The 115,343-nt window shown below is 70.8% G+C and carries 99 protein-coding genes, 4 tRNA genes and 1 pseudogene (2 of these 104 running past the window's edge); 78 read left to right on the top strand and 26 right to left on the bottom strand.

Annotated features, from left to right (window positions below; genetic code table 11):
• Positions 1-172, bottom strand: the 5' portion of a protein-coding gene (locus tag ABIE38_RS06100; RefSeq protein ID WP_354054488.1) for a D-arabinono-1,4-lactone oxidase. 1,163 nt of this gene lie to the left of the window's left edge; only the first 172 of its 1,335 coding nucleotides appear in the window; it begins with the start codon at positions 170-172; the stop codon falls past the left edge of the window.
• 134 nt (positions 173-306) lie between these two features.
• On the opposite strand from ABIE38_RS06100, the gene ABIE38_RS06095 reads away from it, so the two are divergent.
• From ABIE38_RS06095 to ABIE38_RS06075, 5 genes are all read left to right on the top strand, one after another.
• Complete coding sequence (locus ABIE38_RS06095) at positions 307-945, top strand: TetR/AcrR family transcriptional regulator (RefSeq protein ID WP_354054486.1); 639 nt, start codon at positions 307-309, stop codon at positions 943-945.
• A 37-nt stretch (positions 946-982) separates the two neighbouring features.
• Positions 983-2,134, top strand: a complete 1,152-nt coding sequence (locus tag ABIE38_RS06090) for a type III PLP-dependent enzyme domain-containing protein (protein WP_502914723.1) — start codon at positions 983-985, stop codon at positions 2,132-2,134.
• Positions 2,131-3,465 carry a M20/M25/M40 family metallo-hydrolase gene (locus ABIE38_RS06085; RefSeq protein ID WP_354054484.1) on the top strand — a complete coding sequence of 445 codons (1,335 nt, stop codon included), beginning with the start codon at positions 2,131-2,133 and terminating at the stop codon, positions 3,463-3,465. Before ABIE38_RS06090 ends, ABIE38_RS06085 begins: the two co-directional genes overlap by 4 nt.
• Before the next feature lie 65 nt (positions 3,466-3,530).
• Positions 3,531-4,697 (top strand): MFS transporter, encoded by a 1,167-nt coding sequence (locus ABIE38_RS06080; RefSeq protein WP_502914722.1) that lies wholly within the window; start codon positions 3,531-3,533, stop codon positions 4,695-4,697.
• A 54-nt stretch (positions 4,698-4,751) separates the two neighbouring features.
• Positions 4,752-6,959 (top strand): DEAD/DEAH box helicase, encoded by a 2,208-nt coding sequence (locus ABIE38_RS06075; protein WP_502914721.1) that lies wholly within the window; start codon positions 4,752-4,754, stop codon positions 6,957-6,959.
• Positions 6,960-7,009: 50 nt separating this feature from the next.
• Here ABIE38_RS06075 and ABIE38_RS06070 read toward each other — a convergent pair whose 3' ends face one another.
• The gene (locus ABIE38_RS06070) at positions 7,010-7,771 is read right to left on the bottom strand and encodes an HNH endonuclease family protein (protein ID WP_354054480.1); all 762 of its coding nucleotides are present in this window, start codon (positions 7,769-7,771) and stop codon (positions 7,010-7,012) included.
• Positions 7,772-7,941: 170 nt separating this feature from the next.
• On the opposite strand from ABIE38_RS06070, the gene ABIE38_RS06065 reads away from it, so the two are divergent.
• The 5 genes from ABIE38_RS06065 to ABIE38_RS06045 all read left to right on the top strand — a co-directional run bounded on the left by ABIE38_RS06065 (position 7,942) and on the right by ABIE38_RS06045 (position 16,061).
• On the top strand, positions 7,942-10,860 hold the full coding sequence (locus ABIE38_RS06065) for a DEAD/DEAH box helicase (RefSeq protein ID WP_354054478.1): 2,919 nt from the start codon (positions 7,942-7,944) through the stop codon (positions 10,858-10,860).
• A complete protein-coding gene (locus ABIE38_RS06060; protein ID WP_354054477.1) occupies positions 10,857-11,630 on the top strand; it encodes a hypothetical protein in 774 nt (257 codons plus the stop codon). The genes ABIE38_RS06065 and ABIE38_RS06060 overlap by 4 nt, the downstream gene beginning before the upstream one ends.
• 59 nt (positions 11,631-11,689) lie before the next feature.
• Positions 11,690-12,877: a metallophosphoesterase family protein gene (locus tag ABIE38_RS06055; protein ID WP_354054475.1), complete on the top strand. Its 1,188-nt coding sequence runs from the start codon at positions 11,690-11,692 to the stop codon at positions 12,875-12,877.
• A complete protein-coding gene (locus tag ABIE38_RS06050) occupies positions 12,874-15,507 on the top strand; it encodes an AAA family ATPase (RefSeq protein WP_354054474.1) in 2,634 nt (877 codons plus the stop codon). Before ABIE38_RS06055 ends, ABIE38_RS06050 begins: the two co-directional genes overlap by 4 nt.
• Positions 15,508-15,581: 74 nt before the next feature.
• Positions 15,582-16,061 (top strand): MarR family winged helix-turn-helix transcriptional regulator, encoded by a 480-nt coding sequence (locus ABIE38_RS06045; RefSeq protein ID WP_354054473.1) that lies wholly within the window; start codon positions 15,582-15,584, stop codon positions 16,059-16,061.
• 77 nt (positions 16,062-16,138) lie between these two features.
• On the opposite strand, the gene ABIE38_RS06040 is transcribed toward ABIE38_RS06045, so the two are convergent.
• Positions 16,139-16,214: transfer RNA gene (locus ABIE38_RS06040), tRNA-Arg, on the bottom strand.
• A 190-nt stretch (positions 16,215-16,404) separates the two neighbouring features.
• Here ABIE38_RS06040 and argS point away from each other — a divergent pair.
• From argS to thrB, 5 genes are read left to right on the top strand one after another with little or no spacing between them, the layout of a single operon-like run.
• Positions 16,405-18,057, top strand: coding sequence for an arginine--tRNA ligase (gene argS, locus ABIE38_RS06035; protein ID WP_354054472.1), 1,653 nt, complete (start codon positions 16,405-16,407; stop codon positions 18,055-18,057).
• On the top strand, positions 18,054-19,472 hold the full coding sequence (gene lysA / locus ABIE38_RS06030; protein ID WP_354054471.1) for a diaminopimelate decarboxylase: 1,419 nt from the start codon (positions 18,054-18,056) through the stop codon (positions 19,470-19,472). The genes argS and lysA overlap by 4 nt, the downstream gene beginning before the upstream one ends.
• Positions 19,469-20,821, top strand: coding sequence for a homoserine dehydrogenase (locus ABIE38_RS06025; protein WP_354054470.1), 1,353 nt, complete (start codon positions 19,469-19,471; stop codon positions 20,819-20,821). Before lysA ends, ABIE38_RS06025 begins: the two co-directional genes overlap by 4 nt.
• Positions 20,818-21,900: a threonine synthase gene (gene thrC, locus ABIE38_RS06020; protein WP_182636489.1), complete on the top strand. Its 1,083-nt coding sequence runs from the start codon at positions 20,818-20,820 to the stop codon at positions 21,898-21,900. Before ABIE38_RS06025 ends, thrC begins: the two co-directional genes overlap by 4 nt.
• On the top strand, positions 21,897-22,859 hold the full coding sequence (thrB, locus tag ABIE38_RS06015; RefSeq protein ID WP_354054469.1) for a homoserine kinase: 963 nt from the start codon (positions 21,897-21,899) through the stop codon (positions 22,857-22,859). Before thrC ends, thrB begins: the two co-directional genes overlap by 4 nt.
• Before the next feature lie 41 nt (positions 22,860-22,900).
• Here the strand turns inward: thrB and ABIE38_RS06010 are convergent, their stop codons facing one another.
• On the bottom strand, positions 22,901-24,571 hold the full coding sequence (locus ABIE38_RS06010) for a long-chain-fatty-acid--CoA ligase (RefSeq protein ID WP_354054468.1): 1,671 nt from the start codon (positions 24,569-24,571) through the stop codon (positions 22,901-22,903).
• A gap of 470 nt (positions 24,572-25,041) precedes the next feature.
• Between ABIE38_RS06010 and rho the strand changes: the two genes are divergently transcribed.
• The 17 genes from rho to ABIE38_RS05925 all read left to right on the top strand — a co-directional run bounded on the left by rho (position 25,042) and on the right by ABIE38_RS05925 (position 40,362).
• Complete coding sequence (gene rho / locus ABIE38_RS06005) at positions 25,042-27,081, top strand: transcription termination factor Rho (protein ID WP_502914720.1); 2,040 nt, start codon at positions 25,042-25,044, stop codon at positions 27,079-27,081.
• Entirely contained in the window at positions 27,078-28,163 is a 1,086-nt protein-coding gene (gene prfA, locus ABIE38_RS06000) for a peptide chain release factor 1 (protein WP_354054467.1), read from the top strand. Before rho ends, prfA begins: the two co-directional genes overlap by 4 nt.
• Positions 28,164-28,166: 3 nt before the next feature.
• A complete protein-coding gene (gene prmC / locus ABIE38_RS05995) occupies positions 28,167-29,117 on the top strand; it encodes a peptide chain release factor N(5)-glutamine methyltransferase (RefSeq protein WP_354054466.1) in 951 nt (316 codons plus the stop codon).
• Positions 29,114-29,767, top strand: coding sequence for an L-threonylcarbamoyladenylate synthase (locus ABIE38_RS05990; protein ID WP_182644611.1), 654 nt, complete (start codon positions 29,114-29,116; stop codon positions 29,765-29,767). Before prmC ends, ABIE38_RS05990 begins: the two co-directional genes overlap by 4 nt.
• Before the next feature lie 15 nt (positions 29,768-29,782).
• Complete coding sequence (locus tag ABIE38_RS05985; protein ID WP_354054465.1) at positions 29,783-30,943, top strand: glycosyltransferase family 4 protein; 1,161 nt, start codon at positions 29,783-29,785, stop codon at positions 30,941-30,943.
• A 10-nt stretch (positions 30,944-30,953) separates the two neighbouring features.
• Positions 30,954-31,400, top strand: a complete 447-nt coding sequence (locus ABIE38_RS05980) for a Cg1360 family ATP-synthase-associated protein (protein ID WP_354054464.1) — start codon at positions 30,954-30,956, stop codon at positions 31,398-31,400.
• 202 nt (positions 31,401-31,602) lie between these two features.
• Positions 31,603-32,394 (top strand): F0F1 ATP synthase subunit A, encoded by a 792-nt coding sequence (atpB, locus tag ABIE38_RS05975; protein ID WP_502914733.1) that lies wholly within the window; start codon positions 31,603-31,605, stop codon positions 32,392-32,394.
• Between the two features lie 100 nt (positions 32,395-32,494).
• Complete coding sequence (locus tag ABIE38_RS05970) at positions 32,495-32,734, top strand: ATP synthase F0 subunit C (protein WP_107747337.1); 240 nt, start codon at positions 32,495-32,497, stop codon at positions 32,732-32,734.
• Between the two features lie 31 nt (positions 32,735-32,765).
• Positions 32,766-33,341 carry a F0F1 ATP synthase subunit B gene (locus ABIE38_RS05965; RefSeq protein ID WP_179525554.1) on the top strand — a complete coding sequence of 192 codons (576 nt, stop codon included), beginning with the start codon at positions 32,766-32,768 and terminating at the stop codon, positions 33,339-33,341.
• 14 nt (positions 33,342-33,355) lie between these two features.
• Positions 33,356-34,174, top strand: a complete 819-nt coding sequence (locus tag ABIE38_RS05960; RefSeq protein ID WP_354054462.1) for a F0F1 ATP synthase subunit delta — start codon at positions 33,356-33,358, stop codon at positions 34,172-34,174.
• A gap of 105 nt (positions 34,175-34,279) precedes the next feature.
• The gene (gene atpA / locus ABIE38_RS05955; RefSeq protein WP_354054461.1) at positions 34,280-35,920 is read left to right on the top strand and encodes a F0F1 ATP synthase subunit alpha; all 1,641 of its coding nucleotides are present in this window, start codon (positions 34,280-34,282) and stop codon (positions 35,918-35,920) included.
• A 54-nt stretch (positions 35,921-35,974) separates the two neighbouring features.
• Positions 35,975-36,961 (top strand): F0F1 ATP synthase subunit gamma, encoded by a 987-nt coding sequence (locus tag ABIE38_RS05950; RefSeq protein ID WP_354054460.1) that lies wholly within the window; start codon positions 35,975-35,977, stop codon positions 36,959-36,961.
• A 3-nt stretch (positions 36,962-36,964) separates the two neighbouring features.
• Positions 36,965-38,413, top strand: a complete 1,449-nt coding sequence (gene atpD, locus ABIE38_RS05945; protein WP_107747342.1) for a F0F1 ATP synthase subunit beta — start codon at positions 36,965-36,967, stop codon at positions 38,411-38,413.
• Between the two features lie 9 nt (positions 38,414-38,422).
• Positions 38,423-38,794, top strand: coding sequence for a F0F1 ATP synthase subunit epsilon (locus tag ABIE38_RS05940; RefSeq protein WP_179525551.1), 372 nt, complete (start codon positions 38,423-38,425; stop codon positions 38,792-38,794).
• A gap of 59 nt (positions 38,795-38,853) precedes the next feature.
• Complete coding sequence (locus ABIE38_RS05935) at positions 38,854-39,303, top strand: DUF2550 family protein (RefSeq protein ID WP_354054459.1); 450 nt, start codon at positions 38,854-38,856, stop codon at positions 39,301-39,303.
• A 62-nt stretch (positions 39,304-39,365) separates the two neighbouring features.
• Complete coding sequence (gene nucS, locus ABIE38_RS05930; RefSeq protein ID WP_354054458.1) at positions 39,366-40,046, top strand: endonuclease NucS; 681 nt, start codon at positions 39,366-39,368, stop codon at positions 40,044-40,046.
• 13 nt (positions 40,047-40,059) lie between these two features.
• A complete protein-coding gene (locus ABIE38_RS05925) occupies positions 40,060-40,362 on the top strand; it encodes an Rv1322 family protein (RefSeq protein WP_259843874.1) in 303 nt (100 codons plus the stop codon).
• Here the strand turns inward: ABIE38_RS05925 and ABIE38_RS05920 are convergent.
• Together ABIE38_RS05920 and mce are read right to left on the bottom strand one after the other, a co-directional pair.
• The gene (locus ABIE38_RS05920) at positions 40,343-41,266 is read right to left on the bottom strand and encodes a coiled-coil domain-containing protein (RefSeq protein ID WP_354054457.1); all 924 of its coding nucleotides are present in this window, start codon (positions 41,264-41,266) and stop codon (positions 40,343-40,345) included. The two genes, ABIE38_RS05925 and ABIE38_RS05920, sit on opposite strands and share 20 nt — an antisense overlap.
• 34 nt (positions 41,267-41,300) lie before the next feature.
• Positions 41,301-41,771, bottom strand: a complete 471-nt coding sequence (gene mce / locus ABIE38_RS05915) for a methylmalonyl-CoA epimerase (protein WP_354054456.1) — start codon at positions 41,769-41,771, stop codon at positions 41,301-41,303.
• Positions 41,772-41,847: 76 nt separating this feature from the next.
• Between mce and ABIE38_RS05910 the strand changes: the two genes are divergently transcribed.
• The gene (locus ABIE38_RS05910; RefSeq protein WP_354054455.1) at positions 41,848-43,047 is read left to right on the top strand and encodes an acetyl-CoA C-acetyltransferase; all 1,200 of its coding nucleotides are present in this window, start codon (positions 41,848-41,850) and stop codon (positions 43,045-43,047) included.
• A 35-nt stretch (positions 43,048-43,082) separates the two neighbouring features.
• The gene (locus ABIE38_RS05905; RefSeq protein WP_354054454.1) at positions 43,083-44,012 is read left to right on the top strand and encodes a tetratricopeptide repeat protein; all 930 of its coding nucleotides are present in this window, start codon (positions 43,083-43,085) and stop codon (positions 44,010-44,012) included.
• 38 nt (positions 44,013-44,050) lie between these two features.
• Here the strand turns inward: ABIE38_RS05905 and glgB are convergent, their stop codons facing one another.
• Positions 44,051-46,390 carry a 1,4-alpha-glucan branching protein GlgB gene (glgB, locus tag ABIE38_RS05900; protein WP_354054453.1) on the bottom strand — a complete coding sequence of 780 codons (2,340 nt, stop codon included), beginning with the start codon at positions 46,388-46,390 and terminating at the stop codon, positions 44,051-44,053.
• Between the two features lie 11 nt (positions 46,391-46,401).
• Complete coding sequence (locus tag ABIE38_RS05895; RefSeq protein ID WP_354054452.1) at positions 46,402-48,420, bottom strand: maltotransferase domain-containing protein; 2,019 nt, start codon at positions 48,418-48,420, stop codon at positions 46,402-46,404.
• 153 nt (positions 48,421-48,573) lie between these two features.
• Here ABIE38_RS05895 and ABIE38_RS05890 point away from each other — a divergent pair, with 153 nt between their 5' ends.
• Genes ABIE38_RS05890 through ABIE38_RS05880 form a run of 3 tightly spaced genes read left to right on the top strand, consistent with a single transcriptional unit; the run spans position 48,574 to position 51,451 of the window.
• Positions 48,574-49,416, top strand: coding sequence for an ABC transporter ATP-binding protein (locus tag ABIE38_RS05890; protein ID WP_354054451.1), 843 nt, complete (start codon positions 48,574-48,576; stop codon positions 49,414-49,416).
• Positions 49,413-50,213, top strand: coding sequence for an NUDIX hydrolase (locus ABIE38_RS05885; RefSeq protein ID WP_354054450.1), 801 nt, complete (start codon positions 49,413-49,415; stop codon positions 50,211-50,213). The genes ABIE38_RS05890 and ABIE38_RS05885 overlap by 4 nt, the downstream gene beginning before the upstream one ends.
• Positions 50,214-50,224: 11 nt before the next feature.
• Positions 50,225-51,451, top strand: coding sequence for a THUMP-like domain-containing protein (locus ABIE38_RS05880; protein ID WP_354054449.1), 1,227 nt, complete (start codon positions 50,225-50,227; stop codon positions 51,449-51,451).
• On the opposite strand, the gene ABIE38_RS05875 is transcribed toward ABIE38_RS05880, so the two are convergent.
• Positions 51,442-52,812: an outer membrane protein assembly factor BamB family protein gene (locus ABIE38_RS05875; protein ID WP_354054448.1), complete on the bottom strand. Its 1,371-nt coding sequence runs from the start codon at positions 52,810-52,812 to the stop codon at positions 51,442-51,444. The two genes, ABIE38_RS05880 and ABIE38_RS05875, sit on opposite strands and share 10 nt — an antisense overlap.
• A 219-nt stretch (positions 52,813-53,031) precedes the next feature.
• Here ABIE38_RS05875 and ABIE38_RS05870 point away from each other — a divergent pair, with 219 nt between their 5' ends.
• The 6 genes from ABIE38_RS05870 (at position 53,032) to ABIE38_RS05845 (ending at position 60,069) form a co-directional block, all read left to right on the top strand.
• A complete protein-coding gene (locus tag ABIE38_RS05870; protein WP_354054447.1) occupies positions 53,032-54,663 on the top strand; it encodes an AMP-binding protein in 1,632 nt (543 codons plus the stop codon).
• Between the two features lie 122 nt (positions 54,664-54,785).
• Entirely contained in the window at positions 54,786-55,571 is a 786-nt protein-coding gene (locus ABIE38_RS05865; protein WP_179525538.1) for an electron transfer flavoprotein subunit beta/FixA family protein, read from the top strand.
• Positions 55,572-55,622: 51 nt separating this feature from the next.
• Positions 55,623-56,573, top strand: coding sequence for an electron transfer flavoprotein subunit alpha/FixB family protein (locus ABIE38_RS05860; protein WP_354054446.1), 951 nt, complete (start codon positions 55,623-55,625; stop codon positions 56,571-56,573).
• A 93-nt stretch (positions 56,574-56,666) separates the two neighbouring features.
• The gene (locus ABIE38_RS05855; RefSeq protein WP_354054445.1) at positions 56,667-57,863 is read left to right on the top strand and encodes a cysteine desulfurase family protein; all 1,197 of its coding nucleotides are present in this window, start codon (positions 56,667-56,669) and stop codon (positions 57,861-57,863) included.
• Positions 57,860-58,990, top strand: a complete 1,131-nt coding sequence (gene mnmA, locus ABIE38_RS05850; protein WP_354054444.1) for a tRNA 2-thiouridine(34) synthase MnmA — start codon at positions 57,860-57,862, stop codon at positions 58,988-58,990. The genes ABIE38_RS05855 and mnmA overlap by 4 nt, the downstream gene beginning before the upstream one ends.
• Positions 58,987-60,069, top strand: a complete 1,083-nt coding sequence (locus ABIE38_RS05845; protein ID WP_354054443.1) for a uroporphyrinogen decarboxylase/cobalamine-independent methonine synthase family protein — start codon at positions 58,987-58,989, stop codon at positions 60,067-60,069. The genes mnmA and ABIE38_RS05845 overlap by 4 nt, the downstream gene beginning before the upstream one ends.
• A 10-nt stretch (positions 60,070-60,079) precedes the next feature.
• On the opposite strand, the gene ABIE38_RS05840 is transcribed toward ABIE38_RS05845, so the two are convergent.
• Entirely contained in the window at positions 60,080-60,775 is a 696-nt protein-coding gene (locus ABIE38_RS05840) for an exonuclease domain-containing protein (protein ID WP_354054442.1), read from the bottom strand.
• A gap of 38 nt (positions 60,776-60,813) precedes the next feature.
• Here ABIE38_RS05840 and ligA point away from each other — a divergent pair, with 38 nt between their 5' ends.
• Complete coding sequence (gene ligA / locus ABIE38_RS05835) at positions 60,814-62,991, top strand: NAD-dependent DNA ligase LigA (RefSeq protein WP_502914719.1); 2,178 nt, start codon at positions 60,814-60,816, stop codon at positions 62,989-62,991.
• Between the two features lie 7 nt (positions 62,992-62,998).
• Positions 62,999-63,406 carry a hypothetical protein gene (locus tag ABIE38_RS05830; protein ID WP_354054440.1) on the top strand — a complete coding sequence of 136 codons (408 nt, stop codon included), beginning with the start codon at positions 62,999-63,001 and terminating at the stop codon, positions 63,404-63,406.
• On the opposite strand, the gene ABIE38_RS05825 is transcribed toward ABIE38_RS05830, so the two are convergent.
• Positions 63,372-64,022 carry an ACT domain-containing protein gene (locus ABIE38_RS05825; RefSeq protein WP_354054439.1) on the bottom strand — a complete coding sequence of 217 codons (651 nt, stop codon included), beginning with the start codon at positions 64,020-64,022 and terminating at the stop codon, positions 63,372-63,374. The two genes, ABIE38_RS05830 and ABIE38_RS05825, sit on opposite strands and share 35 nt — an antisense overlap.
• A gap of 78 nt (positions 64,023-64,100) precedes the next feature.
• On the opposite strand from ABIE38_RS05825, the gene gatC reads away from it, so the two are divergent.
• Genes gatC through ABIE38_RS05795 form a run of 6 tightly spaced genes read left to right on the top strand, consistent with a single transcriptional unit; the run spans position 64,101 to position 70,720 of the window.
• A complete protein-coding gene (gene gatC, locus ABIE38_RS05820) occupies positions 64,101-64,400 on the top strand; it encodes an Asp-tRNA(Asn)/Glu-tRNA(Gln) amidotransferase subunit GatC (protein WP_354054438.1) in 300 nt (99 codons plus the stop codon).
• Entirely contained in the window at positions 64,397-65,851 is a 1,455-nt protein-coding gene (gene gatA, locus ABIE38_RS05815; RefSeq protein WP_354054437.1) for an Asp-tRNA(Asn)/Glu-tRNA(Gln) amidotransferase subunit GatA, read from the top strand. The genes gatC and gatA overlap by 4 nt, the downstream gene beginning before the upstream one ends.
• Positions 65,848-67,251 carry a DHA2 family efflux MFS transporter permease subunit gene (locus tag ABIE38_RS05810; RefSeq protein WP_354054436.1) on the top strand — a complete coding sequence of 468 codons (1,404 nt, stop codon included), beginning with the start codon at positions 65,848-65,850 and terminating at the stop codon, positions 67,249-67,251. The genes gatA and ABIE38_RS05810 overlap by 4 nt, the downstream gene beginning before the upstream one ends.
• Before the next feature lie 28 nt (positions 67,252-67,279).
• Positions 67,280-68,314 carry an ATP-dependent 6-phosphofructokinase gene (locus tag ABIE38_RS05805; RefSeq protein WP_354054435.1) on the top strand — a complete coding sequence of 345 codons (1,035 nt, stop codon included), beginning with the start codon at positions 67,280-67,282 and terminating at the stop codon, positions 68,312-68,314.
• A 10-nt stretch (positions 68,315-68,324) separates the two neighbouring features.
• The gene (gatB, locus tag ABIE38_RS05800; protein WP_354054434.1) at positions 68,325-69,806 is read left to right on the top strand and encodes an Asp-tRNA(Asn)/Glu-tRNA(Gln) amidotransferase subunit GatB; all 1,482 of its coding nucleotides are present in this window, start codon (positions 68,325-68,327) and stop codon (positions 69,804-69,806) included.
• Positions 69,803-70,720: an SDR family oxidoreductase gene (locus ABIE38_RS05795; RefSeq protein WP_354054433.1), complete on the top strand. Its 918-nt coding sequence runs from the start codon at positions 69,803-69,805 to the stop codon at positions 70,718-70,720. Before gatB ends, ABIE38_RS05795 begins: the two co-directional genes overlap by 4 nt.
• A 21-nt stretch (positions 70,721-70,741) precedes the next feature.
• Here the strand turns inward: ABIE38_RS05795 and ABIE38_RS05790 are convergent, their stop codons facing one another.
• Positions 70,742-71,770, bottom strand: coding sequence for a PQQ-dependent sugar dehydrogenase family protein (locus tag ABIE38_RS05790; RefSeq protein ID WP_354054432.1), 1,029 nt, complete (start codon positions 71,768-71,770; stop codon positions 70,742-70,744).
• A 66-nt stretch (positions 71,771-71,836) separates the two neighbouring features.
• Between ABIE38_RS05790 and ABIE38_RS05785 the strand changes: the two genes are divergently transcribed.
• Entirely contained in the window at positions 71,837-72,646 is an 810-nt protein-coding gene (locus ABIE38_RS05785) for a DoxX family protein (RefSeq protein WP_354054431.1), read from the top strand.
• A gap of 20 nt (positions 72,647-72,666) precedes the next feature.
• On the opposite strand, the gene ilvD is transcribed toward ABIE38_RS05785, so the two are convergent.
• The gene (gene ilvD, locus ABIE38_RS05780; protein ID WP_354054430.1) at positions 72,667-74,505 is read right to left on the bottom strand and encodes a dihydroxy-acid dehydratase; all 1,839 of its coding nucleotides are present in this window, start codon (positions 74,503-74,505) and stop codon (positions 72,667-72,669) included.
• Positions 74,506-74,615: 110 nt separating this feature from the next.
• On the opposite strand from ilvD, the gene ABIE38_RS05775 reads away from it, so the two are divergent.
• The gene (locus ABIE38_RS05775) at positions 74,616-76,106 is read left to right on the top strand and encodes a YhgE/Pip domain-containing protein (RefSeq protein ID WP_354054429.1); all 1,491 of its coding nucleotides are present in this window, start codon (positions 74,616-74,618) and stop codon (positions 76,104-76,106) included.
• Here the strand turns inward: ABIE38_RS05775 and ABIE38_RS05770 are convergent.
• Positions 76,092-76,361, bottom strand: a pseudogene (locus tag ABIE38_RS05770) (PH domain-containing protein); the annotation flags it as partial. The gene ABIE38_RS05775 and the pseudogene ABIE38_RS05770 overlap by 15 nt on opposite strands.
• Positions 76,362-76,712: 351 nt before the next feature.
• On the opposite strand from ABIE38_RS05770, the gene ABIE38_RS05765 reads away from it, so the two are divergent.
• Genes ABIE38_RS05765 through ABIE38_RS05750 form a run of 4 tightly spaced genes read left to right on the top strand, consistent with a single transcriptional unit; the run spans position 76,713 to position 81,847 of the window.
• Complete coding sequence (locus tag ABIE38_RS05765) at positions 76,713-78,608, top strand: acetolactate synthase large subunit (RefSeq protein WP_179525520.1); 1,896 nt, start codon at positions 76,713-76,715, stop codon at positions 78,606-78,608.
• Complete coding sequence (gene ilvN, locus ABIE38_RS05760) at positions 78,605-79,111, top strand: acetolactate synthase small subunit (RefSeq protein WP_179525519.1); 507 nt, start codon at positions 78,605-78,607, stop codon at positions 79,109-79,111. Before ABIE38_RS05765 ends, ilvN begins: the two co-directional genes overlap by 4 nt.
• A 54-nt stretch (positions 79,112-79,165) precedes the next feature.
• Positions 79,166-80,179 (top strand): ketol-acid reductoisomerase, encoded by a 1,014-nt coding sequence (ilvC, locus tag ABIE38_RS05755; protein WP_354054428.1) that lies wholly within the window; start codon positions 79,166-79,168, stop codon positions 80,177-80,179.
• Between the two features lie 51 nt (positions 80,180-80,230).
• Positions 80,231-81,847 (top strand): hypothetical protein, encoded by a 1,617-nt coding sequence (locus ABIE38_RS05750; protein WP_354054427.1) that lies wholly within the window; start codon positions 80,231-80,233, stop codon positions 81,845-81,847.
• A gap of 27 nt (positions 81,848-81,874) precedes the next feature.
• Here the strand turns inward: ABIE38_RS05750 and ABIE38_RS05745 are convergent, their stop codons facing one another.
• Positions 81,875-83,347: a phytoene desaturase family protein gene (locus ABIE38_RS05745; RefSeq protein WP_354054426.1), complete on the bottom strand. Its 1,473-nt coding sequence runs from the start codon at positions 83,345-83,347 to the stop codon at positions 81,875-81,877.
• Entirely contained in the window at positions 83,344-83,925 is a 582-nt protein-coding gene (locus ABIE38_RS05740) for a hypothetical protein (protein ID WP_354054425.1), read from the bottom strand. The genes ABIE38_RS05745 and ABIE38_RS05740 overlap by 4 nt, the downstream gene beginning before the upstream one ends.
• Positions 83,926-84,070: 145 nt before the next feature.
• Here ABIE38_RS05740 and serA point away from each other — a divergent pair, with 145 nt between their 5' ends.
• The 5 genes from serA to ABIE38_RS05715 all read left to right on the top strand — a co-directional run bounded on the left by serA (position 84,071) and on the right by ABIE38_RS05715 (position 90,164).
• Complete coding sequence (serA, locus tag ABIE38_RS05735; RefSeq protein WP_354054424.1) at positions 84,071-85,663, top strand: phosphoglycerate dehydrogenase; 1,593 nt, start codon at positions 84,071-84,073, stop codon at positions 85,661-85,663.
• 16 nt (positions 85,664-85,679) lie between these two features.
• Positions 85,680-86,699, top strand: coding sequence for a 3-isopropylmalate dehydrogenase (locus ABIE38_RS05730; RefSeq protein ID WP_354054423.1), 1,020 nt, complete (start codon positions 85,680-85,682; stop codon positions 86,697-86,699).
• A gap of 84 nt (positions 86,700-86,783) precedes the next feature.
• Positions 86,784-88,646 carry a DUF294 nucleotidyltransferase-like domain-containing protein gene (locus ABIE38_RS05725; protein WP_354054422.1) on the top strand — a complete coding sequence of 621 codons (1,863 nt, stop codon included), beginning with the start codon at positions 86,784-86,786 and terminating at the stop codon, positions 88,644-88,646.
• Positions 88,646-89,359, top strand: coding sequence for an exonuclease domain-containing protein (locus ABIE38_RS05720; protein WP_354054421.1), 714 nt, complete (start codon positions 88,646-88,648; stop codon positions 89,357-89,359). The genes ABIE38_RS05725 and ABIE38_RS05720 overlap by 1 nt, the downstream gene beginning before the upstream one ends.
• Before the next feature lie 10 nt (positions 89,360-89,369).
• The gene (locus tag ABIE38_RS05715) at positions 89,370-90,164 is read left to right on the top strand and encodes a fumarylacetoacetate hydrolase family protein (protein WP_354054420.1); all 795 of its coding nucleotides are present in this window, start codon (positions 89,370-89,372) and stop codon (positions 90,162-90,164) included.
• 49 nt (positions 90,165-90,213) lie between these two features.
• On the opposite strand, the gene ABIE38_RS05710 is transcribed toward ABIE38_RS05715, so the two are convergent.
• Positions 90,214-91,344 carry an isochorismate synthase gene (locus tag ABIE38_RS05710; RefSeq protein ID WP_354054419.1) on the bottom strand — a complete coding sequence of 377 codons (1,131 nt, stop codon included), beginning with the start codon at positions 91,342-91,344 and terminating at the stop codon, positions 90,214-90,216.
• Between the two features lie 123 nt (positions 91,345-91,467).
• Here ABIE38_RS05710 and gltX point away from each other — a divergent pair, with 123 nt between their 5' ends.
• The 3 genes from gltX (at position 91,468) to ABIE38_RS05695 (ending at position 93,230) form a co-directional block, all read left to right on the top strand.
• Positions 91,468-92,952, top strand: a complete 1,485-nt coding sequence (gene gltX, locus ABIE38_RS05705; RefSeq protein ID WP_354054418.1) for a glutamate--tRNA ligase — start codon at positions 91,468-91,470, stop codon at positions 92,950-92,952.
• Positions 92,953-93,032: 80 nt separating this feature from the next.
• Positions 93,033-93,104: transfer RNA gene (locus ABIE38_RS05700), tRNA-Gln, on the top strand.
• Positions 93,105-93,157: 53 nt separating this feature from the next.
• Positions 93,158-93,230 (top strand) — tRNA-Glu (locus ABIE38_RS05695).
• Positions 93,231-93,417: 187 nt separating this feature from the next.
• On the opposite strand, the gene ABIE38_RS05690 is transcribed toward ABIE38_RS05695, so the two are convergent.
• The 3 genes from ABIE38_RS05690 to ABIE38_RS05680 all read right to left on the bottom strand — a co-directional run bounded on the left by ABIE38_RS05690 (position 93,418) and on the right by ABIE38_RS05680 (position 96,910).
• Positions 93,418-94,464, bottom strand: coding sequence for an acyl-CoA thioesterase (locus tag ABIE38_RS05690; RefSeq protein ID WP_354054417.1), 1,047 nt, complete (start codon positions 94,462-94,464; stop codon positions 93,418-93,420).
• 131 nt (positions 94,465-94,595) lie between these two features.
• Entirely contained in the window at positions 94,596-96,176 is a 1,581-nt protein-coding gene (locus ABIE38_RS05685) for an MDR family MFS transporter (RefSeq protein ID WP_502914732.1), read from the bottom strand.
• A gap of 11 nt (positions 96,177-96,187) precedes the next feature.
• Positions 96,188-96,910 carry a TetR/AcrR family transcriptional regulator gene (locus ABIE38_RS05680; RefSeq protein WP_354054415.1) on the bottom strand — a complete coding sequence of 241 codons (723 nt, stop codon included), beginning with the start codon at positions 96,908-96,910 and terminating at the stop codon, positions 96,188-96,190.
• Between the two features lie 112 nt (positions 96,911-97,022).
• Here ABIE38_RS05680 and ABIE38_RS05675 point away from each other — a divergent pair.
• Both ABIE38_RS05675 and ABIE38_RS05670 read left to right on the top strand, forming a co-directional pair.
• A tRNA-Glu gene (locus ABIE38_RS05675) sits at positions 97,023-97,095 on the top strand.
• 78 nt (positions 97,096-97,173) lie between these two features.
• The gene (locus tag ABIE38_RS05670) at positions 97,174-98,025 is read left to right on the top strand and encodes a TroA family protein (protein WP_354054414.1); all 852 of its coding nucleotides are present in this window, start codon (positions 97,174-97,176) and stop codon (positions 98,023-98,025) included.
• Between the two features lie 10 nt (positions 98,026-98,035).
• Here the strand turns inward: ABIE38_RS05670 and ABIE38_RS05665 are convergent, their stop codons facing one another.
• The gene (locus ABIE38_RS05665; RefSeq protein ID WP_354054413.1) at positions 98,036-98,737 is read right to left on the bottom strand and encodes an IclR family transcriptional regulator; all 702 of its coding nucleotides are present in this window, start codon (positions 98,735-98,737) and stop codon (positions 98,036-98,038) included.
• Between the two features lie 69 nt (positions 98,738-98,806).
• Between ABIE38_RS05665 and leuC the strand changes: the two genes are divergently transcribed.
• The 3 genes from leuC (at position 98,807) to ABIE38_RS05650 (ending at position 101,386) form a co-directional block, all read left to right on the top strand.
• Positions 98,807-100,273, top strand: coding sequence for a 3-isopropylmalate dehydratase large subunit (leuC, locus tag ABIE38_RS05660; protein ID WP_354054412.1), 1,467 nt, complete (start codon positions 98,807-98,809; stop codon positions 100,271-100,273).
• 5 nt (positions 100,274-100,278) lie between these two features.
• On the top strand, positions 100,279-100,884 hold the full coding sequence (leuD, locus tag ABIE38_RS05655) for a 3-isopropylmalate dehydratase small subunit (RefSeq protein WP_354054411.1): 606 nt from the start codon (positions 100,279-100,281) through the stop codon (positions 100,882-100,884).
• Positions 100,885-101,005: 121 nt separating this feature from the next.
• Positions 101,006-101,386: an HU family DNA-binding protein gene (locus ABIE38_RS05650; protein WP_182634965.1), complete on the top strand. Its 381-nt coding sequence runs from the start codon at positions 101,006-101,008 to the stop codon at positions 101,384-101,386.
• A gap of 9 nt (positions 101,387-101,395) precedes the next feature.
• On the opposite strand, the gene ABIE38_RS05645 is transcribed toward ABIE38_RS05650, so the two are convergent.
• Genes ABIE38_RS05645 through cofC form a run of 3 tightly spaced genes read right to left on the bottom strand, consistent with a single transcriptional unit; the run spans position 101,396 to position 105,128 of the window.
• Complete coding sequence (locus ABIE38_RS05645) at positions 101,396-102,316, bottom strand: NUDIX hydrolase (RefSeq protein WP_354054410.1); 921 nt, start codon at positions 102,314-102,316, stop codon at positions 101,396-101,398.
• Complete coding sequence (locus tag ABIE38_RS05640; RefSeq protein ID WP_354054409.1) at positions 102,313-104,409, bottom strand: RNA degradosome polyphosphate kinase; 2,097 nt, start codon at positions 104,407-104,409, stop codon at positions 102,313-102,315. The genes ABIE38_RS05645 and ABIE38_RS05640 overlap by 4 nt, the downstream gene beginning before the upstream one ends.
• Entirely contained in the window at positions 104,406-105,128 is a 723-nt protein-coding gene (gene cofC / locus ABIE38_RS05635; RefSeq protein ID WP_354054408.1) for a 2-phospho-L-lactate guanylyltransferase, read from the bottom strand. Before cofC ends, ABIE38_RS05640 begins: the two co-directional genes overlap by 4 nt.
• Positions 105,129-105,236: 108 nt before the next feature.
• On the opposite strand from cofC, the gene ABIE38_RS05630 reads away from it, so the two are divergent.
• Both ABIE38_RS05630 and ABIE38_RS05625 read left to right on the top strand, forming a co-directional pair.
• Positions 105,237-106,235 (top strand): NAD(P)H-dependent glycerol-3-phosphate dehydrogenase, encoded by a 999-nt coding sequence (locus ABIE38_RS05630; RefSeq protein WP_354054407.1) that lies wholly within the window; start codon positions 105,237-105,239, stop codon positions 106,233-106,235.
• 10 nt (positions 106,236-106,245) lie between these two features.
• Complete coding sequence (locus tag ABIE38_RS05625) at positions 106,246-107,352, top strand: D-alanine--D-alanine ligase family protein (protein WP_354054406.1); 1,107 nt, start codon at positions 106,246-106,248, stop codon at positions 107,350-107,352.
• A gap of 9 nt (positions 107,353-107,361) precedes the next feature.
• Here ABIE38_RS05625 and ABIE38_RS05620 read toward each other — a convergent pair whose 3' ends face one another.
• A complete protein-coding gene (locus ABIE38_RS05620; protein WP_354054405.1) occupies positions 107,362-108,003 on the bottom strand; it encodes a DUF3515 domain-containing protein in 642 nt (213 codons plus the stop codon).
• 112 nt (positions 108,004-108,115) lie between these two features.
• Here ABIE38_RS05620 and thiL point away from each other — a divergent pair, with 112 nt between their 5' ends.
• Genes thiL through ABIE38_RS05605 form a run of 3 tightly spaced genes read left to right on the top strand, consistent with a single transcriptional unit; the run spans position 108,116 to position 110,347 of the window.
• Positions 108,116-109,102, top strand: a complete 987-nt coding sequence (thiL, locus tag ABIE38_RS05615; RefSeq protein ID WP_354054404.1) for a thiamine-phosphate kinase — start codon at positions 108,116-108,118, stop codon at positions 109,100-109,102.
• Between the two features lie 9 nt (positions 109,103-109,111).
• On the top strand, positions 109,112-109,633 hold the full coding sequence (locus ABIE38_RS05610) for a gamma carbonic anhydrase family protein (protein ID WP_354054403.1): 522 nt from the start codon (positions 109,112-109,114) through the stop codon (positions 109,631-109,633).
• Between the two features lie 3 nt (positions 109,634-109,636).
• Entirely contained in the window at positions 109,637-110,347 is a 711-nt protein-coding gene (locus ABIE38_RS05605; RefSeq protein ID WP_354054402.1) for a uracil-DNA glycosylase, read from the top strand.
• Positions 110,348-110,383: 36 nt separating this feature from the next.
• Here ABIE38_RS05605 and ABIE38_RS05600 read toward each other — a convergent pair whose 3' ends face one another.
• Positions 110,384-111,178, bottom strand: coding sequence for an enoyl-CoA hydratase-related protein (locus ABIE38_RS05600; RefSeq protein ID WP_354054401.1), 795 nt, complete (start codon positions 111,176-111,178; stop codon positions 110,384-110,386).
• Positions 111,179-111,307: 129 nt separating this feature from the next.
• Between ABIE38_RS05600 and ABIE38_RS05595 the strand changes: the two genes are divergently transcribed.
• The 3 genes in view from ABIE38_RS05595 to rsmD are tightly spaced (at most 29 nt apart) and all read left to right on the top strand, a layout consistent with a single transcriptional unit that may run on beyond the window.
• A complete protein-coding gene (locus ABIE38_RS05595) occupies positions 111,308-113,023 on the top strand; it encodes a DAK2 domain-containing protein (RefSeq protein WP_354054400.1) in 1,716 nt (571 codons plus the stop codon).
• Positions 113,020-115,296, top strand: a complete 2,277-nt coding sequence (gene recG, locus ABIE38_RS05590; RefSeq protein ID WP_354054399.1) for an ATP-dependent DNA helicase RecG — start codon at positions 113,020-113,022, stop codon at positions 115,294-115,296. The genes ABIE38_RS05595 and recG overlap by 4 nt, the downstream gene beginning before the upstream one ends.
• Positions 115,297-115,325: 29 nt before the next feature.
• A protein-coding gene (gene rsmD / locus ABIE38_RS05585) for a 16S rRNA (guanine(966)-N(2))-methyltransferase RsmD (RefSeq protein WP_354054398.1) crosses the window boundary here: on the top strand, positions 115,326-115,343 show its start. Its footprint extends 570 nt past the window's final position; only the first 18 of its 588 coding nucleotides appear in the window; the start codon lies at positions 115,326-115,328; the stop codon falls past the right edge of the window.

The raw sequence follows: 115,343 nt of genomic DNA, 5'->3' as shown, positions 1-115,343 counted from the left end.
CGGCCGGGGTGAAGGAATGTCCGGCGCCCACGCACTTGACCCTGGTGCCCCGGTCCGCGGCGGTGGTCACGATGTCCGTGACCTCCGCGACGGTCGTGGGGTCGGACCGGCCGGACGGCGAGGCGATGACGTTTCCGGCCCAGTTCTGCCACGGTGTGGTCGAGGTCGTCATGGCTGCCGAGATTACCCCCCGCATGAACATCGAAGGGGGCCAACCTGGACGACAGACCTGACCGCAGGGCGGCACCCGGTGCGATCCGGGGATGAAGTGCGCCGGCCGCAGGGTCGTCGTCGTACCATGGGCGGGTGACCAGACGCCTCCCATCCGATCAGCGCAGAGCGCAGCTCCTCCGGGCCGCCCTGGAGATCGCCGAACATGACGGTTTGGGCGCGGTGACCGTCCGCGGCGTCGCGGAGCGGGCCGGCGTCTCCCTCGGTGTCGTCCATTACTGCTACACGGATAAAGAAGAGCTCCTCCGCGAGGTGATCGGCGCGGTCAACTCCGAGGTGCACCAGGCGGCCAGGGCGTTCATCAACGTCGACTTCGACTCGGGCGCCCTGGGCAGAGAGGGGCTGCGACGGAGGTTGTACGAGGCCATCGACCTCATCTGGGCCGTCATCTCCGCCTCTCCCGACCGGCAGCTCCTCACCTACGAGATCGTCTCCTACTCGCTTCGCACGTACGGGACACCCGAGATCGGCCTAGCCCGTCACCAGCAGGAGTCCAACGAGGAGATCATCCGCTCGGTGCTCGGGCGGACCGCCCAGTCCGCGGGTATGCGCTGGGGAATGGGCCTCGACGACATGGTCCGTGTCGTGGAGGCCACGGTTGCCGGCATCGGTCTGCGCTGGCAGATCTGCCGGGACGACGACGAGGCGATCGCCCTGCTCCACCGGGCGGTCGACCTCGTGGTGGCGGACGCGCATCCGATCGACGGTGAGTAGGCCGGTGTCCGGGCGCGGCACCGACGCCGTGGACTCCGTGGACACTGCAACCGCCGCACTGGACGCGCCGCTCGCCGCGCTCCACCTGCCGACCCTGCGGGCGAATCTGGCAGACCTCCGGCGACGAGCAGGCGGGACGCGGATCCGGATCGCCAGCAAGTCCGTCAGGTCGCGCGGGGTGCTCGAGGAGGCCCTCGGTCCGGGGCTCCGGGGTGACGACTCGGTCCGCGGCATCATGGCCTACTCGCTCACCGAGGCCCTGTGGCTCGTGGACGCGGGGTGCGACGACGTCCTGCTCGGGTACCCCACGGTCGACCGTGCGGCGCTCGCGCGGCTGGGGACGGATCCGGCCGCGCTCGACGCGGTGACCCTGATGGTCGACGACGAACGCCAGCTGGAGATCGCCCGCGAGTCGGGTGCCGCGGGTGCGAGGGTGTGCGTCGACGTGGACGCCTCGCTCCGGTTCGGTCCCCTGCACCTGGGCGTCAGGCGGTCACCGCTGCGGGGCCCCGCCGACGTCGAGCCGCTGGTCCGTCGAGCCGTGGCCACGGGGTTCCGGGTGGTCGGGGTGATGTTCTACGAGGCACAGGTCGCCGGCGTCCCCGACGACGTCAGGGGTATCGGCGTGGTCAAGACACTGTCCATGCGCCGTCTGCTCGGGATCCGGGGGGCCGTCGCCGGAGTGGTCGCCGACGTCACCGGTGAGCGACCGGAGATCGTCAACTCGGGTGGGTCCGGTTCGATCGCCGAGAGCGCCGCGGACCCCGCCGTCACCGAGGTGACCGCCGGATCGGGTCTCTTCGTCCCCGGGTTGTTCGACCGCTACCGGTCCTTCACGCCGCGGCCCTCGCTGTTCTTCGCCCTCCCGGCGGTCCGGACCCCGGCTCGTGGCCTGACGACCTTCCTCTACGGGGGGTACGTGGCCTCCGGGGTGCCGGGGCCGGATCGGCTGCCCGTCCCCGTCCGCCCCGCGGGGTTGCGTTACCTGGGTAGGGAGGGCGCCGGGGAGGTGCAGACCCCCGTGCGTGGGGAGGTGGCGATAGGCGACCGCGCCTGGTGGCGCCACGCCAAGGCGGGGGAGGTCTGCGAGCGGTTCGACACGATCCACGTGGTGGACGAGACTGCACAGGGACCAGCGGTGGTGGATCGCTGGCCCACCTACCGTGGGGAAGGGATGTGCTTCGGATGACGGACACCGTGCCGATGACCGACGAGATGCGGGAGCTCCTGTACTCCGAGGCCGTCTCGATCACAGCTGACCTGGTGTCCATCGACTCGACCAACACGGGCGACGCCGCCACGATCGGCGACGGAGAGACCCGCGTGTGCCGACGCATCGCGGAGTACCTGGACGAGGTGGGGATCCCGAGCGAGCTGGTGGAGTCCGTGCCCGGTCGCGGAAGTCTGTTCGCCCGCGTCGAGGGGTCGGACCCGGCCGCCGGCGGACTGGTCGTGCACGGACACGTCGATGTGGTGCCCGCGGTCGCCGAGGACTGGACGGTCCCGCCGTTCGCGGGCGAGATCCGCGACGGCTGGCTCTACGGCCGTGGAACGGTGGACATGAAGAACATGATCGGCATGATGCTGGCCGTCGTGCGTCACTACCGCCGTGAGGGCATCGTCCCGCGCAGACCCCTGTTGCTCGCCTTCTTCGCCGACGAGGAAGCCGCCGGGACGATGGGGGCGCAGTGGGTGGTGCGGGAACGTCCCGACATCTTCGACGGTATGACCCACGCACTCAGCGAGGTCGGGGGGTGGTCCGTACCCGTGGCGGGTCGGCGGCTCTACCCGATCGCGGTCGCGGAGAAGGGCGTCGCCTGGGCGCGGGTGAGCGCGAAGGGTGCTGCGGCCCACGCGTCCCGCCCGACCTCGGACAACGCGGTCGCGGCGATCGCGGGTGCCGTCCACAGGGTCGCGAGTCGGCATTTCCCCGTCGCACCCACAGAGGCCAACACAGCCCTCGCCGCGGCGGTCGGAGAGATCGCCGGGTCGAGCGGAGACGTCGCGGACCTGCCCGCGCACCTCGACGTGCTCGGGCACTTCGGCCCGCTGGTCGAGGCGTCGCTCTCGCACACCGCCTCACCGACCGTCCTGTCCGCCGGGTACAAGACCAACGTCATCCCCTCCGAAGCGTTCGCCGAGATCGACTGCCGAGTCCTGCCCGGTGGTGAGGAGACCTTCCGCGCGGAGATCGAGGACGAGCTCGGACCCGACGTGGCGGTCGACTGGATCTGGCAGCCGCCGATCGCCGCGCCCGCCGACGACCCGCTGGTCTCGGTCATCCGGGAGGCGGTCCGCGAGTCGGACCCCGGCTCCCTCGTCGTGCCGTACCTCCTGCCGGCGAGCACGGACAACAAACACCTCGCACCGCTGGGGATCCACGGCTACGGCTTCGTCCCGCTGCGGGTGCCGGACGAGTTCGACGTCTTCGGCCACTTCCACGCCGTCGACGAGAGAGTCCCCGTCGACGCGCTCCACTTCGGCGCCGACGTTCTGACCCGTGTGCTCCGGTCGGCGTGAGGGGTCCGTTCTCGGGTAGCCGGACCGCGCAGCCGCGAACACCGCTACCCGCAGATGTGTGGGTATTGGTCGCGGCGGCCTTCGCCGTCGCGATCGGCTACGGTCTCGTCGCGCCCGTCCTCCCGCAGTACGCGCGGAGCTTCGACGTCTCCGTGACCGCCGCATCGGTGGTCGTGAGCGCCTTCGCGTTCTTCCGCCTGGTGTTCGCTCCCGCCGGCGGGTTCCTCGTGGACCGCCTGGGCGAACGTTGGGTCTACATGTCGGGCCTGCTTATCGTGGTGGTGTCGACCCTGGCCACGGGCGTCGCCCAGAGCTACTGGCAGCTGCTGGTGTTCCGAGGACTCGGTGGACTCGGGTCGACCATGTTCACCATCTCCGCGATGGCCCTGCTCACCCGCCTCTCGCCACCCGGTGCCAGAGGACGGATCGCCGGGCTCTACGCCACCGCCTTCCTGATCGGCAACATCGGCGGGCCGGTCCTCGGCGGGTTGCTCGCCGGCTTCGGGATGCGGGTGCCGTTCTTCGTCTACTCCTTCACCCTGCTCGTCGCGACCGGAGTGGTGGCGGTGTTCCTCCGGGGAGGTCGCCGACCCTCGGCGGACGACGGGACGGAAGAGCAGGAGGCGCTGCCGGTGCGCGAGGCGCTCCGCCACAGCGGGTACCGCGCCGCGCTCGTGTCGAGTTTCGTCAACGGATGGAGTTCCTTCGGCGTGCGGGTGGCGATCGTCCCGCTCTTCGCCGCCGCGAACTTCGACGCCGGCGCGGGGATCGCCGGCACCGCGCTCGCCTCCTTCGCGGTGGGTACCGCGGCCGTCATCTCGGTGGCCGGGTGGTTGTCCGACAGGTACGGACGACGGCCACTGGTGATCGGTGGCCTGCTGGTGTCCGGAGTGTCCACACTCGTGTTGGGCTGGTGCGATACCGTTCCGCTCCTCGTGGCCGCCTCGGTCGTGGCGGGCATGGGGGCGGGGGTGCTCAACCCGGCACAACAGGCCTCGGTCGCCGATGTGATCGGTGCGGACCGCGCGGGCGGGAAGGTGCTCGCGACCTTCCAGATGGCCAGCGACTCCGGTGCGATCCTCGGTCCGGTGCTGGTGGGTCTCGTCGTGGACCTGTTCGGCTACACCGCCGGATTCGCGCTTTCGGGAGGTCTGCTGCTGGCCGCGGTGGTCCCGTGGCTCGTCGCCAAGGAGACCCACGAGCACCTGATCCGGAGAACCACGGGGGAGTGACCTGCGCTGCCGTGTCGCGGACGGGGCCACCGACGCCGTAGCATGAGTCACCTCATGAGCAACGACAACGAGGACCGTACCGCCACTGCCGGCGACGAGGTCGAGACCGCCGCCAGCGCCCCAGAGACCACCGACCACACCGCCGGGACGGCGGACGACCGCGTCCCCCCCGAGGCCGAGGCCGCCGCAGAGGCGCCCGCCGGGGACACGCCGGCCCCGGAGGTGCCCGCGGAGGAGGCGTCGGACCGGGAGTCGCCCGCCGACGAGGCGCCGGCCCCGGAGGCACCCACCGAGGAGACCTCGGCCCCGGAGTCGCCCGTCGTGGAGGAGGCGGTCGAGCGCGCGCCCCGCAGGGGCGAGTCGGTGGATCGCGCGCCCGCCGCCGACACCGGCGACGATGACGCGGTCACGTTCGCCGACATGGGGCTGGCCCCGGCCGTCTCCCAGGCGGTCAAGGACGTGGGGTACGAGGTCCCCTCCGCCATCCAGGCGGCCATCATCCCTCTGGTGATGGCGGGCCGTGACGTCGTGGGGTTGGCGCAGACCGGTACCGGCAAGACCGCGGCCTTCGCCCTGCCGATTCTCTCGCTGATCGACCCGTCGGTGAAGAGCCCGCAGGCGCTCGTGCTCGCCCCCACCCGTGAACTCGCGCTGCAGGTCGCCGAGGCGTGCATCACCTACTCCGCCAACATGCCGCAGGTCAACGTGCTACCGATCTACGGTGGCCAGGCCTACGGCATCCAGCTGTCCGGGCTGCGGCGGGGTGCACAGATCATCGTCGGCACACCCGGCCGGGTGATCGACCACCTGAAGAAGGGCACGCTCGATCTGTCGGGTCTGCGCCACCTCGTCCTCGACGAGGCCGACGAGATGCTCGCGATGGGGTTCCAGGAGGACGTCGAGCGAATCCTCTCGGACACCCCGCAGACCACCCAGGTCGCACTGTTCTCGGCCACCATGCCCTCTGCCATCCGACGCATCTCGCAGAAGTACCTCACCGATCCGGCGGAGGTGAAGGTCGCGTCCAAGACTTCCACCGCCCCGAACATCCATCAGCGCTACGTCCTGGTCAATCACCGGGACAAACTCGACGCCCTGACGAGGATCTTCGAGGTCGAGGATTTCGACGCGATGATCCTGTTCGTCCGGACCAAGTCGGCCACGGAGGAACTCGCGGAGAAGCTTCGGGCGCGCGGGTTCTCCGCCGCACCGATCAACGGCGACATCCCGCAGAACCTGCGTGAGCGGACCATCGAGGCGCTCAAGGACGGCCGGACCGACATCCTCGTGGCTACGGACGTGGCCGCCCGTGGACTCGACGTGTCGCGGATCAGTCACGTGGTCAACTACGACATCCCGCACGACACCGAGTCGTACGTGCACCGGATCGGCCGTACGGGCCGCGCCGGCCGCAGTGGTCAGGCGCTGCTGTTCGTCACACCGCGGGAGCGTCGCATGCTCTCCCAGATCGAGCGGGCCACGCGTCAGCCGCTGACAGAGATCCAGCTCCCGAGCGTGGACGACGTCAACGAGATGCGGATGGCCAAGTTCGGGCAGTCGATCACCGAGAGCCTCGATGATCCGAACCTGGCGATGTTCCGCCGGTTGGTGGAGGAGTACGCCAACGAGCACTCCGTCTCGATGGCCGATATCGCTGCCGCTCTCGCCACGCAGTCCCGTAATTCCGCCGACTTCCTCATGCGCGAGCCGGAGCGTCCCGCGCGACGTGAACGGCAGGACAACCCGCGCGACACTCGCCGGGACGACCGGCGCGAGCGTCCGGGCCGCGACTTCTCGGACGGCCCCCGCCCCTCGCGGACGGGCAAGGACATGGCCCAGTACCGGATCGCTGTCGGCAAGCGGAACAACGTCAAGCCGGGATCCATCATGGGCGCCCTGGCCAATGAAGCCGGACTCAGTGGCGGCGACATCGGACGCATCTCGATCCGGTTCGACCACTCGATCGTCGAGCTCCCGGCGGGTCTGTCCCGGGATCAGATCGAATCGATGCGCGGCATCCGGGTAGCCGGTTCGGAGATCGATATCCGACCGGACTCCGGCCCGCCCGCCGGTCGCCCGTCCGCGGGCAGGGACGACCGTGGTGGCCGTCCCCGCGGGGGCGACCGTGGTGGCCGGGACGATGACCGTCGCGGCGAGCGTCGTGACGACCGCGGTGGGGGATTCCGGCGGGGCGGCGACGGCGACGACCGTCGCGGTGGGGGATTCCGCGGCCGCTCGGGCGGTGGGTCGGACCGGTACTGACCCGACCGGGTCCCGGCCCGTTCGACCACACCGACGCTGCCCTCCCTCCGTCACCGGCCGGGAGGGCAGCGGTGTACCGCCACCTCCAGCACCTCCCGGTCGCCCTCGGTCACCGGGAGACCGTACGCGACCGCTGCCGTCAGGTATCGGGCCGCGTAGAAGCAGTGCCTTCCGGGGTCCGGTGGCATCCACTCCTCCGGTGTCCAATCGCTCTTGCTGCTGTTCACCGACCCGGTCACGGCGAGGAGGTTGCGGTCGACGTCGTTGGCGAACGCGGCGCGCCGCTCGGCTGACCAACTCCAGGCGCCGAGGTCCCATGCCGCGGAGAGCGGATACACGTGATCCACGTGGATCCCCCGGAGACCGGAGCCACCGACGTCCATCACGCGGCCTGTGTAGGGATCCACCAGGATCCCGCCGTCGACCGAGCACCCCGACCCGGGCACCGGTGTCGTGCCCCCGAGGTCACGGGCCAGTACGTCATGACGCGTCGAGCAGCCGTTTCCCGAACCCGGTGCTCCCGTCGTGTCGCTCCAGGCCGGGCCGAACACGCATGCCGACGCTCCGGAACAGGCCCGCTCGTACCCGGGGACCTTGACCCGCTCGGGGACCACGTCCACCCGCACGAGCAGGGGTTCGACGAGGTCCCGTCCGGGGCTGCCCGGGGCCGAGGTCCGCGGATCGGCCCACCACATCACGCCGCAGATCGCTGCCACGATCGCCATCGTGAGGCCGAGTGCCCTGGCGCCGACCGGTGGGATGACACGCCGGGATGTCCCGGGTCGGGGGCCGGCGGGCACGTGGTCGGTCACGGGGTGAGTGTGGCTGACCCCACGCCCCGGGAGACTGTTCGACGGTGCACGCAGCCCGGGGCCTGTGGAGGCGCCAGGGGTGTGGGTAACCGGGGTGTGGGAGGGCCGTCGGGGCCCCTGCCCGGCCCCGACCGGCGTGCAGTGTCAGACGGGCGTGCTTACATGTCGTCGTGACCCCCTCCGCCGATCCCCGTCTCCACGCCGTGTGGCAGTCCGGGGTCGTGGGGTTGTGGTGCGACACGGGCTTGCGTCGCCCGCACTCGGTGGCGCCGGCTGCCGCTGTGACCGCCGTGGGCCGTGCCGGGGCCCCGGATGCGGTGGTGGAGCTCCTTTCCGGCTACAAGCTCTCCCACCGGATCGGCGTCCGTGCCGTCGTGGACGGTAGGGCCAGATCGGCGACGGTGCCCGGGATCCGGATCTCCGTCGGCGCCGCGATCGACCTGTGTCGCCTTCTCGGGGCCGAGGACCCGTGGGTCGGGTCGGGTCTGCGGGCGTTCTCCGCCCTGTCCGCGGGTGTCGCGGCCCTCGTGGCCTCGGGCCACGTGGTCCCGTGTCTCACCCGCCGGGACGGGGGGTGGGAGGCGTCCTGGGATCTGGTCGCCTCGCCGGTGATCGGGGCGTGGATCACCGAGTGCCTCCAGCGCAGCCACGGTCTGGTCGCCACGCGCGAGGAACTGGTCCGGCTGCTGTCCGCGCTGGCGGACCACCACGCCCGCACGGCGTTGGCACCGCTGGCGGCGGACCGCCACAGTGAACTCGGCGACGCATTGGTCACCGGTGGTCAGGTGACCTCGGGCGGTCAGGGCCTGGCCGATGCCGTCCGCGAGTTCGGCCGGGCGGCCGCCGCGAAGGACGTCGAGGTGGTGTTCCGGGTGGTCGAACCCTCCGACGACGCCGAGGTGGACAGCGGCGTGATGCTCGGCGACACCGTAGACGACGACCCGGCTGACGGCTCGCCGAGGAAGCGCTCCCAGGACCCCGGTGTCCTCTGGCGACTGCAGGTGCTGGTCCGGACGGGCGCCGATTCGCTCCGCCCGTTCTCCGACCTCGACGACACCTCCTCCGTGGACGGACCGGTTCGCGACGTGATCGACCGGGCCGTCCGTTCGTGGCCGCCGCTGACGCGGGCCACACAGGCGGCCGGTGCTCCCGATCTGCTCCTGCCGACCGACCTCGTGGTCGACCTGGTCGACGAGGGGGTCGAGGCCCTGCGGGGCCGCGGGGTCGAGGTCCTGCTGCCGAGGGCCTGGACCAGGATCAGGACCGCGGTCAGGCTGGCCGTCAAGGAGCCCGGGACCGAGTCGGTGGACTCGGGGCACCGGCTGGGTCTCGAACAGTTGGCGGACGTCGACTGGGAGTTGGTGGTCGACGACAGCCCGTTGGACGCCACCGAGGCCCGGATGTTGCTCTACGCGGCGTCGGACCTGGTCAAGCTCCGTGGCCAGTGGGTCCGGGCGGACCCGGGTGCGCTCCGGCGGGCGGCACGCTTCCTCGCCGCCAGGCGTGGCCGGCGGACGACCGCACCCGCCCTGGTCGGGGCGTTGATGTCCGAGGAGGCGGAGGGTGTCGAGGTCCGGTCGCCGGGCACCCTCGACTGGATCCCCTCGTCGTCGTCCCCGGTCGTGCTCCCGGAGTGGTTCCGGGCCACCCTGCGTCCGTACCAACTGGACGGTGTCAGGTGGCTCTCGGCGCTCTCCCGGGCCGAGACCGGTGCGGTCCTGGCCGACGACATGGGCCTCGGCAAGACGATGCAGGTGCTCGCGCTCACCGCGGTCGAACACGCGGCCGGGAGGTCCGGACCGACACTGGTGGTGGCGCCGCTCACCCTGGTGGCCACGTGGGCCCGTGAGGCGTCGACGTTCGCGCCGGACCTCCGGGTCCACGTCCATCACGGACAGGGGCGAGACCGGGGCGAGGGCGCGGCCGAGCGGATGGCGGACTCCGACCTCGTCCTGACCTCGTACGGTACAGCCGCTCGTGACGTCGATCTGCTCACCGGGGTGGAGTGGCGGCGTCTGGTCGCCGACGAGGCGCAGACGGTCAAGAACCCGGCGACCGCGGTGTCCCGGGCGATCAGATCCATCCCAGCCCGGCACCGGATCGCGCTCACCGGGACCCCGGTGGAGAACAGGCTGGACGAACTACGGGCGGTGTTCGACTTCGCCAACCCGGGACTGCTCGGGTCGGCCAGTACCTTCCGCGCCCGGTTCGCGGTCCCCATCGAATCGCACAGAGACGAGGCCGCGGCCACCCGGCTGCGTGCCCTGGCGGCCCCGTTCGTCCTGCGCCGACTCAAGTCGGACCCGCTCGTGGCCGCGGATCTGCCGGCCAAGCAACACATCAGGGTCGACTCGCCCCTGACCCGCGAACAGGCGACCCTGTACCAGGCGGTCGTAGAGGACATGATGGAGCAGGTGAAAGACTCCGAGGGTGCGGCCCGCAAGGGAGCGATCCTGTCCGGTCTCACCGCGCTCAAACAGGTGTGCAACCATCCGGCGCACTATCTCGGCGACGGGTCCTCGCTGCTACGTGGTGGGCGGCACCGGTCCGGGAAGCTCGCGGCACTGGACGAGGTCCTCGGCGAGATCCTCGACGCGGGGGAGAAGGTCCTGTTGTTCACGCAGTACCGTGCCTTCGGAGATCTGATCCTCCCGCTGTTGGAGCGCCGGGCGGCGACCGGGGTTCCGTTCCTCCACGGCGGTGTCACCGCGGGCGGTCGGGCCTCTATGGTCGAGGAGTTCCAGAGCGCGGACGGTCCGCCCCTGATGCTCGCGTCCCTCCGTGCGGGCGGGACCGGGCTCACGCTGACCGAGGCCAATCACGTCGTGCATCTGGACCGGTGGTGGAATCCCGCGGTGGAGAACCAGGCGACGGATCGCGTCCACAGGATCGGGCAGACCCGGGTGGTCCAGGTGCGGACCCTGGTGGCGCCCGGGACGGTGGAGGACCGGATAGACGAGTTGCTCGAGTCCAAGCGAGAGCTGGCGGATCTGACGCTCGGCCCCCTCGCCGGTGTGCTCACCGAACTGACCGACGCCGATCTGGCCTCACTCGTCGCGCTGACCGACGAGGGGACGGACGAGACATGAGCGGGAGAGACGGGATCCCCACCAGGTCCAAGGCAGGTCCGTTCGGGGCGCACATGTGGAGTCGGCGGTGGTCCTCGGACCTCGAGTCGGGTGTGAGCCGCGGAGAGGCGTTCCTCGGCCGCAAGGACGCGCGCAACGGCAGGGTGCTCTCCCTGGAGCACTCCGGCCGGATCGTGCGGTGCGACGTCGACGGCAGTCAACCGGACCCGTTCACCGTGGAATTCGAGTTCGCCCCGCTCGACGCCACGGACACCGAGGCGCTGCGAACGGCACTCCGCCGCGAGGAAGGAGGAGTGCTGGGTGCGCTCTCCGGGGAGTTCTCCGACACGGTCGGATTCCTCCTGCTCCCGGCGGTCAACGGTGCCACCCGGTACTCGTGCCGGTGTCCGGTCCAGCCGGGCCCGTGTCGACACGTCCTGTCCGCCGCCCACGTGCTCGTGGAGTGGTGGGACGCCACCCCGGAGGTGATGTTCGCACTCCGGGGACTGCGGGCCGAGACGCTGGGCGCCGTGCTGGGAGGGAATGCGGACGGGGCCGACGGCGCGGTCGCCTTCGACGTGGAGGAGAGTTTGTGGGGCCGGGATCCACTTCTCCCCGCCGTCCCCACCGCCACCCCGGCAGGTCTGGAGGATCTCCTGGACGCACCGGTCACCAGGAGGCTCGCCGCGGCCGCGACCGGGGATCCACTCGAGCAGCTGCGGGTGGTGGCCGACCTCGAGGACTTCCTCGACGCGTTCACCCGGTATCGGCCACGGGATCAGCGCTCGTGACCCACCCGCTCGGCGAATCCCGCCGCAGCACTGTCGGAGCCCCCACCTACGATGCGGCCATGGACAGGCGACGGGACGGCGGCACGATCCGATTCCTCCACTCGGCCGACTGGCAGCTGGGGATGACACGGCGATTCCTCGGGACAGAGTCACAGGCGGTGTACACGGCGGACCGACTCGCCGCGGTGGCGTCGCTGGGTGACCTCGCCCGCGAGCACGGCGCCGAATTCGTCGTGGTCGCGGGCGACGCGTTCGAGGACAACGCTGTTCCCCGGTCGGTCGTGCTCCGTGCCGCGGAGGTTCTCGCGGCCTTCCCCGTACCGGTACTCATCCTCCCCGGGAACCACGATCCGCTGGACGTGTCATCGGTACTGAGGTGCCGGGACTTCTCCTCGGCCGTGGACGGCGGTGCCGTCACCGTCATCTGCGACGCCGAACCCGTCGAGATAATCCCCGGAGTCGAGGTGGTGGGCGTCCCGTGGACCTCCAAGCGCCCGGATCCCGCCCGTCTCCCCGCGTTGCTCGCCGACCTCGGCCCGACCGACTCCCTGCGCATCCTCGTCGCCCACGGCGGCACCGACGAGGTCTACGGCGGTGACTCACCGTCCGTCGAGGCGATCCGCGTCGCGGATCTCGAGAGCGCCGTCGGGTCGGGACACCTGGACTACGTGGCACTCGGCGACAGGCACTCGGTCACCCGTGTCGGTGCCGGCGACAGGATCTGGTTCTCGGGAAGCCCCGAGACCACAGCGTTCGACGACGTCGAGAGGGCGTCCGGTCAGGCTCTCCTCGTCGAGCTCGGGACGCGGGGCCCCACCGGCGGACGGGGTGACTGTGTGGTGACACCCGTCCGGACCGGACGGTGGTCCTTCCTCGCGATCAACGCGGAGATCGAGACCGAGTCGGATCTCGACGCGCTCGCCGAGCGGATCGAGGCGATCGAGGACAAACCCAGGACGGTCCTCAAGCTGGGCCTCACCGGGACAGTCGGGGTGGCACTGCGGGCCAGGATCGACGATCTCCTGGAGACGTGGGCGGAGCTGTTCGCGGCCGCATACCTGCGAGAGCGGCTCACCCACCTGGTGGTCCGCGCGGAGGACTCGGACTTCACCGACCTCGTGGACGGCTATGCCGGGCGCGCGGTTGAGGATCTCGTGGAGAAGGCGGCCTCGAACGGATCGGATGCCGAGGACGCCGGCAACGCGCTCAGCCTGCTGTACCGGCTCGTGGACGGAGGCGTGAGGTGATCCTGCACCGGCTGCGTATCGAGGACTTCCGAGGCGTCGATCAGGAGGAGGTGCAGGTGCCCCCCCGCGGCGTCTTCGTGATCGAGGGCCCGAACGAATCGGGAAAGACGAGCCTCATGGATGCACTGGAGATGCTCCTCGAGCACAAGGCCTCCTCCGGCCGAGCGGAGATCAAGGCCGCGAGCCCCGTGGGTCGTGACGTCCCGGTGGTGGTGGAGGCGGAGTTCACGATCGACCGCGAGAGGATGCGGTACCGCAAGGAGTTCGTGCGCGGTAAACGCACGTCGCTCGAGTTCCCGGAGTCCGCGAAGGTGGCGCTGGCGGGTGACGACGCCCACGACTACGTGCGGGACCTCCTGGACCGCCGGGTGGACAGGTCCCTGTGGAGAGCGCTGCGTATCGCCCAGGACGAGCCGATCGGCCAGGTGGAGGCGGGCAAGGGGATGGAGTCGCTGCGGCGAGCCCTGGACACCGCGGCCGGCGGGGCCGCCCCCACAGGTGACGACACGCTCGTCACCCGGGTCGCGGAGGAACGTCACCGCTACCTGACGGCACGACGCGGGGAGCCCACCGGCGAGCTCGCGCGGTCGGAGACCCGGCTCGCGGCCGCACGCACGGCGCTGGACGACGCCAGGGCGGGGTTGTCCGAACTCGATGCCGCGGTGACCGAGCACGCGCACCACTCCGCCGCCCACGCCGCCAGGCGATCCTCGCTGGCCGCCGTCGAGGTGGAGGTGGAGCGCCTCGAGGAGGCCGGACGGACCGTGGCGCGGTTCCGTGAGGCCCTTCGTGCCGCCGAAGCGGAGGTCGACCGCGCCACGGTGGCGCACGACGCGGCGAACAGGCTTCACCGGGAGCGCACGGACCTCATCGCACGGCACCAGGAGGAGCTGGCCAGGGACACCGACCTACGGTCCGCCACGGAGGCGGCGACGCGGAGGTTGGAGCCTGCCGAGATCAGGGCCGGCGAGGCGCGGGCCGCCCTGGAGGCGGCCGAGAAGCGGGTCACCAGGGCCCGCGCGCTCGTCGACGCCGAGCGGGACGCGCGCGAACAGGAGCGGCGTCGCGCCGACCTGACCGCCCTCGATTCCCTTCTCGAGACCCTCGCGACGGTCGGACGGGAACTCGAAGAGAAGGAAGCCAAGCTCGCGACCGTCGACCTTCCCGGGGGAACCGTCGACCGGATCCGCACCGCGGACACCGCCCTGCGCGAAGCCGTGGTCCGCAGTGCGGCCAGCGCCCCGAGGGTGGCGGTGGCGGGCGAGGGAACGGCCCGCGTCGGGGAGGAGACGATCGACGCGTCCGTGGGCTGGGAGCGCGAGATCGTCAAGGACACCGTGTTCGAGGTGGGAACGGTGTCGCTGACCGTCGTCCCCGCCGGCGACACCGAGGCCGTCCGCCGCGCGGAGTCGACGGCCAGGTCCCGACTCGAGACGCTGCTCCGTGAGTGCGGTTGCGGATCGCTCGCCGAGGCCGAGCGGCGGGAGCGGCGAGCGGAGGCGCTCCGAGCCGACATCGCAGCTCACCGGCGACGCAGGACGGATCTGCTCCGGGGTGACACCCCCGAGGATCTGACGAGACGACGGGCGATCCTCGCCGCGGAGGTGGAGTCGGACACCGAGGAGTCGGCAGGGCCCCCCACCGGCCCTGGTGAGCCCGGGGACGGTGGCTCATCTGACCCGGCAGCGGAGTCGGCCTCGGCAGAGGAGGACCTGATCAGGTGCCGCTCGGAGGATCGGGCCGCCTCGGCCGAGGCCGAGACGCTGAGAACCGACCTCGCCACGCGGGGCGCGTTGGCCGCGGAGTCCGCGGATCGGCTGCAGGGGTGCGAGGACGCGCTCGCCGCCGCACGGGCCGTGACGCCGGATGGGGAACTCGAGGCCGCGGTGGAGAGGACGACGCTCGAGGTGGACTCCAGAAGGGAGACCGCGCGTCAGGCGCGGGCCCGACTGGACGACACACTCGCCGACGCCCCGCCGGAACTCCTCGAGAACGCGCGGGCCTCGCTGGCCGCGCTCGTCGCGGAGGAGAGGGAGTGCGCGTCGGCGGTGGCCACCGCGCTCGGTCGGGTGAACGCGATCGGAGACCAGGGACGACTCGGGGACGTCTCGGTGGCGGAACGCGAGGTCGAGGCCGCGCAGAGGGAGAACTCCGCCCTGTGGCGGCGGGCACGCGCCGCGGACCTGCTCTACCGGACCCTCGAGCACCGACGGTCCGAGGCCCTCCAGGCCTACCAGGAACCGTTCCACAGGGCGGTGGTCGAACTCGGGCGACTGGTCTACGGGCGCGAGTTCGACGTGCGCCTGGGGGAGGACCTCACCATTCTCAGCCGGAGGATCGGGGGCGTCTCCGTCGACTACGACTCTCTGTCCGGTGGTGCCAGGGAACAGCTGGCCGTGATCGTCAGAATCGCCTGCGCCAGACTCGTGGGGGACAACGGTGTCCCCGTGTTCCTCGACGACACCATGGGGTACACCGATCCCTCCCGTCGCCTCACGATGGGTGCGGTCATCGCCGCCGCGGCTTCCACGTCACAGGTCATCGTCCTCACCTGCGACCGCTCACGATTCGCGGGTGTCGGCAGCGCGCGCACCCACGTCATGCGCAGGTCGGGTTCGACCCGGGACTGAGGGCGGTCCGACCTGTCGACGGCGGGCCGGTGGCTGGAGGACGCATCGGCGGGCCGCCGTGCTGTAATAGCCCCATGAGCGAGACACGCTGGTTGAGCGATGAAGAACAGTGCATGTGGCGCCGATACCGGGAAGTCAATCAGTTGCTCGATCTCGCGATCGAACGCCAGCTCCAGCGCGACGCGTCGATGTCACAGTCCGACTACTCGGTGCTGGTCAGCCTCAGCGAGGCGGATGGTCGGGGCCTGCGCGCCCGTGATCTGGGGGCGGCTCTGGGCTGGGACCGCAGCCGTGTGTCGCATCAGGTCAGGCGGATGGAGGCTCGGGGACTCGTCGCCAAGGGGGAGTGTGCGGAAGACGGCCGTGGCACGATCGTCACGCTCACCGCGGAGGGGGCCGAGGCGATCGCCAGGGTCGCCCCCATGCACGTGGAGAAGGTCCGAGAGCTTCTGGTCGACGTGCTCACCGAGGAGGAGGTCGGCACATTGACCGACATCTTCGAGCGGGTGGTCACGCGCATCGGCGAGGTCGACGGGATCACCCTGCCGAGCTGATCGGGTCCGGAGTCGCGCCGGAGAAGGAACGGAAATAGCAGCGGGGCCCGGGCTGAGAAGCCCGGGCCCCGCTGTCGTGGTGCCCCCGAAGGGAATCGAACCCCTGACCTTTGGTACCGGAAACCAACGCTCTATCCCCTGAGCTACGAGGGCGGGATACCGGCCTTGTCGGGCCGGAGGCCGATCGCCGGGCGACTACTTCGAACCGCCCTGCTGAACAGCGAGACCGATCGTAGCACCGGGGCGGGATCGCGACCGCATCGGGCCCGCCCGCGTCGCGAGGGGGGCCGGACGCCGGTGTCCGATTCCGCTGCCGACGTGCCGACACCTAGGATAGGAAGACGTGACTCCCGCCGACCTCGCCGCCGTCATCCGCGCCGCTCTCATCACCGTTCTCGCCGAGCGTGGAGCCGACATCTCGGTGGTCCCGGACACGGTGACGGTCGAACGCCCGCGCAACCCGGAACACGGCGACTACGCCACCAACATCGCGTTGCAGTTGGCCAAGAAGGTCGGAGCCTCCCCGCGGGACCTGGCGCAGGAGATCGCCACCGCGCTCGCCGCCGATCCGGGCGTGGCGTCGGCGGACATCGCCGGCCCCGGATTCCTCAACATCCGCCTCGACTCCGGGGCGCAGGGCTCGCTCGTGGCCTCCGTCATCGAGCAGGGCGAGGCGTACGGCACCGGGGACGCGATGGCCGGTCGTCGGGTGAACCTCGAGTTCGTCTCCGCCAATCCGACCGGCCCCATCCACCTGGGTGGCACCCGCTGGGCGGCGGTCGGCGACGCCCTCGGGCGCGTCCTCGAGGCGTCCGGCGCGCAGGTGACCCGGGAGTACTACTTCAACGACCACGGTGCCCAGATCGACCGGTTCAGCAGGTCGCTGGCCGCCGCGGCCCGCGGCGAGGCGACACCGGAGGACGGGTACGCGGGTGCGTACATCGACGACATCGCCGCCCGGGTCGTCGCCGAGCACCCCGACGTCCTCGAGCAGCCGGAGGCCGAGGGGCTCGAGACGTTCCGCGCCACGGGCGTCGATCTGATGTTCACCCACATCAAGGCGTCGCTCGCGGAGTTCGGCACGGTCTTCGACGTCTACACCCACGAGAACTCGATGTTCACCTCCGGCGCCGTCGACCGGGCGATCGAGGTGCTCAAGGGCAACGGCAACCTGTACGAGTCCGAGGGTGCCTGGTGGCTGCGCTCCACGGACTTCGGGGACGACAAGGACCGTGTGGTCCTCAAGTCCGACGGCAACGCGGCCTACATCGCCGGTGACATCGCGTACTTCCTGGACAAGCGGGACCGCGGCTTCGACCTGTGCATCTACATGCTCGGTGCCGACCATCACGGGTACATCGCTCGACTCAAGGCCGCGGCGGCGGCACTTGGGGACGATCCCGCGGCGATCGAGGTCCTCATCGGGCAGATGGTCAGCCTCGTGCGGGACGGTGTCCCGGTCAAGATGAGCAAGCGCGCCGGCACCGTCATCACGCTCGACGACCTGGTGGACGCGATCGGGGTGGACGCCGCGCGGTATGCGCTCATCCGGTCCTCGGTGGACCAGACCATGGACATCGATCTGCAGTTGTGGACGTCTGCGACCAACGACAACCCGGTCTTCTACGTTCAGTACGCGCACGCCCGCCTGTGTTCCCTCGCCCGGAACGCCGCCGACCTGGGGGTCACCACCGACGCCGCCGACCTCGCGCTCCTGGTCGAGGACCGCGAGGGCGCGCTCATCCGGACCATCGGTGAGTTCCCCAGGGTCGTGGCGAGCGCCGCCGAGCTGCGCGAACCGCACCGGGTCGCCAGGTATCTCGAGGAGCTCGCCGGTGCCTATCACCGCTTCTATGACACGTGTCGCGTGCTGCCGATGGGTGACGAGGAGGCAGGGCCGCTCCACGCCGCCCGGCTGGCGCTCAGCACGGCGACCCGACAGACGCTGGCGAACGGACTCCGGCTGATCGGCGTCACCGCCCCGGAGAAGATGTGAGCGCGCACCCGGCCGGATCCCGGCACGAGTTCCCGCACGCGCCCGGGATCGGCGAGCGTCCCACCGACGCGGGCGGGGTGATGGCGCTGGATCCGGCGGTCTGGCCGCGCGGTGCGGGTCGGCGAGGGGACGGGATGGTGGAGTTCGCCGGGGTCGCGGCGGATGACCTGGCGGCCGAGTTCGGCACCCCGTTGTTCGTCATCGACGAGGACGACTTCCGCTCCCGCTGCCGCGAGATGGCGGAGGCCTTCGGAGGCGCCGATCGGGTCCACTACGCGTCCAAGGCGTTCCTGTGTACCGAGGTGGCGCGCTGGGTGGCGGAGGAGGGGTTGAGCCTGGACGTCGCCTCCGGTGGTGAGCTCTCGGTGGCCCTGCGTGCGGGGTTCCCGACGGACCGGATCACCGTGCACGGCAACAACAAGTCCGCCGACGAACTCCGGCTCGCCGTGCGCAGCGGGGTCGGACACGTTGTCCTCGATTCGATGTCCGAGATCGCGCTGCTCGACCGCATCGCTGCCGAAGAAGGAGTGGTCCAGGACGTCTTCATCCGGGTGACGGTGGGCGTGGAGGCGCACACCCACGAGTTCATCGCCACCGCCCACGAGGACCAGAAGTTCGGGTTCTCCCTCGCGGGCGGTGCGGCGATGGAGGCCGTGCGCGGGGTGTTCGAGGCACCGCACATCCGGCTCACCGGCCTGCACAGCCACATCGGTTCCCAGATCTTCGACGTCGACGGCTTCGAACTCGCCGCGCGCCGCGTGATCGGCCTCCTGCGCGACATCGTCGACGAGTTCGGTGTCGAACGCACTGCCCAGCTCGATCACCTGGACCTGGGAGGCGGACTGGGCATCAGCTACGTCGCCTCCGACGACCCGCCTCCGGTCGCCCAGCTGGCCACCGCACTGACGGAGATCGTCGACGGCTTCTCGCGGGACGTCGGCCTCGCGCCTCCCACGCTGGTCGTCGAACCCGGCCGGGCGATAGCCGGGCCCGGCACCGTCACCCTCTACGAGGTCGGCGTGGTCAAGGACGTCGAGCTCGCGGGTGGGGAGAGTCGCCGCTACATCAGTGTCGACGGCGGGATGAGCGACAACATCCGGACGGCGTTGTACGACGCCGTGTACGACGCCCGGTTGGTGGGCCGCGCCTCGTCGGCGGAACCCGTCGTGGCGAGGCTCGTGGGCAAGCACTGCGAGAGCGGTGACGTGGTCGTGCGTGACCTGTGGATGCCGGAGGACGTGGGAGCGGGTGACCTGGTGGCCGTCGCGGCGACCGGCGCCTACTGCTACTCGATGTCGAGTCGGTACAACCTGATCGGGCGGCCCGCTGTGGTCGCGGTCCGAGACGGACGGGCACGCCTGGTGCTCCGACGTGAAACCCTGGACGATCTGACGAGCCTGGAGGTGGGACAGTGAGCGACGCAACGGCGTCAGGCGTGCGACCCGTGGGAGTGGCGGTGCTCGGAATGGGCACCGTCGGAACCGAGGTCATCCGCTACATGACGGAGAACGCGGAGGCTCTGGCCTCCCGCATCGGGGCCCCGTTCGCCCTGCGGGGTGTCGCGGTGCGCGACCTGACCCGCGATCGCGGGGTGGACCCGGAGCTCCTGACCGCGGACCCGGCCTCGCTCGTCTCCCGGGACGACGTCGACGTCGTCGTCGAACTGATGGGCGGCATCGACGTACCCCGTCCCCTCCTGCTCGAGGCGCTCCGCCACGGCAAGGCCGTGGTCACCGCGAACAAGGCGTTGCTGGCCGAGTACACCGACGAGCTGGCGGAAGCCGCGGACTCGACCCGCACCGACCTGTACTTCGAGGCGGCCGTGGCCGGCGCGATCCCGGTGATCGGACCGCTTCGTCGCTCCATGGCCGGTGACCAGGTCGAGCGTGTCCTCGGGATCGTCAACGGCACGACCAACTACATCCTCTCCGCGATGGGGGCCACGGGCGCCGATTACGCGGAGACCCTCGCGGAGGCCTCCAGGCTCGGGTACGCGGAGGCCGATCCCACGGCGGATGTCGAGGGGTACGACGCGGCGGCCAAGGCCGCGATCCTGGCCTCGATCGCGTTCCACAGCAGGGTGACGGCGGGCGACGTCTACCGGGAGGGGATCTCCAGGATCTCGCCCGACGACTTCGCCTCGGCCCGCGACATGGACTGCACCATCAAGCTCCTCGCGATCTGCGAGAAGCTGCAGCGGGAGGACGGCAGCGAGGCCGTCTCGGCGCGCGTGTACCCCGCATTGCTGCCCAACAGCCATCCGCTCGCCACCGTCAACGGGGCCTTCAACGCCGTCGTGGTGGAGGCGGAGGCGGCCGGTCGTCTCATGTTCTACGGGCAGGGTGCGGGAGGTTCCCCGACCGCGTCCGCTGTCCTGGGTGACATGGTCGCGGCGGCCCGCAACAAGGTGGACTCGGGTCGTGCACCCGGCGAGTCGACCTACGCTGCCCTCCCCGTGGCCTCGATGGACGAGGTCTCCACCCGGTACCACGTGCGGATGCGCGTGGCCGACAAGCCCGGAGTGCTCGCGCTGGTCGCCGCCGAGTTCTCCCGCCACGGGGTGTCCATCGCCCAGGTGCGGCAGACCGAGGTCGAGTTCCCCGAGTCGGAGCTCGACGATTCCGAGCCCACCGCGGAGCTCACCGTCCTGACCCACCGTGCCTCGGAGCGCGCGCTCGCCGACACGGTCGCCGCGCTCTCCGATCAGGACGCGGTCTCGGTCATCACCAGCGTCATCCGACTCGAGGGAGTGGACACCGAATGAGCAGCACCCATCAGCCCGTGCACCATCGCTGGCCCGGCCTCATCGAGGCCTACCGCGACCGGCTCCCGATCGGGGACACCTGGGAGCCGGTGACGCTCTTCGAGGGCGGCACCCCGCTCCTCCCGGCGCCCTATCTCTCCGGGGTCACGGGCTGCGAGGTCTACCTCAAGGTGGAGGGCCTCAACCCGACGGGTTCGTTCAAGGACCGCGGCATGACCATGGCCGTCACAGATGCCAGGGCGAGGGGCCAGAAGGCCGTCCTGTGCGCCTCGACGGGGAACACCTCCGCCTCGGCCGCCGCCTACGCGACCCGCGCCGGGATGGGCTGCGCGGTGCTCATCCCGCAGGGCAAGATCGCCGCGGGGAAGCTGGCGCAGGCGGTCATGCACGGGGCGACGATCATCCAGGTGGACGGCAACTTCGACGACTGCCTGGAGCTGGCCCGCAAGACCACCGCCACCTACGCGGAGATCGGCCTGGTCAACTCGGTCAACCCGGTGCGGATCGAGGGCCAGAAGACCGCCGCGTTCGAGATCGTCGACGTGCTCGGACGCGCACCCGACCTGCACTTCCTCCCGGTGGGCAACGCGGGAAACATCACGGCGTACTGGAAGGGCTACAGCGAGTACCACGCGGACGGCATCGTCTCCACCCGCCCCCGGATGATGGGCGTCCAGGCCGCGGGCGCGGCGCCCCTCGTGGACGGTGCGCCGGTCAAGAACCCGGAGACCATCGCCACCGCCATCCGGATCGGCGCTCCGGCGTCCTGGGACGGCGCCGTCGCCGCCCGTGACCAGTCCGGCGGCACGTTCCGCAAGCGCACCGACGAGCAGATCCTCGAGGCGTACCGCACCGTCGCGGGCAAGGACGGCGTGTACGTGGAGCCGGCCTCCGCGGCGTCGGTCGCGGGACTGCTCGACGCGCACGCGAACGGGGAACTCGAGCCCGGTCAGACGATCGTCTGCACTGTCACCGGTAACGGGCTGAAGGACCCGGACACCGCCCTCCTGGGCATGCCCGAGGTGGAGGCCATCCCGGTTGATCCGACCGCCGTCGCCGGCGCTCTCGGGTTGGAATGAGCGACGTGATCGGTGCCGGTCCCGAGGTCTTCGGCAGCTCCGGGGGACGTATCCTGCCGGTCGGTCGCTCGGTCACCGTCGAGGTGCCCGCGTCCAGCGCCAACCTCGGACCGGGTTTCGACGCCCTGGGCGTGGCACTGGGCCTGTACGACACCATCACGGTGACCACCATCGGCTCGGGCCTCGAACTCGAGGTCTCGGGCGAGGGAGCCGGACAGGTTCCCGCCGACGCCTCCCACCTGGTCGCGAAGGCGGTGGAGGCGGGACTGCGGGCCGGCGGCACGGGCGCCCCGGGGGTCAGGATCACCTGTACCAACGCGATCCCGCACTCCCGGGGTCTCGGGTCCTCCGCGTCCGCCGCGGTCGGGGGACTGGTCGCGGCGAACGGTCTCATGGGCGGCGTGTTGACCGACGAGCACCTGGTACAGCTCGCCAGCGAATTCGAGGGTCATCCCGACAACGCGGCGGCGAGCGTCCTCGGCGGGGTCGTGGTCTCGTGGACCGAGCGGTCCGCGAACGCCGTGACCTACCGCGCGGTGCGCATGGACGTCGATCCGACGATCGTCGCCACGGTGCTGGTGCCGTCCGAGACCTCGTCGACGGCGCAGACCCGGGGGTTGCTCCCGGAGATGGTCCCCCACGAGGACGCGGCGTTCAACGCCAGTCGGGCCGCGCTGATGTCGGTGGCCCTGGCCTCGCACCCGGAATTCCTCCTGGCCGCGACCGAGGACAGGCTCCACCAGTCCTACCGGGCCCCGGCGCTCGTCGGCACCACGGAGTGGATCGCCCGGCTGCGGGACCGGGGACTCGCCGCGACGGTCTCCGGTGCGGGCCCCACCGTCCTGGTGCTGGGGACCTCCGCGCTGCCGGCAGACCTGCGCGGGGACGCCGAGGCGCAGGGGTGGCAGGTCCTGGATCTCCGGATCGCGGAGGGTGCCCGGGTCCTCGACGGCGAGTGAGGCCCGCACGACGGGGGTTCACGGCCGGGCCGTGCCCTCCGTCAGGTTGTGGAGCCCGGTGAGATGGTCGTGACCTGGTAGGCCCCGTCGGCGTGGAGGGCCCGGATCGCCCGCTTGTCGTACTTTCCCACCGACGTACGGGGGATGTCGTCGACGAACGCCCAGTGGTCCGGTCGCTTCCACAGTTCGACATGGCCTTCCAACGACTCCCAGAGTGCCCGCGCGGTGGCGGCCGCGCCGGGTTTGAGGTGGACCAGGACCATGGGGCGGTTGCCCCAGCGTTCGTCCGGTACGCCGATCACCGCGGCGTCCGCCACACGCTCGTCCCGCAGGACGGCGTGCTCGAGTTCCACCGAGGAGATCAGCTCGCCCCCCGAGGCGATGATGTCGTCCACCCGGTCGACCACGTCGAGGTAACCCCTCGGGGAGATGGTCGCCATGTCCCCGGTGCGTAGCCAGCCGTCGACGAACCGGTCGGTCGCGTCGTCGCCCAGATAGCGTGCGGTGACCCAGGGTCCTCTGATCTGTAGTTCGCCGACCGACCACCCGTCGTTCGGCAGGACCCGTCCGGCTTCGACGATCCGGGCCTCGACCCCGGCCGGGAACCTGCCCTGTCCGAGGATCTGTGCCCGGCGGTGGGTCGCGGAGGAGTGTGGGTCGGCTCGGGCGAACGTGGCGATCGGGCTCGACTCGGTCAGGCCGTAGGCCTGCATGATGGTGACGCCGTGACGTGTGACGAACGCGTCGAACAGCGCCTCCGGCACCGGCGAGCCGCCGACCAGGACCTCGTTCAGGTGGCCGAGCGGCTGCGGGTTGGTCTCCAGCCGGCGGAGGAGGCGCTGCAGGGACGCCGGCGTGGTCGCGACCTTGTTGGGTCTGAACGTGGCGAGCAGGTCGGCCAGGTCGCGGCCGGAGTGCATGGCCTGTCCCGGTCGCGGCCGCGCGGTGATGATGCTCGCCCCGGTCATGAACGCCGCGTAGGGCAGGCCCCAGGACAGGACGTGGAACATCGGCACGGTCGTCAGGACGGTGTCCCCGCTGCGGAGCGCCGCGCTCTCGGCCATGCACATCTGCATCGAGTGCAGCCAGATCGAACGGTGGGTGAACGCCACCGCCTTGGACAGGCCGGTCGTCCCGGAGGTGTAGGCCAGCGCCGCCGCGGAGCGTTCGTCCAGCTCGGGCCAGGGATAGGTGGTGGGCCGTCCGTCGAGGAGGGCCTCGAGGGCGTGGAGTTCCACCTCGTGTCCATCCCCGGACAGGCCGGTGGTGTCCGCGTCGACCCGGGCGTCGAAGACGACGAGGTGGCGCACGTGCTCCAGGTCGGCGACCACCTCGAGCGCGAGGGAGAGCAGCTCGGGATCCACCAACAGGACGGAGACGTCGTTGTCGCGAAGCGCCGCACGGAGGAAGGACCGGGATCTCAGGACGTTGACCGAGAGCGCGACGGCTCCCATCGACGGAATCGCGAACAGCGACTCGACCACCTCGGTGCGGCCGCCGGACAGGACTGCGACGACATCACCCTCGCCCACGCCGAGATCGGTGAGGGAGTGGGCCATGGCCGCGGCCCTGGCGGCGATCACGTCGAACCGAAGGGTCCGGGGCTCCATGTCCCCCACGAAACCGGTGACCGTGGAGCCGGAGTGGCGCTCTGCGGCGTGGTCGAGGATGCGGGAGACGAGCAACGGGGTGTCGAGCATCGTTCCGAACATCAGACCTCCTTCCGCGCGCCCACAGTGGGCTGTAGGTTACCGCCCGTCGACCGGGATGCGGACACGCCCGTGGGACTCGCGAGGGGGACGCGTGTGGAGACCGACTGCGGGTAGTATGCTTGCCGAAGCCACGGACGCCCGGTCGTCCCCGCATCCCGAGACATCTCCAGCACACCTTCCGCCCAGGCGGGCGGCAGCTCGTGAGTAGGTCACGGTGGGAGCGGCCGAACGGCGAGTGGTCAACTGGGATTGTCGTGCCCGTGAGTGGGTCTCGTCCGTAGTCGACGGTCAGAATGACGTCGGCACGGTGGGCGTCACCTCGTGTACATCCCCCTCAGACGAATCCGTGTCCGGCCAGTTCGCCGCCACGGAAGGCCTCAGCGGCCACCCGGGACGCCCGTCCGCGTCCCGGACAGTTGCTCGGTGCGAAGCGGTGGACACCGCCTCGGCCGGGCCCAGAAAGGACACCCGTGACCTCGACGGAAACCCACTCCACGCCTCCGCAGGGTGCCGCACTGGCGGCCATGCGACTGGCGGACCTCAAGTCCCTGGCCCAGCAGATGGGCCTCAAGGGCCTGTCAGGCAAGCGCAAGGGCGATCTGGTGGCGATGATCGACTCCGCCCGCGGCGGGAAGTCCCAGGCTCCCGCCCAGGCTCCCGCCCAGTCCTCGCCCGCCGCGACCGCGGAGAGTGCCCCCCGGTCCGACGCGCAGACGCAACCGAGTGGCCAGCAGCCCGCGCGCGAACCGAGGAACTCGGACCAGGGTTCGACTCGGGGTGGCGGTGAGGCGCCCGTCGAGAGCCGGGGCCGCGGGGACGGGCAGGACCAGGGCGAACGGAACCGTCGCGAGGACGGCCCGCGCAGCGGTGGCCAGAACCAGAACCAGGCGCAGGGTCAGAACCAGGGGAACCGGCAGCGTCGGGGCGGGCAGAACCGCGACGAGCAGGCGTCGGGTCGGCAGGATCAGAGTCAGCAGGGCGGGCGCGGCCGTGATCAGCAGTCCGGCGATCAGCAGAACCCCGATCAGCAGAACCAGCAGAACCGCGACCAGCAGAACCGTGAGCAGCAGGGCGGGCGCGGCCGCGCTCGCGACCAGCAGGGCGGGGACTCGGGGAACCAACGCAACCAGGGCAATCAGGGGAACCAGGGCGGGGACAACGGACCGCGCGGTGACGGGCAGAACCGTGACGACGACGACGGGAGCGGCCGCGGTCGTCGGAGCCGTCGCCGGCGGGAGCGCAACCGCGGTGGTGGCGGTGGCCGTCCGTCGGAGGGCGAGGCCGAGGTGCGGGACGACGACGTCCTCCAGCCGGTCGCCGGGATCCTCGACGTACTGGACAACTACGCGTTCGTCCGCACCTCGGGTTACCTCGCGGGTTCGAACGACGTCTACGTCTCGATGAACGTGATCCGCAAGTACGGTCTGCGTCGCGGCGACGCGATCACCGGCGCGGTCAAGATGCCGCGGGACGGCCAGAGCGACACCCAGAACGACGGGCCCGGCGGCGGGCAGGGTGGCGGTCGTGGCGGCAATCAGGGTGGCAAGAACCGGGCCAAGTTCAACCCGCTGGTCCGGATCGACTCGGTCAACGGAGGCCCCCTCGAGGATGCCCGCAACCGTCCGGAGTTCGGCAAGCTCACGCCGCTCTACCCCAACCAGCGTCTGCGCCTCGAGACCGAGAAGAACATCCTCTCGACCCGCGTGATCGACCTGATCATGCCCATCGGCAAGGGGCAGCGAGCCCTGATCGTCTCCCCGCCCAAGGCGGGCAAGACCACGATCCTGCAGAACATCGCCAACTCGATCGCGGTCAACAACCCCGAATGCCATCTCATGGTCGTGCTCGTCGACGAGCGGCCGGAGGAGGTGACCGACATGCAGCGTTCGGTCAAGGGTGAGGTCATCGCCTCGACCTTCGACCGTCCGCCGTCGGATCACACCCAGGTCGCCGAACTCGCGATCGAGCGGGCCAAGCGGCTGGTGGAGATGGGGCAGGACGTCGTGGTCCTCCTCGACTCCATCACCCGGCTGGGCCGCGCCTACAACAACTCGTCGCCCGCGTCGGGGCGCATCCTGTCCGGTGGTGTCGACTCCACGGCGCTCTACCCGCCCAAGCGGTTCCTGGGGGCGGCGCGCAACATCGAGAACGGGGGGTCCCTGACCATCATCTCCACGGCGATGGTCGAGACCGGGTCCGCCGGCGACACGGTGATCTTCGAGGAGTTCAAGGGCACCGGCAACGCGGAGCTCAAGCTGGACCGGCGCATCGCGGAGCGGCGCGTGTTCCCGGCGGTCGACGTGGGCCCCTCGGGCACGCGCAAGGAAGAGCTGCTGATGACGCCCGAGGAGGCCGGTGTCATGCACAAGCTGCGGCGCGTGCTGTCGGGCCTCGACTCGCACCAGGCCATCGACCTCCTGATGTCGCAACTGCGCAAGACCAACACCAACTACGAGTTCCTGTTGCAGGTGGCCAAGACGACCCCGACACTGCCGCAGGACGAGGAGTGACAGAGGCCCCGGGGCGATCGCCGTCCTCGGTCGACGACGTCCTCTCCGAGTACGGGGGACTCGAGGCGCAGCTGTCGGACCCGGCGCTCCACGAGGACCCGGTGGCCGCGCGCAGGGTGGGCAAGCGATTCGCCGAGCTGACCCCGGTGGTGCAGTGTTACCGCGCGCTGGAGTCCACCCGGGGCGATCTGTCCGCCGCGCGTGAACTGGCCGGTGACGACTGGTCGTTCGCCGAGGAGGCCGAGCGGTTGGCGGCAGAGGCCACGCGACTGGAGTCGCGCCTGGCCGACCTGTTGGCACCGCGGGACCCCCATGACGCGGACGACGTGCTCATGGAGATCAAGTCCGGCGAGGGAGGGGAGGAGTCGGCGCTGTTCGCGGCGGACCTGGCCCGCATGTACACCCGGTACGCCGAGAAGCACGGGTGGGTCGTCGAGGTCCTCGGGGTGACCGAGTCCGACCTGGGCGGCTACAAGGACGCCTCGTTCTCCATCCGGTCCCGGCAACCCTCGCGCGAGGGCGTGTGGTCGCGACTGAAGTTCGAGGGCGGGGTCCACCGGGTCCAGCGGGTACCGGTCACGGAGTCGCAGGGCCGGGTCCACACCTCGGCCGCCGGCGTGCTGGTCTTCCCGGAGCCCGAGGACGTGGGGCCGGTCGAGATCGACGAGTCGGATCTGCGGATCGACGTCTACCGCTCGTCCGGCAAGGGTGGGCAGGGCGTCAACACCACCGACTCTGCGGTGCGGATCACGCACCTGCCCACCGGGACCGTCGTCACGTGTCAGAACGAACGTAGTCAGCTGCAGAACAAGCAACGCGCACTCGAGGTTCTCGCCGCCCGGCTCCAGGCGGCGGCCGAGGAGGCCGCGAACGCCGAGGCTTCCGAGGGCAGGTCCACCCAGGTCCGTACCGTCGACCGGTCGGAGCGGATCCGCACCTACAACTTCCCGGAGAACCGCATCGCGGATCACCGGGTCGGGTTCAAGGCACACAATCTCGACGCCGTGCTCGACGGCGACCTCGACGCGGTCCTGGACGCCCTGGCCGCCGAGGACCGTCGCAGACGTATGGAAGACGCGTAGGCCGTGGGCCCCCGCCCCGTGCCGGCGACCGGGGTCGTGAGGTCGGCGGCGCGCGAGTTGCAGACCGCCGGCATCGACTCCGCACTCGTGGAGGCGCAGTTGATATGCGCACATGTCCTGGGTGTCGAACGCTCCGCGCTTCCGCTCGTCGAGGGGGTGGACGCGGCCGGGGTCGCCGAGGTCGGACGGATAGTCGCCGCCCGCACTCGCGACCGGACCCCGCTCCAGTACCTGCTGGGCCGGGCCGTGTCGGGGCGACTCGACCTCGCGGTGGGCCCGGGAGTCTTCATCCCCAGGCCGGAGACGGAACTGCTCGTCGAGGACACGCTGTCCGCCCTCCGGTCTCCGGGCGCCGGACCGGGCCCGGTCGTCGTGGACCTCTGCGCCGGTAGCGGCACGCTGGCCCTCGAGATCGCCCACGCCAGGCCCGACGCGCAGGTCCACGCCGTGGAACTGCACGAGAGCGCGCTCGGGTGGCTCCGGCGCAACGCCGCCGACCGGGTCGCGGCGGGGGACACCCCTGTGGTGGTCCACGCGGGTGACGCCACGGCCCCCGACGTCCTGGCGGACCTGTCGGGCCGGGTCGACGCGGTCGTTTCCAACCCGCCGTACATCCCGCGGTCCGACGAGCTCCCGGCGGATGTGCTCGGGCACGAGCCGTCGACCGCACTGTTCGGGGGGGACGACGGCCTCGCCGTCATCACCCCGCTCGTCGGCGTCGCGGCCGGCCTCCTGGTGCCGGGTGGGCACCTGGCGGTGGAGCACGACGACACGACCGGTGCCGAGGTCGCGGCGGTGGTCTGGGCACAGGGATGCTTCGGTACCGTGGAGCAGCACACCGACCTCGCCGGACGTCCGCGTTTCGTCACCGCGACGAGACTCGATCATCCAGGCGACGATCATCACGACGACCACGAGGTCGACCCGAGAGCCCGGAAGGGGATCACCCGGTGACCATCACCTACGACTGCACCGAGGACACCGGTCGGGAGGTCGGCCTCAGTTCCGCGGCCGGCGCACTACGTGCCGGTCGGCTCGTCGTGACCCCCACGGACACGCTCTACGGCATCGCCGCCGACGCCTTCGACCCGGACGCCGTCACCCTCCTGCTCTCGGCCAAGCGTCGCGGCCCGGACATGCCCGTCCCCGTCCTGGTGGGATCCTGGGAGACCATCGACGGCCTGGTCGTGAGTACCCCGGCGACCGCGCGCGACCTCATCCGCGCCTTCTGGCCCGGAGGTCTGAGCCTGATCGTGCACCAGGCGCCGTCACTCAACTGGAATCTCGGACACACCCAGGGCACCGTGATGCTCCGGATGCCGCTGCACCCGGTCGCGATAGAGCTTCTGCGGGAGGTCGGCCCCCTCGCCGTCTCCAGCGCCAACGTCTCCGGTCAACCCCCGGCCACGACGGTCGCGCAGGCGCGTGACCAACTCGGCGACTCGGTCGCGGTCTACCTGGACGGCGGCCCCTGCGCGGTGGGGGAGCCCTCGACGATCGTCGACCTCACCGGACCCGCCCCCCGGATCGTCCGGGAGGGGGCCGTGAGCGCGGAGCGTGTCGGGGAGGTCCTGGGGACCGACCCCGCGGCCCTGCGTGGCTGACCGGGTGGTCTGACCGTGGGAATAGGGGTGCCGTTCCGCGAGCTCCTGCTCATCGCGGTGACGGCCGGCCTGGTCACCTTCGTCGTCACGGGCCTGGTCAGGGGAGTGGCGCCGGCGATCGGGGGCCTGGCCTATCCCCGCGACCGGGACGTGCACGTCGTGCCGACGCCCCGTCTCGGTGGGGTCGGCATCTTCACCGGGATGCTCGTCGCGGTCTACCTGGCCGCGCAGCTCCCGGCTCTCAACCGGGCGTTCCCGCCGTTCGCCCCGGATGTGGAGGCGACGATCATCGCGGGCGGGGTGATCGTGCTGGTGGGGATCGTCGACGACATCCTCGGTCTCGGAGCGGTGACCAAGCTCGCCGGTCAGGCGGCAGCGGCCGGCGTCCTGGTGGCCATGGGCGTGTCGTGGACGTTGGTGTACATCCCGTTCGGGGACGGCAACATCCTCGTCCTGGACCAACTCCAGGCGGGGTTGCTCACGGTGGTCTTCACCCTGACGATCGTCAACGCGATGAACTTCGTCGACGGCCTGGACGGCCTCGCCGCCGGGCTCGGCGCCATCGCGGCCATGGCGATCTGTGTGTTCTCCGTCGGGATCATGCTCGACCAGGGCGGGACCGTCGGGGCGTACCCCCCGGCACTCGTCACCGCGGTCCTGGCCGGGGCGTTGCTGGGTTTCCTGCCCCACAACTTCCAACCCGCCCGGATCTTCATGGGCGATTCGGGCTCGATGCTGATCGGCCTCGTCCTCGCCGCGGCCTCCACCAGCGCGTCCGGGAAGATCTCACAGAGCCTGTACGGGCCGCAGGAGATGATCGTCCTGCTCTCGCCAATGATCGTGGTCGCGGCCGCCATGTTCGTGCCGATGCTCGACCTCGTCCTGGCGGTGGTCCGCCGGGTCGGCGCCGGCCGCAGCCCGTTCGCCCCCGACAAGATGCACCTGCATCACCGCCTGCTCGACCTCGGTCACTCGCATCGGCGGGTCGCTCTGGTCATCTACGCATGGGTCTCGCTCATCGCGTTCGGTGCGGTCGGCGCGACGATGCTCCCCACCGAGGTGATCGTCCCGCTCGCGGCCGCCGGACTCATCGCGGTCCTCGCCGCCACCCTGGTCCCGCGTCTGAGGAGTTCGAGGGGTGAGCGCGACACGAGCGGTCCGATCGGTCCCCGCTAGGCTGCTCGCCATGACGGACATCCCCGCGACACCCGCGCAGCCCGCCGAAAGCCCACACACAGCCGGCCTCCGCAAGGCGGTGCGGCTCGGCGCGGTCGCGCTCGTCGTCCTCACCGTGATCAGCGGGGCGGCCTGGACCGCCGTCGACGGCACCCCCGGGTTGTGGGGTGCACTGATGGGCGCCGCGGTGGGCGGCGCGTTCGTGCTCACCACGGCGATCGTGGTCATCGCCACGGCCCACTCGGCGCCCCAGACGACCGCTGCCGTGGTCCTGGGGACCTGGCTGGTCAAACTCCTCGCCGCCATGGGGGTCGTGGCGGCGCTCTCCCGATTCGACTTCTACTCGCGGCCCGCCTTCGCCGTGACCGTCATCGCCGCTCTCATCGTGGTCCTGGCGGGGGAGACGTGGGCAGTCCTCAAGACCCGGGCTCCGTACGTGGAGCCCGATGCTGGCTGACGGGTCCCCCTGTCGCACCCGGCCGAGACCAGGGTGTTATTCTCATCTGCGGTGAGACGAGCACGTCACCGGGCTGCATCACGGCCCGAGGCGTTCGCGCGGAATCCCAACTCGGCCGCGAAGACCGGGCCACTCGTACCAAACGAGCTCGGGCGCACGTCGCCCAACACGACCAGGGGAGAACACACTGAGTACCACGCTTCTGGCCTTCAAGGGCGAGTTCCATCCCCCGAACATCGACTACGAGTTTTTCCCCACCGATCAGTGGTTGACCGGTTTCGCCGGTGACGCGTTCGTCCTGGACCGGCTCATGATCATCCGGTTGCTCATGACGGTGGTCCTCCTGGGCTTCTTCATGATCGCCATGCGAAACCCCAAGCTGGTCCCCAGCGGGGTCCAGAACTTCGCCGAGATCTGCCTGGACTTCGTCCGGGTCCACATCGCGGAGGAGATCCTGGGCAAGGAGCAGGGACGTCGATTCCTGCCGATCATCGCGACGATCTTCTTCGCGGTGTTCGCGATGAACCTCCCCACGATCATCCCGGGACTCAACATCTCGCCGAACGCCAGAATCGGCTTCCCGCTGATGCTCGCGCTACTGGGCTACCTGACCTTCATCTACGCCGGTTCCAAGAGATACGGGTTCGCGAAGTTCATCAAGGCGAGCGTGGTGATCCCGGGGCTTCCTCCGGCTCTGCACATTCTGGTCGTCCCGATCGAACTGGTGTCGACGTTCATCCTCCGCCCGGCCACGCTGACCATCCGTCTCATGGCCAACATGTTGGCGGGACACCTGATCATCGTCCTGCTGTTCAGCGCCACGAACTTCTTCTTCTGGCAGTTCAACGGCTGGACCCTGCTGGCGGTGGGCACCTCCCTGCTGTCGGTCGCCTTCACGCTGTTCAAGCTGTTGGTGCTGTTCCTCCAGGCGTACATCTTCGCGCTGCTGGTCTCGGTGTACATCGACCTCGCGCTCCACGCGGAGAGCCACTAGAACCCGGGCCGTCAGGCCTGACACGACCACCCGTCAACCCGACAATTCACGTCCGACCGGAGCGGGAAAGCCCGCACCGGCCATCTGAAAGGGAAACCCCATGGACATCGTCACTCTCGCCCAGGCCACCGAGTCGACCGTGAGCGGCTACGGCGCGATCGGCTACGGCCTCGCCGCCATCGGCCCCGGTATCGGCATCGGCATCCTCGTCGGCAAGACCGTCGAGGGAATGGCACGTCAGCCCGAGATGGCCGGCACCCTCCGCACCACGATGTTCCTCGGCATCGCCTTCACCGAGGCGCTCGCCCTGATCGGTATCGTCGCCGGCTTCCTGTTCTGATCGACGACCACCGACCTCGTAGGGACGCACCATGAACAACGTCATCGCCATCTTGGCGGCCGAGGGTGGAGAATCACTCCCCCTGGAGGACAGCCCCAACCCGCTGATTCCTCCGCTGTATGACATCGTCTGGTCGCTCATCCCGCTCGCCGTCATCCTGTGGCTCTTCTGGAAGTTCATCCTCCCGAAGTTCCAGCAGGTTCTCGACGAGCGTTCCGAGCGCATCGAAGGCGGTCTGCGTCGTGCCGAGCAGACCCAGGCCGAGGCGAAGGAGGAGCTGGCCAAGTACAAGGCCCAGCTCGCCGAGGCGCGCAGCGAAGCGGCCAAGATCCGCGACGACGCGCGTGCCCAGGGTCAGCAGATCCTCGCGGACATGAAGACCGAGGCGCAGGCGGAGAGCGACCGCATCGTCGCCGCAGGCAACCAGCAACTCGCCGCGCAGCGCCAGCAGATCATTGCGGAGCTCCGCAGTGACCTGGGTCGTCAGTCGGTGGATCTCGCGGAGCGACTCATGGGTGAGCAGCTGTCGGATCCGGTCCGGCGTTCGGGCACCATCGACCGCTTTCTGGCAGACCTCGACCGGGTCCCCGGCGCGGGCAAGAACTAAGGGAAGTGGAGCCGATGCACGCAGCGAGTCGCGAAGCGCTCGACCAGACCCGGAGCGACCTGGAGCAGACCCTGGCGGCGAACCCGTCCGGGGGAGCGACCGGCGCGAAGGTGGGCCAGGAACTCTTCGAGGTCGTGCGCGTCCTCGAGGACAACCGCGCCCTCCGGGTCTCCGTGGCCGACACCGCGGCCCCGGTGGAGGCCCGACAGGACCTGGTCCGTGGGGTGTTCGGGTGGAAGGTCGACCAGACCACCCTCGATCTGCTCCTCGCTGCGGTGTCCCGTGACTGGTCCAACCCGCGGGAGTTGCGCGAGGGCCTGATCCGGCTCGGCCGGGAGGCGCTCCTGCGATCGGCGGACCAGCAGGGACAGCTCCAGGCCGTCGAGGACGAGTTGTTCAGGCTCGGCCGCATCGTCGCCGGAGATCCCCAGTTCGAGCAGCTCCTCGCTGACCGGACCGCAGAGGCGGGAGCCAAGCGGGGGCTTCTCGCGGAGGTCCTGTACGGCAAGGTCACCGCGGTGACGGAGGCCCTCGCCTCGCAGGCCGTGGACCGCCCGTCCGGCATGCCCGCGGACGACATCATGGAGATCTCGACCCAGGCCGCGGAACTGCGCGGTCGCTCCGTGGCGGTGGTGACCAGCGCCGAGCCGTTGACCGAGCAGCAAACGGATGATCTCAGGGCGCGCCTGGCCACGCTGTACGGGCGGGAGATCGCCATCCACAACGACGTCGATCAGGCACTTCTGGGCGGCGTGGTCGTCCGGGTCGGCGACGAGATCATCGACGGTAGCGTGGCAGGACGGCTCGACGCGATGCGTCGTTCCCTCCGCTGACCGGCCGGTCCGGCACAAGACGAGCTGCGACTCGGCCGTGTTCCAGCGGTGGCGGCTCAGGTACACACCCATAAAGCACATCCCGACTTTGAGAGCAGGAATGACATGGCGGAGTTGACGATCTCCTCCGAAGAGATCCGCAGCGCGATTGCGAATTACACCTCGACCGTTTCGACCGACGCGACGAAGGAGGAGGTCGGCGTCGTCGTCGACACCGGTGACGGCATCGCGCACATCAGCGGGCTCCCCTCGGCGATGGCCAACGAGCTGCTGGAGTTCCCCGGCGGGATCCTCGGAGTCGCACTGAACCTCGAGGACCGCGAGATCGGTGCGGTCATCCTCGGTAACTTCGACGAGATCGCCCAGGGTCAGGAGGTGCGCCGCACCGGGAACGTCCTCTCCGTCCCCGTCGGCGACGGCTTCCTCGGCCGCGTCGTCAACCCGCTCGGCAAGCCCATCGACGGCCTCGGCGACATCGAGTCGGCCGGCACCCGCGCCCTCGAGCTGCAGGCTCCGTCCGTGCTCGAGCGTCAGCCCGTCGAAGAGCCGATGCAGACCGGCATCAAGGCCATCGACGCCATGACGCCGATCGGCCGCGGCCAGCGCCAGCTGATCATCGGCGACCGCAAGACCGGCAAGACCGCGGTCTGCATCGACGCCATCCTCAACCAGAAGGCCAACTGGGAGTCCGGCGACAAGAGCAAGCAGCTCCGGTGCATCTACGTCGCCATCGGCCAGAAGGGCTCCACCATCGCGGGCGTCAAGGCGACGCTCGAGGAGCACGGCGCGATGGAGTACACCACCATCGTGGCGGCCCCGGCCTCCGACTCCGCCGGTTTCAAGTGGCTCGCGCCGTTCACCGGCTCGGCCATCGGTCAGCACTGGATGTACGAGGGCGCCCACGTCCTGGTCGTGTTCGACGACCTGTCCAAGCAGGCCGACGCCTACCGCGCGATCTCGCTGCTGCTGCGCCGCCCGCCGGGTCGCGAGGCCTACCCGGGTGACGTCTTCTATCTTCACTCCCGGCTGCTCGAGCGTTGTGCCAAGCTCTCCGACGAGATGGGCGGAGGGTCGTTGACCGGCCTGCCGATCATCGAGACCAAGGCCAATGACGTCTCGGCCTTCATCCCGACCAACGTCATCTCGATCACCGACGGCCAGGTCTTCCTCGAGTCCGACCTGTTCAACCGCGGTGTGCGTCCCGCCGTCAACGTCGGTATCTCCGTCTCGCGAGTTGGCGGCGCCGCGCAGACCAAGGGCATGAAGAAGGTCTCCGGCTCGCTGCGTCTCGATCTGGCCGCGTACCGCGACCTGGAGTCCTTCGCGACGTTCGCGTCCGACCTGGATGCCGCGTCCAAGGCCCAGCTCGAGCGCGGTCAGCGTCTGGTCGAGATCCTCAAGCAGGACCAGAACTCGCCGGTGGCGGTCGAGGACCAGATCGTCTCGATCTACCTCGCCGGTGAGGGCTTCTACGACACCGTCCCCGTGGAGGACGTCCGGCGCTTCGAGGGCGAGCTCCTCGAGTCGCTGCGGCACTCCGCGTCCGACGTCTACAGCCAGATCGACGGCGGGGCCGCCCTCTCCGACGAGTCCAAGGCGACGCTCGAGGCCAAGACCAACGAGTTCAAGGAGGGCTTCGTCGCCTCCGACGGCTCGCGGGTGGTCAACGAGCCCGAGGCCGAGGCGCTCTCGGAGGACGAGATCGACCGCGAGACGCTGACGGTCACCAAGAAGAAGAAGGCCTGAGGCCTGCGATGACAGCCATCCGATTCAAGGCCGAGAGGAGAGTGATCTGACGCAATGGCGAACATGCGTGAACTGCGCGACCGGATCAAGTCGGTCAACTCGACCAAGAAGATCACCAAGGCCCAGGAGCTGATCGCCACCTCGCAGATCTCCAAGGCCCAGGCGAGGGTCGCGGCGGCCCAGCCGTTCGCCGATCAGATCACCGCCATCCTGACCGACCTCGCCAGTGCGTCGTCGGTTCAGCACCGGATGCTCAACGAGCCGGAGGACGCCACGCGTTCCGCCGTGCTCGTGGTGACCTCGGACCGCGGGATGTGTGGTGGCTACAACCACAACGTCCTCAAGGAGGCCGCCGAGCTCATCGCGTTCCTTGAGGACGCCGGCCGCGAGGTCGACATCTACGTGCTGGGCAACAAGGGCATCGTGTACTACACGTTCCGCGAGGTGGAACTCGCGGGATCGTGGCAGGGGCATTCCCAGAAGCCCGACTACCAGGAGGCCCGTCCGGCCTTCCAGCTCCTGTCGGCTGCTTTCGCGGCCGGCGGCGAAGAGACGTTCGACGCGTCGGAGTTCCTCGGCAGTGACTACCCCGGGGACACCACCCGCAAGGGCGTCGACGAGGTCCACATCGTCTACACCCAGTTCAAGTCGATGCTCACGCAGACCCCGCGTGCGCGCCGACTGGCCCCGATCGAGACCCGCGTCGAGATCGAGGAGCTGGATCTGGGCGAGGACTACTTGGATTCGCCGGAGACGGAGTTCAAGCCGGAGGTCACCTTCGAGCCCGACGCGGACACCCTGCTCGACAACCTCCTCCCGAGGTACATGTCGACGAGGGCGTTCGCCTCACTGCTCGAGTCGGCGGCGTCGGAGTCGGCGGCACGCCGCACGGCCATGAAGTCGGCGACGGACAACGCGACCGAACTGGTGGAAGGCCTGAGCCGCGAGGCCAACCAGGCCCGCCAGGCACAGATCACCCAGGAAATCAGCGAGATTGTCGGTGGCGCTGGTGCGCTCGCCGCTAGCGCAGGAAGTGACTAAGCAATGACCACAGCTGTTACCGATCAGAGCACGACGGGCACGGCCGGTCTCACCGGTCGGGTCGCCCGCGTCCTGGGTGCGGTCGTCGACGTGGAATTCCCGCGTGGCGCCCTCCCGGCCCTCTTCAACGCACTGACCACCGAGATCACCCTCGAGGCCGTCGCCAAGACGGTCACCTTCGAGGTCGCCCAGCATCTCGGCGACAACATGGTGCGCTGCATCTCCATGCAGTCCACCGACGGACTCGTCCGTGGCGCCGAGGTCGTCGACTCGGGCAAGCCGATCTCGGTGCCCGTGGGCGACGTCGTCAAGGGCCACGTCTTCAACGCCCTGGGCGACTGCCTAGACGCCCCCGGCACCGGCCGGGACGGTGAGCAGTGGGGTATCCACCGCGAGCCGCCCGCCTTCGATCAGCTCGAGGGCAAGACCGAGATCCTCGAGACCGGTGTGAAGGTCATCGACCTCCTCACCCCGTACGTCAAGGGTGGCAAGATCGGTCTCTTCGGTGGTGCCGGTGTCGGCAAGACCGTGCTGATCCAGGAGATGATCACCCGTATCGCCCGGGAGTTCTCCGGTACGTCGGTGTTCGCCGGCGTCGGTGAGCGCACCCGTGAGGGCACGGACCTGTTCCTCGAGATGGAGGAGATGGGCGTCCTCCAGGACACCGCCCTGGTGTTCGGTCAGATGGACGAGCCGCCGGGGACGCGTATGCGCGTCGCGCTCTCGGCTCTGACCATGGCCGAGTACTTCCGTGACGTGCAGGGCCAGGACGTCCTGTTGTTCGTGGACAACATCTTCCGCTTCACGCAGGCGGGTTCCGAGGTCTCGACCCTTCTCGGTCGCATGCCGTCCGCGGTCGGTTACCAGCCGACCCTCGCGGACGAGATGGGCATGCTGCAGGAGCGGATCACCTCGACGCGGGGTCGTTCCATCACCTCGCTCCAGGCGATCTACGTCCCCGCCGACGACTACACCGACCCGGCGCCGGCCACCACGTTCGCCCACCTCGACGCCACCACGGAGCTGTCCCGCTCCATCGCGTCGAAGGGTATCTACCCCGCGGTGGACCCGCTCACCTCGACCTCCCGGATCCTCGAGCCGGGCATCGTCGGCGAGGAGCACTACCGGGTGGCGCAGCAGGTCATCCAGATCCTGCAGAAGTACAAGGAACTGCAGGACATCATCGCCATCCTCGGTATGGACGAGCTCTCCGAGGAGGACAAGGTCACCGTTCAGCGTGCCCGTCGCCTCGAGCGCTTCCTCGGCCAGAACTTCCTGGTCGCCGAGAAGTTCACCGGCCAGGTCGGCTCGGTCGTCCCGCTGTCGGACACCATCGAGGCGTTCGACAAGCTGTGCAAGGGCGAGCTGGACCACCTCCCGGAGCAGGCGTTCAACGGTATCGGCGGTCTGGACGATGTCGAGGCGGCCGCCAAGAAGCTCTCGGGGAAGTGACCGCTGACCATGGCTGACATCGAGGTCGAGTTCGTCACGGTCGAGCGTCGTTTCTGGTCCGGCACCGCCACCATGGTGGTCGCCAAGACCACAGAGGGCGAGATCGGTATCCAGTCCGGGCACGAGCCGCTGCTCGGCGAGTTGGATGCCGGTGGCACCGTGACGGTCTACACGGACGAGGGCAAGAAGGTCGCCGCGGTGCAGGGCGGGTTCCTCTCCGTGACGGCGAACAAGGTCAGCATCCTCGGCGAGACCGCGGAGTGGTCGGAGTCCATCGACCGCGGCGAGGCCGAGCGCGCGCTGTCCGAGGCAGGGGACGACCAGGCGGCTGCTGCAGCCGCACGCGGTCGCCTCCGCGCGGTCGAGAAGGCCGGCGCCTAGCAGTACGGCACGGTTCGCCCGTGACCTGACGGCCGCGGCCACCGGAAGGGGTTGAGCAGATGGCGATCACCGGGATCATTCTCGGTGTCGTCGTGCTGCTCGTCCTCGCCCCGGTGGTCGCGGCCGTCGTCTATCGATTGGTGGTCGTCCGCAGGGATTCCACCTCAGTCCTGGTCAAACGGGACGGGGGAGACGCGTGGCGTCACGGAGCCGTCCGATACTCCGACACCGATCTGGCGTTCTACCGGTTGCTGAGCGTGAGGTTCGGGGCGGATGTCCGTCTCGACCGCAGGAGTCTCGAGCTGGGGCCCCGCCGTCAGCCGACGGGGCACGAACTCGACGTCGCCGAGTCGGGGGAGCTCATCGTGTCCTTCTCCGGCCACGATCGCAGCGGCGGGATCAGGGAGGGCGAGATCTGTGTGGGTCCCGCCGAGCTGACCGCTCTGCTGGCGTGGGTGGAGGCCTGCTCGACCGACCAGGTCCGCTCCCCGGCCCGCCGTCGGCGCTGACGGCTCTGACGGCCCGCAGGGCCCTGAGGGCCGTCCGGCACATCCCGATTCCAGGAGGAACCGTGCGTCTCGTCGTCGCCACCTGTCAGGTCGACTACGTCGGCCGTCTGACGGCCCACCTGCCCATGGCGCCCAGGCTGTTGCTCGTCAAGGCGGACGGGTCCGTCAGCGTGCACGCCGACGACCGTGCGTACAAGCCGCTCAACTGGATGACGCCACCCTGTTCATTGGTCGAGCGGGAGCATCCGGATGACCCCGCGCACCTTCTCTGGATCGTCGAGAACAAGGCCGGCGAACAACTCCGCATCACGCTCTCCGAGGTCCACCACGACTCCCGGCACGAGCTCGGGGTGGACCCCGGGCTGGTCAAGGACGGCGTCGAGGCTCACCTCCAGGAACTGCTGGCCGAACACATCGAGACCCTGGGGCCGGGGTACAGCCTGGTCCGCCGCGAGTACATGACCGCGATCGGCCCGGTCGACATCCTGGGGCGGGACGCCGACGGCGTCACCGTCGCGGTCGAGATCAAGCGTCGGGGTGAGATCGACGGCGTGGAGCAACTCACGCGGTATCTGGAACTTCTCAACCGCGACCCGCTGTTGTCCCCGGTGAGCGGGGTGTTCGCGGCCCAGGTGATCAAACCTCAGGCCCGTACCCTCGCCGAGGACCGGGGGATCCGCTGCGTGACCCTCGACTACGACTCGCTCCGCGGGATCGAGTCGACGGACCTGCGGCTGTTCTGAGGGCGGGGACCGGGTGCCGAGACGTCACAGACGCGCGGGGACGGGTCGTCCGGCGCCCCGGCGGGAGGGGCCCGGAGGCGGTGCGCTCGAGTCCGGCCCGTCGGGTGACCCGGACGACTACCACGTCCGGCGTGTCCCCGGATCGCGTGCCGGTAAGGACTACCGTTGCCCGGGATGCGACCAGGTGGTCCCCGCCGGAACGCCGCACGTGGTGGCGTGGCCGGACAGGCCGGGGGGCGACGACGAGCGCCGCCACTGGCACAGCGGATGCTGGTCCGGGAGGGGGAGCCGGGGTCTCACCCGTCGGTGGAGCTGAACCGTGGGTCGACGAGCCCCGGGTCGGCGGGCATGACAATGTCGTCGTCCGGCCGGCCGGGAATGGGCTCCAGCCGGGCACGGATCGCCGCCAGATCGGCCATCACGCGTTCCCGGACCGACCGCAGTTCCTCGGTGTGTCGACGCGCCGTCGAGACCAGCGATGCCGCCTCGGACGCGGCGCGGTCGACCGTCTCCCGCGCCCTCTCCTCGGCCTGGCGTCTCACGGCGTCCGCCGCGGCGATCGATGCCGCCTGCCGGTCCCGGTCCTCGAGCAGGGACTCCGTTCTCCTCGCATCAGAGGCGATGCGGTGATCCTCGTCTATCAGATCCCGGTGGTGAGCGGCCTCCAGGTCGAGCCGCCTGGCCTCCCGCTCCGCCGCGAGGATGATCTCCCGGGCCCGTGAGCGCGCCGCGTCGAGGATCCCCGTCTGCTCGGTCCGTACCGCGGCCGCCCGGTCGCGGGCCGCGGTGAGCTCCGCGGTGGCGGCGTCGCGGTCTGCCGCGGCGTCGCGTCGCGCCGTCTCCCGGAGGTTCCAGGCCTCTTCCTCGGCGTCGGCCCGGACCCGGTCGGCCGCCGCGAGGGCGGAGTCGCGAATCGACTCGGCCTCGGCGGAGGCGAGGGTCAGCATCGTGGACAGGCGGTCTGACATCTGCTCGTTGGTGACCGGGGTCCGCCCGAGTTCCGCGACCCGGGCCTCGAGGGAGGCGGCCCGGGCTCGTTCCCGTGCGGCCTCGGCGGCAGCCCGCTCGGCCCGCTCGACGGCGGCGTCGCGGTCCGCGCGGAGGAGCTCCACCTCGGCCTCCAGGCGCGTGAGCGTGGAGGTCACCTGGTCACGGTCGAAGCCCTTGCGGACCACGGCGAAAGGGTCGGCGCCCGTGGTGGGCATGTGTGTGCTCGACATGGCCCCACCCTAGCGGGGAGGCCTCGCCCGGACCCTAGTGCGACCCGGCGGCCGGCTCGACCAGCTCCAGGAGCACGCCCCCGGCGTCCTTGGGGTGGACGAAGTTGATCCGTGAACCCGCCGTGCCGCTCTTCGGTGCCGGGTACAGCACCCGCACACCGCGTCCGGTGAGGTGCTCGGTGATGGCCTCGATGTCGGTCACCCGGACCGCCATCTGCTGGATGCCCGGGCCGTTGCGATCCAGGTACTTGGCGATCGTCGAGGACTCGTCCAGGGGCGCGAGGACCTGGAGGAGCGCGCTCCCGTCCGGCCGGCCGGGCGACCCCAGCATGGCCTCGCGCACTCCCTGCTCCTCGTTGACCTCCTCGTGCAGGTTCTCCATCCCGAGGTTGTCCCGGTACCAGGTCACGGCGGCGTCGAAGTCGGGAACCGCCACGCCGACGTGGTCGATGGCCACGACGAGATCGGCGGGGAGCAGGGGCTGGCTGGCTGGGGTAGTGGTCATGGGGACCACGGTAGTCGGTGCCGGCAGGCGGTAGTTTGGCGTGTACACGTACAGCCCCTCGAATGGAAGGTCCGCAATGTCCGCCGACTCAACCCGCACCGTCATCGTCTCCGGGGCCCGCACCCCGTTCGGCCGTCTCCAGGGCGGTCTGTCCTCCCTGTCCGCCCCCGAACTGGGCGGGATCGCCATCCGCGGTGCCCTCGAGCGGGGCGGTGTGCCCGCCGAGGCCGTCGACCAGGTGATCATGGGTCAGGTGCTGTCCGCCGGGAACGGGCAGATGCCCGCGCGTCAGGCGTCGCTGGCCGCCGGGATCCCCCAGCGGGTGGACGCGCTGAGCATCAACAAGATGTGCCTGTCCGGCCTGACGGCCATCGCGCTGGCGGACCAGGCGATCCGCGCCGGCTACTCCGAGGTCGTCGTGGCGGGCGGCCAGGAGTCGATGTCCCAGGCGCCCCACCTGCTGCCCAAGAGCCGGGCCGGGTACAAGTACGGCTCCATCGAGGTCCTGGACCACATGGCCTACGACGGCCTGCACGACGTGCCGACCGACCAGCCCATGGGTGCGCTCACCGAGGCGCGCAACGCCGAGCTGGAGATCACCCGTGAGCACCAGGACGAGTTCGCGGCCGTCTCCCACCAGCGCGCCGCGGCCGCGTGGGCCGAGGGTCGGTTCGCGGACGAGGTGGTCCCCGTGACCGTGAAGGGCCGCAAGGGCGACACGATCGTGGAGACCGACGAGGGTGTCCGCGCCGAGTCGACCGCCGAGTCGATGGGCAAACTCAGGCCCGCGTTCGCGAAGGACGGGACCATCACCGCGGGCTCCTCCTCCCAGATCTCCGACGGCGCCTCCGCCGTCATCGTCACCACGGCCGCCCGCGCGGAGGCGGAGGGGTGGCCGGTGCTGGCCGAGATCGTCGGCTACGGCACAGTCGCCGGCCCGGACTCGACCTTGCAGCACCAGCCCGCGGACGCGGTCCTCGACGCCTGCCGTCGCGCGGACGTGGAGGTCGACTCCATCGACCTGTTCGAGTTCAACGAGGCCTTCGCCTCGGTCGGTCTGCACTCGACCAAGGCCCTCGGGGTGAGCCCCGACAAGGTGAACGTCAACGGTGGTGCCATCTCGATCGGGCACCCGATCGGTGTGTCGGGCAGCCGCGTCGTCCTGACCCTCGCACTGGAGCTGGCCCGCCGCGGCGGCGGCCTCGGGGCGGCGGCCCTCTGCGGCGGCGGCGGGCAGGGAGACGCCCTGCTGATCCGCGTCCCCGCGACCAGCTGACACCCGATCGGACCGGTCGTGGCAGGATCGACGGCGTGACGAGACCAGGTAACCGACCCCCGTCCGCCTCCGAGCAGAAGCTCGCGGCGTCCCTCGCCGGCGCCGTCGATCTCTCGGGGTTGAAGAAACGGGCGGAGGCGAAGCGGGACCCCGCCACCGCCGCCCCCGGAGCGGGGCCCGGCTCCGGTCCGGTGACGCTCGTCGAGGTCGACGAGACCACGTTCGAGCAGGAGGTACTGGTCCGGTCGACGCAGGTCCCCGTCGTCGTCGAGCTCATGTCCCGGCGGGCGCCCACGGTACTGACCACCCTGCTCTCCTCGCTGGCCGAGGAGGCGGGTGGTCAGTGGGTGCACGCGGTCGTCGACGTGGACGCCGCACCGGGGATCGCGCAGGCGTTCCAGGCGCGGGCGGTCCCGACCGTCGTCGCCGTCGCGGCGGGGCGGCCGCTCGCGGACTTCGAGGGGGAGCAGCCCGAGGACGCCCTCCGGCAGTGGATCGCGGCCGTTCTCCAGGCCACCGAGGGCAAGCTCAGCGGGATGCCCGAGGCCGAGTCGGGCGGGGAGCCGGAGGAGGTCGCGGACACCGAGCGTGACGCGGCCGAGGACGCCCTCGCGGACGGAGAGCTGGCCACGGCGGAGGAGCGCTTCACCGCCCTGGTGGACTCACGCCCCGGTGACCACACTCTTCTGGAAGCACTGCGGTACGTGCAGGCCGCCCGGCGCGCGGCGGAGCAGGCCGACGCGGGAGAGGGCACCGTCCCCGCGGCCCTGCGGGCGGCCGACCGGGCACTCGTCGGCGGGGAGTACGAGCCGGCGTTCGCGGTCCTCGTCGACGCCATCCGGGTGAGCGCGGGCGACGACCGCGCGACGCTGCGGGCCCGCCTGGTCGATCTCCTCGAGGCGCTCCCGGCGGACGACCCGCGGGTGCTGGACGCCCGCCGGAACCTCGCCAACGCGTTGTACTGAGGCCCGCGGGCCGCCCGCGGTCGGCGTGTCGCCCGACGTCAGCGCGTGTGCCGCAACCACACCGCGGCGCGGGGGCCGACGGTGATCGCCGCGGAATGGGAGCGGCCGTGGTGGTGCCGCTCCTCGGCGTGGACCCCGCCGAGGTTGCCGGTCCCCGACCCCTCGTAGGCCTCGGCGTCGGTGTTGAGGATCTCCTCCCAGTACCCGGCCTCGGGCAGACCGATCCGGTAGTCGTCCAGGGTGCGGCCCGAGAAGTTGACCACACAGGCGATCGTGCTGCCCGCGTGATCGGTGCGCAGGAACGACAGCGCGTTGTGATCGGAGTCGTTGGCGTCGATCCACGAGAAACCCGACGGGTCGTCGTCGAGCGTCCAGAGACCGGGGTTCTCTGCGTAGCGGGCGTTCATGTCCCGTACCGAGGCGAGGATGCCGCGGTGGTACTCGCCCTCCCAGCCCTCGAGGTTCTCCCAGGTGACGCCCTGTTCGTCGTTCCACTCGCCGACCTGACCGAACTCCATCCCCTGGAAGATGAGCTTCTTCCCGGGGTGTGCCCACATGTAGGCGTAGAGCCCGCGCAACCCGGCGGCGCGGTCCCACGAGGACCCCGGCATCCGCTGCCACATCGAGCCCTTGCCGTGCACCACCTCGTCGTGGCTGAGCGGGAGGACGAAGCGCTCGCTCCAGGCGTACATCAGGGAGAAGGTGACCTCGCCGTGGTGGTGCCCCCGGTAGACGGGGTCGAGGCCGACATAGCGCAGCGTGTCGTTCATCCACCCCATGTTCCACTTCATCGAGAACCCGAGACCGCCGGTGTCCGTGGGTGCGGTGACGCCGCCCCAGGAGGTCGACTCCTCGGCGATCATGAGGAACCCGGGGTGTTCCCGGCGCACGGTGGCGTTGACCTCCTGCAGGAACGAGATGGCCTCGAGGTTCTCTCTACCGCCGTAGCGGTTGGGGGTCCACTCGCCCTCGTTCCGCGAGTAGTCCAGGTAGAGCATCGAGGCGACGGCGTCCACACGCAGGCCGTCGACGTGGAACTCCTCCGCCCAGTACAGGGCGTTGGCCACCAGGAAGTTGCGGACCTCGTGACGACCGAAGTCGAACACGTAGGTGCCCCAGTCGGGCTGCTCGCCTCGACGGGGGTCCGCGTGCTCGTACAGCGGGGTCCCGTCGAAGCGGCCGAGGGACCACTCGTCTTTGGGGAAGTGCGCGGGCACCCAGTCCACCAGCACCCCGATGCCGCGCGAGTGCAGGTGGTCGACCACGTAGCGCAGGTCGTCCGGGGTGCCGAAGCGACTGGTGGGGGCGTAGTAGGAGGAGACCTGGTAGCCCCATGACCCGCCGAAGGGGTGCTCGGCCACGGGCATCAGTTCGACATGGGTGAAGCCGGTCTCGGTCACGTGGTCGGCCAGCTGGTGGGCGAACTCGCGGTAGCCGAGTCCCGGCCTCCACGAGCCCACGTGCACCTCGAGGACCGTCATCGGGGAGCGCGAGTGGTCGCGCGTCGCCCGGCCGGCGACCCACTCGTCGTCGTTCCACTCGTGACCGGACGTGAACACCTTGGACCCGGTGGCGGGGGGCACCTCGGTGGCCACCGCCAGCGGGTCGGCGTGGTCGACGGTCCGGCCGTCGGCGCCGCGGACGCAGTACTTGTAGACGGCGTCGTCAGTCACGTCCGGAACGAACAGCTCCCACACTCCCGAGGCGCCGATCGCGCGCATGGGCAGGGCGATCGGGTTCCACCCGCAGAAGTCGCCGACGACGCTGATGCCCCGGGCGTTCGGGGCCCAGACGGCGAAGGACGTTCCCGTGACGGGCCCCCCGGGGGTGTCGTACGTGCGGACGTGCGCACCGAGGACGGTCCACAGCCGCTCGTGCCGGCCCTCGTTGATCAGGTGGAGATCCATCTCGCCCAGGGTGGGCAGGAAGCGGTACCCGTCGGCGACGGTCCGCGTGTGCCCGTCCGGGTAGGTGACCCGCAACCGGTAGTCGGGGACGTCCCGTTCGGGCAACCCCGCCCCGAACATGCCGTCGCCGAGCGGTTCCATGGGCACGGTGCGCGCGCCGAGCACGATCTCTACCGAGGTGGCACCGGGCTGCATGGTCCGCACGACGGAACCGGCCCCGGTCGGGTGGGCGCCGTAGACCGAGTGCGGGTCGCGGTGGGCGCCCGAGCGGAGCGCGCCCAGATCCTCCCGGGGGATCTCGCCCGACGGCTCGCCGGGGGTGGCCGGCGCCGGCGTCCGCCCCGCCTCGTCGCGGGCGACCTCCTCGGGCGTCCGCCAGGCCGCCTCGGGGTCGACGGGCGGTGGCACCCTGCCGGGCGCCGTGGCGGAGCTCTCGGTAGCGGGTCGGCCCTTGCCGTGGTGCTTTCCCATGCCGTTGTCCCTCAATCCACGATGTGCGTGCGGTAGGTCAGTTCGACCCTACGTGCTTCGTCGCACGGCGGGACCACGACGATGTGTGCGACCGCCGTCCACGGCTCGAGTCGCACGTAGTTGCTCGAACCCCAGTGGAACTCGTTGCCGGAGACCTCGTCGTGGACGCTGAACCGGGCGTCGTCGTCGTACCCGAGGGCGGCCATGTCCAGCCTGAGGGTGCCCTCCTGGACACCGTGCGAGTCGAGTGAGACCACCGTGAGGACGCAGTCGCCGGTGGCGGGGTCGAATTTGGAGTAGGCGAGGATCTGGTCGTTGTCCACGTCGTGGAACCGCAGCGTGCGCAGCTGCTGGAGGGCGGGGTGCTCGCGACGGATCCGGTTGAGGGTCCGGAGCCACGGCGCGAGGGACTGGCCCGCCGCCTCGGCGCCGGCGAAGTCCCGGGGTCGGAGCTCGTACTTCTCCGAGTCCAGGTACTCCTCGCTGCCGTCGGCGACGGGCTGCCACTCGAACAGCTCGAAGCCCGAGTACACGCCCCACGCCGGGGACAGCGTGGCCGCGAGCGTCGACCGGATCGCGAACATCGCGGGGCCCCCGCGCTGCAGTGACTCGTGGAGGATGTCCGGGGTGTTGGTGAACATGTTGGGCCGGGCCTCGTCCACGTGCGTCAGCAGCTGCTCGCAGAACTCCACCAGGTCGGACTTGGTGGTCTTCCAGGTGAAGTAGGTGTACGACTGCGAGAAACCCCGCCTGGCCAGACCGAACATGCGGGCGGGACGGGTGAAGGCCTCGGCGAGGAACAGCACGTCCGGTTCGGTGCGCTTGACCTCGGCGATCAGGCGGCTCCAGAAGTCGGCCGGTTTGGTGTGCGGGTTGTCCACCCGGAAGATCCGTACGCCCAGGGAGGTCCACAGCCGCACCACCCGGAGCACCTCGGCGTAGATCCCCTCGGGGTCGAGGTCGAAGTTGACGGGATAGATGTCCTGGTACTTCTTGGGCGGGTTCTCGGCGTAGGCGATGTGGCCGTCGGGCAGCACCGTGAACCACTCGGGGTGCGACTGCGCCCACGGGTGGTCCGGCGCGCACTGCAACGCCAGGTCCAGCGCGATCTCGACACCCCTCGTGGCGGAGTAGTCGACCAGCTCGCGGAAGTCCTCGATGGTGCCGAGTTCCGGGTGCACCGCGTCGTGGCCGCCGTCCGCGGAACCGATCGCCCAGGGCGAGCCGACGTCGCCCGGCTCCGGGGTGAGCGAATTGTTGCGGCCCTTCCGGTTGACCACCCCGATCGGGTGGATGGGCGGCAGGTACACCACGTCGAACCCCATGTCGGCGGCGTGGTCGATGTGGGTGCGCGAGGTGGTGAAGGTGCCGTGGACGGGCCGGCCCTGCTCGTCCCACCCGCCCGTGGAGCGGGGGAAGAACTCGTACCACGAGCTGAACTGGGCCTCGCGCCGGTCGACCCAGACGCGGTGGGTCTGACCGGCGGTCACCAGCTCGCGGACCGGTCCGGCGGCCATCGCGGCCGCGACCTCGTCGGACAGCGCCCGCGAGGTCCGGGTCCGGGCGTCCCCGGTGCCGCGGAGTTCGGTGGCCGCATCCGTCAGGAGCGCTGCCCGGTCGGGGGAGCCCGCTGCGGTCGCCTGTGCGGCGCCGGCGTCGAGGACCCGCGCGCCCACCTCGAACTCGTTGCCCAGGACGTCGGCGCCCTGACCGGCGTCCATCTTCTTGACGATGCCGCTGTTCCACGTGGCGAACGGGTCCGACCAGGCCTCGACGCGGAACGACCACATCCCGGGGGCGTCGGTGGTGAGCAGCGCGTGGACGGTGTCCGCCTCCGCCCCGGGGGACATCGTCGTCCGGGAGGAGGCCCCACCGGGACGGCGGACCACCAGGCTCGCCGACAGCGCGTCGTGGCCCTCCCGCCACACGGTCGCCGAGATCGGCACCACCTCACCCACGACCGACTTGGCGGGGAACCTCCCGCAGGAGACCAGGGGGCGGACCTCGTCGATGGCCAGACGGTCGTTCACGTCGGTGCTCCTCTCGGCTGCGGGCTCCGGGGTGCGGACGCCTCTACGCACACGACGCTATCGAAGCGGGCGTCGATCGGGGAGGGGCGTCGCGCGGGTGTTCACCCGCACGAGCCGTGTTCCTCGCCACCCGGCCACCGCTTAGGGGGTTAGATGGGGTCCGTGAGAACGCCTATCGAGACCGATCCCGACCTCGTCCTGGACCTGACCGACGTCTCGCTCCGGAGGGACGGCCGGACGCTGGTGGGTCCCGTCACCTGGCAGGTCGAGTTGGACGAGCGGTGGGTCGTCCTGGGCCCCAACGGTGCGGGCAAGACCTCGCTGCTCCGGATCGCGTCGGCGCTCGAGTATCCGAGCACGGGTTCGGCGGTGATCCTGGGGGAGCAACTGGGTCGTACCGAGGTCACCGAGCTCCGCAGCCGGGTGGGCCTGTCGTCCGCCGCGGTGGCCGGCCGGATACCCGGCGACGAGGTGGTCAAGGACCTGGTGGTCTCCGCCGGGTACGCCGTGCTGGGCCGGTGGCGGGAGGCCTACGACCAGGCCGACTTCGACCGCGCGGCGGACACGCTGGAGATGATCGGCGGAGAGCACCTGGCCGACCGCACCTGGGGCACCCTCTCGGAGGGTGAGCGCAAGCGGGTGCTGATCGCCCGCGCGATGATGACCGACCCGGAGCTACTCCTGCTCGACGAGCCGGGGGCGGGGCTGGACCTGGGAGGTCGCGAGGATCTGGTCGCCCGTCTGGCGGACATGGCACTGGACCCCGACGCGCCCGCCACCGTCCTGGTGACCCACCACGTGGAGGAGATACCCCCGGGTTTCACCCATGCGATGCTGCTCGCGGAGGGAGGGGTGACGGCCACCGGTCTGATCGACGACGTGATCACCTCGGAGAACCTCAGCGCCGCGTTCGCGCAGTCGATCGTCGTCGACGCGATCGACGGGCGGTTCTTCGCGCGCCGGGCGCGTCGGTCCGGCCGACACCGGCGGCCGTGAACCGCACCGCCGACCCCGTGGCGACCCCGCCCGGGGCCGTCCCCGTCCGTGAGGCCGCCACGGTTGCATTGGTCCGCGACGCGCGCGTCGGCGGTGGGCTCGAGGTGTTCCTCCAGCACCGCGTGGCCACCATGCAGTTCGCCGCCGGGATGTCTGTCTTCCCCGGGGGCGGCGTCGAGCCGCGGGACTACGGCGGCACCCGGCCCTGGAATGGGCCGGACCCGCACTGGTGGGCCGAGGCTTTCGGAATCGGGGAGGAGCGCGCCGCCGCCGCCGTCCGGGGGGTGGTGCGTGAACTCTTCGAGGAGACCGGCGTGTTGTTGGCCGAACCCGAGCCCGAACCCGAACCCGAGCCCGGGCCCGACTCCGCCGCGACCGGGCCCGACTCGGCCGCGACCGGGCTGGCGAACCCCGGGGATCGACCCGGCCCCCGGGAGCGTCGCGCGCTCGACGCGGGGGAGGGCGACCTGGACTCCCTGCTGGCGGCGCACCGGTTGGTCCTGTCCGCGCACCTCCTGCGTCCGTGGGACCGGTGGACCACGCCGCCCGGGCCCCCCCGTCGGTACGACACCCTGTTCTTCGTGGCCGCGGTGCCTCCGGGGGCCGAGCCGGACGGCGTCACGAGCGAGGCCCGCGCGGTGGGTTGGATGCGCGCCGACGACGCCGCCACCGCGGGGACCCTGGGGCGGCTGGGCATGCTCCGGCCGACCCTCGATGTGCTCGCCGACCTCGCGACGGCGACGGACGTCGCCGAACTCCTCGCCACCGTCCGGTCCATCGCGCCGGGCGGCAACTAGGTGGTGGGGCGGTGACCCCGGAGGACCTCGACTTCCTGCTCACCGACGCCGGCCGGGACCTGCTCGCGCTTGCCGCCGGGTTGGACTGGTCCCGCGGGCGGATGGTCGCCTCGACCGCCGCCGTGCGGCGCGTCGACCCCGGGCACGCCGCCGCGGCGATCGACGTCGTGACCGCACGTCGGCGAGCCGACGGGCGGGTCCGGGGGGCCGACCGGATGCTGCTGACGGACGAGGCGGTGCAACAGGCCACCGCCTGGCCGGTCGCCGCGCTCAGGGCCGGGCGACTGGCGGGCCGGGACGTCCACGACGTCACCTGCTCGGTGGGGGCCGAACTGGCCGAACTGGTGCGGACCGCGGACTGGGTCGTCGGCTCCGATCTCGACCGGGTACGGGCCCGGATGGCCGCACACAACGTGCCCGGCGCGCTGGTGTGCGTGGCGGACGCCCTCGCGCCACCCAGCCGGGACACCGTGCTGCTCGCCGACCCCGCCCGACGGTCCGGGGGCCGACGGATCCACGACCCCGCTCAGCTCAGCCCTCCGCTGCCGGACCTCCTGGCCGTGGCCCGCGACCGGGACCACGTGATCAAGTGCGCTCCCGGTCTGGACACCTCCGTGCTCGACCATTCCGGGGAGGTCCAACTGGTCTCCCTGGACGGGTCGGTGCGCGAGGCGTGTCTGTGGTCGCCGGGCCTGTCCGCGGGGGTGCGGCGCCGCGCGACCGTCGTCCGTACCACCGGGGCGGGGGCGCCCCCGCCGTGGGGGCCACCCCGACTGGTCACCGGAGGCCTGGCCGTCCACGTGGAGGAGGTGACGGACGGCGACGACGACGAGGTCGACGCCCACGGCGAGGCGGACCGGTTCATCGTCGATCCGGACGGGGCCGTCGTCCGCGCCGGCCTGGTGCGCCACTGGGCCCGCCGTCACGGGCTCCGTCAACTCGACCCACGGATCGCCCACCTGACCGGACCACGGATCCCGGGCGGGTACACGGGGTTCGAGGTGCTGGAGCGGTGCAGACTCGACCGCAAGGAACTGCGGAAGGCCCTGAGACGGCGGGACTGCGGTTCCCTGGAGATCCTGGTCCGCGGGGTGGACACGGACCCGGACGTGCTGCGCCGCTCACTGGCGCCGGGAGGCTCCCGGCCGCTCGCGTTGGTGGTCACCAGGATCGACAGATCGGCGGTGGTGTTCGTGTGCGGGCCGCGGACCGAACAGCCCGACGGAGTTCACTCGTAGACGTAGACCGCGCCCACCGCGGTGGTGAGCGCGATGCGGCCGTCGTCGTCCACGCTCAGGCCGGAGACGGGACCCCGTGCGGCCGGGACCGCGATCTCGTGGAGGGTGCTGCCGTCCGCACCGTCCAGCAGGAGCAGCCCGATGCCCGGCTCGTCGTCGGTCCCACCCGACCGGACCGCGACCAGCACCCGGCCGTCCCCGGTGGCGGCCGGGTTGGTGAGCTGACGCAGGTCGTCGCGCCGCCACACCTCGCGGCCCTCGCCGTCCTCCCCGCGGACGGCCACCACGGGCGCCGGGCCGGCGTCGGCGTCGTGGTCGTCGTCCGGCCCCCTCCACACGGTGGTGGTGCGACCGCCGGTGACCACCGTGCCGTCGGGGAGCAGGGCGGGCGGTGTGTCTGGCCGGTACCCGATGGGGGACGACCACACGGGGGACCCGTCCGCGGTGGAGTAGGCGGTCAGGGTGCCGTCACCGGAGTGCACGTAGACCTCGTCCCGGCCATCCGACAGGACCACCGGCACCCCGAGGCGTCCCTCGGGAAGACCGGTACGCCACGCGACCTCCAGACGCCCTGCCTCGTCCGCGGTGAACCGCACGGCGACCAGCTCGGGTGCCGGTTCCCCCGGCGTCCAGGTGGTGAGATAGGCGGTCCCGGTCCCCGTGTCGACCGCCGCGGGGCCCGGTGCGGGGCACCCGCGTTCGCCGATACCGCACCACGGTGACCCGAACCCGGGACCGGACGGCGCGATCTCGCCGGCGGCCGGCAACTCGGAGGAGACGTCCAGACCGGTCTGGGTGTTGATCACGCGGACGATCCCCAGGTGGGAGATCACCAGCAGATGGCGGTTGTCGAGCAGCGTGATGGTGGTGGGGATTCCCCGGGTCCCGGCGAACCACCGGTTCTCACCCTCCGCGGACACCGCGCCCACCCCGCCGTACATGGGCACGAACAGCGACCCGCGCCCGTCGACGGTCGCCGTGATCCGCGGTCCGTCCGTCGGCAGGCGCAGACACCACCGCTTGCGCCCGTCGTCCGCGGTCAGGGCGAAGAGATTGCACCCCCGCTCGGAGACGGTGGCCTGGAAGAACGTGCCGATCCCGTCGGAACCCGCCACCCCGGTCGCGGGCGCGCCCAGTGGCCGTGACCAGACGAGTCCGGGAGACTCGGAGACCGCCGCGTGGGCGCGTCCGGAGTTCGGGGGTCCTCCGGTGACGGACGACCAGCTCGCGGCCTGCCCGAGGCGGGCGCCGCCACTCTCGGTGGCGGACGCGCACCCCGCGGCGAGCCCGACCGCGATCGCACCGACCGCCAGAGCCCGCGCGGTGGGTGCGGTCCGCCGCGGAATCGATGCCGGTGCCACCAAGAGTCCCCTTCACGTCAGATCGTCAGGACAGAGAGTAGTCCGACCGCCGGCGCACGGTCCGTCGGACGCACCGGCGGACCCGCGCGACGGGCCCGGGTGGTCGGGGGACAGGGGGGATCGGGGCGTAATCCCCGGGCGCGTGACGGCCCCCGCGGTTACCGTGACCGTGACCACCCGCGACCAGTTCGACATTTCACGAGAGGCGGACCATCCGCGATGACAGCCAGCTCAGGACTCGACACCGCTCTCACCCCGCTGAGCTTCCTGGAGAAGGCCGCCCGTGTGGTCCCCGAGGCGACCGCGGTGGTGGACGGCCCCCGACGCCAGAGCTACGCGGATTTCGCCGATCGCGCCACGAGGCTGGCCTCACTCCTGCGGATGCGCGGGGTCGCCCGGGGCGACCGCGTCGGGGTTCTCGCCCCCAACTCCGCCGAGGCGCTGCTCGCACAGTTCGCGGTCCCGCTGGCCGGCGGGGCGGTGGTGGCCCTCAACACCCGCCTCGCGGCCCCGGAGGTCTCGTACATCGCCGAGCACGCCGGGATCTCGGTGCTCATCGCCGACGCCGGTCTCCTGGCCGGGCTGGGGGACGAGGTCCCGGAGTCGATCAGCCTGATCCTGGTGACCCCCGACGCCGACGGCACCCAACCGGATCCGACCCGCTTCGGCCCCCGCGCCGAGGCGCTGGAGGAGGGCCTCGCACTGGCCTCCCCGCAGCCGGTGTCGTGGACGGTGGAGGACGAGGACGCCGTGATCGCCGTCAACTACACCTCGGGCACGACCGGGCGCCCGAAGGGCGTCATGTACACCCACCGCGGGGCCTACCTCAACGCGCTCGGGGAGATCATCACCCAGGGTCTGGACGCGAACTCGCGCTACCTGTGGACGCTCCCGATGTTCCACTGCAACGGGTGGTGCACGACGTGGGCCCTGACCGGCGCGACGGGCACCCACGTGTGTCTGCGCGCCGTCCGGGGCGATGAGATCTGGAGACTGTTCGACGACGAGGGGATCAACCGCCTCGCCGGCGCCCCGGCCGTGTTGAGCACGATCGCCGACGACCCGGCGGCCCGGCCGGTGACGGGGATCCGCATGGTCACCGCCGGAGCCCCGCCCTCGCCCACGATCCTGCGCCGCTTCGAGGACCTGGGCATCGACGTGACGCAGGTGTACGGGCTCACCGAGACCTACGGGCCGTTCACGGTGTGCACCCCCCAGCCCCATTGGACGGACCTGGACCCGGACGAGCGTGCGGGCCTGAAGTCCCGGCAGGGCGTGGCCATGATCCACGCCGACACGGTCCGGGTGGTCGAGCGGACCAGCCCCGGCGAGAAGCACCTCGTGGACGTCCCGGCCGACGGTGTGACGATGGGCGAGGTCGTCATGACCGGCAACGGCGTGATGAAGGGGTACTTCGCCGACCCCGAGGCCACGGCGACCGCGTTCGCCGGTGGCTGGTTCCACTCGGGTGACCTCGGCGTGATGCACCCGGACGGGTACGTGCAGTTGCTCGACCGTGCGAAGGACGTGGTGGTCTCGGGCGGCGAGAACATCTCCACGATCGAGGTCGAACAGGCGATCGCGGCGCATCCCGACGTGGTGGACTGCGCGGTGGTCTCGATGCCCGACGAGAAGTGGGGTGAGCGTCCGAAGGCGTACGTCGTGGTGAAACCCGGTTCCGACCTCGACGAGGACGGTGTGATCGATCACTGCCGGACCAGGATCGCCCGGTACAAGGTGCCCGGTGCGGTGGAGCTCACCGAGGCCCTGCCGCGCACCTCGACCGGTAAGGTCCGCAAGAACGAACTCCGCGACGCGGCGTGGTCGGGGTGGGACAAGCGCATCAACTGACGGCCCCGCTCCTGCAGGGTGGGCCCGGGTGACGTTATTGTTGTCCCCAGGACCACAATCCGGTGCGCCCGGCCAGTTCGGATCGCACCCAGCCCCGACTCGCAGGAGGTCGACGCAGGCCCATGACGAACATCGTCGTACTGATCAAGCAGGTTCCGGACACCTACTCGGAGCGCAAGCTCTCCGATGGGGACTTCACCCTGGACCGCGAGGCCGCGGACGCGGTTCTCGATGAGATCAATGAGAAGGCCGTTGAGCAGGCTCTCCAGATCAAGGAGGCCGAGGGTGGAGAGGTGACCGTCCTGACCGCCGGTCCCGACCGCGCCACCGAGGCGATCCGCAAGGCGCTGTCGATGGGCGCCGACAAGGCCGTCCACCTCAACGACGAGGCGCTCCACGGCTCGGACGTGGTCCAGACCGCGTGGGCGATCGCCAACGTGCTGGGCACCATCGAGGGCACCGAGCTGGTCATCTGTGGCAACGAGGCCACCGACGGCCGCATGGGCAGCGTCCCGGCGATCATCGCCGAGTACCTGGGCCTGCCGCAGGTCACCCACATGCGCACCCTCGAGGTCTCCGGAGGGACCATTAAGGGCGAGCGGGAGACCGACGAGGGCATCTTCGAGATCGAGGCGTCACTGCCCTGCGTCGTGTCGGTCGGCGAGAAGATCAACGAGCCGCGGTTCCCCTCCTTCAAGGGCATCATGGCCGCCAAGAAGAAGCCGGTCGAGGTCCTGACGCTGGCCGACACCAACGTCGAGGCCGGCCAGGTGGGCAAGGACAACGCGGCGACCACCGTCACGTCGTCCGTCCCCAAGCCGCCGCGCAGCGCCGGTGAGAAGTTCACCGACGAGGGCGAGGGCGGCAACGAGGTCGCCAAGTACCTCGTCGCGCAGAAGCTCATCTGATCGCGCTCACCCCGACCGACTCCCACCAGTCTTTTTCAAGGAGAATCCACCATGGCTGAAGTCCTCGTCGCGGTCGAGCACGTCGACGGCGAACTCAAGAAGGTCACCCTCGAGCTGTTGACCGCCGCACGCGCGCTCGGTGAGCCGTCCGCCGTCGTGTTCGGTGAGACCGGCACCGCCGCTGCGCTCACCGACGCCCTCAAGGAGGCCGGCGCCGAGAAGATCTACGTGGCCGAGGGTGACGCGGTGCAGAACTACCTCGTCACGCCCAAGGTCGACGTCCTCGCCGGGCTCGCCGAGCAGGGCGCGGCGGCGATCGTCCTGGCCGCCACGTTCGAGGGCAAGGAGGTGGCGGGTCGCCTCGCGGCCCGTACCGGTTCCGGCACCCTGTGTGACGTCGTCGAGATCAAGTCCGACGGGTCCGCGGTCCACTCGATCTTCGGTGGCGCCTTCACCGTCGAGGCGACCGTCGCCGGCGACACGCCCATCTACACCCTGCGCCCGGGCGCCGTCGAGGCGTCGCCGTCCGCCGGTGCCGGAGAGGTCGTCGAGGTCGACGTCCCCGAGCCCGAGAACGCCGCCAAGGTCATCTCCCGCAACCCGATCGTCGGTGGCGACCGTCCCGAGCTCACCGAGGCGACCGTCGTCGTCGCCGGTGGTCGTGGCGTGGGTTCGGCGGAGAAGTTCGAAGAGGTCGTCGAGCCGCTGGCCGACTCGCTCAAGGGTGCGGTCGGTGCCTCGCGTGCCGCCGTCGACTCGGGGTACTACCCGGGTCAGTTCCAGGTGGGTCAGACCGGCAAGACCGTGTCGCCGCAGCTGTACATCGCCCTCGGGATCTCGGGCGCCATCCAGCACCGTGCCGGAATGCAGACGTCCAAGACGATCGTCGCCGTGAACAAGGACGAGGAGGCCCCGATCTTCGAGATCGCGGACTACGGCGTCGTCGGCGATCTGTTCAACGTCGCCCCGCAGCTCACCGAGGCCATCAACGCCCGTAAGTGAGTTCGGCGCGACAGCGTCCAGCAGTACCGACCGGACCCCGGCACCCCTGCGGTGCCGGGGTCCGGCGCGTTCGGGCGTATTCTTGCCGACGTCATGCTCACGATCCGCACCGCGCACTATCTCGACCACGCCGCGACCACCCCGATGCGTCCGTCGGCCCTGGCCGCCTACGCCGAGGCGGCCGCCACCGTCGGTAACGCCTCGTCCCTCCACGGAGCCGGCCGCCGCGCCCGTCGCCGGGTGGAGGAGGCCCGCGAATCGCTCGCCGCGCATCTCGGGTGCAGGCCGTCCGAGGTCGTGTTCACCTCCGGCGGGACCGAGTCCGACAACCTCGCGGTGTTGGGCCAGGCGGCCGCCTCGGGCGGTGACGTCGTGGCCGTGGGGGCGACCGAGCACCATTCGGTCCTCGACTCGGCGACCCACCTGGCCACCGCGCGCGGTGGAGGCGTGGACGTCCGCGTCCTGCCCGTGGACCGGCGTGGGGCCGTTGCTCCCGACTCGGTCCGGCGCCTGGCGGACGAGGTGGGGCCACGGCTGGCCCTCGTCGCCGCCATGTTGGGCAACAACGAGATCGGCACCCTGACCGATGTCGCCGGGGTGGCCGCCGCAGCCAGGGCCGTCGGCGCGGCGGTCCACACCGACGCCGTCCAGGCCGTCGGCCACGTCCCGGTGGACTTCGGCGCGCTCGGGGTCACGTCGATGAGCCTGTCCGCCCACAAGTTCGGCGGGCCGCTCGGCGTCGGGGCGTTGATCATCGACCGCGGCGCGGAGTGTCTCCCGGTCGGTTTCGGCGGTGGTCAGGAGCGCGATCTCAGGTCGGGGTCGGTCGACGTCCCGGGGGTCGTCGCGATGGCCGCGGCCCTCGACGAGGCGGTCCGTGACATGGACGCCGAGGCGGTCCGACTGGGGCGCCTGCGGGACCGGTTGGTCGCGGGGGTCCTCGCCCGGGTTCCCGACGCCATCGCCAACGGCGGTGGCGAGCGCTTGCCGGGGATCGCCAACCTCACCTTCCCGGGATGCTCCGGGGAGTCGCTCATCCTGCTGCTCGATGCCGCGGGAATCGAGTGCTCCACCGGGTCCGCGTGCACCGCGGGGGTGGCCGAGCCCAGCCACGTGCTGCTGGCGTTGGGCGCCGGTGAGGCGGCAGCGAGGAGCAGTCTGAGACTGAGCCTGGGTCACACCACGACCGAGGACGACGTGGACGCGGCGATCGCCGCCCTCGCCCCCGCCGCCGAGAGGGCCCGGGTCGCGGGCCTCGGGTTGATCGGGTCCGGGGTGACGGCGTCGTGAGGGTCCTCGCCGCGATGAGCGGGGGGGTCGACTCCGCCGTCGCCGCTGCTCGCGCCGTGGCCGCCGGGCACGAGGTGGTGGGTGTGCACCTGGCCCTCAGCGCGGACCCGGCGACCCTGCGGACGGGCTCCCGTGGCTGCTGTTCGCGCGAGGACGCCGGAGACGCCCGCCGGGTGGCCGATCTGCTGGGGATCCCGTTCTACGTCTGGGACTTCGCCGACCGGTTCAGGGCGGACGTGATCGACGACTTCGTCGAGTCCTACTCCCGCGGGGAGACCCCCAATCCGTGTCTGCGCTGCAACGAGCGGATCAAGTTCGAGGCCCTCCTCGACCGCGGGATGGCGCTCGGGTTCGACGCGGTGGCCACCGGTCACTACGCCCGGTTGTCCCACGAGGAGACCGGCGCCGGGCACCGACGCGCCGTCCTGCGCCGGGCGGTCGATCCCGACAAGGACCAGTCCTATGTCCTCGGGGTGCTCACCCCGCAGCAGCTCGCGCACTCGATGTTCCCGCTGGGGGATTCCCACAAATCCGAGGTCCGTGCCGAGGCCGAGGCGTCCGGACTGCCCGTCGCGTCCAAGCCTGACAGCCACGACATCTGCTTCATCCCCTCCGGGGACACCCGTGCGTTCCTCGGCGCGCGGATCGGTCTGCGTCCCGGTGCGGTGGTCGACGCCGACACCGGTGACGAACTGGGTCGGCACGAGGGCGTGTACGGGTTCACGATCGGCCAGCGAAAGGGACTGGGTCTGCCGGGTCCGGCGGCCGACGGTCGCCCCAGGTATGTCACGTCGATCGACGCCGGCACGGGAACGGTGACCGTCGGGGGATCGGATCACCTGCTGTCCCGGGGGATGACCGCGACCTCGCCCTACTGGTTGGTGGACGACGACATCCGCGAGACCGCGTGTCACGTGCAGATCCGTGCCCACGGTGAGGCGACACCGGGACATGTGAGACGGCTGGGGGACGGGCCGGACGCCCGGTTGGAGATCTCCCTCGACGAGCCCGTGCGCGGCGTCGCACCCGGTCAGGCGGCCGTGCTCTACCGGCCCGAGCCCGCAGGCGACCGCGTGCTGGGAAGCGGCACGATCACCGCGTCTGTCCCGGTCGCGGGCACCTCGTGACCGCGGTCGAGCCGGGTCACACCGGCCCCGGCCCGATGCGCGGGGTGGACCCTCGGGAGGCCGCGCGGGTCGTGCTGGGTGAATGTCACGGGATGCCGTTCCTGCCAGAATTGTCGGACCGGGGCCTCGGCGCGGATCAGGTGGGCAGGACCATCGCCATGCTCGCGGACCTCCCGGTCGACGTCTCCCCCCGGGGTTGGCGTCTCGCGGGCTCGCCGGGGCGCCACGCACGCACGGCCGCCGACCTGCTCGACCGTGACCTCGATGCCCTGGAGGAGGCCGACGAGGCGGTCCGGGATCCCGAGGTCGACCGGGCCGCGGCGGATCGGCGTCTCGTGGTGCGGGCTCTGGGCCCCTGGTCGCTCGCCGCGCACCTCGAGTTGCCCGCCGGGTTGCCGGTCCTGACCGATCGTGGGGCCCGCAGGGATCTCGCGGAGGCTCTGGCCGAAGGCGTGGCCGCCCGCGTCACCCGGCTGGCGGGGCGACTGGGCGTCGGCGCGAGGGTCGTGCTCGACGAGCCGATGCTCTGGCACGTCGCGGCCGGCACGGTGGCCGGACCCAGCCGTTTCGACCCGATCGCGGCCGTGCCGGAGGATCGGCTGTCGCTGTCACTGTGCCGCTTCGCCGACGTCCTGCGCCGCAACGGGGTGGCCGAGGTGATCCTCCGCCTCCCCGCCGGTGCCGGAGCCGAGGCTCCGGCGAGGTGGTCCTCGGTCGCTGAGGCCCCGGACGGTGAAGTGCCCCTCGACGGGCTCTGCGTCCCGGCCGGACTCCTCCACTCGGGTACCTCCCATTCCGCGCTCGACGCCGCCGGCACGGTCCTCGGCGGAGGGCGGATCCTCCAACTCGAGGGATTGCCGGGATCTCCGCGGCCGCCCCGTTCCGGCCCGGAGGTGGAACGCGATGTGTCCGCGATCCTGGCGCTGCTCGAGCGCCTCAGCGCGCCCCGATACACCGGTCTGGGGCAGCTGGTACTCACCCCGGCCGTGGACGACATGACCTCGGGCCGCTTCACCCCGGTGGAGGCACTGGCGTCGGTTCGTCGGGTGGCCGAGGCCGCTCCGCGACTGGCCGAGTAACCGCTCCGGTCTAGGTGACGGCGATCGGCCACTGTGTGTTGACGTCCGAGGCGTCCTTGCCCGACTGCTCGAGGTAGGCCGCGAAATCGCGTTGGCGCGTCTCGTGCCACTGCGCCTGCTGCGCGTTGACCGCGCGCCAGTCCGCGCCGGTCAGTTCGGGGAGAGAGCCGAGTAGCTTCCACGCCAGGCGGGCCGCCGCGAGCGCATCGGCCGCGGCCTCGTGCGCACCGTCCAACCGCACGCCGTGGTGGGCGCACAGGGCCTCGAGGGTGCGCTTTCCCCTGCGGTACGGGTCGGTCGCCCGGTCGACGACGTAGGGGTCGAGAACCGGGCCGAGCACCTCGAACGAGGGGTCCCATCTCCTGAGGATGGTGAGGTCGTACGCGGCGTTGAACACCACCAGGGTCCGCCCCTCCCGCCAACCCGCGCGGACCCCGGCGATGGTCTCGGCCACCACCTCCGCATGCGGCCTCCCGTGTGCCCTGGCCTGGGCGGTGGTGATGCCGTGCACCGCCGTGGCTCCCTCCGGGATATCTATGCCCGGGTCGGCCATCCAGGTGAGTTCCACCTTGCTGGGCCCGTCGATCGCGACGAGGGCCGAGGTGACGACATGCGCGGTACGGGGATCGGGCCCGGTGGTCTCGAGGTCGAAGGCCAGCAGTCGGTTCCGGTCGAGGGAGACGGGGGTGATGATCTCTGGGTTCATGCGGTCACCGTAGGCCAGCGCCCCGACACGCCGGGCACATGTCGCATTACCCTGACCTCGTGAGCCAAGCGAGTCAGAGTAACGAGCCCGTCGGCACCGGGGACATCCCCCCGGAGGTACGACAGGAGTGGACCGACCTCGCGGAGACGGTGCGGGATCACCAGTTCCGCTACTACGTCAAGGACGCCCCCATCGTCTCGGACGCCGAGTTCGACAGGCTGTTCCACGACCTGGAGGCGCTGGAGGAACACCACCCCGGCCTGCGGACCGCGGACTCCCCGACGCAGCTGGTCGGCGGTGGCTTCTCGACCGATTTCGCGCCGGTGGAGCACCTCCAGCGCATGACGAGCCTGGACAACGTGTTCTCCGAAGAGGAGCTGCGCGCGTGGGTGGCCTCGGCGGTCGAGCAGGCTCACATCCCCGCGGAAGACCTGAGGTTCCTGTGCGAGGTCAAGATCGACGGGGTCGCGCTCGACCTGGTCTACCGCGAGGGGAGGTTGGTCAGCGCGGCCACACGCGGTGACGGCCGCACGGGCGAGGACGTCACACTCAACGCCCGGACGATCGACGACATCCCGGTCGCTCTCACGCCGACCAAGGAGCGCCCCGTCCCCGCGTTGCTCGAGGTCAGGGGAGAGGTGTTCTTCCGGCTCGAGGACTTCGCCGACCTCAACGCGCGGCTCGTGGCCGACGGCAAGCCGCCGTTCGCCAATCCCCGCAACAGCGCCGCCGGGTCACTGCGGCAGAAGAACCCGGCGATCACCGCCCAGCGCCGCCTCGGGATGTACTGTCACGGCCTCGGCGCGGTCGAGGGCGCGACCTTCGACAGCCTCCACGACGTCTATCTCGCGCTGGCGGACTGGGGTCTGCCCGTCTCTCCCCACACCGCTCCGGCGACCGGGGTCGACGAGGTGCTCGAGCGGATGCGGTACTGGGGTGAACACCGGGGCGACCCCGAGCACGAGATCGACGGCCTCGTGGTCAAGATCGACGACCGGGCCGTCCAGCGCCGACTCGGTCAGACGTCGCGGGCACCGAGGTGGGCGATCGCCTACAAGTACCCCCCCGAGGAGGTCATGACCGAGTTGCTCGACATCCGCGTCTCCGTGGGTCGTACCGGGCGGGTCACCCCGTTCGCCCACATGGAGCCGGTGCTCGTCGCGGGCTCCACGGTCTCGCTCGCGACCCTGCACAACCAGACCGAGGTCAAGCGCAAGGGTGTGCTGATCGGTGACACCGTGGTGATCCGCAAGGCCGGGGACGTCATCCCCGAGGTCCTCGGCCCGGTGGTGGAGCGTCGGGACGGGACCGAGCGCGAGTTCGTCTTCCCCGAGCGCTGCCCCGAGTGTGAGACCGTCCTGGCGCCGGCGAAGGAGGGGGACGCGGACTGGCGCTGCCCGAACCAGCGGTCCTGTCCCGCACAGCTCCGGGAGCGACTGTTCTACCTCTCATCACGCAACGCGCTCGACATCGAGGCGCTCGGCTACGAGGGATCCTCCGATCTGCTCGCCAGCGGGGTGCTCGACAACGAAGCCGGTCTGTTCGACCTCACCGAGGCCGACCTCCTCCGCACCTCCCTCTACACCCGGTTGGACAAGGCGACCCGCAAGCAGGTCGAGGACGGCGCCGAAGCGGAGCGCACCGTGCTCAACGAGAACGGCCGCAAGCTGCTGGCCAATCTCGAGACGGCGAGGGACCGGCCCCTGTGGCGGGTGCTGGTCGCACTGTCGATCCGCCACGTCGGGCCGACGGCCGCCCGCGCACTGGCCACCCGGTTCGGGACGATGGACGCCATCCGGGCCGCATCCGAGGTGGAGCTGGCGGACACGGACGGCGTCGGTTCGACCATCGCGACCTCGGTGGTGGAGTGGTTCGACGTCGACTGGCACCGCGAGATCGTCGACCGGTGGGGGGCCTCGGGCGTGTCGATGGCCGACGAACGGGACGAGTCGGTCCCGCGCACCCTCGAGGGCCTGACCATCGTTGCTACCGGATCCCTCGAGGGGTTCACCCGGGACGGGATCAAGGAGGCGATCATCGCCAGGGGCGGCAAGGCCTCGGGATCGGTGTCCAAGAAGACCGACTACGTGGTGGTGGGGGACAACCCGGGGTCGAAGGCGGCCAAGGCGGAGGAGCTGGGGCTGACCATCCTCGACGAGGCCGGCTTCGTCGAGCTGATGGAGAACGGCCCGGCGCCGGCCGGGGTCGACGAGTAGGTGGCGCGTGGAGACGCTCCTCGAGATGCCCGTGTATCTGCCCTGGCGCTCGGGGTGGCCGGTCTACTGCGGGGCGCTGGCGGGCTTGGTCGTGGCCGCCGCGGCGGGCGGTCGCCGATGGGCTGCCCGTCCGGCATTCTGGACGGCGACGGCGATCGCAGCGTCCGCGGCCTCGGCGTTCCTCGGCCTGCTGTGGCTGCGGGAGACCTACCGGTCGACGGATCGCGTCGGGGTGATCGAACATCTCGTCGGAGTCTGGTCGCCTGCGACCCAGTTCCTCAGCAACGAGCAGTTCTCGATGTTCGCGACCCTCTGGCGGCTCGCGTGGATCCTCCCGGCGGTCGCAATCGTCTCGGCGCTGGTCGCGGCGATATTGTGTCTCAGCCCGCGTCGAGGGTCCGGAGGATCCCCGTGAGGTAACCCAAGCGGGCGATCTCGGACGGCCTGAACGAGGGACCGCCCGGCCGGCCCACCACGAGGACGTGCCCCGAGTTCAGCGGCGCGGCCGCGAGCGAGGTGTCCATGGCCGTCCACTCCGCCGGCACGCCGTCGTCGTCCAGTGCGGTCACCCGCTCCAGGCCGCACAACACGGGTACCTCGCCACCCTCCCACATCGGTGCGGACTCGCCCCGCGCGATCAGACGGCACCGCGCGTCCGAGGGCACCTCCACGACCAGCGCCCATCCGACGCGCAGCGCGGCGGGGAGTTCGTCGGCTAGCAGCTGGGAGGCCCCGGCCCCCGCTCCCGCCACCGCGTCGATGAGCTCGAGCTCGCGATGCGCGTCGAGGATCCCGCCGAACGGCCGCAGGGAATCCACCATGACCCCGTCGAGTTGCTCGGCCGCGGTGATCAGGGTGTCGGGGAAGGTCCCGTTGGGGACGTTCACCACGATGTCGTCCACGGCCACCCCGTCGAACCGGTCCACCACGTCGAGGCTGATGATGTCCGCGCCGGCGGTTCCCAGGGCGACCGCGAGGGAGCCGAGGCTGCCCGGTCGATCGGGGAGCAGGACGCGGAGCAGATATGACATGGCGCCCATTGTGCCGCACTCTGATGGCCTGACTAGGCTGGGCCGGTACCGACATGCCACGCCGAAGGGACTACACACGTGACCTCGATCTCACGCGGGGACGTCGCGCATCTGGCCAGGCTCTCCCGCCTGGAACTGAGCGACTCCGAGCTGGATTCGTTCGCGAGACAGCTCACCGACATCCTCGACCACGTGCAGGCCGTGTCCGAGGTCGCAGCGGACGACGTCCCGGCGATGAGCCATCCCACCGCGATCTCCAACGTGTACCGCGCCGACGTGGTCACCCCCGGTCTGACCCCGGACCAGGCGCTCGACCAGGCCCCGGCCGCGGACCAGCAGCGCTTCGAGGTCCCGCAGATCCTGGGGGAGGAGGCATGAGTTCGCTCACCACCGCCACCGCGGCCGAGCTGGCCGGCCGGATCGCCGCGCGGGAGGTGTCCTCGGAGGAGGTCACCCGGGCACACCTCGACCGGATCGCGGAGGTCGACGGGGAGATCAACGCCTTCCTGCACGTGGGAGCAGACGAGGCGCTCAAGGCCGCGCGCACCGTCGACGCCCGTCTCGCAGCCGGTGAGGAACTCGGCCCGCTGGCGGGGGTCCCTGTCGCCCTCAAGGACGTGTTCACCACCACCGACGCACCCACCACGTGCGGGTCGAGGATGCTCGAGGGCTATCGCTCCCCGTACGACGCCACGGTCACCGCGAGGCTGCGGGAGGCGGGCATCCCGATCCTGGGCAAGACGAACATGGACGAGTTCGCCATGGGGTCGTCCACCGAGAACTCGGCGTACGGTCCGACCCGCAACCCGTGGGACCCCAGCCGCACCCCGGGCGGGTCCGGCGGTGGCTCGGCCGCCGCCCTGGCGTCCCACCAGGCCCCGATCGCCATCGGCACCGACACCGGCGGGTCCATCCGCCAGCCGGCCGCCCTCACCGCCACGGTGGGCGTCAAGCCCACCTACGGCACCGTGTCCCGGTACGGCCTCGTGGCCTGTGCATCGTCGCTCGACCAGGGCGGACCGTGTGGTCGCACGGTCGAGGACACCGCACTCCTGCACCAGGTGATCGCCGGGCACGACCCCCGCGACTCCACCAGCCTCGACGTGGCGGTCCCGGACGTGGTCCGGGCGGCGCGCGAGGGCGCGAGGGGAGATCTGTCCGGTGTGCGCGTGGGCGTCGTCTCCGAGTTCGCCGGAGAGGGGTACCAGTCGGGGGTCGAGGCGTCGTTCCGTGCCTCCGTCGACACCCTGCGGGAACTGGGTGCCGAGGTGGTCGAGGTCTCGTGCCCGAACTTCCGCTACGCACTGCCCGCCTACTACCTGATCCTCCCGTCCGAGGTCTCCAGCAACCTGGCCCGGTTCGACGCCATGCGATACGGCCTGCGGGTCGGCGACGGTTCCGCGGACCAGGTCATGGCGGCGAGCCGCGAAGCCGGGTTCGGTCCCGAGGTCAAGCGCCGCATCATGCTCGGCACCTACGCCCTCTCGGCCGGCTACTACGACGCGTTCTACGGCCAGGCACAGAAGGTGCGCACCCTCATCGCGCGTGACTTCGACGCCGCGTACGAGAAGGTGGACGTCCTGGTGTCGCCCACCACCCCGACGACCGCGTTCCCGCTGGGTGCCAAGGTCGAGGACCCGGTGGCCATGTACCAGTTCGACCTCTGCACCCTCCCGCTCAACCTCGCCGGGCACTGCGGCATGTCCGTGCCGTCGGGTCTCGTGGACGGGCTTCCGGCGGGTCTGCAGATCATGGCCCCGGCACTGGCCGACGACCGCCTGTACCGGGTGGGTGCCGCCTTCGAGGCGGCGAGAGGCCCGATCGCGTGACCACGGTCCCCGAGAGGGACGCATGGAAGGCCCTGGCGGCGCTCGTCATCGGGTTCTTCATGATCCTGGTGGATCAGACGATCGTGGCTGTCGCCACCGACGCGTTCGTCACGCAACTCGGCGCGTCGACCAACCAGGTGATCTGGGTGACCAGCGCCTACCTGCTGGCCTACGTCGTACCGCTGCTGTTCACCGGTCGTCTGGGCGACCAGATCGGACCCCGCGCGGTCTCGATCGCGGGACTGGTCCTGTTCACGGGTGCCTCGCTGTGGTGTGGACTCGCGGGCAGTATCGAGACGCTCATCGTCGCGCGGGTCTTCCAGGGACTCGGTGCCGCGCTGCTCACCCCCCAGTCACTCAGCGTGATCACCAGGGTCTTCGCCCCTCAGCGTCGCGGGGCGGCCATGGGGGCCTGGGGCGCGGTCGCGGGGATCGCCTCGGTAGTCGGACCCGTGTTGGGTGGGGTCCTGATCGACGCGTTCGACTGGCGCGCGATCTTCTTCGTCAACATCCCCTTCGGTGTGCTGGCCGTGGTCCTGGTCTGGCGTTGGGTGCCCAGGCTCGAGACCCGCTCGCACTCCTACGACGTCCCGGGCATCGTCCTGTCGGCCCTGGGCATGTTCCTCCTGGTCTACGGCATCCAGCAGGGCGAGTCCCACGGGTGGGGAGGGACCACCCTCGCTCTCATCATCGCGGGGACGGCGGGCCTGGCGGCGTTCGTCTGGTGGCAGTCGCGCGTGCGCACGGAGCCACTGGTCCCTCTACGTCTGTTCCGGGACCGGAACTTCTCGATCGGCACGTTCGGCGTCTCCACCATCGGCTTCGTCACCGCCGGCACCATGGTGCCGCTGATGTTCTACCTCCAGGGCGTCAAGGATCTCAGCCCCACGCGCGCCGGTCTGATGCTGCTCCCGATGGCGTTGATCGCGGGCGTCCTCGCCCCGGTCGTCGGGCGGTGGGCGGACCGGATCGACCCGCGGTTGTTCACGGGGATCGGGTACTTCTCCTACGCGATCTCCCTGTTCTGGCTGGCTCTCGTCATGGACTCGCAGACCTCGATCCCCGTGCTGCTCGGACCCATCGCGCTGATGGGGGTGGCCAACGGGTGTGTCTGGGCGCCCACGTCGTCCACCGCGATGCGGCGCCTCGAGCTCGCCTCCGCCGGAGCCGGTTCGGGGGTCTACAACACCACCCGCCAGGTGGGCGCGGTCCTGGGGTCCGCGGCGATCGGTGCGTTGATGCAAGCTCGGCTGGTCGTCCACGGCGACGTCGGACAGGCAGTGGCGGACGCCATGTACCTCCCCGCCGTGGTGGTCCTTCTCGGAGGGGCGGCGACGATGGCGTTTCGTACCGGTGAACAGTCACCGGGGCCGGGCGCGGTGGACCGGCCACGGCCCTAGACTGCGGGAGAACCGAGAGGAGTCCGACGTGCGTATTGGCGTGCTGACCGCAGGCGGGGACTGCCCCGGCCTCAACGCGGTGATCCGCGCGTTGGTGCGGACCGCCCATTCCGAGTACGACTCACCGGTCCTGGGCTTCCAGGACGGGTGGTCCGGGTTGGTCCACGACCGTGCGGTGCCCCTGTTCGACGACGAGGGGATCGACCGCATCCTGCTGCGCGGGGGCACGATCCTCGGAACGGGCCGGCTCAACCCGGACATCCTCACCGGGAGCCTGCCGGAGATCCGACGGACCCTGCAGCGTCACTCCCTCGACGCGCTGGTGGCGATCGGTGGCGACGGGACGCTCAAGGCAGCGCGGTGGCTCACGGAGAACGGCGTGCCGGTGGTGGGGGTCCCCAAGACCATCGACAACGACGTGGCGGGAACCGACTACACCTTCGGGTTCGACACCGCGGTCTCGATCGCCTCCGACGCGATCGATCGCCTGCACACCACCGCGGAGTCCCACGAGCGGGTCATGCTCGTCGAGGTGATGGGGAGGCACGCCGGGTGGATCGCCCTCCACGCCGGGCTCGCGTCAGGCGCGCACATGATCGTCATCCCCGAGGTGCCGTTCGACATCGACTACGTGTGCAAGGTGATGAAGCGCCGCTTCCAGATGGGGGAGGCGTACGGGATCTGCGTGGTGGCGGAGGGCGCCACACCCGTCGAGGGTTCGGGTATGACGTTGCGGCAGGGCGGGACCGACCAGTTCGGGCACGAGGTGTTCACCGGAGTCGCGGACCAGATGGCGTCGGCGATCGCCTCCCGGATGAACCGCGACGTCCGCACCACGGTGCTGGGGCACATCCAGCGCGGGGGAACCCCCACGGCGTACGACCGTGTCCTGGCCACCCGTTTCGGTGTCCACGCCGCGCATGCCGTCCACCGGGGGGACTTCGGTCAGGTGGTGGCCCTCCGCGGGGAGTCCATCGAGATGGTGCCGGTCACCGAGGCCGTCGCCGTGCTCAAGACCGTTCCGGAGGACCGCTACCGCGAGGCCGCCTGCCTCTTCGGCTAGATTGTTCCGCATGGAGTTCACCGAGGTCGTGTCACGTTTCGATCCCGTCATGGGCATGGAGGTGCACGTCGAGTTGCACACCGCCACCAAGATGTTCTGCGGGTGCCCGACCGGGTTCGGAGCGGACCCCAACACCCAGGTGTGTCCGGTGTGCATCGGTCTACCGGGGGCGTTGCCGGTGGTCAACGGGCAGGCCGTCGAGTGGGCGATCAAGATCGGGCTGGCCCTCGGCTGTTCGATCGCGCCGTACAGCCGGTTCGCGAGGAAGAACTACTTCTACCCGGACCAGCCGAAGAACTACCAGATCTCGCAGTACGACGAGCCGATCGCCCACGACGGTTTCCTCGACGTCCAACTCGAGGACGGCACCACCTGGCGCGTCGAGGTCGAGCGGGCGCACATGGAGGAGGACACCGGCAAGTCCACCCACGTCGGTTCGGCCACCGGCCGGATCCACGGGGCCACACATTCGCTGCTCGACTTCAATCGTGCCGGGGTTCCGCTGATCGAGATCGTCTCCAAGCCGATCGTCGGAGCAGGGGAGCGCGCGCCCGAGATCGCCCGCGCGTACGTCTCCGCTCTGCGCGATCTGCTCCGGAGCCTCGACGTCTCCGACGTCCGGATGGACCAGGGATCGATGCGGTGCGACGCCAACGTCTCACTGATGCCCAAGGGCGCGACCGAGTTCGGCACCCGGACGGAGACCAAGAACGTCAACTCCCTGCGCAGCGTCGAGGTCGCCGTGCGTCACGAGATGTGTCGCCAGGCAGACGTCCTCACCTCCGGTGGCGAGGTGGTGCTGGAGACGCGGCACTTCCACGAGTCGGACGGGACCACCACCGCGGGCAGGCCCAAGGAGTCCGCCGAGGACTACCGATACTTCCCCGAGCCCGACCTCGCGCCGGTCGAGCCGCTGGACGAGCTCATCGAGAAGATCCGAGCCGAGTTGCCCGAGCTGCCGTGGCTGCGCCGCGCACGGGTCCAGGCCGACTGGGGTGTCTCGGACGAGGAGATGCGCGACCTGGTCAACGCCGGAGCGCTGGACCTGATCCTCGCCACCGTCGACGCCGGAGCGCCCCCCACCGAGGCCCGGTCGTGGTGGGTGGCCTACCTGTCGCAGCAGGCCAACAAGCGCGGTGTGCGCCTGCCGGAACTGGAGATCACCCCCGCCCAGGTGGCACGGGTCATCGAGCTCGTGGCGGAGGGCACGCTCACCAACAAGCTCGCCCGGCAGGTCGTGGACGCGGTCCTCGACGGCGAGGGTGAGCCGGACCGGGTCGTGGCCGACAAGGGCCTCGAGGTGGTCCGTGACGACTCGGCCCTGCAGAAGGCGGTCGACGACGCCCTCGCCGCCCAGCCGGATATCGCGGAGAAGATCCGCTCCGGAAAGGTCCAGGCCGCAGGTGCGATCGTCGGTGCGGTCATGAAGGCCACCCGCGGCCAGGCGGACCCGGCCAGGGTCAAGGAGCTCGTGATCGCCGCCTGCGGGTGACAGTGCCGGGGGCCTTGCGAGGTCGAGACGGGGTGTGTTCTCCTGATGCCCGGGAGCCCGAGAAGTACTGTCGGGACGGGAGCGGGGGACGTGGTGTCCGAGCGAGAGTTGAGCACGGGACCGGTGGTCATCACCGGTGCCTCCGCCAGGTCGGCACCGCGCTTCGGGCCCGATTGGCCGGGCTGCCGAACGAGGTCCGCGCTCTGACCCGTGGCGACGACGTGGCCACGGCGTCGGCCGGAGCGTCTGCGGTGGTGCATCTCGCAGGGACCCTGTTCCCGAGTCGGTCCGACACCTACCGGGCTGCGAATCTCGACACGGTGCTCGCCACGGTCAGCGCACTGAAGGACTCAGGGGTTCGCCGCGTCGTCTTCCTGTCCTACCTGGGGGCGGATGAGTCCTCGAGCAACCCGTACCTGCGGTACAAGGCCCACGCCGAACGACTCATCCACGCCAGTGGGATTCCCGCCGTCGTCTTCCGCGCCGCGCACATCTTCGGCACCCCCGACGCACCCGGTCCCACCGTCTCGGAGATGCTCTCTTTCGGGGGACGGCCCGTCACCGTGCTCGGGCCGGGAACCCAACGCTATGACTGGATCGCTCGCGATGATGTTGCCGAGGCCCTGGTCCACGCGGCTCTGGACCACACCACCCCGACCGGGACCTACGAGCTCGCTGGACCGCAGTCCCTCTCCGTGGACGAGTTCGTCGCCCAGGTGAACGGCGCGGACGTGCGGATCCGGCATCTGCCGGCCGCTCTTGCACGTCTCCTCGGTCATGTCCTCCCGGCGCTCCCGAGCCCCCTTGTCGACGTGATGCTCCGTGACTGTCTCTCCTCTCCCGGCGCCGGGGAGACCGCGGCACTGTTCGGCGCCACTCTCCATCGCCTCGACGAGGTGTGGCCCGCTGGGTGACGTCCCCCACTCGACCGCGACTCAGGTCCGGGCGTCGCCGCCTCCGCCACCGGTCCGGGGCAGGATGACGGCGCGATCGTCGGTGGGGACCGGGGAGCCACCACGCTTGTTGGTGGTCCCGCCGAGCAACACCCCGTCACCGACCGCCGCCAGACCGGTGATCCGTCCGTAGCGACCCTCGGCCAGGGCCTCGGGCTGGCCACGTGCCGCCCCGCCCGCGAGAGGGAGTGCGTCGGCGCGTTCGCCGTCCGGCAACGCGAGTGCCAGCGAGTCCTCGGCCGCGGCGCAGCCTCCCGCCGAACGCTGATCGGGCCAGGTCCAGATGATGCGGTCGGCGCTCCGGATCACCGCGCCGCGGTCGGTGACCGCGGACAGGTACAGGGCGGACCCGTGGGTGCACAGCCCACTGACCCGGCCCAGGTCGCGTGCGACGACCTCCGGGTCGTCCGCTGTGCCGATCCCCCTGAACCCGGGAAACCGCAGGAGCTCCGAGCCCACGCCCACCGTCAGGACGTCATCGACGAACGCGAGCCCCCCGGACTCCGCGGGGGCCAGTTCGGCGACCGTCCTCGGCGCGTCGCCGCGGGCGAGTCGCTCGACCCTGGAGGGGCCGTCGCCGACGACGAGAAGGTACACCAACCGGTCCTGGGCGAAGTCCGGGGAGGGCGCCACCGCCGCTACCCGTCCTCCCCGCGGGTCGACCCGGCCGAAGTCCTCGGGGGGTCCGTCCACCGAGACGATCTTGACGCCCCCCGTCGACTCGGCGACCAGCGCACTCTCGCCGAGAGCGGCGACCGCGACGGCCGGCTCGAGGCACGTCGCGATGACGGCGGGGTCCGGGTCCACGCACGGGCCGGGCTCGGGGGGCGCGTCCTGCTCACCCGATCGCGGAGGCGAGGTGGGCGGGGGCGGGCCGGGCGGGCTGGACGGCGGGGCCGCGCCCATCCCCGGGCCGGGGGCGGGGGTGAAGGGGGCCGCGAGACGATCGTCGAACCTCGCGCACCCGGCCGTCGCGACGGCCAATACCACCAGCAGCGAGAGCGATCTCATATCGACAAGACTACGGTGCGCCGTGTCCTGGGTGCGGGTGCCCGGGAAGCGGCCTATGGTCGCATGGTGACTTCCTCAAAGCCCGGAGACGACGCCCGAACCGAGATCATCCACGATGTCGACTACCCGCTCGACGTCCCCAACGCGACGGGGACCGGTTCCGGTACGGGTACCGCGGACTCGGCGACCACGGCGTTCCCCGCGGCGGGTCGGACGGACTACTCGCAGTTCTCGGAGTCCGGGGGATACGACACGTCGACGCCGCTGCCGTTCGGCGACCAGCCCACGACGATCGACCCCGCGCGCCGGGACGAGATCTCTCGGCGCGGCACGGCCGACTTCGGGTTGTTCCTCCTCCGACTCGCCGTGGGCGTCCTCCTGGCGATGCGTGGTCTGCAGAAGCTCTTCGGATTGTTCGGCGGCCCGGGACTCGACGGATTCACGCAGACCCTCACCGAGTCGGGCTTCGAGCAGGCGCGGCTCCTCGCCATCGCCGGCGGCGTCGTCGAGCTGGTCGCGGGGATCCTGCTCGTGGTCGGCCTGGCGACGCCGGTCGCGGCGGCCGGGTTGCTCGGGCTGGTCGGCCTGGGCCTCGCGGTCCGGCTGACCGGTGACGACCCCGTGCCGCTCCTCGGCGAGACGACCCGTGGGCTGGAGACCTCGGTCCTGTACGTCGCCGCCCTGCTCGCGCTCCTCTTCGCGGGAGCCGGACGCTGGTCTGTCGACCGCAAGTGGCAGTGGTCGCACCGCCCCCGGTTCAGCGGAGTGATCTGGCTGCTGCTGGCCGTCGTCGTGGCAGGCGTGATCTGGTATCTGCTCAACGGCAGCAATCCGCTGATGTCCACGACCGACAGCCCGGCAGTCACCGCGGGCTGACCGGCGGCGGACCGGGGAGGTCAGTCCGGAAGGATTCGCACGGCACCCTTGTCCGCGGACGACGCCATCGAGGCGTACGCACGCAGCGCGGTGGAGACCTTCCGCGCGCGGTTGACCGGACGCCACGGGAGGGGTCCCTTCTCAGCCCGGCGACGGTCCAGCTCGTCGTCGTCGACCTCCACCGAGATGGATCGTGTGGCCACGTCGATCGTCACCACGTCCCCGTTCCGGATCAGCCCGATCGGGCCTCCGGCGGCGGCCTCGGGGGCGATGTGCCCGATGGACAGTCCCGACGAGCCACCGGAGAAGCGGCCGTCCGTGATCAGGGCGCACCGTGCGCCCAGGCCGGCGCCCTTGATGAACGCGGTGGGGTGGAGCATCTCCTGCATGCCCGGGCCGCCTGCCGGGCCCTCGTACAGCACCACGAGCACCTCGCCGGGCTGCAGGGTCTTGTCCAGGATCACCGACACCGCCTGCTCCTGCGACTCCACGACCCGCGCCGGACCGCTGAAGTGGAAGTTCTCCTCGGACACGCCGGCGGTCTTGAAGACCGACCCGTCCGGTGCGATGTTGCCGCGGAGTACGGCCAGCCCGCCCTCGGCCGTGGCCGGGTGCTCGACGGAGTGGATGCAGCCGTCCACGGCGTCCGTGTCCAGCGACTCCCACCGGTTGTCCGTGGAGAACGGCTCGATGGTGCGGACCCCGCCGGGTGCGGCGTGGAACAGTTCGATCGCCTGCTCGGTGGCGGTACCGCTGCGGATGTCCCAGTCCGCGATGTGCTGTTCGAGAGAGGGGGAGTGCACCGAGTGGACGCCCGTCTCCAGCAGACCGCCGCGGTACAACTCGCCGAGGATCGCCGGGATGCCCCCGGCCCGGTGGACGTGCTCCATGTAGTAGTCCGAGTTGGGTGCGACCTTGGCCAGGCACGGCACCCGACGGGAGATCTGCTCGATGTCGTGTAGATCGAAGTCGACCTCGCCCTCCTGCGCGGCGGCGAGGATGTGGAGCACGGTGTTGGTGGACCCGCCCATGGCCACGTCGAGCGTCATAGCGTTGGCGAAGGCCTCCTTGGTCGCGACCGACCGCGGCAGGACCGACTCGTCGTCGTCCCGGTAGTAGCGGTGACAGAGGTCCACGATGACCCGGCCGGCCTCGGCGAAGAGCTCGCGCCGTGCGCTGTGGGTGGCGAGGGTGGAGCCGTTGCCCGGGAGGGACAGGCCCAGGGCCTCGGTGAGGCAGTTCATCGAGTTGGCCGTGAACATGCCCGAGCAGGAACCGCAGGTGGGGCAGGCGGAACGTTCGATCGCGTCGAGGCCCTCCTGGTCGACCGCCGAGTTGGCCGAGGCGGAGATCGCGGTGACGAGGTCGGAACCGGCCTTGACCACGCCGTCGACGACCACCGAGAAGCCGGACTCCATGGGACCGCCGGAGACGAACACTGTCGGGATGTTCAGGCGCATCGCCGCGTTGAGCATCCCCGGTGTGATCTTGTCGCAGTTCGAGATGCACACCAGGGCGTCGGCCGTGTGCGCGTTGACCATGTACTCGACGGAGTCGGCGATGATCTCGCGGCTGGGAAGCGAGTACAACATCCCCGCGTGGCCCATCGCGATGCCGTCGTCCACGGCGATGGTGTGGAACTCGCGCGCGACGCCACCCGCTGCGGTGATCTGCTCGGCGACGATCTCACCGACGTTCTTCAGGTGGACATGTCCCGGGACGAACTGCGTGTACGAGTTGGCGACAGCGATGATCGGCTTGCCGAAGTCGGCGTCCGTCATGCCGGTGGCGCGCCAGAGGGCGCGAGCCCCCGCCGCGTTGCGACCGGCGGTGCTGGTGCGGGACCTCAGGGCGGGCATGGGACCTCGATCCGGTTCGGGGACGGGTACACGATACCCGCGGTGGCAGGAGTAACTTCGTCCCGGTCGGCCGTGTGGTCGACCGGCGTTCCACACGAATGAGGATCACCATGACCGACTCCGGCCACACCGGCGGCCTCCGCGAGTTCGCCTCACACTCCGCAGGCGCGGTGGTTCTGGTCTGCGGACTGTTCTTCCTGCTGTCGTTCATGTATCTGGGCGGGACCGCCGATCCCCAGGCCCACGCCCGACACATCCCCGTGGCGGTGGTGGATTCCGACCGCGGTGCGTCGTTGGACACGCCGATCGGCGTGCGGGACCTCGACGTGGGATCGCAGATCACCGCCGGTCTGCTCCAGAACAACGACTGGGAGAAGATCCGGCTGCACGTGGTGGACTCCGAGTCGGCGGAGGAGGGACTGCGTGACGGCTCGTATTTCGGGGTGGTCAGGATCCCCCCCGACCTGAGCGAGCGGGTGGTGGGTCTGGTCGAGGCGGCGGCCACCGAAGAGGGGGATGCCGCGGAACCGCCCGCTCCCGCGCGGGTCACGGTCGAGTACTCGCCCCGCGTCTCCATCGTGTCGAGCCAGGTCATGAACACCATGGCGGGGGCGATGCAGGAGTCCTTCCGCGACCGGATGGGCCCCAGGCTGATCGCGGACTCGCAGCTGCTCGCCGAGGCGGAGGGCAGGACGATCGGCGCCGCCGCGACCCTCGCCCTCGGGGACCCGGTCGGGATCGATGTGACCGCGTGGAACCCGCTGCCGGAGGGGGTGTCGAACGCCTCGCTGCCGATGTTCTACGCACTGATCGTGATCCTCGCGGGCTTCACCGGGGCGATGATCATCTCCGCCGTGCTCGACGCCCGGCTCGGGTTCATCCCCCTGGAGATCGGACCTCTGGCACTGCACGTGCACGTAGCCCCGTTCGGCCGGCTACAGACGCTGGCCCGCAAGTGGGTGGTCACACTCGTGACGGCACCGCTCGTGTCCGGGCTGTGCCTTCTCGTCGCGCACATCATCGGGGTCACCGGGTACGACCCGTGGCACATGTTCTGGTTCTCGAACCTCGTGATCGTGGCGGTGGGGGTGTGCGCGCACACGATCATCGCGGCGATCGGGAACGCCGGACTGTTGGTCAACCTGGTCGTGTTCGTGGTGCTGGGGATTCCGACGTCGGGAGGAGCCACCCCGACGCAGATGCTGCCGCAGGTGTTCGTCGCGATCGGCAACCTCCAGCCGATGCACCAGGCCTACCTGGGGCTGCGGTCGATCATGTTCTTCGACTCGAGCTGGGACGCGGGCCTGGGGCACGCGGTGTGGGTCCTCGGCGGCTGGGCCGTGGCCGGACTCCTCGCGGGGGTGGCGGTCACCCTGGCCTATGAGCGCATGGGGCTCCGCCGCCAGGCCGTCGCCGACCGTGTCCCGGCGGGTGGTCGCTCGTCAGACCGGCGCTCAGGAGGGGCTGTCGGTGCGCGGGGCGTCGTCCGCCGGGGAGCTGCCGTCCGTCGGGGCGGCGCCGTAGGGGTCGCGGATGCGCCCCCGGCTGGCCACGGAGAGCCGGGGGAGATCGTGGAACGAGACCCCGCCCATCGGGAGTGAGTCATCGGTGGTGGTGACGAGGCGGGCGAACCCGCTCTTGGGGAACAACACGCCCTTGACCTCCTCCCAGGGGACGGACCTGCTCGTCCGCCACGTCGACAGGTGGACCCCGTTCTCGTCGAGTCTGGTGTTGGTCCGTGCGACCCACCAGCCGAATCCGATCGGGAGCAGCACGAGCCATCCCAGAGCGACGGGATAGGCGGTCACCGGCCAGAGGATCGCCAGGACGAAGATGGCGATGACGGCGTAGGACATGGGGTTGACCCGGAAGAGTGCGCGGTCGGTGGGCGTGGACTCCGGGTGGGGTGCTCTGAATGCTGCGCTCATGGTGCCCTCCACTGTCTCACGGTCCACTATGTGGGATTCGGTTTCCACGAGTTGACGACCGTGACGGACGGGGCCTAACCTGAGCGCGTGAACACCTGGAACGGTCTAGTACTCGGCCGGCGCGTCGGCGCCTGAGCCGCTACCTGGCTTTCCGTCGACGCGCACCCTCGCCGGCCCCCGTGGCCGTCGGGGGTTTTTTGTTGCCGGGTTCCCCTGGTCCAACCGGACCGGGTGCGGCGACGAACGTCAGCTCCACGACCAGCATGAAGGACAGTTGAAGTGAGCGCACCAACGGCACAGCCCGGACCCCGTCCGGGTGCAGAGCACAGGGCCCGGTCCGCGGCCCCCGAGCGGATGACGGGCGCCCAGGCGGTCGTCCGGTCCCTCGAGGAGATCGGCACCGAGGTCGTCTTCGGCATCCCCGGCGGCGCGATCCTGCCCGTCTACGATCCCCTCTACGACTCGGTCAAGGTCCGCCACGTGCTGGTCCGGCACGAGCAGGGCGCAGGTCACGCGGCCACCGGGTACGCACAGGCCACCGGGCGGGTCGGTGTCTGCATGGCCACCTCGGGCCCCGGGGCCACCAACCTCGTGACACCGCTCGCGGACGCGCAGATGGACTCGGTTCCGATCGTGGCCATCACCGGGCAGGTGGGCACCGCGCTCATCGGCACCGACGGCTTCCAGGAGGCCGACATCTCCGGTATCACCATGCCGATCACGAAGCACAACTTCCTCGTCTCGCACGGCGAGGACATCCCGCGGATGATCGCGGAGGCGTTCCACATCGCGCAGACCGGCCGACCGGGCGCGGTGCTGGTGGACATCCCCAAGGACGTCCTGCAGGCCGAGATGACGTTCTCGTGGCCGCCGGAGATGAAGCTGCCCGGGTACCGTCCGGTCACCAAACCCCACGGCAAGCAGATCCGCGAGGCTGCCCGGCTCATCGCCAAGGCCCAGCGCCCGGTCCTGTATGTCGGCGGTGGGGTGATCAAGGCCGACGCCTCCGCGGAGCTGCTCGCACTGGCCGAGCTGTCGGGGATCCCGTTGGTCACCACCCTGATGGCCCGCGGTGCGTTCCCCGACTCGCACCGGCTGCACTACGGCATGCCCGGCATGCACGGCACCGTCGCGGCGGTCGCCGCGCTGCAGCGGTCGGATCTGCTCGTCACGCTGGGCGCCCGGTTCGACGACCGCGTGACCGGACAGCTCGACACCTTCGCCCCCGATGCCAAGGTCATCCACGCCGACATCGATCCGGCGGAGATCGGCAAGAACCGCGCGGTCGACGTGCCGATCGTCGGGGACATCAAGGAGGTGCTGGTCGAGCTCGTCGAGACGCTGCGCGGCGAGCGCGACTCCGGTGCGCTCGCCGAGCCCACCGCGTGGGTGGGGCAGCTGGACGAGATCCGCTCCGAGTACCCACTCGGATACGGACCGCAGTCGGACGGCTCGCTCTCCCCGGAGTACGTGATCGAGCGACTCAGTGCGGCAGCAGGCCCCGACGCCGTCTACTGCGCCGGGGTGGGCCAGCACCAGATGTGGGCCGCGCAGTTCGTCCAGTACGAGAAGCCGCGCACGTGGCTCAACTCGGGCGGGCTCGGGACCATGGGGTACTCGGTCCCCGCCGCGATGGGTGCGAAATTCGGTCGTCCCGACGCCGAGGTGTGGGCCATCGACGGCGACGGGTGCTTCCAGATGACCAACCAGGAGCTCGCCACCTGTGCGATCGAGGGCGCTCCCATCAAGGTGGCGCTGATCAACAACGGCAACCTCGGCATGGTCCGCCAGTGGCAGACGCTGTTCTACGATCAGCGCTACTCGCAGACCGACCTGTCGACGCAGTCCAAGCTCATCCCCGACTTCGTCAAGCTCGGCGAGGCCCTGGGGTGCGTGGCGTTCCGTTGTGAGCGCGCCGAGGACGTCGACGAGGTGATCGCCAAGGCCCGCGAGATCAACGACCGCCCGGTGCTCATCGACTTCATCGTGGGCAAGGACGCCCAGGTGTGGCCGATGGTCGCGGCGGGCACGTCCAACGACGAGATCATGGCGGCGCGGGACATCCGGCCGCTGTTCGACGACACCGATTCCGTGGCGGACGACGCCGCGGACGTCCACGAGGTGACCGAGCGGATCGACGCCGCCGTGCTCGCCGCCCAGGAGGAGGACCAGTGACCGCCCGCTCCCACACCCTGAGCGTGCTGGTGGAGGACAAGCCCGGCGTGCTCGCGCGCGTGGCGTCGCTGTTCTCCCGGCGCGGGTTCAACATCGAGTCCCTCGCGGTGGGTCCCACCGAGACCGACGGGCTCTCGCGCATGACGATCGTCGTGGCCGTCGAGGACTTCCCCCTCGAACAGGTGACCAAGCAGCTCAACAAGCTGGTCAACGTCATCAAGATCGTGGAGCAGGACCCGGCCGGCTCGGTCGCCCGCGAACTCACCCTGGTCAAGGTCCGCGCCGACACCACCAACCGTGGACAGATCGTCGAGATCGCCAGTCTGTTCCGCGCCCACATCGTGGACGTCTCCCCGGAATCGCTCACGCTCGAGGCCACGGGTACCCCGGACAAGCTCGACGCGCTGCTGCGGATGCTCGACGGCTACGGCATCCGCGAGATCGTGCAATCCGGCATGGTCGCGCTGGGACGCGGCCCCAAGTCCATCACCACCACTCGATAGTCTCGACTCCTACACAAGTCTCGGCTACACGAACCAACACGAAGGGAATCCACCATGGCAGTGGAGATGTTCTACGACGACTCGGCGGATCTGTCGCTGATCCAGGGCCGCAAGGTCGCCGTCATCGGATACGGCTCGCAGGGGCACGCGCACTCGCTGAGCCTGCGCGACTCCGGTGTCGAGGTCGCGATCGGTCTGCGTGAGGGGTCCAAGTCCCGCGCGAAGGCCGAAGAGGCCGGCCTCAAGGTCATGACCGCCGCGGAGGCCACCAAGTGGGCCGACGTGGTCATGCTGCTCGCCCCCGACACCTCGCAGGCCCAGATCTTCACCGAGGAAATCGAGCCCAACCTCAGCGACGGCGACGCGCTGTTCTTCGGCCACGGCCTCAACATCCACTTCGGTCTGATCACGCCCGCCGAGGGCGTCACCGTCGCGATGGTCGCCCCGAAGGGCCCCGGCCACCTGGTGCGCCGTCAGTTCGTCGACGGCAAGGGCGTCCCGGCGCTCATCGCCGTGGCGCAGGACCCCAAGGGTGAGGGTGAGGCCCTCGCGCTGTCCTACGCCAAGGCGATCGGTGGCACCCGCGCGGGCGTCATCGAGACCACGTTCAAGGATGAGACCGAGACCGACCTCTTCGGCGAGCAGGCCGTGCTCTGCGGCGGCACCGAGGAGCTCGTCAAGACGGGCTTCGAGGTCATGGTCGAGGCCGGCTACGCGCCCGAGCTCGCCTACTTCGAGGTGCTGCACGAGCTCAAGCTCATCGTCGACCTCATGTACGAGGGCGGCATCGCGCGGATGAACTACTCGGTGTCCGACACCGCCGAGTTCGGCGGCTACCTCTCGGGCCCGCGCGTCATCGACGCCGGGACCAAGGAGCGCATGAAGGCCATCCTCTCCGACATCCAGGACGGCACCTTCACCAAGCGCCTCGTCGCCAACGTCGAGGGCGGGAACTCCGAGCTCGAGCAGCTCCGCAAGGAGAACGCCGAGCACCCGATCGAGGTCACCGGCCAGAAGCTGCGCGACCTGATGAGCTGGGTCGACCGGCCGATCACCGAGACCGCCTGAGACCCCTGTAGGGTCCACCGGGATCGATTCCCGAGCTTCAGGAGGACCGCCGTGCGCCACTTCAACCGAGGAGTGGGGGCGGCGGTCCTCTCGTTCTGTCTGGTCGGGTCCACCGTCGCGTGCACGTCGGGAACGGACGAGGACGGGCCGGGGATCACCGCCGCGCAGGTCGACGGTGCCAGGATCGCGGTCGACGCCGATGCGTCCGGCGTCGAGACCACCCGTCTCCTGGTGGAGGCCGCGCCGGTGGTCGTGGTGGCCGCGCCGGATGAGGCCGCCCAGGCCCGCGCCGCGTCCGTGGCGGTGGGGCTGCGCGCGCCGATGCTCACCGCGGTGTCCGGCGGTGACGACGCCCTCGCGGGCGAGTTGGACCGGATGGGTGCCGAGCGGGTGCTGCGGGTCGGTGAGGTGACGTTCACACCCGACGACGGCGAGGTGGTCGACGCCCCGGCGGACCGCACCGAGCTGGAGGCGCTCACCGGGATCACGTTCGAGTCCGAGCAGGAGATCCCAGGGGACCGCGTGGACGACGTCACCGTCCATCAGGCACCGGGTTCGCCGTCGCTGATGGTCGTCGGTCAGTTCACCGCCGGCGGCGAACCGGCGTCGGATGTCGAGGTGTTCTCGGCGGGAGGCCCCGCCTGGTCGTCCGAGGAGGCCCCACGGGTTCTCGTGTACGACCGGACCCCGGTGGCCGCGGTGGCGACCGCTGTCTCGAGCGGGGCGGCCGTCTCCCACCTCCGGGCTCCGGATCCGCGGGTCGACGGTGGTTCGGTCGAGGCGGTCATGGACGCCGACACCGTGATCGCTCTCGGGCCCGGATGGGGCACCGAAGACGAGCTGGCCGACCGGGTCGAGAAGGCCCGCACCGTCCCCGAGCTCCCCGGCGGGGGGCAGCTGTTGTTCCCGGGCCGACGCTTCGTGGCGGCCTACGGGTCGCCGATCACCCCGGCCCTCGGCATCCTCGGTGAACAGGGCCCGGAGGAGAGCGCGGAGCGGGTGCGGCAGCTGGTCGAGGAATACCAGCCGTACTCACCCGAGCCGGTCATCCCCGCGTTCGAGATCATCGCCACCGTCGCGGCGACCGAGCCGGGGCCCGACGGCAACTACACCAACGAGTGGGCGCCGGAGGTGTTCGAGCCCCTCATCGACGCGATCACCGAGGCCGGTGGCTACGCGGTGATCGACCTTCAGCCCGGGATGGCGGACCTCCTCGACCAGGCGCGGTTGTTCGAAGATCTGCTCACGCGACCCAACGTGGGGCTGGCCCTGGACCCCGAGTGGAAGCTCGAGCCCGGCCAGCGCCCGGGGGCGCAGATCGGCAGCGCGAGCGCCGAGGAGATCAACCGGGTCACGCACTGGCTCGCCGATCTCACCCGCGACTCCGGGGGGCCGCAGAAGCTGCTCATCCTGCACCAGTTCAGCCTGGCGATGATCACCGACCGCGAGAACATCGACACCTCGCGGCCCGAGGTGGCGATCTCCCTCCACGCCGACGGACACGGGACCCCGGAGATGAAGCTGGAGACGTGGGAGGTACTGCAGCAGGGACTGTCCCCGGACATCTGGATGGCGTGGAAGAACTTCTACGACGAGGACACCCCGACCTTCACGCCGGAACAGACGATGGCGGTCGAACCCCGGCCGTGGTTCGTGTCCTACCAGTAGGTCGGCTCTCCGCCGGGGCCGCGACCATCAGCCGCGGATGATCCGCTCGGCCACGTGCTGGCCCGCCATCCCGTGGACGCCGGGCCCGGGGGGCGTGGACCCGGAGGCGTGCCACACGCCCGGGACCCCGGTGGCGAAGGGGTCGGCCCGGGGAACCGGCCGGGCGATGAGTCCGCGCAGGTCGACACGGCCCGCGGCGATGTCGCCGCCCTCGTAGTTCGCGTTGTGTCGGCCCATCCGCGACGCGGGGGTACAGCGGGTCGACACCACGACGTCGCGGACGCCGGGGGCGACCTCCTCCAGGGCGCGGAGGACCTGCTCGGTCTGATCCAGCTCGGAGTAGGCGGGCACGTGTGCGTACGTCCACAGGGGTCGTCGCCCGTCGGCGGCGACCCGCCCCGGGTCCACCACCCACGGTTGGGAGACGAGAACCATCGGCCGGTCCGCGTGACGGCCCGCCGCCACGTCGCGCTCGGCCGCCGCGATCTGCTCCGCGTCACCGCCCAGGTGAACGGTCCCGGCGTCCCGCAGCCGGGGGTCGCGCCAGGGGACCGGACCCGACAGGACCATGTCGACCTTCGAGGCGGCACCGCCCACAGGTGCGCGGGTGAGACGGCGGGCCCGGCGCTCCACTGCCGGGGACGGGGAGGAGGCGAGCAGGATGTCGCCGAGGACCCGTGACGAGGTGTTGAACACGACGTCGCGGGCGTCGATCCGCGCCAGCGAGTCCACCCGCTGCCCGGTGCGGATCTCTCCCCCCGCATCCCGGACGGCCTCCGCGAGCGCCCCGGTGATCGCCCCGCTGCCCCCGACCGGCAGGGCCCAGCCGAGCGGGGAGTGCAGGAGCGAACCCAGGATGAGCGCGACCGCGGTCGCGGCCGGTGAGGTCAGTGGGGTGATGGCGTGGGCCGAGATCCCGGTGAGCAGTGTTCGCCCGTCCGGACCGAACGGATCGGCCAGACCCCGACGGGGATGCGCGCGCACGAAGGCCGCGGCCAGGGCCGCCGTCGCGGCGATCGGGGGGACCGACCGTTGGTCGGACAACGCCGCGGCCACCACCTCGAGGGACCGCTCGGCGGTCGGACCCATGACCCGCCACCAGGCGCGGGCCTCCGCCTCGGACCCCAGCCCCTCGGCCAGCGCACCGGGGGAGGGGTCGGACGGGACGAGGATCGCGTCGCGCCCCGCGAGCGCATGGGCCAACTGGACCGGCGGCGTCTTGAGCTCCACACCGTGTGCGGCGAGGTCGAAACGACGGAAGAACGGCGCGGCGCCGGCCATCGGGTGGACAGCCGAACACGGGTCGACCACGAGGTCCGCGCCGAGATCGCCCGGCATGCCGTCCATGGGCAGGGTGCGGCACCCGCCCCCGATGGTGTCCTCGGCCTCGAGAACCACGACGCGACGGCCCGCGCGTGCGCACAGGAGTGCCGCGGCGAGGCCGTTCGGACCCGACCCGACCACCACCACGTCGGCGCGCACCGGCGCTGCGGGACTCACTCGAATACCGCCAGGCCGTAGGTTCGGCGCAGCTCCTCCAGCAGCCTCTCCTGCGCCACGGCCTGCTCCGCCAGATCGAGGAGGACGCGTCGGGTGCCGGGTCCGCCCGCTTCGTCGTCGTCACCCCGCGAGGGCTGGTCGGCGACCCACGAGTCCGACAGCAGTTCCCACATGGAGCGCTTGGCCACCACGAGGGTGCGCAGCGCCTCCAGCACCGCGAGCCGCGTCAGTGGATCGCTCAGCACCGGCCCCACGGGCAACACGGAGAACGAGACACCGGTCGACAGCCGCAGCAGTCGCCGGCCCGGGGTCCCGATGGGGGTCAGCCGGGCCAGCAGCGCGGCGGCGGTGTCGATCTCCTGCTCGAACTGGGCGCGCAGGGGCTCCAGGCGGGACTTGTCCTTCTCGTCGACGGCGCGGATGCAGTGGTCCAGGAGGCTGCGACCCACCGCCGCCCCGTAGAGATGTGCGCGGAGATAGGAGGCGACCGCCGTCGAGCCGCGCGCGGGCGCGAGGACGGGCATCCAGGGAATGGGCAGGCGGACCGGGAGTCCGGTCGACCGGGGCGGGCGCAACATAGGTGATCCGTTCGTCGGGCGTCGGTCAGGTCCTGCGGGGACGTCAGCCACGGTAGGCGTCCGTGGCCACCCCGGCCACTGGTCGTGGCCGGTGCTCGGTGGCCTAGACTGTCGATGCCCGAATTGACACCGAGGAGATCCCACTGTGACAGCATCCGGACGTCCCGTCGTCCTCATCGCCGACAAGCTCGCCCAGTCGACCGTCGACGCACTCGGCGACGCCGTGGAGGTCCGCTGGGTCGACGGCCCGGATCGCCCGAAGCTCCTCGACGCGGTCAGGGACGCGGACGCGATCCTCGTCCGCTCGGCCACGACGGTCGACGCCGAGGTGCTCGCCGCAGCCCCCAAGCTCAAGATCATCGGTCGCGCGGGTGTCGGCCTCGACAACGTGGAGATCCCCGCCGCCACCGAGCGCGGCGTCATGGTGGTCAACGCGCCAACCTCCAACATCCACTCGGCAGCGGAGCACGCGGTCGCGCTGCTCATGTCCGCCTGTCGCCAGATCCCCGCCGCGGACCGCACGCTCCGCGAGCACACCTGGAAGCGCAGCTCCTTCAACGGCGTCGAGTTGCTCGGCAAGACCGTCGGCGTGGTGGGTCTGGGTCGGATCGGTCAGCTCGTGGCACAGCGTCTGGCGGCGTTCGAGACGAACCTCATCGCCTACGACCCCTACCTGCCCGCCGCCCGCGCGGCCCAGCTCGGGATCGAGCTCGTGGACATCGATGAGTTGGTCTCCCGCGCGGACATCATCACGATGCACCTGCCCAAGACCAAGGAGACGGCCGGACTGCTCGACGCCGAGCGGCTGGCCCGGGCCAAGGACGGCGTCGTGATCGTCAACGCCGCCCGCGGCGGACTCATCGTCGAGAACGCGCTCGTCGAGGCCCTGAAGTCCGGCAAGGTGCGGTCCGCCGCCCTGGACGTGTTCGACACCGAGCCCTGCACCGACTCGCCGCTGTTCGAACTCGAGAACACCGTCGTCACGCCGCACCTGGGTGCCTCCACCAGCGAGGCCCAGGACCGGGCCGGCACCGACGTCGCCCGGAGCGTGCTCCTCGCCCTGCGCGGGGAGTTCGTCCCCGACGCCGTCAACGTCACCGGCGGCCCGGTCGGCGACGAGGTCGCGCCCTGGCTCGACCTCGTCCGGAAGCTCGGCCTCATCGCAGGTCACCTGTGCCCGGGTGTGCCCACCACAGTGACCGTCGAGGTCGCGGGCGAGCTCGCCGCCGAGCAGGTCGACGTGCTCGGTCTGGCCGCCCTCCGCGGGATGTTCTCCGCCATCACCGACGAGCCCGCCACCTTCGTCAACGTCGGCCAGATGGCCGAGCAGCGCGGTGTCACGCACTCGGTCGAGACCCGCAGCGAGTCGAAGTCCTACCGCAGCACGGTCACCGTCACCGCGGTGGCCGCGGACGGCGCGTCGTCCCAGGTCACCGGCACACTGGCCGGTCTGGACCAGGTGCAGAAGATCGTCCGGATCAACGAGCGCGGCTTCGACATGCGCGCCGAGGGCCAGAACCTGTTCGTCCATTACTCCGACCGCCCGGGCGTGCTCGGCAAGGTGGGCTCCATCCTCGGCGGGGAGGGTATCGACATCCAAGCCGCCGCGCTCAGCCAGGACGTCACCGGTGAAGGTGCGTCGCTGATCCTGCGGGTCGATCGCGCGGTCGCCGAGCCGACCGTCGACCGGATCGTCTCCGAGCTCGACGCCACGGCGACCCAGATCTCCCTGGTCTGAGCGGGGGATACGCAACATGAAGCTCGCAGTCATTCCCGGGGACGGGATCGGTGTCGAGGTGACGGCCGAGGCGATAAGGGTCCTGGACGCGCTCGTCCCGGGGGTCGAGAAGACCGAGTACGACCTGGGCGCGCGCCGGTATCTCCGCAACGGGGAGACCCTGACCGAGGCGGACATCGAGAGCCTCAAGGGCCACGATGCGATCCTGCTCGGAGCCATCGGCGATCCGCGGTCGGTGCCCGCCGGGGTTCTCGAACGCGGGATGTTGCTCCCCCTGCGGTTCGCGCTCGACCACCACGTCAACCTCCGCCCGTCGCGGCTGTACCCCGGTTCGGGGACCCCTCTCAAGAACCCGGGTGAGATCGACTTCGTCGTGGTCCGCGAGGGGACCGAGGGGCTCTACACCGGCAACGGTGGGGCGATCCGCGTGGGAACACCCCACGAGATCGGCACCGAGACCTCGGTCAACACCCGTTTCGGCGTGGAGCGCGTGGTGCGCGACGCGTTCGGCCGGGCGCGGTCCCGCCGTGGCAAACTGACGCTCGTCCACAAGACCAATGTGCTGGTCAACGCGGGTGGGCTCTGGCAGCGCACCGTCGACGAGGTGGCCCCGGAGTTCCCGGACGTCGCGGTCGACTACTGCCACATCGACGCCGCGACGATCTACATGGTCACCGAACCCTCGCGCTTCGACGTGATCGTCACCGACAACCTCTTCGGCGACATCATCACCGACCTCGCCGCCGCGGTCACCGGCGGCATCGGCACCGCCGCGTCGGGGAACATCGACGCCTCCGGAACCAACCCGTCCATGTTCGAGCCGGTGCACGGTTCCGCCCCGGACATCGCGGGACAGGGCAAGGCCGACCCCACCGCGGCGATCCTGTCGGTGGCGCTGTTGTTGAGGCACCTGGGCAAGGTCGCCGAGGCCGAGCGCGTGGAGGCCGCGGTCGAGGCGGACCTGGGGTCGCGCGGAGATCGTCCGGTGGCGACCTCCGAGGTCGGCGACCGGATCGTGTCGGCGGTCAGCGACTAGAAATCGGGCACCGCCCCGCGGCCCGCGGGTGTGAATCGCGTGAAGCGGATCACACCGCGGGCCGTCGGCGTCCAGAGTGGACCCATGGACGTCGAACTCGCCGAGGTGAGGGAATTCCTCGCCCGCTGCGCCCCCTTCGACGAGCTGGCCGGTGATCAGCTCGACCGGATCCCCGCGCGGCTCTCACAGCGGTACCACCGCCGGGGAACGGTGATCCTCGACGCCGGTGCCCGGAACGACACCCTGCACATCATCCGGTCGGGCGCCGTGGAGGTGTGCGACCCGGACGGCGTTCTGCTCGACGCCCGGGGTGAGGGAGACTGCTTCGGCTACTCATCCCTGTCCCACAGCGGGCCCTCCCGCTACCGGATCGTGGCGGTGGCCGACACCCTGCTGCTCGAGATGCCGGACGCGGTCCTGGACGACCTGGCCACCGAGCACCCTCAGCTCCGGCGGTTCTTCGGCGAACGGAGCGACCGGATCCGCCAGGACCTCGCCTCGGCGCGGCTCGAGGCCGCGGGCGGAGACGCGTTGGGCACACCGGTCGGGGAGTTGCTCGCCCGCGACGCGGTGACCACCGGCCCCGACACCACGATCCGCGACGCCGCGAGTCTGATGACCGAACGCCGCGTGTCCGCGCTGCTCGTGGTGGAATCGGGCCGCGTGGTGGGGATCTTCACCGACCGGGACCTGCGCTCGAAGGTCGTCGCGGTCGACGGGGACACCGGGGCCCCGGTGTCCACGATCATGACCCCGGACCCGGTGTCGGTCGACGCGGGGACGCGCGCGTTCGACGCCACCCTCCTCCAGATCGACCGCGGGGTCCACCACCTCCCGGTCTGCGAGGACGGCATGCCGGTGGGGATGGTGACGAGTGGGGACCTGCTCCGACTGGCCCAGACCGACCCCGTGTACCTGGCAGCCCGCATCGCTCGCGCACCGGACCCCGAGGGGGTCGCGCGCCTCGCGGCCAGGTTGCCGGCCCTGGTCGGGGAGTTCGTCCGCCGTGGCACCGCCCCCCAGGACATCGGTCGCGTCGTCACCGCCACCGCCGACGCCGCGACGCGACGGTTGATCTCCCTCGCGGAGAGCGAGCTCGGACCGCCGCCGGTGCCGTACTGCTGGGTCGGCCTCGGTTCCCAGGCCAGAGGGGAGCTGGGCGTGGCGAGCGACCAGGACAACGCGCTCATCCTCGACGACGCGGCGGAGACGGCACCGGACGCGGACCGGTACTTCGCCGCGTTGGCGAAGCAGGTGTGCGCTGGTCTCGACCGGGCCGGCTTCCCGTTGTGTCCGGGCGATGTCATGGCCTCCAACCCGGCATGGCGTCGCACGTCCAGGTCCTGGGAGCGCCAGGTGGGGGACTGGGTGCGGGCGCCCGGGGCGGACGCGGTCCTGCACTCCCAGGTGTTCCTGGACATCCGCCCGGTCCACGGGGACACCTCGCTGTTCATGCGGGTCCGTGACGAGATGCTCGCTCGCGCCGAGGGCAGTCGGCGGTTCCAGGCCCACCTGGCGCGGATAGCGTGTGAATGGCAGCCGCCGCTGGGGTTCTTCCGTGGGCTGGTGGTGGAACGACGGGGCGAGTACCGCAACACCCTCGACCTCAAGGCCGGCGGGATCGCGCCCGTGGTGCAGATCGCCCGCGTGCACGCCCTCTCCGCGGGGCTGGACGAGGTGTCCACCCTCGGTCGGCTCGACGCCGCGGCCGGGGCCGGTGTGATCGCGCGTGCCGACGCGGAGGATCTCGGCGAGGCCTTCCGGTTCCTGCGTGGTCTGACCTATAGGCACCACGCGCGCCAGATCGCGGACGACGACCCGCAGGACAACCACATCGATCCGGGAACTCTGAGTTCCGCCGATCGTCACCGTCTCCGAGCCGCGTTCCGGATCATCGCCGGGGTGCAGGGCTCGCTCGCCCTGAAGTACCGGGTCGGGCAGATGTGATGCGTGAGTGGTTCACCCGGTCCGGGCGCCGTCGACGCACGGCACGACGACTCCCCGACGGTCCGCTGCGGCGCTACCTCGAGACCCCGCCCCCGGGGCCGTCGACCCCACTCGCGGAACTGCCCCTGCTGGCGATGGACGTCGAGACCACGGGCCTGGATCCCCGGCGCGACAGGGTGTTGTCCGTGGGGCTGGTGCCGGTGGACGGTGACAGGATCGTCCTCGGCGGCGCGCAGGCCCTGCTCCTGCGGGCCGACGGCGCCGACGAGCTCGAGGGGGTGGGCCAGAGCGCGACCCTGCACGGGATCACCGACGACACGGTGGCGACCGGGGTGGGTGTGGAGGACTTCCTCGACCGGATCTTCGAGGCACTGTCCGGTCGGGTCCTCGTGGCCCACTACAGTCGTATAGAGACCGATTTCCTCGGCGCACTGTGCGCCTCCGGTCGCGGTCTGCGACCGCCGTTCGTGCCGGTCGACACCCTCGAACTCCACCGCCGGGTGCTCGGCGCCGGCGTCGACAGGGGTTTCGCCCCGGAGTCCTCGCCGGACGAACTCCGGCTGTGGAGGGCCCGGGAGCGCTACGGGCTTCCCCGCTACCGGGCACACGATGCGCTGATCGACGCGCTCGCCTGCGCGGAGCTCTACCTGGCCCAGGCCGCGGAGTTGCACGACCGCGGGGTCACGACGCTCCGGGATCTGCGAACGGCATAGGATCGCGGGTATGCGTCTCGCCCGTATCGCCCACCCGCAGGGATTCGCCTTCGTCGAGGTCCGCGGGGATGTCGCCGATCCCGCCGCCCTCACCTGCGCGGAGATCTCCGAACACCCCTTCGGCACCCCCGAGTTCACCGGCCGCGAATGGCCGCTGGCCGACGTCCGTCTGCTCGCTCCGATCCTCGCCTCCAAGGTGGTGTGCGTCGGTAAGAACTACGCGGAGCACGCCGAGGAGATGGGGTCCGAGGCGCCCGCCGAGCCGTTGATCTTCCTCAAGCCCAACACCTCGGTGGTCGGCCCCGAGGCCGGCATCGCGTACCCGCCCAGTTCCGAGCGGGTGGACCACGAGGGCGAGCTGGCCGTGGTGATAGGTCAGCCCTGTCGCGACGTCTCGGCCGCCCGGGCCCACGAGGTGATCCTGGGCTACACCTGCGCCAATGACGTGACGGCGCGCGACCAGCAGCTCGCGGACGGACAGTGGACGCGCGGGAAGGGGTACGACACCTTCTGCCCGCTGGGCCCCTGGATCGTCACCGACCTCGACCCCAACGGACTCGACGTCCGCACCACCCTGCACCACCCGGACGGGTCCTCGGAGGTGCGCCAGGACGGCAACACCTCCCAGTTCATGCACACCGTCGGGGAGATCATCGAGTACGTCAGCAGGGTCATGACGCTGCTCCCGGGCGACGTCGTGTTGACGGGGACCCCGGCCGGAGTCGGCCCGATGCTCCCCGGCGACCGGGTCACCGTGGAGATCGAGGGGATCGGGGCGCTGACCAACCCCGTCGTCGACAGGTAGGTCGGCTCCTGACCCGCCTGACGGTCCATGCCCGGTCAGGGGAATCCGGTCACACGGCGCCCAGCGCGGTGAGGACCGTGCGGAGCTTGGCGGCGGTCTCGGCCACCTCGTCGTCGGGGTCGGAGTCGGCGACGAGCCCCCCGCCCGCCCAGGCGATCGCCCCTGAACGATCGGCGTCGATCTCCGCGCAGCGGATGGTGACCATCCAGTCGCCGTCGCCGCCCGCGTCCGCCCAGCCCACCGCGCCGGAATAGAAGCCCCGCCGGCCCTCGAGCCCCGCGATCACCCGCCGAGCCTCATCGGTGGGGGTTCCGCACACGGCGGGGGTGGGGTGGACGGCCAGCGCGAGGTCGAGCGCCGTCGTCCGCGGGTCGGCGACCCGTCCACGGATCCGCGTCCCCAGATGCCACATCTCGCGGGTGGAGGTGAGCGACGGGTGCTCGGGGATCCGGAGATCCCGGCAGAGGGGGGCGAGCGCGGTCGCCAGGGAGTCCACCACGAACGCGTGCTCGGCGGCGTCCTTGCCCGAGGCCTGCAGTGCTCGTCCCGAGGCCTGGTCCACCGAGGTGTCACGGGAACGGGGGGCGGATCCGGCGAGCGGATGGCACTCCACGACGTCACCGCGTCGGCGGACGAGGAGCTCCGGGCTCGACCCCACCAGGACCCTGCCGGAATGGTCCCCACCGGCGGGGGACAGGTCGACCAGGAAGCCATCGGCCGACGGGCTCGAATCGATGAGTGCCGCACACACGGCGTGAGGGTCGATCGGGTCCTCTGCGAGCAGCCGGACCGCGCGCGCGAGCACCACCTTGTCCAGTCCACCGGCCCGGATACCGGCGACCGCGGTGGACACCCGTCTCCGGTGGGCCCCGGTCGAGGGCAGTTCCTCGACGACGCGGGCGCGCGTGCGGATCGAACGGAAGTAGGCGGGGGGCTCGAGTGGGCCGTCGGTCCGGACCACGATGTCGGGCTCGACCAGTGCGGCCGGGGCGTCCGGCTCGAACCCGATGGCGCCCACCACCAGCCCGCAGTGTCCGGCCCGGAGGGCCAGCGCCGCGTCGGCGGGGTCGGGGAAGACGCGGAGGGAGCCCTGGGTCCGCAGCGATCCGGTGTGGCGGGACAGGAGGAAGTCCGGAGCGGTGACAGGCCTGGCGGCGTCGGGGTGGGGCCCTGACGCCACGGCTCGCCTCCCTCGACTCCGATGTGCGTGGATCGCGCGCGAGTGGCGGGCCACGGGTACCCGCCGATCCTAGGCCGGTCCTGCGCGGGGGTGCGAGCCGGGACCGTCACTAGGATGGTGCGCATGACAGCCCCAGACGTCCGCGTCCGCTTCTGCCCGTCGCCCACCGGTACTCCTCATGTGGGGCTCGTCCGGACGGCGCTGTTCAACTGGGCTCACGCCCGGCACACGGGCGGGACCTTCGTCTTCCGCATCGAGGACACCGACGCCGCACGCGACTCGGAGGACTCGTACCAGGCCCTGCTCGACGCGCTGCGGTGGCTCGGACTGGACTGGGACGAGGGTCCGGAGGTGGGCGGTCCGTACGCGCCCTACCGCCAGTCCGAACGACGCGACCAGCACCTCGATGTGGTGCGCAGGCTAGTCGACGCCGGTGAGGCCTACGAGTCCTTCTCGACCGCCGACGAGGTCGAGGCGCGCCACCGGGCGGCCGGGCGCGACCCCAAACTGGGGTACGACGGCTTCGACCGTGACCTGACGGAGGAACAGAAGCAGGCCTACCGGGACGAGGGCCGAGGCGCCGTGATCCGGCTGCGGATGCCGGACGAGGACCTCGGGTGGGACGACCTCGTCCGCGGGGAGACCGTGTTCAAGGCCGGCACCGTTCCGGACTTCGCGCTCACCCGGGGCAACGGGATCCCGCTGTACACCCTGGTCAACCCGGTGGACGACGCGCTCATGCAGATCACCCACGTCCTGCGCGGCGAGGACCTGCTCAGTTCGACCCCCAGGCAGATAGCGCTCTACCGCGCGCTGACGAGGATCGGGGTGGCCGATCGGGTCCCCGAGTTCGGGCATCTGCCGTTCGTCATGGGCGACGGCAACAAGAAGCTCTCCAAGCGGGATCCGGAATCGGATCTGTTCCTGCACCGCGACCGGGGGATGCTGCCCGAGGGGCTGCTCAACTATCTCGCGCTGCTCGGCTGGGGACTGTCGGACGACCGCGACGTGTTCTCCCTGCAGGAGATGGTGGACGCCTTCGAGGTGCGCCAGGTCAACGCCAACCCTGCTCGGTTCGACCAGAAGAAGGCCGATGCGATCAACGCCGAGCACATCCGGCGGCTCCCGCCGGAGGAGTTCGCGCGGCGCCTGAGGGACTTCCTGGAGGCGCACCCGTCCGAGGACGGCCTGACGCTCCCCGCGGACCTGGACGGCGATCGCTGGGCGGTTGTGGCGGACCTGTTGCAGACCCGCATCGTTGTGCTGTCCGACGCGTGGGACCTCATCCGCTTCCTGGTGGTGGACGAGTCGGAGTTCGCAGTGGACCCCAAGTCCGCGGCCAAGAATCTCAAGGCCGATTCGCGCGAGGTGGTGGACGCGGCGGTGGCAGCACTGGAAGCCGTGCCGGAGTGGTCCACCCCCGCGATCGAGGCTGCGCTCTCCGGTGCGCTGGTCGACGAGCTCGGGATCAAGCCGCGCAAGGCCTACGGGCCGGTCCGCGTCGCGGTGACCGGATCGCACATCTCCCCGCCGCTGTTCGAGTCGCTGGAACTGCTGGGTCGCGAGGTCACACTGGCCCGCCTGCGGGCCGCGCCCATTGCTGAATGACCAGGCGATTTGCTATTCACCCTCGGTGCTTTGATAGTCTCTTCGAGGTCGCCCCGCACGGGGCGGACAAGTGAATACAGTGGCCTATGGTGTAATTGGCAACACAGCGGTTTCTGGTACCGTCGTTCTAGGTTCGAGTCCTGGTAGGCCAGCTGAGCGCGTCGCAGCGCTCACTGCAGCGGTTCCTCGCGGAATCGCGTCCTGAGCCCCCGTCGTCTAGCGGCCTAGGACGCCGCCCTCTCACGGCGGTAGCGTGGGTTCGAATCCCATCGGGGGTACACATGAGAACGCCCGGAGCATCATGCTCCGGGCGTTCTCGCTTTTCGGCGGGGTTCCCGCCGATCGGGGTTCTCTCCCAGCATTGTGTCCCCGCCCACCGGGGTTCTCGCCCCTAGCGGTCCTCTCCGTCCCGGTGTGTCCCACGTCCACTGCTCTCCGCGCCGTCGGATGCGAGACGGGGTCCCGTCATAAGACGGTCGCCACCTCTGTGGGCTCCCTCTGCTCGGCACCCACCCGCTCGGCACCCACCCGCTCGGCACCCACCCGCTCGGCACCCACCCGCTCGGCACCCACCCGCTCGGGCCCGTCAACCCGACCCCGCCCTCGCAGCCGGATGAGGTGCCGTGCGTGCTGGTCGAGGGCACGGTCCTCCTCGGTCAGCGGGGTCCAATGGGGGACCGGGGTGGGTCTGAGATCGGGGCCCAGAGCCGCGCACACGGCCAGGCAATGGGTCGTCAGCACCCGATCCGGTGACGTGGGCTCACCGGATCGGACGTGGACGGACACGTGCATCGTCTCGTGACCGGTGTGCAGGAGCCTGGCCTCCACCTCGACGACGTGGCCGATCTTCACGGGGTGGTAGAAGCGCACACCGCCGGCGTACACGGAGGTGCACGGGGTGCCCGACCAGTGGGTCGCACACAGGTTCGCGGCGTCGTCGATCCACGACATGATGCGCCCGCCGTGCACGTTGCCGCCCCAGTTCACGTCACCGGGGGCCGCGAGGAACCGCAGGGCCGATCGGGGTGCGGTTCCCGCGTCGGAGTAGGTCTGGACGGCCATCGCGTCCTCGATGTCCTTCCGCAGTGCGATGCGCATCACCGCCTCGTCGGACTCGTGGACCTCCAGCCGGGAGGCGGGCCGCCAGGACCGCACCGGGGTGGGCCTCCCCGCGCGGACGGCGATGAAGACGACCAGGCACTCCGCGCAGTGCCGGTAGTCGAGGGTCACGGGATCGCAGGCCCGGACGTCGCACTGGATGTGCATCGAGGTCGAGCCCGTGTGGACCAGTCGCGCGGACACCTCGACGAGTTCCCCGGCCTCGATCGGCCGCGAGAAACGGACATTGCCGACATACGCGGTGACGGCGTACCCGCCGGACCACACCGCGGCCTGGGCGTACGCGGCCTTGTCGATCCACTCGAGGATCCGGCCGGTGTGCACCTGGTTCCCGGTGCCGACGTCGGTCGGGGCGGCGAGGAAACGCAGGACGGTCTCTCGGGGAGTGTTCACGCTGGGCAAGCTATCGCCGTCGCGTAACGGGGCGGTTGCCGCGCGTGTGGATCTCGTGTCGGTGTGCTCACCCCGGTCCGGCGGCGCAGTGAGCACGCTGCCCGGTCGGTGCGGTCGATCCGCCGCGACGGTCAGTCGACGGTCTCCTTGAGTGGGTCCTCCCGGATGAACAGCAGCAGCACCGTGGCGATCAGCAGGAGGGGGACCACGACGAGGAAGATCGGCACCAGGGCGTCGTTGTACGACCCCACGATCGCGTCGTGCAGGGGCCCCGGGAGGCCGGCGAGGATCTCCGGGCTCATCGAGTTCGCCGCGCCGGAGCCCTCGGCGAACGACGAGGCCATCTCGGCCCCCGCCGGTCCCATCGTCGCTGCCGCATCCGGGATCCGCTCGCCCATGAGGTCTGCCAGACGGCTGACGAAGAGCGACCCCACGATCGCCGACCCCAGCGTCCCGCCGATCTGGCGGAAGAAGTTGTTGGACGCGGTGGCGGTCCCGACCATCGACACGGGGAACGAGTTCTGGACGATCAACACGAGCAGCTGCATGCACAGGCCCAGGCCGAAGCCGAACACGAAGAGGACCGCTCCGAGGTGGAGGAGGGTGTCGGAGGCCTCGAGGGAGCTGATGAGCCACAGGCCCACGGACATGATGACCGTCCCGACCACGGGGTACCACTTGTAGCGGCCGGTACGGCTCACGATGTTGCCCACGACGATGGAGGTTCCCATCATCCCCGCCATCATCGGGGTCATCATCAGGCCGGCGTCGGTCGGCCCGAGCCCGTGGACCATCTGGATGTAGGTGGGCAGGTACGTGATCGTCCCGAACATCGCCACGCCGATGATGAGCCCGGCGGCAGTGGAGAGCGCGAAGTTGCGTTCGGCGAACAGGGTCATGGGGATCAGCGGGTGCGGCGAGCGCAACTCGACGAGGACGAACGCCGTGGCGCAGATCAGGAACAGCGCGGAGAGGCCGAGGATCACGGGGTCGGTCCACGTGTAGCGGTTACCGGCCCACGAACAGACGAGGATGAGCGCCGTCGTGGCCGTGACCATGAGGACGGTGCCCGGCCAGTCCGTGCTGCGGCCCGTGCCGCGGGTGGGCAGCTTCAGGTAGAGGACTGCCACCACGAGGGTGAGCAGGCAGATCGGTAGGTTGAACCACAGTGCCCAGCGCCAGCCCGGGCCCTCGGTGAAGAATCCGCCCAGGAGCGGACCGAGGATCGACGACAGTCCGAAGACGGCCCCCATGACCCCCATGTACCGGCCCCTCTGCCGGGCGGGGACGACATCGGCGACGATGGCCTGGGACAGCACCATCAGGCCGCCACCTCCCAGGCCCTGGATCGCGCGCGAGACGATCAGGATGTCGATGCTCCACGAGAGGGCGCCGAGTACGGAGCCGCCGAGGAACAGCAGGATGGCGACGACGAAGAGCGGTTTTCGGCCGATCTGGTCGCCGAGCTTGCCGTACACGGGAAGCCCGATGGTCATGGTCAGGAGATAGACGGTGATGACCCAGCTCATCTTGTCGACCCCGCCGAGGTCCGCGACGATCGTGGGCAACGCGGTGGCGAAGATCATCTGGCCCAGTGACACGATGAGCATCCCGAGCAGCAGGGACGTGAAGACCAGCGGCACATTGTGGGATACCGGAGCCGGTCCGGTGGGTTCGCGCTCGTCCGTGGCGATCGAGCTGGTGTCGTTCATGCTGGTGTCGTTCATGACGTGGTTCCCGTGGTCTCAGGAGAGGTGGTCCCGGTCGGTGTGGTCCCGGCCGGTGTGGCGTCGGAGGGCGCGGTGACGAGAAGTGCGAGCTGCCGGAGGGCGAGGGCACACTCGGCGTCGAGGTCGGCGAACGTCGCGGCCTCCCGGGTCAGCCAGGTGGACAGCCCGAGGTTGGCCGAGGCGGCCACGAGAGCCACGTAGGCACGTGCCTCCGCCCTCGCCGCGACCCCGTCGAGGCGGCGCAGGGCCGGGTGACGCTCGAAGTGCTCGGTCACGAGGTCCACCAGGCGGAGCTGGAAACGAGAAGACGCGGTCACGCGGGCCACCCCGAGGTCTGGGTCGGCCCGGAAGATCTCCGCTCGACGGTGGGCCAGGGTCGCGGTCTGGGCGTCGTCCGCGATCCGCGCGGCCGCGAACGCCGCGAGGAACAGCCGAAGGAGCGCCCCGGGGACGTCCGGGTCGGCCGCGTCGAGGAACTCGCGGCGGCCCGCGAGTGGGACGTCCCGGGGCGGCGAACCGATGACGGCGGCCTCCTTCGAGGGCACGTAGTTGAAGAACGTGCGCTTGGAGACCTGGGCGGCGGCGCAGATCTGGTCCACCGTCACACAGTCGTACCCGTGCTCGAGCACGAGGGAGGTCGCGGCGTCCTCTATGGCGAGCATCGTGGCGCGGCGTTTGCGCTCGCGGAGGGAGTCGGGTTCCGGCGGTGAGGTCACCAGGGGAGTCTACAGAAAAGTAGACCGAGTGCATATTTGCACCGGGTGAACGGCGATCGGCCCGCCGATTTTGTGGAGCGCCGGTCGGGTCGCTAGAGTCGAGGCGTACCAGGCCCCCGTCGTCTAGCGGCCTAGGACGCCGCCCTCTCACGGCGGTAGCGTGGGTTCGAATCCCATCGGGGGTACTCAGTGACATGTCCCGGTTGCTCGCGCGAGCGAGGAGCCGGGACATCGCGTATTTGAGGACGTGAGACCATTCCTCCGTGCACTCTCGTCGCGACGTCCTCCGACTGGCGCTCGGCGCCGGAGCCGGGCTGGCGGCCCTGTCCGCGTGCGGGGCGGTGGGGGAGTCTACGACGAGCCCGACCACCACGTCGGGTGACCCGATGTCCCCGCCGAGTCCCGTCCGCACCCCGACCGACGACCCACCGGTCCGGCGCGTGATGCCCCTGTCCTCCGCTGACCTGGACGTCGTGCTGGCCCTGGGGCTGGAGCCGGAAGCGGCATGGGCAGCCGACGGGACGGGGCCCCGCCCGTGGCGGGACCGGCCGTCCCCGCCCGCGCCGGACTGGGGTGGCCCGGGGCTCCCCAGTCTGCGCTCCCTCCTGCCGTTCGGGGTCGATGCCTTCGCGCTCGCCGCGGCGGACGTCTCCGAGTCCCAGCTGCGGGGGTTCGAGCAACTCGCCACGGTCATCGTGGACCCAGACGGCCGTCCGGGGTGGCGGACGCACCTCGAGGTGGTGGCCGAGGCCGTCGACCGCGACCCGGACCGGGTCGCCGCCGTCGCCGAGGAGGCGCTGGAATCGTGGACCCGGGGGCAGCGGAGGCTCGGGGTCGGCGCCCTCGTCGTCGTCATCGGCACCGGCGCCCGCCCCGACACCCCCGTCGCCACCCTCCACGACGGTGCGCCGTTCGCGAAGGAGATCCGCGATCTGGGTGTCGACGTGATCTCCCACCCGGAGCCCGTCCCGTACCGGGAGCTGAGGCGACCGGGCGTTCAGGTGGTCCGGGTGGATCCGCGCGACGGCGACCTCGTGTCGGCCGTGCGTCAACCGAGCCTCAGCAGCCTGCCGTGGGCGCTCGGCCGACTCGTCGAGGGGCGACGGCCCGCCTGAGCACCGGGACCTACAGCCTCTTGTGGATCGCCTCGGCGGCGGCGAGGAGGTCAGCCGCCCAGCGCACCCCGGGGCGTCGACCGATGCGGTCCACCGGGCCCGAGACGGAGATCGCGGCCACGACGCTGCCACCGGCGTCCCTGATGGGGGCGGAGATGGAGGCGACGCCGGCCTCGCGCTCGGCCACGGACTGGGCCCACCCGCGCCGCCGCACCTCGGCGAGCTGGCGCTCGGTGTAGGCCGCGTCCACCAGCAGCGCGCGCTGGGTGGCGGGGTCGGCCCACGCCGCCAGGACCTTCGCGCCCGAACCCCGGCTCATGGGCAGGATGGCACCCACGGGGACGGTGTCCCGCAGACCGGTGGGGGGCTCGGCGGAGGCCACGCAGATCCGCCGGTCGCCGTCGCGGCGGTACACCTGGACGCTCTCCTCCGTGGCCTCGCGGAGGCGGGGTAGGACGGAGGACGCGGCCTCCGCCAGGGAGTCCGCGGCGTGCGCGGCGAGCGTGGCCAGGCCCGGGCCGAGGCTCCACACGCCGGCATCGTCCCGGGAGAGGAGCTGGTGGATCTCGAGGCCCACCGCGAGCCGGTGGGCGGTCGCCCGGGGGAGTCCGGTGCGCTCGCAGAGGTCGGCCAGGACACACGGCTGCTCGGCCACCGCGTGGAGCACCGTCATGGCTTTGTCGAGGACTCCGATCCCGCTATACTGTCTCACAGTTCGACTATAGCGTCCTACATGGTGAGAATCCATCGGTTCCATCCCGGGGCGTGGACTGGAGGCGTGATGAGTGTGACACCGTCCGGCGGTGCCCGGGGCCGAACCCTGGCGGAGAAGGTCTGGGATGACCACGTCGTGGTCAGGGGCGAGGGTGAGGGCGAAGCCCGACAGCCGGACCTCATCTACATCGATCTCCACCTCATCCACGAGGTCACCAGTCCGCAGGCCTTCGACGGGCTCCGTCTGGCGGGCCGCGGCCTGCGCCGGCCGGACCTCACCCTGGCGACCGAGGACCACAACGTCCCGACCGACATCGTCGGCGGGGCCGTCAACCTCATCGCAGACCGCGTCTCGCGGACCCAGATCGAGACACTGCGCACCAACTGCGCGGAGTTCGGGGTCCGGGCGTACCCGATGGGTGACCCGGGGCAGGGCATCGTCCACATCATCGGGCCCCAGCTCGGCCTGACCCAGCCCGGCATGACCGTCGTGTGCGGGGACTCGCACACCTCGACCCACGGTGCGTTCGGCTCCATCGCGATGGGTATCGGGACGTCCGAGGTCGAGCACGTCATGGCCACCCAGACACTGTCCCTGCGGCCGTTCAAGACCATGGCCGTCACCGTCACCGGCGAACTGCAGCCGGGCGTCTCCGCCAAGGATCTCATCCTGGCCGTCATCGCCCAGATCGGCACGGGCGGGGGGCAGGGGTACATCATCGAGTACCGCGGCGAGGCCGTCGAGAAGCTCTCGATGGAGGCGCGGATGACCGTCTGCAACATGAGCATCGAGGCCGGCGCCCGGGCCGGGATGATCGCCCCGGACCAGACCACCTACGACTACCTGAAGGGGCGGCCACACGCCCCCGCCGGGGAGGAGTGGGACGCCGCCGTCGAGTACTGGACCGGTCTGCGGACCGACGACGACGCGGTGTTCGACGCCGAGGTGGTGATCGACGGCTCCGCCCTCACCCCGTTCGTCACCTGGGGGACCAACCCCGGCCAGGGTGTGCCCCTCGGGTCCACCGTCCCGCACCCGGAGTCGTTCGGGGACGAGAGCGACCGTGTCGCCGCCGAGGGCGCGCTCGAGTACATGGACCTCGAGGCCGGCACCCCGTTGCGCGACGTCCCGGTCGACGTCGTCTTCGTGGGCTCGTGCACCAACGGGCGTATCGAGGACCTCCGGACCGTGGCGGAGATCATCGACGGCCGCGCGGTCGCCGACGGTGTCCGGATGCTGGTCGTCCCGGGATCGATGCAGGTGCGCCAGTTGGCCGAGCAGGAGGGCCTGGACAAGGTGTTCACCGCGTTCGGCGCCGAATGGCGTCAACCGGGGTGCTCGATGTGCCTCGGGATGAACCCGGACTCACTCGAGCCCGGCCAGCGCTGTGCCTCGACCTCCAACCGCAATTTCGAGGGCCGCCAGGGCAAGGGCGCCCGTACCCACCTCGTCAGCCCGGCGGTCGCCGCGGCCACGGCCGTCGTCGGCCGACTGGCCTCCCCCGCCGATCTCGAGCCCGCGAAGGGGGCCTGATCATCATGGAGCCGATCACCACCCACACCGGCATCGGGGCCCCGCTGCACCGGTCCAACGTGGACACCGACCAGATCATCCCCGCCGAGTACCTCAAGCGGGTCACCCGCACCGGGTTCGAGGACGGGCTGTTCTCGTCCTGGCGGGCGAACGAGCCCGACTTCGTGCTCAACCGTTCCCCGTACGACCGCGCCTCCGTGCTCGTGGCGGGTCCGGACTTCGGCACCGGTTCGTCGCGGGAGCACGCGGTGTGGGCCCTGAAGGACTTCGGATTCCGCGTCGTCATCTCCTCGCGCTTCGCCGACATCTTCCGTGGCAACTCCGGCAAATCCGGTCTGGTGGCCGCGCAGGTCGAGCAGCAGAACGTCGACCTGCTCTGGAAGGTCATGGACGAACGTCCGGGCCTCGAGTTGACCGTCGACCTGGGGACCCGGACCGTGACCGCGGGTGACGTGACCGTCCCGTTCGAGATCGACGACTACACCCGTTGGCGTCTCATGGAAGGTCTCGACGACATCGGGCTCACCCTCCGGCAGGCCGATGCCATCGCGGAATTCGAGGAGCGCAGGCCGACCTTCAAGCCCGTCACCACCCTGCCCGGTCGCGGCTGATCGTCCGGCCACGGAGTCGCGCCCGGAACGCTCCCCGTGACGGCAACGTGTGAGTATGCTTATATTCCGTATGACGCGGTGCTCTGCCGCGTCGGCGTACTCACCCTAAGGGGGATCCCTCGTGAACAAGGCCGACCTGATCGCCGAGCTGGCGGAACGGATGGACGGAGACCACCAGCTCGCCACCGAGGCGCTGGAGAACACTCTCGACATCATCGTGCGGGCGGTGGCGGCCGGAGAGTCCATCACCATCATGGGATTCGGCATCTTCGAGAAGCGCGCACGGGCGGCGCGGGTCGCGCGCAACCCGCACACCGGTGAGTCCATCCCGGTACCACCCACGTACTCGCCGGCCTTCCGGCCCGGGCAGTATTTCAAGTCCGTCGTCCAGGGCACCGAGACCCTCCCCGAAGGGCGCCTCGCCGCCAAGCGGTCCAGTTCACACCAGTCATTCGGAGGTGTCGGGAAGAACGGTGTCAACCACCGCGACAAGGTCAGCTGAGCGACTGACTCACCGCACGGGGAGCGGGCTCGGATAGTAGTCGGCGAACACCAGGGTCCCGCCGTCGAAACCCAGCCCCCAGGTCCCGGACTTCTTGGTCGAGGTGTCCCCCACGTCGATACCGGCCAGCTCGGCCAGATCCCCCAGGAGGCCGGGAATCGCGGTCCCCTGAGAGCTCACCGCCGCCACCCCGTCGCCGCCGGCGATCTCGATCAGGCGGGCGCGGGCGGTGACGGGATCGTCCAGGTACGCCTCGTCGGTCAGTGCCGGCTCGGTTGTGACCCCGACCCCGAGCTCGTCGGCGAGTGGGCCCAGGGTCTGCTGGCAACGCACCCGGGGGGCGCTGTGGAGCCTCCGGACGCCGAACGCCCTGAGCATCGGGACCAGGAGCTCGGCCTGGGTGCGTCCGGCCTTGTCGAGTGGGCGCGACGAGTCGTCACCACTCCATTCCGAGCGGCTGCCCGCCTTGGCATGTCTGACCAGCAGGAGGACCGAATCCACCGGCCGGGCCGCGGCGAACCGCGTGAGGATCTTGCGGTCCAGCGCGTACGAGACCAGGTCCTTGGCCTCGTCCACCGGGAGCCACCGGATGTCGTCGACCTCGGAGTTGGGCTCGAAGCCGCCCCCGGACGCGAGCGCGGACCAGTAGGTGACCTCCTTGCGGGTGTTCTCCTTGAGCGGGTACGCGGTGGTCCCGATCCTGGACTCGAGCGCCGCGGAGAACCCGGTCTCCTCCGCGATCTCCCGCACCGCGGTGACGGGCAGCGACTCGCCGGGATCGACCTTGCCCTTGGGCAACGACCAGTCGTCGTACCGGGGGCGGTGGACCACGGCGCAGCGGGCCGCCCCCCCGTCCATGCGGTACAGGACGGCCCCGGCCGCGGGGACCACCCGGACGCTGGTCCGGCCGCCGTTCGACTTCCTGCTCATCGGTCCCGGAACCCCGCGTGGACGGAGGCCATACGTTCCTGGTGGTCGACCGAGGCGGACCGGTCCCCGGGGGCGGGCATCCGCGCCCACGAGGCGTCGGGTCTCAGGTGGAAGCTGCGTGTGGCCGGGTCGAGGGCGGAGTCGAAGATGCGGTGGATCTGACCCTTGAGCCGGGGGTCGGTGACGGTGGTCATCACCTCGACCCGGCGGTCGAGGTTCCGGTGCATCATGTCGGCGCTGCCGATGAGCACCTCGTCCGCCCCGCGGAAGTTGAGGATCCGCGAGTGCTCGAGGAAGCGTCCGAGGATCGAGCGGACGTGGATGTTCTCGCTGAGCCCGGGGACCCCGGCGCGCAGGGCACAGATCCCGCGGACCACGATGTCCACCTGCACGCCCGCCTGGGAGGCCCGGTAGAGGGCGTCGATGATCTGCTCGTCGACCAACGCGTTGGCCTTCAGCCGGATCCCCGCCTCGCGCCCCTCGGCCGCGAAGCCGATCTCGCGGTCGATCCGCTCGATGATCCCCGAGCGGATCCCCTCGGGGGCCACGAGCAGTCGTCGGTACTTGGAGACGTTGGAGAACCCGGTGAGGTGGTTGAACAGGTCCGTCAGATCGGACACGACGTCCTCGTCCGCGGTGAACAGCCCCACGTCCTCGTACAGGCGGGCCGTCTTGGGGTTGTAGTTGCCGGTGCCGATGTGGGCGTAACGCTGCAGCCTGTCGCCCTCCTTCCGGACCACCAGGCACGTCTTGCAGTGGGTCTTGAGTCCCAACAGGCCGTACACCACGTGGACCCCGGCCTGCTCGAGCTCGCGCGCCCAGCGGATGTTGTTCTGCTCGTCGAAACGGGCCTTGATCTCCACCAGCGCCACGACCTGCTTGCCGGCCGCCGCGGCGTCCACGAGAGCGTTGACGATGGGGGAGTCGCCGGAGGTCCGGTACAGGGTCTGTTTGATCGCCAGTACGTTCTCGTCCGCGGCAGCCTGTTCGATGAACCGCTGGACGGTGGTCGCGAACGAGTCATAGGGGTGCTCGACCAGGACGTCGCCCTCCTGGAGGGACGCGAAGATGTTCCGGGCGGTCTCGCGCTCACCGAATGCCGGGGGGGTGGCGGGGACCATCGCCGGATCCTTGAGGTCGGGCATGTCCAGACCGTGGATCTGCCACAGCCCCGTCAGATCGAGCAGTCCCGAGAACCGGATCACGTCCTCGGAGTCCACGTCGAGTTCGTGCTGCAGGATCCGGAGCATCCGCGGCGTCATGTCCTCGGCGATCTCCAGCCGCACGGCGGAGCCGAAGCGGCGGCGGGCGAGTTCGCGCTCGAGCGCCTGCAGCAGGTCCTCGTCCCGGTCCTCCTCGACCTCCATGTCCGCGTTACGGGTCACGCGGAAGACGTGGTGCTCGACCACCTCCATGCCCTGGAACAGATCGCCGAGGTGGGCCGCGATGATCTCCTCGGCGGGCACGAACGAGTACTCGTCCTCCGCGTCCCGGGCGACCCTGACGAACCGGGGCACGTTGTGGGGGATCTTGACGCGGGCGAAGTGCTCCTGCCCCGAACCGATGTCCCGGATGATCACCGCCAGGTTCAGGCTGAGGCCGGAGATGTAGGGGAAGGGGTGTGCCGGGTCGACGGCGAGCGGCGTGAGGACGGGGAAGATCGAGTTCCTGAACAACTCCGCCAGGGAGAACCGCTCGTCGGCGGTGAGCTCGCCCCAGGGCAGGATCCTGATCCCGTGCAGCTCGAGTTCGGGCCTGATCTCGTCGTGGAACAACCGGGTCTGCTCGTCGCAGAGCTCGCGGGTCCGGACACTGATCCGGCCGAGCTGCTCGGCGGGCGTCTGGCCGTCCGCGGACCTGACCGACAGCCCCGTCTTGTCGCGGCGCTTGAGGCCGGCCACCCGCACCATGTAGAACTCGTCCAGATTCGACGCGAAGATCGCGAGGAACTTGGCCCTCTCGAGTAGCGGCAGGTCCTTCTCGCCCGCCAGGGCCAACACTCGTGCGTTGAAGTCGAGCCAGCTGAGTTCTCGGTTGAGGTAGCGGTCACGGGGTCGGGGGAGTTGCTCGAGCACGGTGTCGTCTGCGGTCACCGGACCATTGTGGCCGATACCCCGGCGGAGTGAGCACGTTGACTCACAGAGGGGGTCCTCAGAACGGCCGCGGTGGCCTCACCGACGGCGCGTCCGGTCAGTTCCAGGACGTCCTCGGGGGTGTCGACGTCGCGACCGGCCGCGCCCGAGGGGTCGGCCCCGCCGAGCGGGACGGCACCACCCTCGGACAGGTGTCGGGCGGCGGAGTCGGGCCCGAACCGGGGCACGCGCACACCGGCGGAGCCGGTCCAGAACGCCATGGTCGTCCCGGATCCACGATGGTCGGGCACGATCGAATGCGGGTGCCGGGCGGCGACCGCGAGCACCCGGGCGAGTTGAGGGGGCCCGAGTTCGGGCAGATCCGCGGTCACCACGCCGACCGGGCCGGGTACGCCGTGGATCGCCTCGGTGAGCGCCGCGTTGAGCGGGTCGCCGTCCGGGCGTCCCGGCGGGTCGACCGGCTCCGGGACGATCTCGACCGGGAGGAGGCGGGCCAGCGCCGCCACATCGGGATCCGAGGTCACCACCCGCACCCGGGAGACACCGGGCGTCGCGACGCAGGTCCGGAGAACGTCCGCGGCCATCGCGAGGGCGAGGGCCCGCCTGTCGGACGCGGGCAGAGCGCGGGCGAGGCGGCTCTTGGCGCGGTCGAGGGCCTTGACGGGGACGACTATCGTCCACCCGCCGTCAGTCGCCCCGTGATCCGACACCGTACTCATCGACCGCCATCCTGCCAGCAGACCCTCGCGAGCGCGCCGCGCCGGGTAGCGTTTGCACACGATCCACCGGCGATGGCCCGGGTGGGGGACGACGAGCCGGGAGGCGAAATGGCGCGGGTCGCGGTGATGGGTGCGGGGTCGTGGGGGACCGCCGTCGGCAAGGTGCTCGCGGACGCGGGGTCGGAGGTGGTCATGTGGGCCCGCCGGGACGAGGTGGCCCACGGGATCAACGAGCGGCACTGTAACGAGAAGTACCTGCCGGACATCGTCCTGCCCGCGACGGTCACCGCCTCGACGGACCCGGCCGAGGTGCTCGCCGGCTCCCACGAGGTCGTCCTGGCCGTCCCGTCGCAGAGCCTGAGGGGGAACCTGGAGAAATGGGTCGACCTCCTCGAGTCGGACGCCGGGGTCATCTCCCTGGCGAAGGGCATCGAGACGGGGACGCTGATGCGCATCAGCGAGGTCGTCGCCGAGGTCACCGGGTTGACAGGGGACAGGATCGCCGCGTTGTCCGGCCCCAACCTCGCGAGAGAGATCGCCGAGGGTCAGCCGGCGGCGACCGTGATCGCCTGTACGGACGTCGACCGGGCGGCCCGCCTGCAGGACGCGTTCTCCACCCCCTACTTCCGTCCCTACACCAACACCGATGTGGTGGGGTGCGAGATCGGTGGCTCCACCAAGAACGTCATCGCGCTGGTGTGCGGGATCGCCACCGGGATGGGCCTGGGCGACAACACCATGGCCACTCTCGTCACCCGCGGGTTGGCGGAGTCGACGAGGCTCGGGGTGGCGCTCGGCGCCAACCAGATGACCTTCGCCGGACTGGCGGGGCTCGGCGACATGGTCGCCACGTGCACCTCACCGCTGTCCCGCAACCGGACCTTCGGTGAACGACTGGGCAAGGGTGAGACCCTGGAACAGGCGCAGGAGGCCACGAACGGGCAGGTCGCGGAAGGGGTCAAGTCCTGCACGTCGATCCGTGCGCTCGCCCGACAGGTGGGCGTCGAGATGCCGCTCACCGAGGCCGTCCACGAGATCTGCCACGAGGGCGGCGACGCCGTCGAGGTGGCGGTGCGCCTCATGAGACGGAGCACCAAGCCCGAGTAGCCTCGGCCCGGTGAATCGCATCACCGTTGCCGTCCTCTACGGCGGCCGCAGCACGGAACACTCCGTGAGCTGCGTGTCCGCCGGCGCCGTCATGGCACATCTCGACCGATCCGTCTACGAGGTGATCCCCGTCGGGATCACCGGATCGGGGAGATGGACCCTGGGTCCCGACGACGTGTCGGACCTGCGGATCGTCGACCGCGTCATGCCGGAGGTCGACCCGGGGCGACCACAGGTGGCACTCGGACTGTCCTCGGACGACCGGGGGGTCCTGCGGTACGTGGACGGGGAGCGAGCCGGTGAGCAGGCCGCCCGCGTGGACGTGGTCTTCCCCGTCATGCACGGCACCCATGCGGAGGACGGCACCGTCCAGGGACTCCTCGAGCTCTCGGGGATCCCCTACGTGGGGCCGGGGGTGTTCGCCAGCGCGGCCGGTATGGACAAGGAGTTCACCAAGGTCGTGCTGGGGGCGGCGGGTCTGCCGATCGGTGAGCAGGTGGTGCTGCGTCCCGGGGCCGCGACGCCGCCGCAGGCGGAACTGGACAGGCTCGGGCTGCCGTTGTTCGTCAAGCCCGCCCGCGGTGGCTCGTCCATCGGGATCACCAAGGTCTCCCGCGCGGGAGACCTCGACGCGGCCATCGCCGAGGCCCGCAGATTCGACCCCAAGGTGATCGTCGAGGCCGCCATCGTGGGCCGAGAGGTCGAATGCGGTGTCCTGCAGTACCCGGACGGTCGGGTGGAGGCGAGCCTGCCCGCCGAACTGCACATCCCCGGTGAGCCCACCGGTCTGGAGGGCGAGACCGAGGGCGACTCCTTCTACGACTTCGACACCAAGTACCTCGACGACGTCTGCACGTTCGACCTGCCGGCGCTGCTCCCCGCCGCGGACACCGATCGGCTGCGCACCCTGGCCGTCGAGGCGTTCCACGCCCTGGACGCCCGTGGACTGAGCCGGGTCGACTTCTTCGTCACCGAGCACGGTCCGGTGATCAACGAGGTCAACACCATGCCAGGGTTCACCCCGATCTCGATGTACCCGCAGATGTGGGCGGCCTCCGGCGTCGACTACCGGACCCTGCTCGACACTCTCGTGCGGACCGCGCTCGCCGGCTGCTGACCCCGGGGGTCAGCCGATCGGCGCGGGCCGCGGTTCGACGGCCTCGAGACCGGCGGTGAGGGCGTCGGAGAGATCCTGGATCGGACCCGTGCCGCCGGTCGCGGGGAGAGTGACCGCGATGTACTCCGGTCGGTCGACGGCGACCCAGGTGGACGAGGTCACAGCGGGGTCCGGGTCCGGTTCGTTGAACCACTGGACGCCGTTGACCTCCTGGAGCGACACCCCGACGGTGAAGGTCGGCGGGGCGGGGAGGCCGCAGCGGACGACGACGGTCTGGGCGTCGGGCAGCCGGTACGCCGCGGCGCCCGGCGGGGCGGGCTCGACGAACGCGACCCGGTTCGCCTCACCGAGGGTGTCCGGGAGGGACTCCACCAGCGACAGACACACCGCGGAGTCGGCCCCCGGGGCCGGGATGGTCACCGCGGTCACGGGCTCGCTCGCGGCGGACTCGGCCGCCTCGTCCCGGACGTCCCGCACCAGGACGAGCACCACGGCGAGCAGCACCAGCGGGATGAGGACCGCCGCGATCACCACGAGGGGCGAGACCGGCGGGCGGTGGCCCCCGCCGTCGGCTGACCGGCCGTCCGGTGTCCCCGGCCCCGGGACGCGCGCGTCGTGACCGTCGCCCGAGACCGTGTCCGTGTTGCCCACCTCGAGGGGTCCTCTCTCCCGCGGTCGGCCGCCCGGGGTGGCGGCCGCTAGCCTGTCGGCAACGCTACAGACACCCGCCGGTCCTCCCGGCGCCTGACCTCCGAGGACGCCGATGAGCCCTGCGACCGAACGGCCACTGACCGTCGCGGAGGTGGGGGAGGCCGGGGTGCTGGCGGTGTTGAGCGGTCCGGGGGACGCGCACACCGGGGACCCGGTGGGCAACGGGGACGACGCCGCCGTCCTCGGTCCGGCCGCGGCGACGGTGGTGACGACCGACATGCTGGTCGAGGGGACCCACTTCCGCCTGGACCTGACCACCTGGAGGGACATCGGTCGCCGCGCCGTCGCCCAGAACGTCTCCGACGTCCTGGCGATGGGCGCCGAATGCTCCCGCGTTCTCGTGGCCCTGGCGGTGCCCGGGGAGACGACGATGGAGCAGATCGGGGAGCTGGCCGCCGGGATCCACGGGGAGGCCGCGCGATCCGGTGCCGTGGTGGTGGGCGGTGATCTCACCAGCGCCCACCTCGTCGTCGTCAGTGTCACCGCGATGGGCACCCTCCCGGACGGCGCGTGCCCCCTGCGGATCGACGGCGCCGCCCCCGGCGACCGGGTGGCGCTGACCGGTGAACCCGGTCGCTCCGCGGCGGGGTTGGCACTGCTGCTGGCGGGCCACACCGAGGGCCCCCTGCAGCAGGCCCACCGGGTCCCCGTGCCCCCGATCGGTTCCGGGAGGGCCGCCAGACTCGCCGGCGCCAGTGCGCTCACCGACGTCAGCGACGGCCTGATGCGCGACCTGTCGGGGATGGCGCGGGCCTCCGGCGTCGCGGCGGACCTCGTCGTCGACGCGCTCCCCGTCGACCCCCGCCTGGGCGAGGCCGCCGCCGCCCTGGGTCTCCCCGATCCGGAGGCGCGGATCGCGGACTGGATCCTCGACGGCGGTGAGGACCACGGTCTGCTGGGCACCTTCCCGCCCGGGACCGCCGTCCCCCCGGGCTTCACCGTCATCGGGACGATCCACGAGGGGGACCCCGGAGCCGTGTTTCTCGACGGGCACCCGCGGACCCCCGGGGGCTGGGACTCCGCGCGGGGGGCGAACTAGGCTGGCCACATGGCTGTCTACGCACTCGGAGACCTCGAACCCGACATCGCCCCCGACGCCTGGGTGCACCCCGACGCGGTGGTGATCGGCCGCGTCCGCCTGGGACCGGGCGTGTCCGTGTGGCCGACCGCCGTCCTCCGCGGCGACTACGGGCGCATCGAGGTCGGCGCCATGACCAACATCCAGGACGGCACGATCGTCCACTGCACGGAGTCGGAACCGACGGTGTTCGGGGAGCACTGCATCGTGGGGCACAACGCGCACATCGAGGGGGCGAGCATCGGCGACGGAGCCCTGATCTCCTCCGGTTCGATCGTGCTGAACGGCGCCGTGATCGGTGCCGGGGCGGTCGTCGCCGCCGGGTGTCTGATCCCGCCACGGTTCGAACTGCCCGCCGCGCGCATGGCCATGGGAGCCCCCGCGCGGATCCGCGAGGGGTACGAGGTGGACCCGGCGATGCTCGAGGGGAACACGCAGAAGTACCACGACAACGCGATGCGGTACCGCTCCGAGCTCCGACGGATCGACTGACCGGTGGCGGGCGACCAGTCGGCTCGGCCTCCGCTGGGGGAGGTCGTCGGCCCGGGGTGGGCGAGCGCATTGGCGCCGGTGGAGGACCGCATCCACCGGATGGGCGACTTCCTCCGCGAGGAGGACTCCGCGGGCCGCGGATACCTCCCGGAGGGGAACAGGATCCTGCGTGCCTTCACCCAGCCGTTCGACGACGTCCGCGTTCTGATCGTGGGTCAGGATCCGTATCCGACGCCCGGGCACGCCGTCGGCCTGAGCTTCGCCGTGGACGGTCACGTCCGCCCCCTGCCGCGGAGCCTGGTCAACATCTACCGGGAGTACTCCGACGATCTGGGACTACCGGCCCCCCGGCACGGCGACCTGAGCTCCTGGGCCGCGAGCGGGATCCTCCTGCTCAACCGTGTCCTCACGGTGGCGCCGGGGCAGCCGGCCTCCCACCGAGGGAAGGGATGGGAGCAGGTCACCGGGCGCGCGATCGAGGCTCTGGTGGAGCGCGACCGTCCGCTGGTGGCGATTCTCTGGGGGCGCCAGGCACAGTCCCTGGAGCCGATGCTCGGTGACTCCCCGGTCATCGCCTCCGCCCACCCCTCGCCCCTGTCGGCCTCGCGCGGGTTCTTCGGTTCCCGGCCGTTCAGCCGCGCGAACGACGAGTTGCACCGGCTCGGCGTGGACCCCGTCGACTGGCGACTGCCGGAGCTGCCGGAGCAGACGTAGAGCCGCGCTCAGGCACCACCGAAGCGCGGGCCGCGCTCAGGCACCACCGAAGCGCGGGGCGCGCTTGGCGACGAACGCGTCCACTCCTTCGATCCCGTCGGGCGACACCGCGAGCGCCGCGATGGAGTCCCGCTCGGCGTCGAGCTGTTGCGCGAGAGTCCTCTCGCCGGACCGTCGCAACAGCTCCTTGGTGGCGGCGAATGAGGCACGCGGGCCCGCCGCGAGGCGGACCGCCAGCTCACGAGCCGCGGTGGAGACGTCGTCCTCGGTGAAGGTGGTGAGCAGTCCGATCCCGTAGGCCCGCGCCCCGTCCACCGGCTCGTTGCCCAGGATGAACGCCCGGGCCGCCGCGGGCCCGATCGCGCGGGGCAGCCGCCAGGACATCCCACCGTCCGGTGACAGGCCGATTCCCGGGTAGGCCGCGAGCAGGCGGGTGTCCGGACCCCCGACGGAGAAGTCGGCGGCCAACGCGAGGGACAGTCCGGCCCCCGCGGCCCAGCCGGCCACCGCGGCCACCACCGGCACGGGTGCCTCCTCCAGTTGCCTGACCACCCCGTGCAACCGGTCGGCCAGTTCGCGGACGTGCTCCGAGCGGTCCTCGGCCGCGGCGAAACCGGGCACGTTCCCACCCGCGCAGAAGTTCCTGCCCAGGCCCACCAGGAGGATCGCTCCGGCATCGATCTCGCCGGCGAGGAGAGCGGTCAGGGCGGTGCCGGCCTGGGTGACGGCGTCGGAGTCCAGCGAGTTCCCCCTGCCCTCGAGGGAGATGGGGATGGTGAGCACACCGTCCTCGAGCGTGATGAGGGGGGTGGCGTTCAGGGCAGTGGTCATCTGGGCTCCAGGGAGTGGTACGGGCCGTCTCGGCCTGTTCGACGGCTGTCGCAAGGTGAGGGTACTAGGCTTGGCCGCGCCGACCGACGGAGTCGGACCGTTGGGGTGGACGGACGCCGAGGAGGGGTGATGGCACAGGAGTCGACGAGTGTCGAGGAGCGACCGTCATCACTGGACGCCCACGGACTCCTGGGGTGGGCGCGTCGGTGCGTGGAACATCTGGCGACCCACCGCGAGGAGATCAACGCCCTCAACGTTTTCCCGGTCCCGGACTCCGACACCGGGACCAACCTGCTCTACACGATGAGAGCCGCGGTCGACAGGGCCGAGGGCGAGGAGGCGTGGATCTCCGAGGGTGGGGGAAGTGCCGGCGCCCGCGAGATAGCCGTGGCGCTCGGTCACGGGGCCGTCCACGGTGCGCGCGGCAACTCCGGCGTCATCCTGTCCCAGGTGCTCCGGGCGGTCGGCGAGGCCGCGACCTTCACCGTCGTCGACGCCTCCACCTACCGTCGAGCGCTCCGGACGGCGGTGACCCTCGTCGACCATGCGCTCAGCGATCCGGTGGAGGGCACCATCGTGACCGTGCTGCGGGAGGCCGCGGGGGGCGCCGGTAGGTCGTCGGCCACCTCACTCGTCGAGGTGGCACGCGCGGCCGCTGATGCGGGGGCGGAGGCCCTCGATCGCACCACGTCCCAGCTGCCCGCGCTGGCCCGGGCGGGGGTCGTGGACGCGGGCGGACGAGGCCTGCTGGTGTTGCTGGACACCATGGTCGAGGTGCTCGGGGGACAGGCGCCGGAGCGACCGGACTATTTCATCCCCGAGGACCCGTTCACCGAGCAGTCCGCGCAGTGTGACGGTACCGACGGTGGTGCCCCGGACTCCTCCGCCGACACCCGGTACGAGGTCATGTACTCACTGACCCATTCGGACGACGCGCGTGCCGACGAGCTCAGGTCCGCTCTCCGGACCCTGGGCGACAGCGTGGTGGTCGTGGGCGACGGCGGAACGGGGGACAACGCCCGCTGGGCGGTGCACGTCCACACCGACGACATCGGAACGGCGGTCGAGGTCGCACTCTCCCTCGGCCGGGTCACCGAGATCCGGGTGACGGACATGTTGGACCCGGTGGGCGCGAGCCCGCCGTCCGGGCACCGTCGACGGGACGGGTCCGGGGAGGGTGCGGACCGGACCGGGCGCGAACCCGAGCGGACGGTGGTGGCGATCGTCCCCGACGGTCCGCTCGCCGAACTGTTCTCGGGCGCGGGGGCGCGGACGGTCGATCCGGACGAGGGCGGGGTGATCGACGCGGTGCTGGCCCTGTCCTCGGACGAGTTGCTGGTGCTGCCCAACGGTGAGCTGTCCAGGGCACAGATCGGAGCACTCGACGCCGCGCTGCGCGACGTCGACGGCAACGCCCTCATCCTCCCGACGGGGTCGGTCGTCCAGGGGTTGGCCGCGTTGGCCGTCCACGACCCCTCGACCACGTTGTCCCTGGACGGGTTCGGGATGGCGGACGCGGCCGCGGCCACCCGGCACGCGCACCTGGTGCGGGCCGAACACGACGCGCTCACCCTGGTGGGTCGCTGCGCCGCCGGAGACCTCCTCGGCATGGTCGGCCACGACGTCGCCCTCATCGAGACGGACCCGGTGGACGCGGTGTGCGCGCTCGCCGACCGGTTGCTCTCGTCGGGCGGCGAACTCGTGACCCTGCTGCTCGGCGCCGACTACGACGATGCCGCGACACAGGAGGCGCTGACCCGGATCCGCAATGGTCACCCCGACGTCGAGGTGGCCGGATACGCGGCCGGGCCGGGCCGGGTGCTCGCGCACGTCGGGGTCGAATGACCGCGTTCGCCACCACGGACACGCCGCTGCAGGAGGTCCTCGACGCCGGACTGGCCGAGAGGATCACCACGGCGTTCGGCCACCGGACCGTCGGCGACCTGCTCCACACCCTTCCCCGTCGCTACCGCCAGCACGGGCAGCGCTACGACAGGCGCGAACTCGTCGACGGCGAGCGGGTGACGATCATCGGGACCGTCGCCACCGCCGCGACCCGGAACTACACCACCAAGCAGGGTCAGCCGCGGGAGATGCTCACTCTCACCGTGAAGGACGAGGACACCACGTTCAAGGTGGTCTACTTCGCCGGCCGCAGGATCAAGTTCATGCTCCCGGTGGGCACGGTGGCGATGTTCGACGGGACCGTGTCGCGGTTCCGTCAGTCCCTGGATCTCAAGCACCCCGAGTTCCTGGTCCTCCGATCGGTCGCCGGGCCCGGCGGCCAGCTCAAGGGTTCGGGAGACCTCGCCGCGCTCGCGCGCCTCTCGGCGGAGATCGACGCCGAGGGTGGCCCGAGTCTGTTCGACCGTCCGCTCCTGCCCATCTACTCGGCCAAGGAGAGCGTGACCTCGTGGGACCTGCTCGGCGCGGTCGTCACCGCGATCCGCGCCCTGGTCCCCGTGGTGGACCCCCTCGACGACACGGTCCTGGCGGCCGCGGGGCTCATGGGCCTCGACGAGGCGCTGCGCAAGGCCCACCTGCCGGAGAACGTCCAGGACGCCGACAGGGCCGGTTACCGGCTGCGGTTCGACGAGGCGATCGCACTGCAGCTGCTGCTGGGGGCCAGGCGTCGCTTCGTCGCCCGTGACCCGGCGCCGGCCAGCCCGGTGCGCGGGGACGGCGTCCGTGCCGCGATGGAGTCGCGGATGCCGTTCGAGCTCACCGCTGGGCAGCAGACCGTTCTCCGGGAGATCTCGGCGGACCTGACGCTCGACGAACCGATGAACCGCCTGCTCCAGGGGGAGGTCGGCTCCGGGAAGACGGTCGTCGGGCTGCTCGCGATGCTCCAGGTGGTCGATGCCGGACGCCAGTGCGTGATGCTGGCGCCCACCGAGGTCCTGGCCACCCAACACCACCGCTCGCTGACGGCCATGCTCGGTGATCTGGGGGAGCGGGGCCGACTCGGCGCCGCGGACCAGGCGACCCGGGTCGTGCTGCTGACCGGGTCCATGTCCACTGCCGAGCGCCGGGCGGCCCTGCTCGACATCGTCACCGGGGAGGCCGGGATCGTCGTGGGCACGCACGCGCTCATCCAGGACTCCGTCGACTTCTTCGACCTGGGGCTGGTCGTGGTCGACGAACAACACCGCTTCGGGGTGCGTCAGCGTGACCGGCTCCGCGCCAAGGGGCGGGACGGGATGGTCCCGCACCTGTTGGTGATGACGGCGACGCCGATCCCGCGGACCATCGCGATGACGGTGTTCGGCGACCTGGAGGTCTCCGAACTGGAGGAGCTGCCCGGTGGCCGCAGGCCCATCTCGACCTCCGTCGTGCCGGCCCGGGACAGGCCCCGATGGGTGGAGCGGACCTGGGAGCGGGTGCGGGAGGAGGTCGGGGCGGGTCACCGCGCGTACGTCGTGTGCGCGCGGATCGACGCCGACACCACCGACGCCCCGGACGGTGCCACGAAGGGAGGGGACGACGACACGGGCGGCGACAGGCCCCCGCTGGTCGCCGCCGTGGAGCTCCACCACTACCTGTCCACCGGGCCTCTCGCAGGACTGCGCATCGGCCTCATGCACGGGAGGCTGCCCCCCGAGGCGAAGGACGCGACCATGACCGCGTTCGCCTCCGGTGAGCTCGACGTACTGGTGTCGACGACCGTGATCGAGGTCGGGGTTGACGTACCGGAGGCCACCGTGATGGTGGTGATGGACGCCGACCGGTTCGGGGTGAGCCAGCTCCACCAACTCCGGGGCCGGGTGGGTCGGGGTGGCCTGCCCGGGCTCTGCCTGCTCGTGACCAACTCCCGGGAGGGGGGCAGGGCGATGGAACGTCTGAACGCCGTCGCCGCCACCACCGACGGGTTCCGGTTGGCCCAGCTCGACCTGCTCCAACGCCGTGAGGGTGACGTCCTCGGAGACGCACAGTCGGGGGCACTGGCCTCACTCCGGTTGTTGTCCGTCGTCGACGACGGCGAGGTCATCGAGATCGCACGCCGCCACGCCGAGGAGATCCTCGACTCCGACCCCGGGCTCGACACCCACCCTGCGTTGGCCGAGCGGGTCCGCCGACTGGCCGGCTCGGACGAGTCGGACTACCTGTTCAAGTACTGACCACCACCATCTCGACCATCAGGGGAGCCATGACCCGCATCATCTCG

This window comes from Dietzia sp. 2505 (assembly GCF_040546785.1).
GTDB lineage: Bacteria > Actinomycetota > Actinomycetes > Mycobacteriales > Mycobacteriaceae > Dietzia.
Note: the sequence above shows the minus strand (reverse complement) of the source record. Positions and strands in the feature narration are given on the sequence as shown.

Bases quoted from the DNA above. Each gene is read 5' to 3' on its own strand.
- ABIE38_RS05645 (WP_354054410.1), bottom strand. From the start codon at position 102,316: ATGAGCAGGAAGTCGAACGGCGGCCGGACCAGCGTCCGGGTGGTCCCC.
- ABIE38_RS05860 (WP_354054446.1), top strand. From the start codon at position 55,623: ATGGCTGAAGTCCTCGTCGCGGTCGAGCACGTCGACGGCGAACTCAAG.
- leuD (WP_354054411.1), top strand. From the start codon at position 100,279: ATGGAGCCGATCACCACCCACACCGGCATCGGGGCCCCGCTGCACCGG.
- cofC (WP_354054408.1), bottom strand. From the start codon at position 105,128: ATGAGTACGGTGTCGGATCACGGGGCGACTGACGGCGGGTGGACGATA.
- ABIE38_RS05910 (WP_354054455.1), top strand. From the start codon at position 41,848: ATGTCCGCCGACTCAACCCGCACCGTCATCGTCTCCGGGGCCCGCACC.
- thrB (WP_354054469.1), top strand. From the start codon at position 21,897: ATGAGCGACGTGATCGGTGCCGGTCCCGAGGTCTTCGGCAGCTCCGGG.
- leuC (WP_354054412.1), top strand. From the start codon at position 98,807: ATGAGTGTGACACCGTCCGGCGGTGCCCGGGGCCGAACCCTGGCGGAG.
- recG (WP_354054399.1), top strand. From the start codon at position 113,020: ATGACCGCGTTCGCCACCACGGACACGCCGCTGCAGGAGGTCCTCGAC.
- ABIE38_RS05740 (WP_354054425.1), bottom strand. From the start codon at position 83,925: ATGTTGCGCCCGCCCCGGTCGACCGGACTCCCGGTCCGCCTGCCCATT.
- ABIE38_RS05890 (WP_354054451.1), top strand. From the start codon at position 48,574: ATGGGGTCCGTGAGAACGCCTATCGAGACCGATCCCGACCTCGTCCTG.
- ABIE38_RS05775 (WP_354054429.1), top strand. From the start codon at position 74,616: ATGACCGACTCCGGCCACACCGGCGGCCTCCGCGAGTTCGCCTCACAC.
- glgB (WP_354054453.1), bottom strand. From the start codon at position 46,390: ATGGGAAAGCACCACGGCAAGGGCCGACCCGCTACCGAGAGCTCCGCC.
- ABIE38_RS05970 (WP_107747337.1), top strand. From the start codon at position 32,495: ATGGACATCGTCACTCTCGCCCAGGCCACCGAGTCGACCGTGAGCGGC.
- thrC (WP_182636489.1), top strand. From the start codon at position 20,818: ATGAGCAGCACCCATCAGCCCGTGCACCATCGCTGGCCCGGCCTCATC.
- gltX (WP_354054418.1), top strand. From the start codon at position 91,468: ATGACAGCCCCAGACGTCCGCGTCCGCTTCTGCCCGTCGCCCACCGGT.
- ABIE38_RS05840 (WP_354054442.1), bottom strand. From the start codon at position 60,775: ATGAACCCAGAGATCATCACCCCCGTCTCCCTCGACCGGAACCGACTG.
- ABIE38_RS06075 (WP_502914721.1), top strand. From the start codon at position 4,752: ATGAGCAACGACAACGAGGACCGTACCGCCACTGCCGGCGACGAGGTC.
- gatA (WP_354054437.1), top strand. From the start codon at position 64,397: ATGAGTTCGCTCACCACCGCCACCGCGGCCGAGCTGGCCGGCCGGATC.
- ilvC (WP_354054428.1), top strand. From the start codon at position 79,166: ATGGCAGTGGAGATGTTCTACGACGACTCGGCGGATCTGTCGCTGATC.
- ABIE38_RS05725 (WP_354054422.1), top strand. From the start codon at position 86,784: ATGGACGTCGAACTCGCCGAGGTGAGGGAATTCCTCGCCCGCTGCGCC.
- ABIE38_RS06085 (WP_354054484.1), top strand. From the start codon at position 2,131: ATGACGGACACCGTGCCGATGACCGACGAGATGCGGGAGCTCCTGTAC.
- ilvD (WP_354054430.1), bottom strand. From the start codon at position 74,505: ATGCCCGCCCTGAGGTCCCGCACCAGCACCGCCGGTCGCAACGCGGCG.
- ABIE38_RS05855 (WP_354054445.1), top strand. From the start codon at position 56,667: ATGCTCACGATCCGCACCGCGCACTATCTCGACCACGCCGCGACCACC.
- ABIE38_RS05595 (WP_354054400.1), top strand. From the start codon at position 111,308: ATGGCACAGGAGTCGACGAGTGTCGAGGAGCGACCGTCATCACTGGAC.
- gatB (WP_354054434.1), top strand. From the start codon at position 68,325: ATGGAGTTCACCGAGGTCGTGTCACGTTTCGATCCCGTCATGGGCATG.
- ABIE38_RS05730 (WP_354054423.1), top strand. From the start codon at position 85,680: ATGAAGCTCGCAGTCATTCCCGGGGACGGGATCGGTGTCGAGGTGACG.
- ABIE38_RS05920 (WP_354054457.1), bottom strand. From the start codon at position 41,266: ATGTCGAGCACACACATGCCCACCACGGGCGCCGACCCTTTCGCCGTG.
- ABIE38_RS05600 (WP_354054401.1), bottom strand. From the start codon at position 111,178: ATGACCACTGCCCTGAACGCCACCCCCCTCATCACGCTCGAGGACGGT.
- ABIE38_RS05950 (WP_354054460.1), top strand. From the start codon at position 35,975: ATGGCGAACATGCGTGAACTGCGCGACCGGATCAAGTCGGTCAACTCG.
- ABIE38_RS05720 (WP_354054421.1), top strand. From the start codon at position 88,646: ATGCGTGAGTGGTTCACCCGGTCCGGGCGCCGTCGACGCACGGCACGA.
- ABIE38_RS05610 (WP_354054403.1), top strand. From the start codon at position 109,112: ATGGCTGTCTACGCACTCGGAGACCTCGAACCCGACATCGCCCCCGAC.
- ABIE38_RS05940 (WP_179525551.1), top strand. From the start codon at position 38,423: ATGGCTGACATCGAGGTCGAGTTCGTCACGGTCGAGCGTCGTTTCTGG.
- ABIE38_RS05715 (WP_354054420.1), top strand. From the start codon at position 89,370: ATGCGTCTCGCCCGTATCGCCCACCCGCAGGGATTCGCCTTCGTCGAG.
- ABIE38_RS06055 (WP_354054475.1), top strand. From the start codon at position 11,690: ATGGACAGGCGACGGGACGGCGGCACGATCCGATTCCTCCACTCGGCC.
- ABIE38_RS05965 (WP_179525554.1), top strand. From the start codon at position 32,766: ATGAACAACGTCATCGCCATCTTGGCGGCCGAGGGTGGAGAATCACTC.
- ABIE38_RS06045 (WP_354054473.1), top strand. From the start codon at position 15,582: ATGAGCGAGACACGCTGGTTGAGCGATGAAGAACAGTGCATGTGGCGC.
- ABIE38_RS05630 (WP_354054407.1), top strand. From the start codon at position 105,237: ATGGCGCGGGTCGCGGTGATGGGTGCGGGGTCGTGGGGGACCGCCGTC.
- ABIE38_RS05960 (WP_354054462.1), top strand. From the start codon at position 33,356: ATGCACGCAGCGAGTCGCGAAGCGCTCGACCAGACCCGGAGCGACCTG.
- ABIE38_RS06010 (WP_354054468.1), bottom strand. From the start codon at position 24,571: ATGTTCGGAACGATGCTCGACACCCCGTTGCTCGTCTCCCGCATCCTC.
- ABIE38_RS05825 (WP_354054439.1), bottom strand. From the start codon at position 64,022: ATGTCATATCTGCTCCGCGTCCTGCTCCCCGATCGACCGGGCAGCCTC.
- ligA (WP_502914719.1), top strand. From the start codon at position 60,814: ATGTCGCATTACCCTGACCTCGTGAGCCAAGCGAGTCAGAGTAACGAG.
- ABIE38_RS05870 (WP_354054447.1), top strand. From the start codon at position 53,032: ATGACAGCCAGCTCAGGACTCGACACCGCTCTCACCCCGCTGAGCTTC.
- ABIE38_RS05935 (WP_354054459.1), top strand. From the start codon at position 38,854: ATGGCGATCACCGGGATCATTCTCGGTGTCGTCGTGCTGCTCGTCCTC.
- atpA (WP_354054461.1), top strand. From the start codon at position 34,280: ATGGCGGAGTTGACGATCTCCTCCGAAGAGATCCGCAGCGCGATTGCG.
- ABIE38_RS05790 (WP_354054432.1), bottom strand. From the start codon at position 71,770: ATGAGATCGCTCTCGCTGCTGGTGGTATTGGCCGTCGCGACGGCCGGG.
- ABIE38_RS05685 (WP_502914732.1), bottom strand. From the start codon at position 96,176: ATGAACGACACCAGCTCGATCGCCACGGACGAGCGCGAACCCACCGGA.
- ABIE38_RS05980 (WP_354054464.1), top strand. From the start codon at position 30,954: ATGACGGACATCCCCGCGACACCCGCGCAGCCCGCCGAAAGCCCACAC.
- ABIE38_RS05865 (WP_179525538.1), top strand. From the start codon at position 54,786: ATGACGAACATCGTCGTACTGATCAAGCAGGTTCCGGACACCTACTCG.
- thiL (WP_354054404.1), top strand. From the start codon at position 108,116: ATGAGCCCTGCGACCGAACGGCCACTGACCGTCGCGGAGGTGGGGGAG.
- mce (WP_354054456.1), bottom strand. From the start codon at position 41,771: ATGACCACTACCCCAGCCAGCCAGCCCCTGCTCCCCGCCGATCTCGTC.
- ABIE38_RS06060 (WP_354054477.1), top strand. From the start codon at position 10,857: ATGAGCGGGAGAGACGGGATCCCCACCAGGTCCAAGGCAGGTCCGTTC.
- atpD (WP_107747342.1), top strand. From the start codon at position 36,965: ATGACCACAGCTGTTACCGATCAGAGCACGACGGGCACGGCCGGTCTC.